The following is an 85,378-nucleotide window of genomic DNA, read 5'->3' as shown; positions in this document are numbered from 1 at the left end:
CAAGGTTCAATAAACTATGTTTACCACGCGTTAAAGAATACCACCACCGGCTCGACCTTCTTTCATAGTTTCACCCACTTTCACTTTCGTGTCATTTCGTGTTTTTCGTGGTAGAAAATTTCAGTTAGAGCGTTTCATCGGTTTCCGTTGTGGTTTGATACCGGTTCGAATATCGCCAGGCGGGCGGACACATGGGTGCCGCCCCTACCACTGAGCAGGTTGGTAATTTGAAAACTTATAGTACGTTTTCGCTGACAGTTTCCTGTTGTCTGCGCCAACCCCGGATTACATCCGGGGCTACCCGTGACCCTTCTCTGTGTTTAGTGGTTCGGCAGATTCATCTGAGGGAAGGGGATGCACATCAATTAAAATGCTTTGTGAATCGTGAGATGGGAGTGACTCGTCCTCACAGTCAGGCAAGCTGACTGTGGCACACGGACGGATTGCTGTTCCCGTTGAACTGGCTCCGGTTTTTTTTGCTACCACGAAAAATACGAAAACACACGAAATTTGATGGGACCTTATTATCGGGGGTACGAGTGAGAATGATGGACTGTTTCAAAAATAATTTACCTTTGATGATTATGAGAACGCTGATTTCAGGATCTGTCTGGTTTCATCGATTGAGGGAAATCTTAGGGAAGGGCGCGGGGGCGTCAAGAGGGATGAACAGAATCGGGTGGCGATACAGGTTGATCCCGGCGCGATGCAGGGCGGTGCGGGAGCGGTGCCGGGGGGATGGGCTGCGATGTGCGGCGACCCGCAGGCATTCATTACGAACTGGTGTTGATTCAGGCAGTGAAGATCTGGAAAAAACGGGCTGTTTTATAGTGACGATTTCGAACAACTGTCGCGTGTTCTGGTGCACTGTAAACTGGGCACGCGCGCGACCCGAAACAACGCTTATCGCCGTTGGCGCGGCGGAGTCAAGTTCAATCTGTTCCAGAGCGCTGGTTCTACTGCCTGGATTCACAGCAGGCTGGTTTGAGCAGTGGCATACGGGGAGGTGAGATGGTGGGAGATTCAAAGGGAGCGGTCGAAAGTTTTCGCTGTCGGTTTCCTGCTCGCTGTGCTCGCCCCGAATTACATTCGGGGTTACCCGGTTTGATCAGATGGCGGGAGTAAAAAATCAGAAATGAAGGCGGATGCAATGACTTTGATTATGTTGACTGAAGTGTCTGACAGCCCGGGGGTTGGGAGCACTATTCTCCTGGTAAATTTGAGATAGAACATGTTTGGATTCAGGATGAGATGTTCTTGTCCGGTTTTGTTTTTACATCGTGAAGGCGTGTCTGATAGTGATCAGTTTTGGTCTGAAAATGAATCGGTTCCCTTTTTTAATTTCGTATCATAAATAACTTAAACATCCTTTTCCGGGATTGATCGTGTGCTCATCTTTCAATCGTTCTGAGTGAAATTCCGCTCTTCAAGATATCGAACAGTCGTGATCAGAGATCGCTGATTCACTGTCCTTCATTTTCTGGTTCTTATCATTGTGTGGCTGAGTCTGCCATAGCGGGACGTTGGATTTCATTCGGGTGTAAAAAATGTTTCAGATTATTTTTGACGAAGGTGAAAAAATGAAACAGGCACAAAGGCAAAAACGTGGATTTACGCTGATCGAACTGCTGGTTGTGATCGCGATTATCGCGATTCTGATTGCTCTGCTGCTTCCGGCGGTGCAGCAGGCGCGCGAAGCGGCGCGGCGTTCTACCTGTAAAAATAACCTGAAGCAACTTGGACTGGCGCTTTACAATTATCATGATACGCATCGCGTGTTTCCTCCCGGTAATATTGGTCGCTGCAGTACTCCCGACTTGAACAGTTCGGGGCTGGTCATGCTGCTGCCGAATATTGATCAGGCACCGCTTTATAATCAGTTCAACTTCAACGGCACGATGTATACGTGGGAAATTTCAGGATGTAACAGTGGATTGATCGGGACGCACGCTGATGATCCTTCGACCAATGGGAACCTCGCTCCCGTGCAGGAAGTACTGCCGGCTTTTCTGTGTCCTTCCGATCCGAACCCGACACGCATTCCGCCCGGACAGACCTGTTATGCTCCGACTTCTTCCAATACGAATCATGGCGGAGCAGGGCGAACCAACTATGACTTTGTTTCCAATTTGCGGAACTGGAATTCCTGTGTCCCCTGGAATTCGATCAGCATGACGACGCGTGCCATGTTTGGTGATGACAGCAGATGCAGTGTGAGAGATATCATTGATGGCAGCAGTAATACCGTGGCAATGACAGAAACGACCCGTTCGGTTCGGAATGGGAATTCGACGGCCTGGGGATATCGCGGTCATACGATGGTCGGGGTGAGTTTTGAGCATACTGGTATCAATGTTTTTGCAACGGATGGTGCCGGGACCGGGAAGCTGGACAGCTGGGGATATGCCGGCAGTCTGCATCGGGGCGGCGTTCATATTCTGATGGGGGATGGTGCGGTTCGATTTCTCAGTGAGAATATCGACACGACCACGCGGATTAATCTGTCGCGCATTGCTGATGGCCAGGTGCTGGGAGAGTTCTAAGTATTTCCAGATTGACTGTCGCGTCTTTTGAATCAAGCAGGTTGAGTCAGGCAGTTCGAAAGACGCGATGAGAGATGTGATCCAATATTTCAACGGGCAGAGGAAAAACGATGAAGTTACGAGCTTTCTTGCTGTTGATGATCTCGGGCAGTCTTGTCGGTTGTGGTGGGGCTCCTGCAGCTTCACCTCTGCCGGAAACAGTCCCTGTCACTGGTGTTGTCACATTGGATGGGGCGCCGATTGCTGCAGCGACGGTTACATTTATTCCACAGGGGCAGACGAAAGGAGTGGAATGCCTGGGGACGACCGATGAGGGAGGGAAGTATCAGCTTCAGCAACAGCATGGTGCGGAAGGTGCCCCTCCCGGGAATTACAAGGTTGTGATCAGTCGTCTGTTACGGGGAGACGGAACACCACTGCCGGAAGAGGGAGCAGGGGCAGGAGGCATTGCAGTCGAGTCGCTGCCTGCCCGCTACAGTAATGTCAGTGGTTCCCGGTTGACAGCCGTCGTCCCAGAGGCGGGGGGCGAGTTCGATTTTGATCTGCAGAATAAGAAATGATTTCTGTAGTGATTGAACAGCTCTCATGGGAGTGAGACACAGTTTCTTGTGTGGAAGGAGGTAGAAAATCATCCTGATCTGGTGAACTCTTGATGAAATAGCAGAGCAGCCCTTGCGAACAGACGGTCTTCGCGTTCACAATAGGCGAATTCAATTCCGCCTGAATTCAGGCAGTTTGCAGCATTATTCAGAGTCAGTTGTTGCAGATCTTTCTTCAACATGATCTGACACAATTTCATTCCATGCTCTGGCAGTCATCAAGGTAGATGTTTCGATGTGGTCTTCGCGTCTGTTCTGGAAGCTCTTTCTGGTCTATGCCGGTCTCAATATTGCGTCTGCGATTGTGTTTGTGCTCATCGTGTCCGGACGACAACAGACCCAGGTGGAAGATCAGGTCGAGCAGCGACTGCATGACAGCGCGGTGATCATGCGTAACAGCCTGGAGGGGGTGTTTCAGGAGGGCATTTCCGAATCATTGCAGAAAAAAGTCAGGAAACTGGGCGAGGAAACCGGAACACGTTTAACGCTGATTGACATGGAGGGAGTCGTGCTGGCAGATTCGGACCAGGATACATTAGATCTGGTTCGCGAGATGGAAAATCATAAGAACCGGGTGGAAGTCATTCAGGCGCTTTCCACTGGTTTCGGGATTTCCAAACGCATCAGCCCCACACTAAGTGAACCAATGTTGTACTATGCTGTTTTGTACGAGAAAGATGGAGAGCCACGGGGAGTCGTGCGGGTTGCGATTACGATGGCGAAAATCCAGAAAGAGATTTCGTCTATCGAAAAGCTGATTTGGACGATCGCCTTACTGGTCAGTTTTACGGTGATGCTGCTGACCTACTGGGTTGTGGCGCGGATGATCCGCCCGTTGACGATTCTGACAAACGCAGCGGAATCGATTGCGAATGGGGATTATGACCAGAAACTCTATTTCCCGCAGCAGGATGAGCTGGGAATCCTCGCGCAGTCATTCAATCATATGAGCAGGGAGATGGCAGAGCGTGTACGTCAGTTGCAGGCGAGTGGAGACCGACTCAGTACCGTTCTGGAAGGGATGGTCGAAGGTGTGATTGCCATCAATGAACGCCAGCATGTCTTGTTCGCTAACGAATCTGCGGGCAGACTGCTGTTCTTCTCCCCAGAAGATGCGGAAGGCAAAGCATTATTTGAATCGGTACGAAATCACCAGCTTCAGAAATCCGTCACGGAAGTATTAAAAACGCTGGAACCGCAGCGGATGGAAGTGGAGCTGGAAAGTACCAGCGATCGAATTCTGGGAGTGACGACGACTCCCCTGCCGGGCACCCCCTGTCCGGGGCTGGTGATCGTGCTGTTTGATATGACGGAGCTGCGGCGGCTGGAATCACTCAGGCAGGAATTCGTCGCGAATGTCTCTCATGAATTGAAAACGCCTTTAAGTTCGATCAAAGCATACACGGAGACGCTGATTCGGGGAGCGATGGATGATCCCGAGATCAGTAAGACATTTCTGCTGCGCATCGAAGAACAGGCGGATCGGCTGCATCAGCTCATCCTGGATCTGATCAGCCTGGCCAGTATTGAATCTGGTAACCAGGTGTTTGATATCATTAATATTGAACTGAGACCCTTTGTTGAGTCCTGTCTGGTGGATCAGCAGAAAGTGGCGGAGTCGAAACAGATCGAGCTGATCGTTGAAGAAAAGGAACCTGGGATCAAGGTGAAGGCCGACGAGGAAGGGCTGCATCAGATCCTGAGTAACCTGATCAACAATGCCATTAAGTACACGCCCGATCAGGGGCGGATCACGATTCGCTGGCAACTCGAGGAGGGAAACATGGTGTTGCTACAGGTGCAGGACACCGGAATCGGGATCGCGGAAAAATACCAGGCACGCCTCTTTGAGCGATTTTTCCGTGTTGATAAGGCCCGTTCCCGGGAATTGGGGGGGACCGGTCTGGGGCTCTCCATCGTGAAACACCTGGTTCAGTCTTTTAATGGAACCATTGGTGTGAAGAGCAAAATCGGTGAAGGCAGTACATTTTCTGTAAGGCTGCCCCGAGGTTAATCTGCAGAGGTTGACTTGTCGTAAATCGCTTCAATCAAGCAAGTTAAGATGCATTGTTCCGGATGAATTGATGTTCTGGAAAGATTAAGTACTTCACAGTTTCTTAATATTATCTTAACAAATTGCGGGTATGGTAAGACGCGTCTGAGGGAGATCTACTCAGAGCCAGTTTGAGCTGACTGGCCGAGCGGTCTCGATTTCAAAGCGAACATCAATCTTATAACACCATATCGCATTGGGGAGAAACACACACGATGATCACGACAAACAAGGGGAAGGTATGGGGGCTGCTATGTCTGGCCATTGGAGTTTCCCTGATTGGCGTTGGATGCAATGGCGGAGGCAATGATGCAAACGAGACCGCTGCCAAGCAGAAAGGGTCTGAACCAGAAGCGGAAGCACCCGCAGAGGCTGGCGAGAAGCTGGAAGGCAGTGTGAAAATCGATGGTTCCAGTACTGTCTATCCTGTGAGTGAAGCAGTGGCGGAAGAGTTTCGTACTGTGCAGCCCAAAGTGCGAGTGACCGTCGGATTTTCCGGAACTGGTGGCGGGATGAAGAAGTTTATCGCAGGTGAAGTTGATATCTGTGACGCTTCACGGGCAATGAAAGAAAAAGAAGCAACCGCCTGTAAAGAAAAAGGGATCGAATTCATTGAACTGTCCGTCTCGTTTGATGGTCTGGCTGTAATTGTGAACCCCAAGAATACCTGGTGTGAATGTCTGACAGTCGGTCAGCTGAAAGAACTGTGGCGTCCGGAAAGTGGCGTGAAACAGTGGAAAGATCTGGATCCCAAGTGGCCTGCCAAAGACATCAAGCTGTATGGCCCGGGAACTGACTCAGGTACTTTCGATTACTTCACAGAAGCAATTGTCGGAGAGTCCAAGGCTAGCCGTGCTGACTATACTGCCAGTGAAAATGACAACGTACTGGTGACCGGTGTGTCAGAAGATGCTGACGCCCTGGGTTACTTCGGGTACGCTTACTATGAAGAAAATAAAGACAAGTTGAAGCTGCTGGCTGTTGATGGTGGCAAAGGCTGTACCAAGCCTTCTCTGGAAACTGTTCGAGACAACTCTTACCAGCCGCTCTCACGTCCACTGTTTATCTACGTGCGAAAGTCTTCTCTGGAACGTCCGGAAGTGGTTGCCTTCGTGAAGTTCTATTTGGAGAACGCAGCCGCTCTGTCAAAAGACGTGGGTTATGTACCCGTCTCAGAAGATGTTCAAAAGAAGAACCTGGAAACACTTAATGGAGCTTTGTCGAAGTGACAAACGAGCAATCTGGTTTAAATCAATCAGTTGAAATTCAAGGGGGTGAGGCAGTAGTCATTGGGCTGCCTCGCTCTACTTCTTTAGAAAGTGCCAGCGGTTTGTGGAACCGTCTGCGTCCTGTTTACGAAGGTCTGATTCATTTCTCGCTGTTTCTCTGTGCCAGCATCTCGGTGCTGGTTACAGTAGGCATCGTGATCGTACTGCTGTATGAATCGGTTAAATTCTTCTATGATGTACCCGTGATCGAATTTTTGACGGGTACCCAGTGGACACCGCTTCTCAAGCCACAGCATTTCGGGATTCTGCCTCTGCTTTGTGGCACATTGCTGGTAACCGGTGGATCGGCACTCGTGGCAGTTCCCATCGGTCTGGGAACGGCGATTTATTTGAGCGAATACGCGTCACCTCTCTTTCGAGATATTGTGAAGCCGCTGCTGGAAATTCTGGCCGGTATTCCTTCGGTTGTTTACGGTTATCTGGCGATCGTGTTTGTGTCTCCGATTATCCGGGAAATATTCCCCAGTGCCGGCGTCTTCAATGCTGCCAGTGCCTGCGTGGTGGTGGGCATCATGATCCTGCCGATGATTATTTCCCTGAGTGAAGATATTCTGCAGTCGGTGCCGATTTCGCTGAGAGCGGCGGCTTCTGCACTGGGTGCAAATAAGTATGAAGTCACAGTACGAGTGGTTTTGCCAGCAGCGATGTCGGGTATTATTGCCAGCTTTCTGCTGGCCATTTCCCGTGCGATTGGTGAGACGATGGCGGTGACTCTGGCAGCAGGAGCGACTCCGAAACTGACGTTGAATCCTCTGGAAAGCATCCAGACGATGACTGCTTACATCGTGCAGGTGAGCCAGGGAGATACGCCGGCAGGAACAGTTGAGTACCGGACAATCTTTGCAGTTGGTTTGACTCTCTTTCTCACCACGATGATCATGAACGTGATTGCTCAGTACATCCTCTCCCGGGTAGGAGAACGTTACGAATGAGCTCGAAACTCGATATTTATACAACGAAACGGCGTGGCAGGGTCAGTAATTTCCTGTTTACCAGTGCCTGCTTTGTGGCCACGATCACCTGTATTCTGGCGTTGCTGGTCTTGATCTGGAATATCATCCTTGAGGGGCAGAACTGGTTGAGCTGGGAATTTCTTCAGCATTATCCTTCAAGATATCCGCATAAAGCCGGGATCAAAGCTGCTTTGTGGGGGAGTATCTGGCTGATTGGTCTGACGGCATTGTTTTCTGTGCCACTGGGTGTGGGAGCCGCTGTCTACCTGGAAGAATATTCGGCCCGCACTCGCTGGCGGAAACTGATTCAGTTGAATATTGCGAATCTGGCTGGAGTCCCTTCAATTGTGTACGGGATTCTGGGGCTGGCTTTGTTCGTGCGGACGCTCTCCTTTGAACGCAGTGTGCTGTCTGGTGCGTTGACGCTGACACTGGTGGTACTGCCGATTGTGATTCTGGCGTCTCAGGAAGCTTTGCGAGCCGTACCGGATTCGATCCGACGTTCGGCTTACGCTCTGGGAGCAACGCGCTGGCAGACGGTCTGGTATCAGGTACTGCCCGCTTCACTGCCGGGCATCATGACGGGGGTGATTTTGTCCCTGTCGCGGGCGCTGGGAGAAGCGGCACCTTTGATTGTCGTGGGGGCGATGGCGTATGTCCCCTTTGTACCGGAAAAACTGTCGGATGAATTTACTGCACTGCCGATTTTGATTTTTGACTGGACTCAGCGTCCGCAGGAAGAATTCCTTCACGTAGCTGCTGCCGGGATTTTAGTGCTGTTGATTCTGCTGGTCAGCATGAACGCAGTGGCGGTATTCGTGCGACATACATACGGAAAAAAGATTCGCTGGTAGTAGAGGGAACTACGTGAATGGAGAAATGTGAAATTCTTCCACACAGATTTGATTTTATTTATCTATAATAGTTCTCAGCAGGGATTTTCAATCCATGGCTTCAACACCCTCGGTTAAAAATAATATGCAATCACCCGATAAGGCAACCTCCGCTCATTCTCAGGGTCCTGTCGTGCGGCCTTCAATTCCTGAAGGTAAGAGCATGCGGACTGCTGATGAACTGGCGCAGGCCACAGAAAAAATCAGCGTGCGTGATTTATCGTTTTACTATTCGGAAAACCGCGCATTGACAGATATATCTCTTTCGATTCCCGAATGTTGCGTGACGGCGTTTATCGGGCCTTCCGGTTGCGGGAAGTCTACTTTCCTGCGGTGTCTGAACCGGATGAACGATATGATTGAGGGGACACGAGTCGAAGGAAAGATTCTGCTGGAAGGGCAGGATATTTATTCACCACGCACAGATATCGTCACGCTGCGTAAAAGGATCGGGATGGTATTCCAGAAGTCCACACCCTTTCCCAAGTCCATTTTTGACAATGTTTCTTTTGGACCTAAAATCGCCGGCATCCGCAAGAAAAAAGACTTATTCGAAATCGTAGAACGCTCACTTCAGCGATCTGCGCTCTGGGATGAAGTCAAGGATCGGTTGAGCGATTCGGCCCTGAATCTTTCAGGCGGACAACAGCAGCGACTTTGTATCGCACGGGCGCTGGCGAATGATCCGGATATTCTGCTGATGGATGAACCGGCTTCAGCTTTGGACCCGGCATCAACTGCGCGGATTGAAGATTTGATTTTTGAGCTGAAAGAGCAGTATACGATCGTGATTGTGACGCATAATATGCAGCAGGCAGCGCGTGTGTCTGACCAGGCTGCATTTTTCTATCAGGGGCTGCTGGTGGAATCGGGGGCAACAGAAGAGTTGTTTACGAATCCCAAGAAGCAACAGACCGAAGACTATATTACGGGCAGATTTGGATAAGCCGATGACAAAGCACTTACAGCGCGACATGGAGTCACTTGAAAGGGAGATTATCACACAATCTTCGCTGGTGGAAGAAATGATTTCCAAGGCCAGTCGTGCGCTTTATGAAGTTCAGGTTGATCTGGCGAATGAAGTCATAGAGAAAGAACGCGCCATCAACGAGAGTGAAGTAAAAATTGAAGAAGAGTGTCTGAAAATCCTGGCATTGCATCAACCTGTTGCCGTGGATTTACGAGAGACGGCAACAGTTTTGAAAATCAACAATGACCTGGAGCGAATTGCCGATCTGGCAGTGAATATTGCTGAGCGGACCATCGGTCTGTCGCACTATCCCAACTTTCGCATTCCCGCTTCGCTGGAGCCGATGACAAAAGTGACCGTCTCCATGCTGCGTGATGCCATCGATGCTTTTATCGATTTTGATACAGAAAAAGCACGCAGTGTCTGTAAGCGTGACGACATTGTTGACGGTTACAATCGGGAGATTATCAATGAAATTTATCAGTTGATGCAGACGGATCCCAATTTGATTAAACCGGCACTACACTTCTTTTCTTCAGCTCGCCATATCGAACGTATTGCCGATCATACGACTAATATTGCTGAAGATGTGATTTATCTGACCGAGGGTGAAATTGTCCGCCATCGGCATAAAGAAACATTTTCTACCTGATTCTATCTCATTTAGGTGGTATAAAAAAAAGACATGTCAAAGAAACGTATCCTTGTGATTGAAGATGATCGTTCTCTCTCTGAAGTTCTCGCATATAACCTGCGACAGGAGAAATACGATGCAGTAGTTGCCCTCGATGGAATGGACGGCCTGCGTCAGGCGCAACTCAAAACACCGGACCTGATTATTCTGGACCTGATGCTTCCCCAGATGGATGGGTTGGAAGTTTGTCGCCGGCTCCGATCGGACCCGGTCACCAGCAATGTTCTGATCCTGATGTTGACTGCCAAGTCGGAAGAAACGGACCAGGTGGTTGGTTTCACGCTAGGTGCCGATGATTACGTCACTAAACCTTTCAGTGTCAAGATTCTGCTGGAGCGCATCAAAGCTCTGCTCCGGCGTCGTGAAAGTAACGGAGAAGCGTCTGATACGATTGTCAGTCAGGGAGTAATGATCGACCGCAGACGGCACCGGGTGATGATTGATGATGTCCCGATCTCGCTGACTCGGAGCGAATTTGAACTGCTGGAAGCACTGGTTCGTCAGCCAGGTCGAGTGTTCTCTCGTGCTGAGCTGATTGATGCCGCTCTGGGAGATGATGCCCTGGTTCTGGAGCGAACCATTGATGTGCATATCCGGGCGTTACGTCAGAAGCTGGAAAAACATTCGGAGCTGATCGAGACGGTCCGCGGTGTTGGATATCGCTTTCGGGACCCGGATACTGCTTTCAAAAAACAGACGACTTAAAGCAATCGAGTATATTTCGACGAAACAGGCCTGCGCCGTGAAGCGCAGGCCTGTTTTCGCATCTGGAATGAAAAAAGTCTGCTGTTTACAGATGTTTGCCGCTAAGGTGTGTTGTTATGAACACTTGCTGTGAAGTGACTCCCTGAATTCGCCAAAAATCTTTTTTGAGAGTAGTTGACACTCCGCAAAAGACCGATATACTTATTCTAGTTGAGACTGAGTCTCATACTCTACTTGCAGTGAGGCCAAACCTGAAAACGGGGTTTAAAGACCGTTCCTACCTGATCGAATCCCGTAATCACCACGCAATCAGCTTTCAATTAAAAAAGCATCAGTCACAAAGGATGCGACTGATGCCTGGGTATAACGCGAAATGTCTACCGTTACCGAGAGCCAGTTCGAACGATCAACGGCAATCCCCGTCCCTGAGATTGCTCCCCGTCGAAGATTTCTCTGCCACTGCCTGAAAGTGACGCCAGAAGAAGTCCAGCAGTGTATTACTGCCAGCAATGCTGAGTCAGTGCATGAAGTGACCCGCGGCTGTGGTGCCGGAAAGGGCTGCACAGCCTGCCATTGTCGGATTAAAGACCTGTTGGCCGGTGCCTGCGATGACTGTGGTCAGTCCAAACGGCGTTGCCTGTGTGCACAGCCAGCTTAGTCTGATTTAAAAGAAAAAGCCCCGATTGACGGGGCTTTTTTAGTAGATTCTCCTGTGGGGAAATCTGTTTGCCAGCCATCCCCGGGAAATCTGTGTTTATTATTCGCGGATCTGTTCAGCCAGATAGTTCTGGATACCAACCTGTTTGATCAGCTCCAGCTGAGATTCGCACCAGTCGATACTTTCTTCAGATTCAACAACCATCTGGTCCATCAGTTCGCGGCTGCCGGCGTCTTTTTCTTCATGGCACAGTTCGATTGCCGAGTTGTATGTGGCCACACCTTTCATCTCCAGTTCCAGGCTGTTCTGGATCTGTTCTTCGACGGTTTTACCGACGCGAATTACATCGTAGCGGGCAATTTCCGGAACACCATCCAGGTACAGAATGCGGTCAATGACCTGTTCTGCATGTTTCATTTCTTCAATGGATTCATCATAAAAGTGTTTGGCCAGCTTATCAAAGCCCCAGTCTTTGCACATTTTCGATGAGATAAAGTACAGGTTAATGGCTGTCAACTCGATTGTGAGCCCATCGTTTAACGCATCAATTATCTTCTGACTACCCTTCATTGGTCTTACTTTCTCTAACAGTTATCTGGTAATGCTGCCTTCAACCGGGAGACATGCTGTTTGTAGTATTCGTAAAATTCAGCACATCTTCCAGACTGAAACCGTTTAAAATCTGCTATTTTCAAGTATTGAAACGAGATCTCTCTCGGCACGGCCCGACCGCTGTATTTTTTGAAACAGATTCTCAACACGGGGCTGTTTTATGGTTCCAGGTTCAGCAGTTCGACCTTGCGAAATTCAATCGGATGGCTTTCCGACTGCAGCGAGATCGTCCCTTTTTCAAGCATGAGGGGGGCGCCGTCTGCAATCAGTTTTTTGGCATCCTCATCGGCGGGGTCCAGCTGGGGCTTCGTATAGGAGAGCACTGTTTGCCCATCAATAATATGTTTGATAATTTTGTTGCCGCGGACCTCAACTTCGACAGTAACCCATTGGTCTCCATGATAGGTTTTGGAGTGTGAGTTCACACAATGAGGTTTGAACAGTTTGTCATCCATGACAACGTGAGTGCCTGGGGTACACAGATTGGCTGTAGTACGGGTTCCCGTTCCTTTTCCGCCGAGTAGCTGCACTTCAATGGAAACCGGAAACTTCTGGTCTTTCGACATGCTTTCCGGCGTCTGGCCGTGGACCATGATTCCACTGTTGCGGAACGCCCAGCCTGGGCCACCTGTTGACTGCTCCCCGGTAAACCGATATTCAACACGGATAATGTAATGTGAGAACGGGGTTTTGTAGAACAGGTGGCCGAATTTTTCTGCAAACTCACCGTATTGCTCGTAGCCCACTTTCAGTAAGCCGTCTTCGACGCGGAACGTATTGCCGAAATTTTCATTTACATCGTAGCCGCGGATTTTTACCGTCCAGTCATTCAGGTCTTTGCCATTAAACAATGGAATCCATTTTTTATCCGTGCTGGTTTCGTCTGCAGAAAGCAGGGAGCCAATACAGAGGGAGAATAACAGGCTCAGGCAAAACATCAGGGATGAAGTTGATTTCACGAAAGTGTTCCTTAATCACGGCGCGTGCAATACAGGCAGGGCAACAGACGATCCGTTGACCATGAATCAGGTGAGTGGAAAATTATGTCCGGAGAGTGATTGAATTCACCCGCTTGACCATTCATCGATTATAAACAGCGAGCCGGCAAATAATACATTTTTGCGAGCGAACTTTTTAGATTTCAATGAGTCGCAGCAAAGGCGTGACGGGAAGTGAACTCCATGAACAAAAAACGCCCGTTATGAATAACGGGCGTTCAAAGTCAGTGTCGTACCAGATGACTGGCTTGGGCAGGATTAGCTGCCTGCTTCTTCTTTTTTAGGTTCAGCTGCGGGCTCTTCTCCGCCTTCTGGAACTTCAGCGCCGGCACCACCGGTTGTTGAACCAGCTTCAGCGGGAGCATCTGCTGCAGGAGCATCGCCAGCAGGAGCTGGAGCGTCAGCTGCAGGTTTGCCACATCCAACGGCCCAGGCTGAAATACTGATGGTTGCCAGCACGACGAACAGTCGGCTCAGTTTTGTGAAAGACATTTTATTGTCCCTTCCGAATAGTTGTTCTAGAAAATGAGTCACTTGATCCCTGTCTATGATAGACAATGTCTAGAAAGCATTAAAAAATGAGATACATCAGAATTCAAGCGACAATCATCTTTTAAACACATATTTCAGTTTGAAATCACAAAAAGGAGGTTGTTTTTTCAGTTTAGTTGACTGTTACTGGAAGATAAATAATCGGACCTGAAGGAGACATCCGGATTAATCGGGTTCCTTTGATTGCAGAAGATGTTGCGGACCGGGATGCCAAAAACAGGGAAAAAGGTCAAGATGAAATCGGGGTAAACCCTCATTTTCAGTCAGAATCTTAAGGAATTGGTTTTTTAGAATTCTCAAAATTTTTATAAGAAACTTTGATATAACAGTTTGCTAATTCGTTCAGGGTTTGTCACACTTATCTCAGGTTGAATGAGCTGAACTGGTTTTCAATCTTATTCACATAAGTGTCCAATTCACTGGCAACCTGATTTTGTCCTTATTTTTGCGTTATAATACGCTATGCGTATTTTTTTCAGTGTGTCACTATTTATGAGCGAATGTGCTACAAGTGGTGATCAGTTACAGAGTGACAATAAACTCCGTTTTATTGTCGAGAGACTTTTAAGTTAGAGGATGGGCTTCATGGCCACTGGAACAATCAAAAAAATTACTGAAAAAGGGTTTGGCTTCATTAACGATGGCCAGCAGGATATCTTTTTTCATCTCTCATCACTGGATGGTGTCACATTCGATCAGCTGGTTGAAGGTCAAACCGTAGAGTTTGAAACCGAAAAGAGCGATCGAGGCCTGCGTGCAGTTCGAGTCTCTACAACTGAGTAGAAATTAGACAAAAACATTTCAATCCCGCGCTTCCACGGTATTGCATAGCATCCCGAGTCCCTGTATCTCAATGCAGGCCTGGTCTCCAGGTTTCAGGTATACAGGGGGCTTGCGGGCCATGCCTACTCCGGGAGGCGTACCGGTAAAGATGATATCACCGGGTTCGAGTGTCAGTATCTGAGACACGAACGCGATTACCTGTTCTATGGTAAAGATGAATTTATCGGTATTGGAATTCTGCAAAACCTCTCCATTAAGTGTTAATTTGATGGGGAGGCTGTTTGCGTTTTTGATCTCATCTGCCGTTACCAGGTAAGGGCCAGTCGGAGCAAATGTGTCCGCTGTTTTTCCCAGCAGCCACTGTCCGCCCGGACGTCCAATCTGCCAGTCGCGCGCTGAAACATCGTGGCCGTTCATATAGCCGGCGATGTATGCGGGTGCGTCTGTCTCAGTGACGTTACGACATGTCTTTCCGATAACTGCCACGAGTTCGGCTTCATAGTCAACTTCGCGGGCAACGGAAGGAATCCGTATTGGCTGTCCTGAACCGGTAACCGAGCTGCTGAACTTGCTGAAACAGACTGGTTCATCAGGGAACGGCATCCCCGTTTCTTCTGCATGATCGCGGTAATTTAAGCCAATACAGAGGACTTTCCCCGGTGAGGGAATCGGTGCCAGCAGGGTGCCTGCGATCTGTTGGTTTGCCTGTTCGGCCTGTTCTGCGGCTATCTTAGCGCGCTCCAGTCCCCCTTCCAGCGCCAGTATTCCTTTAAGAGATCTGGGCAGGCTATCGTCGAAAGCTGACAGCTCGAAGAAAGTTAACTCGTTTTCCTGGTCAACTACTGAGGCTACTTGAATGCCTTTGTCAGTCTGAATCGTTGCTAACTTCATGCAGGGCATCTCCTTGGATTGTTTTCTGAGACTTCAGGAAGCAGGCGTTCGGTCGTGTGAGATTCGCAGGAATCTGATGTCGCTGCTTCAGGCGGGTGTAGTGGATGTTGGAATCATAGCTATCCCGCTCGTTTAGATACAGGCCTCTTACTGGATTTCCTGTCGTGGGTTTCAAATAACTCATACGGTAGATTTTCTTCTTGTCGCTGGAATGTTATGCTGTCACCTGTAGGTTTTCTCTGACGTTCAGCGGGAAATCGGATACAAAAATACCGTTTCAGCTCTTATTATTTCGGATGATATTATGACAAAAGCAACCTATAAAGATGCCGGTGTTGACCTGGATCTCTATCAGAAAGCAATGTCTTCCATTCATCCGTTATTGGGAAAAACCCATCTGGCACAAAAGTCACGTGTGATGGATCTCCCGGGAGGATTTGCCGGACTCTTTCGTCTGAATAATCCAGAACCTGGACCCGCAGGGCGAAAGTATGAAGATCCGGTGCTGGTTTCCGGGACGGATGGAGTCGGGACAAAAATCAAGGTAGCGATCGAAGCTGAGACCTATAATACGATCGGCATCGACCTGGTTGCCATGTGCGTCAATGACTGTCTCTGCCTGGGGGCCGAGCCATTGTTCTTTCTCGACTATATTGCTCTGGGGAAAGATGATCCAGAACGGCTCGTTGAACTGATGGAAGGGGTCAGTAAAGGTTGTGTCCTCTCGAAATCAGCTCTGCTGGGAGGGGAAACAGCAATTATGCCCGACCTGTATGGCGATGGCGACTTTGATATGGCCGGCTTCTCGGTGGGAGTTGTTGAGCGGAACCAGGTTCTGGATGGCCATGCGATTCAGGCCGGAGATGTCGTTTTGGGTCTCGAATCGAGTGGATTTCACTCCAACGGATACAGCCTGATTCGTAAAGTCGTTTTTGAAATGGCTGGTCTGGGAATTAATGACCCTGTCGAAGAATTGAATCAGCGAACCGTTGCCAGTGTTCTGCTGGAGCCAACCCGCATTTATGCTTCTGCCATCAATTCTGTCGTTCGCAGCTATCCCGATCAGATTGTGATCAGCGGGATGGCGCATATAACAGGGGGAGGGCTGGTCGAAAATGTCGAGCGCATTCTCCCGGCCAACCGCCGCATCGAAATGAAAAAATCGGCCTGGGAAGTACCACCTGCCTTCAAGTGGCTGCAGTCACTGGGGAATATTGAAGAAGAGGAAATGTTCCGCGTCTTCAACATGGGAATCGGCATGGTTGCCATTGTCAGGGCAGATCAGGTGAAAGCGGTTCGGGAAAAATTGCTGGCAAGTCAGTGTCCCACTCATATTCTGGGGAAGGTCTCCCAGGGAGAAAAAGAAGTCACACTGATCTGACTTTTTCTGTTCTCCGTCTCTTTTTGCTCCTGTTTTTCGGCATCCAGGCAATCCTGGTCATGCGTCTGCGCGGATTTTCGCTTCCCGTACATTTTCAGGGTCGATTTTGCCTGATGCAGGGAGTGGTCGAATGTTTAATGGGTAAAATAGGAACTCGACCTTGAGTCCAAATCATCATTTTTTTGCGAACTCAGAGAATAGTTTATCTTCTTTTGTAATTTCCTGTATAGCTCCGGTTCGAAGAGGAGTAGGGGATCAGAATGTCGGAAATAGTGCGCTGTCTTATCTGACAAGAGGTCCTGATGACTCCTGGATTTACTCTGAAGGCGTAAGTCTCTCACATTAAGTGAACGCGTGGATGCGTTCCTTCAGGGATGTGTTTTTCAGGGTTGTTATGTTTCTGTTGCGCTTTACAGAGAAAGGCACTGATGGAACGTCCGATGCCCACCGGTCGGGAAAGAACATTTGCCGATCATGAGATCATCGTCAGTAAGACAGATCTGAAGGGGAGAATTACCTATGCGAATCACACGTTTATCCAGATCTCCGGGTATTTTGAAGAGGAGCTACTGGGGCAGCCCCATAATCTGATTCGTCATCCGGATATGCCCCGTTCTGTGTTCAAGCTGTTGTGGAACACAATTCAGTCTGGTGAGGAGATCTTCGCCTACGTTGTCAACCTTTGTAAAAACGGTGACCACTACTGGGTGCTCGCGCATGTAACCCCCACTTTTAATCTCTCCGGCGAGATCATCGGTTATCACTCAAACCGTCGTGTTCCCGAACGACAGGCGCTTGAGAAGGTGATCCCACTCTATCGCTCGTTAAAACATATTGAAGAAGCCAGTTTAGACTGGCGGACGGGCATTCAGAATGCCACCGTCGAGCTCTTGTCGCAACAGAATGCGGCCGGAATGGAATATGACGAGTATATTTTTGCTTTATAACTGTTGAAGTTCGAGTCAGAGCTCATAAAGGTACCCCATGCTAAAACTGGAAGCAGCCGCACAGAGATCAACAGTAAATGAATCAACGTCGTCTCTCACGGATGTAGAACGTGTGGAACTGGAATGTTACCGCAGTTGGGTGAAGCAACTGGCCGATGTCTGTGAATCTGCCGCGGCGGGAAATCTGGAAGTCCGCCTGTTACACATTAATGTCGATGGCGATCTGGAACGCGCCCTGGTTTCCCTGAATGGGCTTTTGGATTATACAGACGCTTTTGTCCGCGAGTCGAAGGCTTCGCTGACCGCTGCCGCTCACGGAAAGTTCTTCCGCAAGGTGCTGTTGAAAGGGGTGCGTGGCAGTTTTCGTCAGGCTTCAGAAGTGATTAATTCTGCTGGCGAAAAGATGAAAATTCAGGCAGAAGAACTGCAGCAGGCAGAAGTTCGCCGCCTGGAGATGGCGGATGAATTCGAACAGGAAGTCCAGAGGATTTCGACTATTGTGTCCGCTGCGGCGACTCAGCTGCATGCCACAGTTCACTCACTCAAATCAGTGACAGAACGCGCCATCCAGGAAACAGGCATGGCCGTCAATTCAATTGATCAGACGACTCAGAATGTGGATGTTGTCGCAGAATCGACTGTGCTGTTGAATGAATCGATTCAGCAGATTGATGACCGGGTCAAACAGTCCACAAATGTGGTGCAGCAGGCGGTCAATGAAAGCGAGCATGCCAGGAAGTTCATGTCCAGTCTGGTGGCAACCACTAACGACATTGGCTCGTTTGCAAAGATCATTGCTGATATTGCCAAGCAGACCAACCTGCTGGCATTAAATGCGGCCATCGAAGCAGCCCGTGCTGGTGAATCGGGGGCAGGATTTGCAGTGGTCGCTTCCGAAGTGAAAAATCTGGCACAGGATACAGCCAAAGCAACCGATCGCATCAACGAGCAGATTCGTCAGATCCAGGATGTGGTTAATGACGCCGTTACCAACATTTCAACTGTGAGCAGTACGATTCGACAGGTAGATGAAATCAGTGAATCGATCTCAGCTTCAATTTCCGAACAGAGCCAGGCGATTGCCACGATTCATCAGAATGTGAAAGATGCGGCGGGTAAAACGGTGCAGACTTCAGAAATCGTACAGCGTGTTTCCACGACAGCCTCTGAAACATTTCATTCCACCACTGATCTGGTGAGTTCCGTCAATGATATCGCGCAACAGTCAGAAAGCCTGAGTACAGCGGTAGAGCATTTCCTGACGACAATTCGTTCGAAATGAGACGGCTCAGAGTTTGAGGTGGATTTTGTTCTTTTCCAGGTGTCGCACAATCAGCCATGTGATCCAGAAAAAGAGTACGAAACTTCCCCAGGCATACCAGGCAGGGGCATCTCTGGTGGCAAACGGTTTGACGGCTTCTCCTACCAGTTCGTGCAGGATGTAAGCGATCAGCGCATTCGTGCCGAGCGTACGGAACAATGGGATGTGCAGGTTACCCCGATCACAGGCCAGGTGAAACAGCAGGTACACAAACAGGGAAAGTCCTGCCGTGAAAGTCAGGTAGGAAAGTGTTCCTGCCCGCTGACTCATCATCCAGTAGTTCCACTGTCGTTGCTCCTGTCCCGGCGGTTTCACGAACGGAGGTTCGGCCAGATATGCCGACAGCGGTTCTTCCTGTTTGGCTTTCCATTGTGCTTCGTCTGGAATCACCGGATGGGCGGCAAGTTTATCTTTTGCGGGTTGTTCTGAAACCGGGACATCATATAGTCGCGTCCCACAGGAGAGGACCCAGCCCAGCAGCATCAAGACGCAGGACCAGAAGAGAATCGGTTTCACGCGCGGCAATCCTTCTGCTTCGACTACCCAGTCGCAGGCGAGCGTACCGATGATCGCAGGAATCGTCCAGGTCAGAAAACCGAGCGGGCCGCCATCAATGCCGTTCGGAGAAGTGTTGACCCAGGTGAAATTGAATTGATAAGAGAGGATCAAATGAGCCGCCGCAGAAAAGACCATAAAGCCAATCCGCACCGAAGCCCGTGCACGGATAACGGGCGTAATCCAGAGTGATGTCACCGCGATGTGCATCAGTGTCTGGAACCAGTTACGTTTGAGTGGGTCGGCGATGGCTCCCCAGATTCCCAGTGACCGCAGTTCCTCCCAGGTTTTTGCAATGGGATCGACTCGATACATAATCAGCGAAACCAGTACCAGGCCCAACAGTCTTCTGACGACTCGCATATAAGCAGAAACAGCGCCTTCAGTCTGAACCCGTCGTCCGAAAGTCAGTCGAAATGCAAAGCCAACCGCAAACAGAAAGTGCGGCATGATCGTATCCGCATAGCTGCAGTACGTGTTGTGATGCTTGAGTACGACCGGACAGATGGCAAAAAAGCCCATATAGTTGACCAGGAACATACCCGCTACCGTGTAACCCCGGAACTGGTCCAGGGACACAATGCGTTTGTTGAATTTCTCGACCGTCGCAGTAGTAGTAGTGTCTGTCATGCTGATCAAGCTGTTTCAATGCACTTAAGGAAAAGCCAGGGGTAGTTGGTAGTACTCCCTACTATACGGTCTGACAGACAAATTGAAACAGGGCACTATTAAAAATGACTGAGGTAGCAAGCAAAGTCCCTGGATGATGGCCAGGAAGCGAGGGGACGTGAGTCCCAAGGCGGTGGTCAGCGTGTCCGTTTCTGATTACGACGGAAGATTCCCGGAGTCGTGCCGGTCTGTTTTTTGAAGGCAACGTTCAGATATTCGGAGTGACGGAATCCGGTGCGCTCTGCGATTTCGATGAGTGAGAGTTCGGTCTCTTCCAACAGCTGTTTTACACGATCCAGGCGGATCCGCATGATCTCTTCATGAGGGGAACGGCCGATGATTTTCTGGAAGCGGCTTTCCAGGACCCGTCGCGACAGGGGAATCGATTTCAACACGTCCTGCACATTGATCCCATCGCAGGCCTGCTGCCGAATGAGGCGGACGGCATCGGAGATCAGCTTATCGTCGATGGCCTGGGTGTCCGTAGACTGACGCGTGGCAATACCCAGCGGTTTGATCAGCTGCGCTTCTAACGAAACTTTTTTACCAGCGATCATCCGGTCGAGCAGGGCGGCGGCTTCGTAACCTGTCAGCTTTGTATTAGGGATCACACTGGAGAGGGGAGGTTCGGAAAGATTGCAGAGGATTTCATCGTTGTCGACGCCGATGATGGCGACTTCTTCGGGGACAGAGACATTGATCGTGCGGCAGACATCGAGCAGTTGTTGGGCTTTAATATCATAACAGGCCATCACTCCCACAGGCTTGGGAAGTGCGCGAATCCAGTCCGCCAGGCGTTTCTGTTCGACTTCCCAGGGAGGGGCCTGTTTTCTACCCGTCGATTGTGGATACGTGTGACAATCGAAGCCTGCTTCCCGAATTCCTTCCTGAAAATGTGCTTCGCGCCAGCGAGACCAGTTGAATCGATGATCGCCACAAAATGCATAATGTTGAAAGCCACGATCGATCAGATGTTGTGCGGCCAGTGATGCAATCGCGCGGTCATCGGTTTCGACCCAGGGGAGTGAAGGTGCCAGTCGGGCGGCGCTCACATCGACGGCAGGCACGCCTGAATTCACTACCGCTTCCGCAATTTTAGAATTCTCAATCCGGGCAATAATACCGTCGCCGTGCCAGTTGTTCAGCCAGTTGACCGGAACGTTACCTCTACCATGTTCGGGCAGATAGATCGACCAGGAATGGTGCTCATGGATATAAGACATGATCCCGCGCAACAGCCCCCGTGCATAGGAGTTAGACGATTCAATCAGCAGGGCGACCGAGGGACGTGATTTCATAGATTCGGAAATTATTTCTGAAGGAGGCGGTATTTCTGTGGGATGTAATATTCTTAAGGAATATCGGTGCGTTCATCTCACCGTTGAATTACAGTGCCTGTAAATGCAGAATCAGGTTGATTTCTACGTGGTGAAATATCTCAATTTATTCTGCGCAAGTTTACATGGTAACTGGTCGGTCCTGATTTACAATAAAGAAAATGGGTACGGCTCCGTTGTGAACAGGATCCGTCCGGACAGAAGCGTTTCCTGCAGCGTTGAAGGATTGCCATGAGTGAGAAACAGATTAATGTCGCGATCGTCGGACTCGGTTTTGGATCCGAATTCATTCCCATCTATCAGGCACATCCCAATGCCAATATGTATGCGATCTGTCAGCGATCAGAAGAACATCTGAATCATATCGGTGATACCTTCGGGATTGAGAAACGGTACACATCCTATGACGAACTGCTGGCAGATCCGAACGTGGACGCCGTCCATATTAATACGCCGATTCCCGATCACGCACCTCAGTCTATTAAAGCGTTGAAAGCCGGGAAGCATGTTGCCTGCACGGTGCCGATGGCGACGACCGTGGCCGAGTGTGAAGAAATTGTCAATACGGTCAAAGAGACAGGCCTGAAATATATGATGATGGAAACGGTGGTCTACAGCCGCGAGTTTTTATTCATCAAAGAAATGTATGACAAAGGGGAGCTGGGAAAAATTCAATACATGCAGGCCAGTCACCCGCAGGACATGGAAGGCTGGCCGGAATACTGGGAGCGGATGATTCCCATGCATTACGCGACACATGTCGTCAGCCCGGTCCTGGGAATGGTGAATGGTCGCGCCGAGTACATCAGCTGCTTCGGCTCCGGTACGGTGAACGATGAGATCGCCGAGAAATCGGGGAACCGGTTCGCCGTCGAGACCTGCCACATCAAGATTAAAGATTCCGACATCGCCGCTCACATCTGGCGGTTTCTGTTTGATACCGCGCGTCAGTACCGTGAATCGGTGGACGTGTATGGCACGAAGAAATCGTTTGAATGGCCCTTGATTGAAGGGGAAAACCCGGTTCTGCACACGGCCAAAAAACCGGAACCAGATATCCCGCAGCGGGTCGAAGTTCCCGATTATGCACACCTGTTACCACACGAAATCCAGAAGTTTACCCGCGCGATTCATGACGCCGAGCATCTGTCGTTCCTGCAGGGAGCCGGGCACGGCGGTTCGCATCCGCATCTGGTGAATGCGTTTTTGAAATCGCTGGTGGAAGGTTCCGAACCCTGGCCGAACGCGCCACTCTCCGCGAACTGGACCTGTGTCGGAATTCTGGCTCACGAATCGGCGGTTGCAGGGGGCGAATTGAAATCACTGCCTGCGTTCACCCTGGAATAGACAACACTCTGAATTCCAGGTTTCACTGAAACGCTTCTCGAATCAATTTTATTTCATTTATATTACCGAGGGGAATCGTTATGGCTCGTTACTCCCTGTTTCTACTTGCTCTGCTCCTGTCGGCACCGCCGATCTCTGCAGCCGGAGACTTCATCGTCCATCAGTTCGAACGTCAGCAGCTGGGGGATAAGTTCTACGCTGAAGGCGCCACGTTTGCTGATATCAACCAGGATGGGAAAGCGGATGTGATCTCGGGACCGTTCTGGTATGAAGGGCCTGACTTTCAGAAACGGCACGAGTACTACCTGGTCAAGGAATGGAGTATCAACGGTTACTCCGATAACTTTTTCGCCTTCACTCACGATATCAATAAAGACAACTGGCCCGATATTGTGATCATTGGTTTTCCGGGAAAAGAAGCATTCTGGTATGCGAACCCACAGAACAAAGAAGGGCACTGGAAAAAACATCTGGCGCATCCCGTTGTCGATAATGAATCTCCCACATACACCGATATCACCGGTGATGGAGAACCAGAACTCGTCTTTCATACTGGAGGACAACTCGGTTACGCCGGCCCGGGAAAAGATCCGACGGCGCCGTGGGAGTTCCACGCGATTTCTCCCAATCTGAAATATGGTCGATTTACTCACGGCCTGGGTGTCGGTGATGTCAACGGAGACGGCCGTGCCGATATCCTTGAGAAAAATGGCTGGTGGGAACAGCCGGCGGATCTCAGTAAACCCGGTTTCTGGACGCAGCATCCCTTCAAGTTTACCGGTGCCGGCGGCGCGCAGATGTATGCTTACGATGTCGACGGTGACGGCGATCAGGATGTGATCACCAGCAAAGCCGCCCATGCTTACGGACTGGCCTGGTTCGAAAATGTGAAGGATGGCGACGACATTACTTTCGTCGAACATCGTATCATGGGCAGCAAGCCGGACGAGAACAAATACGGGGTGGTATTCTCCCAGTTACACGCTGTCGATCTGGTTGATATGGACGGCGACGGAATCAAAGACATTGTCACCGGCAAACGGTTCTGGGCGCACCAGGGGCATGATCCGGGAGCTAAGGAGCCTCCCGTCAATTACTGGTTCAAAACGGTACGAACCAAATCGGGGGTCGATTTCCTTCCCTATCAGATCAATGACAAATCGGGAGTCGGAACGCAGGTCGTCGCTGGAGATCTCAATGGCGACAAGCTGCCTGATCTGGTGGTCGGGAATAAATCCGGTGCCTATGTCCTGCTTCATAAAACAGAAAAAACTGACGAAGCGACCTGGAATAAAGCCCAGCCGAAAAAGTTTGTACCCGAAAAAGTCTCCGTGAAAAACGAACTGAAACCGGGTGAGTTTTATGCAACGAATCCGGAAGGCAAACGATTGAACGTCGACTTCGAACTGGGAAATCTGAATGACTGGATTTCTGAAGGGGAAGCGTTTCAGTCACAGCCTGCGAAAGGCGATATGGTTCACGTGCGTCGAACGGACATGCGCAGCAACCATCAGGGACAGTTCTGGGTTGGCACCTTCGAGTTTCTGGAAGACCGGCCGGTGGGAACGCTGACTTCCGCGACGATTAAAGTCGATCATCCCTATGCCACCTTCTACGTCGGCGGCGGGAAGCATGATTCCACACGGGTCGATATTGTGGACCATGCGACCGGAAAAGTGATTGCCAAAGCCAGCGGACGCAACAACGAAGCCATGCATCAGGAACTGGTCGATCTTTCAAAGTATCAGGGCAAGGAGATCTTCATCCGTCTGGTTGATCAACATCGAGGCGGCTGGGGGCACATTAACTTCGACCATTTTCGGTTCCACGATCAGAAACCCGCCTCTCTGGATGTCGCGAACAATGCTGCTCCCAAAAAAGAGCATACTCAGAAATACGATGGTCTGCCCGGACCTAAAGCGGCTGAAGTGATGACGGTGCCGGAAGGCTTCTCCGTTTCGCTCATCGCCGCCGAACCCGATGTGCAGCAGCCAATCGCCATGACGATTGATGATCGCGGCCGTCTCTGGGTAGCCGAATCGTACGCCTATCCCAGTAAACAACCGGAAGGACAGGGGAAGGATCGAATTCTGATCTTTGAGGACAAAGACGCCGACGGCAAGTTTGAGACCCGTAAAATATTTCAGGACAAACTGAATCTGGTTAGCGGACTCGAAGTCGGCTTTGGTGGCGTGTGGGTCGGACAGGCCCCGTATCTGCTCTTCATTCCGGATAAAAATGGCGATGACAAACCCGATTCCCAGCCCCAGATTCTGCTGGATGGCTGGCATTATGAAGACACACACGAGACGCTGAACTCATTCATCTGGGGCCCCGATGGCTGGCTCTATGGGTGTCACGGCGTCTTTACTCATTCTCGCGTTGGGAAGCCCGGCACTCCCGATGATCAGCGGCAGCCCATCAACGCCGGCATCTGGCGATATCATCCTACCCGCCACGAATTCGAAGTCTTCGCTCATGGAACCAGTAATCCCTGGGGCGTGGACTTCAACGATCAGGGGCAGTGCTTCCTGACCTGTTGTGTGATTCCGCATCTGTTTCATATCGTGCAGAATGCCCGCTACCGCCGACAGGCCGGGCAGCACTTCAATCCTTATACCTATGATGACATCAAGACCATTGCGAAACACAGACACTGGACCGGCGGTCAATGGAACCAGTCGGACCGCGTGGCTTCGGATCTGGTCGGAGGCGGTCACGCGCATGCCGGTGCAATGATTTATCTGGGCGGAAGCTGGCCGGAAAAATATCGCAATCAGCTGTTTATGAATAACATTCACGGCGCCCGACTGAATCAGGATCAGCTGGCACGGAAAGGCTCAGGCTACGAAGGGGATTTCGCTCCCGATTTCCTGTACGCCAATGATCGTTCTTCGCAGATTCTCTACCTGCGGTATGGGCCGGACGGACAGGTTTATTTCATTGACTGGTACGATACAAATCAGTGTCATCATCGCGAGTTTCAGAAACATGACCGTTCGAACGGGCGCATCTTTCGAGTCGCTTATAATAATGCGAAACCGGTTCAAGTGGATCTGCAGAAGCTGACCAGTGCCGAACTCGTTAAGTTGCAGCTGCATGATAACGACTGGTATGTTCGCCAGTCCCGACGCATTCTGCAGGAGCGGGGACCCGATCCGGAAGTCCATGCGCAGCTGGCTGAGATGGCTTTCAAACATGATGATGTCACTCGGCGTTTGCGGGCATTGTGGGCCTTGCATGTGACCGGCGGTCTGTCTGAAGCCAAAGTCATGCAGGCTTTGAAAGATCCCAGTGAGTTCATGCGGGGCTGGGCGATCCAGCTGGCTCTGGAAACCGGTTCTCCCTCTGATGCATTGCTGGCAAAGCTGGCAGAACTCGCGCAGCAGGATCCTTCTTCCGTCGTGCGGTTGTATCTGGGTTCCGCCGCCAGTCGTCTTCCGCTGGATCAGCGCTGGGATATCCTTGCCGGACTGGTCAGTCATCAGGCAGATCAGAGCGATCACAACCTGCCTCTGTTGTACTGGTATGCTTTGGAACCGTTGGCTCCCGCTGATATGCAGCGTGCGTTTCAACTGGCGGATGCCTCCGAAATTCCTTTGATCGAATCCTATACGCTGCGGCGGATTGCCGACATCGGAACTGCCGACGCGGTTGCTTTCCTCGTGGAACAGCTGGGGAAATCAGAAACCGCAGCGCGACAGAAAGTCTTCCTCAATTCGATCAACAGTGCGTTGCGCGGACGTCGTCAGTTCGCGATGCCTGAACCCTGGAAGTCTATGGGGAAAAAGCTGATCGCCAGCAAAGACCCGGTTGTGAAATCTGAATCTCTGGCGCTCGCGGTGACCTTCGGTGATCCAGCGGCGATGCAGCAGTTGCGGGAAATCGTGGCCAGTCAGAAGAACGATCTCTCGGGCCGCAAGTCGGCACTGGCTTCGTTACTGGGGGCGAAAGATCCGGAGCTGCAGCCGATTTTGATTCCTCTGCTCGACGAGCCGGGCATGCGAAGGGAAGCCTTACGCGGGCTGGCGGGATACTCTGCAGCCGAGACTGCGTCTGAGATTCTCAAACGCTATCCGCAGTTCGATCTGAATGAAAAACGGGATGCCCTCAATACGCTCGCCAGTCGGCGCGAGTATGCACATCAGCTGGTGGCGGCTGTCGAAGCGAAAGAGATCGCCACTAAAGATCTCTCCGCGGAAATCATTCGTCAGCTGGGGAATCTCAAGGATCAAAGCCTGAATGAAAAAATCGGCAAAGTCTGGGGCATCGTGCGCGAGTCGGCTGCTGATAAGAAAAAACAGATCGCCAGCTTCAAGAATATGATTGAACGTCCTTTTCCCACCCCCGATTTGAATCTGGGACGAGCCGTCTTTGCGAAGACCTGTCAGCAGTGCCACAAACTGTTTGGCACCGGGGAATCGATTGGACCAGAATTGACCGGTTCCAATCGGGCGAACCTCGATTATCTGCTTTCCAATGTGGTCGACCCGAGTGCGGTGATGGCTAAGGATTATCAACCTGCTGTCATCGTGACCGAGTCGGGTCGTATTGTAACAGGCATTATCAAGAAGGAAGACAAGAACGCGTTGACCGTCGCGACTGCCAACGAGACGGTCATCATTCCCCGCGATGAAATCGACGAGATGAGTCTGAGTGATAAATCGATGATGCCGGACAATCTCTGGAAGCAGTTGAGCCGCATCGAAGTCCGGTCGCTGGTCGCGTATCTGGCCAGTCCGCGGCAGGTTCCGATGAAGGCCACCCCCGATAATCTCAAGCTGTTCTTCAACGGACAGGACCTCGCCGGCTGGACCGGAAACAGTCAGCTCTGGTCGGTTGAAAATGGTGAGATCGTCGGTCGTTCGCCGGGAATCAAACAGAATGAATTCCTCGTCAGTGATCTGCAGGTGGGTGATTTTGAATTGAAACTCAAAGTCAAACTGACTCCCGATACCGGCAACAGCGGCATTCAGTTTCGCAGCAGCCTGGAGCCGGGCGGCCATGTCAAAGGCTACCAGGCTGATGCAGGCAAAGGCTGGTGGGGGAAACTCTATGAAGAGCATGGTCGCGGTCTGCTCTTTAAAGAGTCGGGTGAAGCGTATGTCCGTGAAGGGGAGTGGAACGAGTACCGTATCGTCGCCGTTGGTCCACAGATCCGGACCTTCATCAACGGGAATCTCTGTACCGAACTCAACGATCCTCAGGGGGCCAAGTCCGGTATCATCGCCTTCCAGATCCATTCTGGCGGACCGATGGAAGTGCGCTTCAAAGATCTGGAATTGAATCTGGGTCCCAAAGTGGACTGATCTCACCACTGTCAGACTGGTTTTCACCGTGAAAGCCAGTTTGACCGTCTGTCAGCGCCATTCGCATCGACTTCAGCCGCCTGTCGGAAAAAACTGAATAAACTCCCCTTGACCCCTGCGCGCCGAGGACGATAAACGCTGTTCTGAGTCGCGCGCGTGGTCCAGTATTTATTCAGTTGAAACTTGAGTATCAGTGATATGAACTGCACTATAAAACATCCTTGTTTAAGATCGAAATTTCCGAAAGCCTGCTCAAACGAGCTCTGTGGGTCGACGCAGTTCGCCACGACATCGTCGCTCTGCAGCCTTACTTCACGCTGGCTTCGGACCCGTGTCGTCCTGTATCGCCAATCGATTCTGTTCAGACCCTCTTGATCTCTGCGTGCCATTATCGATAATTTTGCAATCAGATAAATCATGAAAACGTCTCTCCAGTGAAGAGCAGTTCCAGGTATCAGTCCCTGAATCTGCCTGTAGAATCTGCGCAGAAAGCGCCTACACAGTGCCGGTAAGATTCTACCCGATCTCCCCACCCGCTCGCAGATGAACATTCCGCAGTGCATGTACTCGCAGCGGCTTGCTGGCATGTCTGCATGATTTTGAGTACAACAGGTAACGAGAATGCACCGGGTCGCGCCCCTGGTGACTTGCCGGGGAGGCAGCATGCAGGAACAGTCACGAGTCGCCATTCTGATCGATACCTCATCGGGGCACGGGCGGGGACTGCTCAATGGCATGATTCGTTTCCAGCGCGAAATCGGCACCTGGTCGGTTATCTTCCGCTCGCATAAGCCCGATCAGCCAGCGCCCGCCTGGCTGAAAAAAGCAGATATCGACGGCGTACTCGCCCGCGTTCCTCATCGGCAGATGGCCGACATCCTCCACAAACGCAGGCTGCCTGTCATCGACATGCCATATACCCGGGAAGGTTTCGGCTTCCCCAGCCTGTTCACCGATAATCAGAAAATTGTGGAACTGGCGGCTCAACATTTACTCGACCGGGGCATTCGCCATTTCGGCTTTTGTGGCTGGCCCCGCGGCTTGAATTCCCGCATGGATGAACGCTGTGATCTGTTCGTGGAAACGCTCGCACAGGCCGGCTGTGCCTGCAGTCTCTTTCCCGAACAGAATGACCGCCGGGATGCGACTCACTGGGAGAACGACCAGCAGGGGATCGCCGACTGGCTGTTGACCTTACCCAGACCGGCGGGTGTCATGGCCTGTTATGACGACCGGGGACAACATGTACTCGAAGCCTGTCAGCTCGCCGGTCTGAAAGTTCCCGATGAAGTCGCCGTCATCGGCTCCGATAACGATGATCTGATCTGCAAACTCTCCTCACCTCCACTCACCAGCATCGACGCCGGTTTTGAACGCATCGGCTACGAAGCGGCTTCCCTGCTGGAACAGATGATGAAACAGGGGGAGCAGCCTGAACCGGTCCAGCTGTTTCCACCCGCCCGACTGGTACAGCGACAGTCCACCAACATCGTCGCCGTGGAAGATCAGGACCTGGCAGCAGCCCTGCGTTTCATTCGCGATCGTGCCGACCTGCGCATTACGGTAGAAGACATCCTGAAGGAAGTCCCCGTCTCCCGCAGCAGTCTGGAACGTCGCATGAAAAAATATATCGGCCGCACACCCAAGGAAGAAATATTGCGCGTGCAGCTCGAACGGGTGCAGCAGTTACTGGCCGAGACCGAATTATCTCTGGCAGAAATCGCCTTCAAAACGGGCTTCGATCACCCGCACTACCTGGCCGCATTGTTCAAACGCAAATTTCAACAGACGCCCGGCAGTTATCGGCGGGCGGTTCGCAAGTGACGGAAAATGTGAAGACGTTTACGAAATATGTGATAGTTTCCCCTGACAGTCCTCGCTAGATTTGAACAATAAAGAAGGGGGAAGACAGGCGCCCTGTTTTTCACAGTTCTCCGACAAAGGGAGAGACGATGCGAGTAGAAGCGGTAGCGGACAGCCCTGCGTTTTTTCTGGTTAGATTGGCGGTGCTCACATTTCTGGTCTGTTTGACTCAGGAAGATGATTGCTCCGCACAAGGCTTTCCTCCTGAAGAAGCGGTCCGGCGAATGACGGTGGCCGAGGGATTCGAAGTGGAACTGGCCGCCGCCGAGCCACTGGTCCGGCAGCCGGTCGCGATTGACTTTGATGATCGGGGGCGGCTCTGGGTCCTGCAATACCTGCAGTATCCCAATCCCGCCGGTCTGAAACGGGTCAAGGTCGACCGCTTTTCGCGTACCACGTATGACCGGATTCCCGCACCTCCCCCGACAGGACCTAAAGGGGCCGACCGCCTGACGATTCTGGAAGATACCAACGGCGACGGCCGGTATGACAAAGCCAGAGACTTTATCAGCGATCTGAATATCGCGTCCGGCTTTGCCTGCGGGTACGGCGGCGTGTTTGTTCTGCAGACGCCTTACCTGCTCTTCTATCCGGACCGGAACCGGGACGATATTCCCGACGGCGATCCGGAAGTGCTGCTGAAAGGCTTTGGCATGGAGGACACCAGCTCGGTCGCCAACTCACTCATCTGGGGACCCGACGGCTGGTTGTATGGCACACAGGGGACCAACATCACCGCCAATATCCGGGGCATCGAATTTGAACAGGGGATCTGGCGCTACCATCCAGTGAGCAGAAAGTTTGAACTCTTCATGGAGGGGGGCGGCAATATGTGGGGGCTCGATTTCGACCAGTCTGGAAATCTGCTGGCGGGCACAAACTACGGCGGCTATCTGATGTTTCACGTCAGGCAGGGCGCGTATTACGAAAAATCATTCGCCAAACATGGGGAACTGCATAATCCGTTTGCGCTGGGTTACTTTCAGCATGTGCCTCACAAAAAGTTCCAGGGGGGACACGTCACGGTTGGCGGCTTCCTGTATCAGAGCGATCAGTTCCCCGCGCAATATCGCAATAAATACATGGCCGTCGATACCCTCGGGCACGCGGTCCGCTGGCACCACACACTGCCGGATCAGTCCACGTTCCGCAGTGAAAATGGGGGTGTGCTGTTGCAGGCCAATGATACCTGGTTTGCTCCCAGCGATGCGGTGCAGGGACCGGACGGTGCCGTCTACATCGCCGACTGGCACGATCAGCGGACAGCGCACCCCGATCCGGATGCCAACTGGGATCGCAGAAACGGGCGCGTCTATCGAATTCGCAGTCAGTCAGCTAAGCCGTATCAACATGTGGACCCGCAAGCTCTCACCAGCGCCCAGCTGGTCGATCTGTTAAGCAGCAGTAATGAATGGCAGGTCAGACGGGCCCGCCGTATTCTCTCCGAACGCCGCGATGCACAGGTGATCGAGACTCTCAGAACATTGTCACAGAATCCCGATGATCAGAAACTCGCGTTGCAGGCACTCTGGACCTTAAATGCAATGGGGGCGTTTGACCAGACACAGGAAGGCAGTCTGCTGGCGCATCAGGATCCCCACATCAGGGAATGGACCATTCGTCTGATCGGCGATCAGGGGCAGGTCACTGCGGAAAACGGACAGAAACTGTTGACGATCGCACACACCGAAACCAGTCCGACTGTCATCAGTCAACTGGCCAGCTCTGCCAAACGGCTCCCCGCAAAACAGTCACTGACTCTGGTGCGGGCGCTGCTGGATCGCAGTGAATTCCGCAACGATCCGCATATTCCCCTGTTACTCTGGTGGGCACTGGAACGCAATGCGGTTTCCCATACCGATGAAGTCCTGCAGGTCTTCACGCGTCCGGAAGACTGGCAGAATCCGTTTCTGCGGGAAGTGATCCTGGGACGTCTGATGCGGCGGTATGCCGGGGAAGGGAGCAATGAGAGTCTGGCTGCCTGCGCCCGACTGCTGGCGACGGCACCGGAGGCAGGCGAACGCAGCCGCATGCTGACCGAACTGGATGCCGGTTTGAAAATGCTGGGCCGCGAACGTCTGCCCGGTCTTCCCCTGGGACCAAAGTACGGCAATATCGCCGCCATCAGCCGCGTGGAACAGGCGGATCAGGCGACGCGACTGAAAACCATTCCCCCCGCTTTGGCCGAGCAGCTGGCCACGATCTGGGACGACCAGACCACCGACCCGCTTATCATCCGCGTCGCGCTGCGCCTGGGCAGCGATGCGGCCCGTGATCGGGTGCTGGCGCTTGTTACGGATCAGAAGCAGCCGGAAAAAACACGGCTGGAAATGCTGGCGATCCTGCAGGAACTGGGGGAGTCCGACGAATGTCTGGACACCATTCTGAAGCTGGTAGACAAGTCGGAATCAGAGGCGATTCAACGGGCGGCCCTCAATCTGCTGAGTCGTTTCTCGGAGGAACGGATCACCGCACGTCTGCTGGCGCAATACCCGCAGATGAATGCCGACCTGCGATCGCAGACCCGCGATGTCCTGCTGGGCCGCGCGGATTCGGCGTTCGTCTTTTTGAAAGCAATCGATGCAGGCACTTATCCCCTGACAGAAGTTTCCGCCGACCAGTTACGAAGGGTTGCCTTACACAACGATGACCGGCTGAATGAACTGGTGCGCAAGCACTGGGGGAATATTCGGGCAGGCACTCCGGAAGAAAAACTGGCCGAGATCCGGCGGATTTCCAATGACCTGCGTGCCGGTTCGGGCAATCTGGCGCAGGGGAAAGTGCTGTTCGCAAAACAGTGTGCCACCTGTCATAAGCTATATGAGGAAGGCAAGGAGATCGGCCCGGACCTCACCAAAGCGAATCGGCAGGATCAGAGTTTTCTGCTGGTCAGCATCGTCGATCCGAACACGCAGATCCGCAAAGAATACTTGAACTACATTTTGGTCACGACGAACGGCCGCATCCTGAACGGTCTGCTGGTGGAAGAAACTCCCGCCAGTGTCACACTGCTGAATGCCAAAAATGAACGCACCACGGTCAGCAGAGAGGACATTGAGGAACTCAAAGCCTCCCCCGTCTCACTGATGCCGGAAGATCTGCTGAAAAAACTGACGCCGCAACAGGTGCGGGATCTGTTCCGCTATTTACAAAACAGTCAGAGCTCAAAACCATAAATGAATTCATCAGATAAGAAACAGTCTCTGCAGGGAGAAAAGATCATGCTTCAGATGCGAAGTCAACACGTTTTCTATATGTGCCTGGCCGTGTTTCCGTTCATAACCTGTCAGGCAGTGACTGCGAACGAGCCCGCGCGGGTTTATCAGAATCGACTGCAGCTGATCAAAAATCCGCAACCGCTGCTGGCGGATCATCCGGAATTCGTGCAACCGATTGAAGAGGTCCGCCGCTATGAAGCTCCCATTCTGGTCAACGATGAAGGTGCCGACCTGAGCGTGCGTGCCTGGCGTTTTTCCTACAATGCGCGGGGCATCATCGAGATGCCGAATCGTCTGCGTGCGGATAAGACAGCGGTCATCATGGTGCATCCCTGGGGAATTGACGATGGTCAGGGCTGGCGCACTCCCGAACCGGCGGGCGTCTGCGATTTCTGTACGCCGACCAAAAACCATCTCGCTGCACAGCATACCCGCACGGTCATCGATCCGTTTCTCAAGCGGATGCGACCGCAGGTCTCGCTGACGATGTACAGCCTGATTGCGCCCGTGGATCCGATTCGGAAAAAACTGTATCGCACCTTTGATTATCAGCCGACTGATGAGGAACGGGCGGAAGCAAAAAAACAGCTGAAGGCCCGGCTCGACAGCCTCTCTTACCAGGGGCAGCCTCTGATTGAAACACTGACCCTGTCCAGCGATCGACCGGTGATTGATTATTTTCGCCAGTTTCCCGGCCTGATGGCCGGTGATCAGTATAACGGCGCGGGCTTCTGGAAAGTGCCGGTCCCGGTGACCGCTGATGTGACCGTGCATAAAGATGACGTGCTGATCTTCGACCAGGAAGGGTATGAACCTCTGAAGAAGTTCCTCAACAAGCACGGCATTCGACATATCCTGCTGACCGGATATGCCACCGATATGTGTTTCTGCAAAACGACCGCCGGTTATGAGAATCTCTCCGAAGATTTCAATGTGTTCCTGGTGGGAGATGCGACACTCGCTACCTTCCCGGCGAATTCAACGCCCCGTTACGCGACCAATGCCCACATTTCGTTTGCGTCGATCAATCACCTGATCACACAGGTTTCGTGGATCAAAGAACTGGAAAAGTAAGCAACCTACTGTTTTATAGAATCTACTGGCTCTCTTTCCTGTCGCTACTGAGTACCTCCGAGAGTTGTTGCATCAGTTCTTTTGCCGGCAGAGACTGGACGAGAGGTGCACCCTGACCGGCCCATTGCGCACCGTATTCATAGTTGTTGTGCGTTTTCGCGATCTGATGCAGTGTTTTTGCTGCGTCGTAAGCAATTGGATAGGCGGGGATTTCATCATTACGGAACTGTGATGTCGGGGAAGTCCAGTAATTAGGCAGGCTGCGGGCTGGTCGACCTGAAATTGCGTTTGTCATTACTGTATGCTGACTGTCATTACTCTGCAGTTTGCGCCGATATCCCTCGTCTGTCGCGGCTTCCGGACAGAGCAGAAAAGCAGTTCCTAACTGAGCCGCAACTGCACCTGACTGAAGGCAGGCTTGTATTCCTGCGCCGTCCATGATTCCCCCCGCAGCGATGATGGGCAATGGAGTCTCTTTGACCAGAAGTTGAGACAGGGGCATGGTTCCCAGTCGATCATCAAAGCAGTCCGGGTCAAACACGCCACGATGACCACCTGCTTCATATCCCTGGGCGACGATGGCATCGATTCCAGAGGCTGCAATCAACTTTGCTTCATTCAGCGTTGTTGCAGTCGCAATCAGATAAATATCTGCTGCTTTGAGAGCCGTGATGGCTGTCTTTTCAGGCAGTCCGAAATGAAAACTGACGACTTCCGGTCGTTCGTCCAGTAGCATTTCCAGCATTCCCCGGTTGTTCAGAAAACTAATGTAAATCTCACGAAGCTGATCTGGCGGAACCGCACCGAATTTCTGGAATTGTGGTGTCAGCTTTTCCAACCATTGTGATTCTTTTTCGGGGTTAGCACGGGCTGGTTGATGACAGAAGACATTAACATTGATAGGGCGGTCAGTTAATTTCCGGGTTGCCTGGATGATGATTCGTGCTGCATCAACGGATAGATTACCGATGCCCAGTGAACCCAGGCCTCCGGAATTCGAAACCGCAGCTGCCATTTCAGGAGTTGAGATCCCTGCCATCGGTGCCTGGATGATCGGCAATGTCATACCAGGTATATTCAATCTACGGTTCATGATCACCTTGAAATAAAGAGAGATGTGTCAAAAACTCACCATTTCCCTGCGTGTTCGCCACCATCAACATGCAGTATTTCACCCGTGACAAACGTTGCCGAATCGAGATACAGTACGGCTTCGGCAATCTCGGTGACTTCACCCATGCGATTCATGGGGTGCAGACTCGCAAGAAAATCATGTGTTTCGGGAGCATGCATGGCTGTTTTGATGACGCCAGGTGAAACTGCATTGACGCGAATTCCCCGATCGGCATATTCAATTGCCAGTGCGCGTGTGACTGCATTCAAGCCCCCTTTGGAAAGCGATGCCAGACCGGAATCGAGTCCTTTGATCGGCTGATCGGCAAGCGAAGTGGTGATCTGCACAATGTGTCCGCTCCCCTGTGAGAGCATCTGGTGAATCGCCTGTTGAGTAACATAAAAAAAACCGCTCAGGTTTACGGTGATGACCCTCTCGTAATCCTCGATCGAATACTCGGTAAACGGTTTGGCAATGAAGATTCCTGCATTGTTCACGAGCGTATCGATCCGGCCAAATTTTTCGATCGCCGCTGTGATTACCTGTTGCGCAATCTCTGGTCTGGAAATATCGCCGGGGATTTCCAGAACCTGATCTGAGGCAAACAGACCTGTTTTAATGTTGCGGGAGTTGGCAACAATCTGATAACCGTGTGATAAAAAACTTTTCACCAGCCCTGCACCAATTCCCTGAGAGGCACCGGTGACGACTGCGACACGAGGATTTGCAACCATGTTTAGTACTCACTGAAATCGCTAGAGAAAAAGAGAAACTGCAAGAATCATTAAGGGAGAGGCTATTCGGCAGATCTCGATTGAGCACACAAAAACAGTATGCAGAAATCATTTCTCTGGAGTCAAGATGGAAGTGAAAAGATTGCGGGTTTTCCGATTTCGGCGTTATAGTTGATATCCTGGATTTACCGGTCCGTTTTCCGGCTCCACTCCCATTTCCGATCCAAAATGAATCGCTGGCCCTTGTCAGAAAATGAAATTATCATTTCCTCGGTGGATTTTTTTCGCGATCGCTCTATTGATTCCAGAGACCGAGTGAGTCCGGCCATACTGAGAGAACTGGGGAGTTTGTAGGGTTGCCAGGAAGTGATCGATAAGCGGCCTTCCTTAATTTTCCAGGTACCGACGGAATCTCGGTCGGATCTTTCGAAGGACCGATCCGCGTGGAAAAAACGTGTTGGAAAGTCGGGTGCAATCTCCCATTCTCCCACCAGCAGTTGTTCTTCTGCTGTCAATGGGGGTTGACGGTTGGCGGAAAAATAAAGGATCAGTAGGAGCACCAGTGCCCCGGCAAGTCCAGCCAGCACTGTTCGCAATCGCGCCTGTTTGAACTTGAGGAAGAATGTCTTCATCCGTTTGTCTCAGTCTGATTCAATTGCAGTCTTGTTGAGTATTCACACTTTTCAGCGTACCAGATTTAGTCTGGTCTTCCCAAATTATTTCTGACATTTCCAGCTGCAAAAACAGATCGCGTTACTTTTCTGATTCCGTAGAATCGGTGTGCCTGGACTGCGTGGTCAGCCAGAGGGGGACGTGCAGGTCCCAGTAGATGGCGGAACCGCGTAGCAGGAGAATGAGTGAGGAGCAGGCGACTCCAATCAGGACGCCGTTGGCCGGGAACCAGGTCAGCAGCATGACATACAGTACGCAGCCACAGGTCACGGGAATCGCGTAGAGTTCGCGGCGTTTGAGCAGTGTCGGCTGACCCGCGAGCACATCCCGCATCAGTCCTCCTCCGATAGCCGTCAAAACACCGAGCAGGATCGGGGCGACCGGAATGCCGAAGTCGAGCCACATCACTTTCTGGGCTGCCTGGATAGCAAACATGGACACGCCGAGCGCGTCGAGGTACAGCATGGTTCTGTGAATTTCCCTGCGCGTGAGTAACCGTTCGGTCAGAAACGCGACCAGGCTGGCAGCGAGCGCGACCCAGATATAATTCAGGTCCGCCGCCCAGAAGACGGGCACTCCCAGGATCAGGTCGCGGATCGTGCCGCCCCCTATCGCGGTAATCAGGCCGAGCACGCAGGCACCAAAAAAGTCGATGCCCCGTGGCGTCACTGCCAGTACGCCGGTCACCGCAAAAGCGACGGTTCCCGCCATCCCCAGCAGATATTGTAAAGTGGGTACACTCATCGGTTATTTTTTAAAAAGGTTCATGCTTTCTTTACGAATTCAGATTTCAACTGCATGGCGCCGATGCCGGGGATTTTACAGTCGATGTTGTGGTCTCCTTCCACCAGACGGATGTTTTTGACTTTCGTACCGACTTTCACGACGGAGGAGGAGCCTTTCACTTTCAGGTCTTTGATCACCGTAATCGTATCACCATTGGTCAGTTCGTTCCCGTTGGCATCTCTGACGACCGGGCCCGCTGCCCCGCCCGCAGCAGCGTCGCCGGGACTCCATTCATGTCCGCAGGACGGACAAACCAGCAAATCCCGGTCTTCATAGGTAAATTCCGAATCACATTCCGGACAATTCGGTAAATCGCTCATCTCAGCTCCTGCAATACTATATTCTCTCTTCGCACGCCGATCTCACACCCGGCATTTCATGCTACCAAGATAACGATTCATCATTCTCAGGAACAGTCAGTCAGTCGGAGCAGGCCAGCCGGTGTGTCCCCACTTCAGATTGATCTTCAAACGCCTGAGAGCAGCACTGAGTGCACCCGTGTGATGCTGAATGCACCGTTTATTCGCGTTGTTCTTCACGCAGTGGTATGAGGTGCTCCGGAATACCAGTGCCGTCGGTCTTACGCCAGGTCACATCAAATGAGCCGTTGTAGCCAAACAGGCGTCCCCACGTCCGATTCGTGACTTCCACCTGGATGCGATATTTGTCGGTCGCGTCGTCGTACCACTCACAGACATCGGCGATTCCCGAAAAAAAGAGTGGAAAAGAAAACCCGATCGGCCCTTCATAGAATCGCTGTGCGCCCGACCGAATCTTCATCCCGCCCCGCTCATCCACCGACAGATCCAGGTCGACGGCCAGATGCTGATGCGACCCCAGGTAATCGACAATGCGATTTCGCTGTTCGCTATAAATCATGTACGCATCGAAGCGCCGCCGTTTGCGGCTTTCGAAGGTCCGCACCCAGGTCACCGTTTCCCTGCCGAACCGGTCCTGGTAGGCGTAGTTCTCGATGGTGAAAGGGATGTTGCGCCCCTGTTCCGGGAACATGATGCGCCGCCACGTGCCCACATACAGGAAGGGGATCGTATAGAACCGCCCGCGCCAGATTTCGTCCATGACTCCGGTGCCGACCGAAGCGATTCCGTCGGCGCTGCTGAAGCCGAACCGTTCCTGAATTTTCGGGTGTAATTTCTCAAAATCCGATCCGAGTACCCGCTGGTAGATCGATGACATCAGTCAGCCTCCGGTTTTTTTCTGAGACAGTTTCGGGCGGAAGGCAAATTGTTCAGGTTCAGCAGTCCCAGTAAAGCGACGACTGCCAGCAGCAGGTTCAGACTGACAGGATTGAAGGCCGCCCACAGGTATTGAGGCGAATTGACGGCAACGCCGATTGAGGCGAGCAGCATCAGCAGCATCGTCAACACCAGCGGCCAGCGCCGCCGAAAGCAGACCAGTACGGCCACTCCCAAAACGACTTCCGCAATTCCCGCGATCAGCAGCAGCGTTGGGGCAGCCGAGTCTGTAATTCCCGCGTCGGTCAGCATTGCCAGTTCGTTTGTGTGTCGCGCGATCAGTTTGGGGACGAGCCCCTGGTAGAGCCAGACGAAGGCCACCGTCAGTCGGGCCAGGCCGTGGGTCAGGGCTCGCTGCATCGAGACGGCCGGGTCAATGCCTTTCTCGATCCATAATCGGAGCCGGTCGAAACTCCATGCGGTCGCCCACCCCATCAGCGGGCGGAACACGCAGCGATCAAAAGTACGACCCAGCCAGCCGAACCGCGTCTGATAATCGTAGCCTGTCACAAACCGGATGCCGTCCTCAAGGGGAGTATACTGCCAGTAACCGGCGCCTTCGCGAATCAGGGACTTGGCATCATCTGACCAGAAACGCAGCGACGAAGTACGTCGGCCCGTGGGGTCATCGCGACTGCCGACGGTCTCCCCTTCACCCTCGATCGCAAGACCGAAGCCGAGTCGCGTGGCGTATTCAAAGCGCTGCGGCTCTGATTCTGCGGCGCGGGGGAGGTATGTGATCGAGGTGAAGCGGGCATCCCAGCGTTCGTGGAGATCCGGGTTCTGGGTTTTCTCCCACAACTCTTCCATTGAACCGTGAATTCGTATTTCTACATAGATGCCCATGCAGTGACCCTGGTGAGTAAAGTTCCACCTCTTTTATAACAGGTGACTCACTGAATAGCAGGTGTATCACAGGGAAGAATCCCATTTAGGGACCAGAACCTTCATTCAGAAAACGCATCTCAGCGGATCGACTTGTGCGAGCCGTCGCAGGCGGGGAGTTTTTGAGAGAGGCCGCAGGTGCAGTCGTGAATGCCTTTGCCGTCGAGAATCTGCGGGATATATTTCTCGACCCTGTTCATGCGGGTCTGGGATTGTTTTGCGGCGGAAAAATGCATCAGGTAAGCCCGCTGTCGTCCCGGCGTTAACGCCTCAAACGCGGTTTGCAACGCCGGGCTTTCATCCAGCTTCGCCTGAAATTCAGCCGGTATCGGTTCGGCTTCCTGTTTGGGTTCGACTTTCAACCCGGACTGTTCAACTTCAATGGCTTCGTCAATATAGGATTTGAGGACCGGTTCCAGTTCGATGATTTCCTGCAGACTGGTGAACCGGACCACGCGCGCCGCCTGTGTGTTTTCGCCCGGTTTGGAAAGAACGCCCAGCGGATCTTTGAGCAGAGCCCCTTTGAAAAAACTGAGCACGCAATCGTCTTTGAAGGCACCGATTAAAACGATGTTCTTTTTCTCATACGTGTAACAGGGGGCCCGCCACTTATATTCCTCGGTGAGCGGCGTATCGAGCACGATGGTCCGCAAGGTAATCAGTTCGTCCTGCCAGAGTCTGGCCTTGTTTAAATAGATCTCAACATCGGGATTCATATTTTTTCAGGTCCTCTCGTTAAGAGCAGGATTTGTCTGCGCGTTTCGTAAACCCGCTCCCAGGAAACTCAGTCAAAGAATCCGCATTCCTGCAGATAGACGACGCTTTGTTTGACCCGGTTGTGGTGTTCTTCCAGGCTGGGGTCGGGTTCGCCTTCGATGCCTTCGATTTCCAGACTGTACGGTCCTTCGAAGTTGTGGTCTTCCAGAATGTAGCGGACCTGCAGAAAGTCGATGCCGCCCGCTTCACCCAGCGTGGTGAAATGCCAGTCTTTATATTTGCAGAACGAGTCTTTCAAATGCACGTGCCTGACATATTCGACCACCTCATGCAGCGACTCCAGGACGTTCTCGTGTCGATTATAATAATTAATATTGCCTGTATCAAAATTGAGTTTGAGCTGCGGGTGATCGAGATCCTGCATTGTACGTAACATGCCTGCGGCGTTGACGCAGATGCCGGGATGAGTTTCAAAACAGTAGGTGATGCCTTTGTCAGCCGCATCATCGCCGATCTCGCGCAGATGTTGATAAAGGGTTTCGCGCTGTGATTCGTCTTCAATTTCCCCGGCACCGCCGACCACCAGGCGGACCCCCAGTTGTGCAGCCAGATCGAGTTTCTGCTTAGTGGTAGCGACAATGGCGGGATCGAGAGGGTTGCCGCTGGTAATGTTGCAGCTGGAGAGTTGTACCTCATGCTTCGCCAGGAGGTCTTTCACGCGCTGAATGTCATCGGATGTCGACTCATTTGTGAGTAGAGGCGTTTCCTTGAAGAACGAAGCGACGCCATGGTTTTTTATGTTCAGTTCGATATGCGAGAGGCCGGCATCGCGGATGTGCTCGATGGCGGCGATCGGGCCAAAGCGACCGTAGGAGTTTGTCAGGCAGGAGACGAGGGCGGTCATGCTTTCCACTTTCTATATTAAGGATCGGCGAACCGTTATTGCAGTACTGCTGTTAGAATGTTACTTTGAGCCAGCAGCAAATTCAAAGCTATCTGGCCAAAGTCGTTGTTCAGAGCTTCCCCCAGGTAGAAACAGGCACAGGTTCCCTCATGGATGAAATTCAGGCACAACTGAAAGCAGCACTCGCCCACCATCAGGCGGGCAATCTGGATCAGGCCGCGACTATCTACCAGCATGTACTGGATACGAATGATCGTCAATGGGAAGCCCGCTATTATCTGGGAACCCTGCAGCTGCAGCGCGGCGATCTGGACCAGAGTATCCGCACGTTTCTCCAGGTGGTACAACTGCAGCCGGAAATCCCGGACGTGCATAATAATCTGGGCGTCGCCTATCATGCCGCCGGAAAGTGGCAGGAAGCAGGCCAGTCCTTTGAGCAGGCCATCCGCCTGAACCCGCATTATGAGCGAGCCTATTTCAATCTGGGTTCGCTGTTCGAGAGTCGCGGCGTCTTCAGTGAAGCGGTCAAGTGTTATCAGAAAGCGCACGAATTGAATTCCGGTAATGCGGAAACGCATCAGAAGCTGGCAGACGCCCTCAAGTCAGCCGGTGAATGGGCGCGGGCGGAAGACATCTATCGCGAACTGCTGGTGGCAAACCCGGGGGACTTTGATCTGTCGATGAAACTGGCCTACGTGCTGGTGCTGCAGCGTCAGTACCCGGAAGCGATCATGCTGTATGAGTCGATGCTGAAAACCAGCCCCGATCATTATCAGATACTGGTCAGTCTGAGTTACGTCCAGGAAGCCGTCGGAAATATTGACGCCGCAATTGCAGCGGCAGAACGTTCGATCCAGGTCGCTCCCACACAGCCCGAGGGATATAACAACCTGGGGAATGCGTTCAAACTGAAACACGATCTGGAAGGTGCCAGCGAGAATTTTAAAAAAGCGATCAGCCTGCGCCCCGATTTCGCGATCGCGGAATTCAATCTGGCGACAACCCGTATGCTGCAGGGAAATCTGACCGCCGGCTGGCGGGGTTACGAACGTCGTACTGCCCTCGATACCAGTCCGCAGCAGCAGTATCCGGGGCAGCCGTGGCGGGGGGAACCGCTGGCGGGGAAATCCATCTGCCTGTGGTGCGAACAGGGTTTTGGCGACACGCTGCTGTTTCTGCGCTTTGCGATAGAATTGAAACAACAGGGTGCCGAACGGGTGCTGGTGTTGTGTCAGACGGAACTGGCCGACTTGCTGAGACAGGTTCCGCAAATCGATCAGATTCTGATTGCCGGCGATCCGCAGCCCGATTGCGATTATCAGTGTGCCCTGTTAAGCGTGCCCCTCTATCTGGAAACCAGCCTGGAAACGATACCGGCAGCGGTTCCGTTTTTCACACCTCCGGAAGAGAGACTGCAGCACTGGCGCAGCGTACTTTCCGAATTGTCGGGTTTGAAAGTCGGGCTGAACTGGAGCGGCAATCAGAGCTTTCCCAAAAATGAGCTGCGTTCGATTCCCTTAAAGGAATTATTGCCATTCGGAGCGCTGCAGGGCGTGCAGTTGATCAGTCTGCAGCAGGTCAATGGACTGGAACAGATTGACGCTCTGCAGAGCGAATGGAATCTCTGGCAGCCGGGACCGGAATATCGGGCGGCGACGGGTGATTTTTCCGAGTGTGCCGCGTTGATTCGAAATCTGGATCTGGTCATCACCACTGATACCGCAGTGGCGCATCTGGCGGGATCGCTGGGAGTTCCGGTCTGGATTCTGGTATCGCGACTGCCTGAATGGCGCTGGCTGCTGGAACGGAGCGACAGCCCCTGGTATCCGACGGCACGGTTATTTCGCCAGGCGGAACTGGGGGACTGGGAGCCTGTCATTCAGGAAGTACAGGCGGAACTGGAACTGCTGGTCGGCTCGAAGTGAGTCTGAAAATTGAGAGAATTCTAAAAGGAGGGCATTTCCTCGTTTGTCTTTTCTCAGCAGAGGAAATCAGGCTGTAAATCCAGTCACAGACAGCGGATATCTCGCTGTCTCACCCACCAACGATTGCAGGGATCATTCCGATTCGATCAAAAATTCCGGTCCCGTTCTCCTTGCGGTCTGTCATCAAAATTTGACCCGCTTTTTTTTGCAGGTTAAATTAGAGTATCTCTCTCCCTGTCTAAAACCTGTCGGCATTCTGCAAAGAGTGCTCATCTCCCATCGAAAAACTCATTTTGACCAGCGGCAGACAATCTACGTCTGACGTCCCTTTCTTTACGTCTATTGAAGAGCAGATCTATGAGACAAGCCGTGAGAGCCTACCCCAGTGATGTGTTTCCGACCGCAATTGACGAAGACGAAAATTCCGAATTCTATCAGCAAAAGCGGGCCTCTTTTTATCGCGAGACAACCAATACTCCCTGTCTGCGGCGGATTCCAGAATTGAGCAAACTGATCGATTCCGTCGTCGCCAGCTGGTATCTTGAGCCATCCTCGATCAGCAGTCGAGAATGGCACCGCATCCCCTTTCATCAACCGCTGGGACTGGCTGTGTTTAATCCAAAGACAAAACAGCTGGAGTCCGATCTGCAGATCGTCACAGGACGCAATATTTCCGTCCGGGGAATTTCTTTCACCCATTCGTCTCATATCTACACCCGGGAAGTCGCTGTGACCTTTGATCTGGATCAGCCGATCAAAGATTTTCTGGTCGTGCGTCTGGCCTGGAGTCGATTCTCAGAAAAACGGACGTTTCAGAGTGGCGGCCAGTTTCTGTATCAGATTCAAATCGACACCGAACAACAGATTCCTGCAGGCTGATCTCAGTTCCACTGCGCCAGTTCGGCGTGAACTTTCTGCAGCATCAGCTTGATATCCAGCTGTTCGGACTCGGGACAGCTTTTCAGGCAACCGGTCAGCAGGTCGGCTGCCAGCCCCAGTTTTTTCGTTTTGAAGCTGAGGGCCGCCAGATCTTTGCGGTGGCTGTTGGACAGCGGATTCAAAGCGCATAGCCTGCGTTGTACGTTCCAGGCCCGCTGAAAGTCTTCTCGCTCTTCGTGAATCCGTTTGAGATTCATCAGCATACGAATAATGATTTCCCGATGCGTGGCCGGCTTCAACAGTCGCAGCAGAACATCGCTGGAAAAGTCGCCCAGCTCCGCCAGGTGGATGATGCATTCTTTTTCGTTATAAATCTTGCCGCTGGAGTAAGGGTCGATAAACAACGGCCCCGACTGTGATTCGTAGCGCACCAGAAACTGCATGGGGGCGGCGACTCCCTGGATTTCGATTCCCAGTTCATTGCCGACGGCCATGTAAATCAGCGAGAGTGCAATCGGCAATCCCTGTTTACTTTCGATCACATGATTCAGATAGCTGCCTTCAGGTTGATGGTAGCAAACCGTATTTCCCGCCAGTCCGTGCTGTTTGGCCAGACAGTCGACAAAACATTTGATGAGTGTCGCATCGTCGTTGGCCAGCGCCACTTTCCCGGAGAGCTCGCAGGCCCGCTGGCGGATCCAGATCCTGACATGTTCAAACTGCAGGTCGGGCTGATCGTCGCGGGCCAGTTCCAGCGCTGCGGTCGTCAGATCAATCTGCTTGTCATGCAGCAGGAGTTTTGAAAATTCCTGGTCCTGTTTAAACTGGAATAGTTTTGTAATGTCCATCAAAGACAAACTTGGTACTGGAGTGATTGGATAGTAGTTGCAGGAGGGTATACGAATTTGAAGGCAGGCAGCATCAACTATTATTTGTACCGGAATTCCGGCCAGAGCATCAATGCCATTTTTTTGCGGAACGACGAAAAGCTGTCTTCTTTGTAAAAAACACAACAAGGCAGGGTCGTTTCCGGCCGGATCTTATCACAGTCGGTGATGTCCGGTCAAATCGGTTTGAAATAAACAACTTCCGATCTGCTGCCTGGACTGGGTCCCGTTTTACGGTAGCGTCTCCAGGGCCATCGGGATCAAGTCTATCAGATTGACAGACGCTATAGTTAAATGTGATGCGCTCTAGATTGACGCTGGCAGACCGAGTCGACAAAATGGGCACATCCCTGATATGTCAGAATAACATTGTTTGAGAGAGAGTCTGGTAAGTTTAATGCAATTTTTGCCTGTAGAAGAGCAGTTGGCTATCCTCCGACGTGGCGTCGAAAAGATCGTTCCCGAACAGGAACTGGCCGAAAAACTAAAGTGGAGCCGGGAAACGGGAACTCCGCTGCGTGTGAAATATGGTATCGATCCGACAGGGATTGACCTCCATCTGGGACATACGGTTCCCATGCGGAAGATGCGCCAGTTTCAGGAGTTGGGGCACCAGGCCGTCATCATCATCGGAAACTACACCGCGCTGGTCGGCGATCCCAGTGGTCGCGATGAAACCCGTGCCCGCTTAACGGCGGAACAGGTCGAAGCCAACGCCGTCGATTACCTGAACCAGGTCGGGAAAGTCATCGATCTGGAGAACGCCGAAGTCGTTCGTAACGGCGACTGGTTCAGTAAAATGAACTTTGCAGATATCCTCGAACTCTGCAGCAAAGTCACCGTCGCCCAGTTACTGACCCGCGACGATTTCTCGAAGCGATACCGCGAAGAAGCCGCCATCTACCTGCACGAGTGCCTGTATCCGATCATGCAGGCCTGGGATTCGGTCGAAATCAAAGCCGACATCGAACTGGGGGGAACCGAGCAGCTCTATTCCTTCATGCTGGCCCGCGATCTGCAGAAAGATCAGGGACTGCGACAGCAGGTGAGCGTGATGTCACCCATTCTGGTGGGAACCGATGGCGTGCGTCGCATGGGGAAAAGTCTGGGCAACTATATTGGCATCAGTGAATCGCCATACGACATGATGAAAAAATTCATGCAGCTCTCCGATGACAGTATGCAGATGTTTTTTGAACTGCTGACCGATTTCCCGCTGGATGAAGTCAAGACGATTCTGGCTGGCCACCCCAAAGAAGCCAAGGTCAAACTGGCAAAAACGATTATCACCGAATACAACGATGCTGCCGCTGCTGACGAAGCCGCCGATCGCTGGCAGCGGGAAATTGGATCGGGAGGACTGCCGGAAGAGATTCCCGTCGCAAAGATTTCCAAATCCGATTTAAACGACGATGGAACATTGCCGGCTGCGAATTTGCTCAAGCAACTGGGCCTGTGTGCATCCACCAGCGATGCCCGGCGTTCTATCCAGCAGGGGGGCGCCAAAATGGGGGAAGACAAGCAGAAGATCGAAACCCATGATCAGGCAATTACGGTGGAATCAGGAATGTTGCTGTGGGTCGGCAAGAAGCGGTTCTGCCAGGTCGAACTGCTCGATTGATCTCTGATCTGGTTGAAATCCGCCGCCTTTTACGGGCAATCAGGGGAAATGATTCCGCGCGGATTGCATTCGTAAGAAATACTTCGTAAAACGATATTTTAAAGGTGAATTCCGAATTCGCGTTCTCTCGTTCATGCCCGATATGTGAACGGAGACTCCTGGTTTTTGAACGAAATACAGAAAGCAACAGTAATGGCAACAGGTTTTGGAATTGTCGGCTGTGGCATGATTTCGAATTTTCATGCAAAGGCACTCGCAGAGATTCGCGGTGCTTCGCTGGTCGCCTGCTTTGATCGATTTGCAGCATCAGCAGATAAGTTTGCAGAAGCGAATGGTTGCACGGCCTATCATGATTTAGATGAAATGCTGGCAGATCCCGCAGTGGATGTCGTCACCATCTGCACCCCCAGCGGGGCACACATGGATCCGGCAGTCGCCGCTGCCAAAGCCGGCAAACACGTCGTGGTCGAAAAGCCACTGGAAATCACACTCAAACGGTGTGATGCGATTATCGACGCCTGCAAAAAGAATAAAGTCCAGCTGGCAACCATCATGCCTTCCCGCTTCGGTGCCGCCAATCAGGAACTGAAAAAAGCGATCGAGAAAGGTCGCTTCGGCAAACTGACATTAGGCGACACCTACGTCAAATGGTGGCGGACACAGGAATATTACGATTCCGGCGGATGGCGCGGTACCTGGGGCATGGATGGCGGCGGTGCCTACATGAATCAGGCAATTCATAACGTCGACCTCCTGTACTGGTTCATGGGTGAAGTCGCCGACGTCAACGGCATGACCGGCACACTGGCTCACGAACGGATCGAAGTCGAAGATACCGGCGTTGCCACCATTCGTTTCAAGAACGGTGCGCTCGGCGTGATCGAAGCGACCACCAGTGTCTTCCCCGGACTGCTTAAGAAAACCGAAATCTCGGGGACACAGGGAACCGTGATCATCGAGCAGGACGATGTACTGCACTGGGAGTTTGCCAAAGAGAACGCCCGCGATGAAAAGATTCGCAGCGAACTGGCGAAGAAGAGCGGCAACACAGGTGGTGCCAGCGATCCTTCGGCGATCTCTTACGCCGGTCACATGGAACAGTTGAAAGACTTCATCAAGTCGATCAAAACCGGCAAGAAACCGTTTGTCGATGGAAACGACGGTCGCAAGAGTGTCGAAATCATTCTGGCGATCTACCAGTCTTCCTGGACCGGAAAACAGGTATCGCTGCCTCTGAAACGCGATCCCAAAATTCCGAAAGCAAAATAAATCGGAACGGATGCCAATTGAAGCAGGACGGGTTAAGGAGAGCCCGTCCTGCTTTTTTTATTCCATCCTGGTTTCACCCGCGGTGGTTCAGGTTATTTTTACTACCACGAAAAACACGAAACCACACGAAATTAAAAAAAATGGGTGGTACCGAATGCAATTCGGTACGAGCGCAGCGAGCAGGAAACTGATAGTGAAAGCGAAAATTTCACGTAGGGGCAAACCCATGTGTTTGCCCGCAGTATCGACGGGCTTTGCATTGTCGTGCTGCGAACTTTTTTAATGGGCCCGTTCCAGGATCGAAACCAGTTCGATCATCGTCAGGTGGGCGGACACATGGGTCCGCACCCTACAGAAAACTGTATCGGAAACTCTCCAGCCGTTCGAATACTTTTCCTGACAGTTTCCTGTTGTCTGCGACAACCCCGAATTGCATTCGGGGGCACCCGATTTTCTTCTTACTCAACGAAAGTTGTTACTTCTCACCAATAAGGTACTTTCGTGTCGTTTCGTGCTTTTCGTGGTAGAAAACCGGGCCGAGCATCTCCTCAGTTCTTAAGTCTACCCTGACGGTTTCCTGTATTCTCCGACAACCAGGATTGATCCATTCCGAATGAAATCTGTGAAATCTCACATTCCGCTAAACAAACATGCGATTCGCTTCTGTCTTCAGAATGGATGAACTTAACAACAGGTCTGTTTGCGGAGAAGAAAATGCGACTCTGGCGGTATTTGATGGTGCTGATGTCACCGGTCTTTGTTTCACTCGTGGTTGCTGCAGAGGAGCAGAATAAAGCGACGGAGAAGGTCAAGCCGTTTCTCACAGTGAAACTCGTAGATGAAGCAGGCAAGCCAGTGGTCGGGGCGCAGACTGGCATGGTGGTCATAGTCAATGGCTATGATCCTAATCAGGGGGCGAACTGGACTTTCGGTCATTTTGAGCTCAAATCAGACGCGAAAGGGCTCATTCGGTTTCGCGATCCAGGTAAATATCGCGGCATGGTCTATGCGCGTCACGCGGGGCGCGGCCTGGTCGCTGTGAAACGGACGGATTTGATAGAAGACAAGCAGTCGCCGCTGGTGTTGACGATGTATCCCGAATGCCATGTCACCTGGCAGATCAAAAGCAGCCAACTCACTCGAATCGGGAAAGAACCAGTTGAGGTGCGAGGTTTTTGCGGTTCGGATGATCTGATCTGCGTCTGGTGTAGCGAGACAGGATCGACGCTGCATTTCTATCTACCGCCGGGTAAATACAGACTGGTTGCAGCGGGGGAAACGATCTGTCCAATCGAAAAAAACATCGAGATCAGAGCGGGCGAAACAAAACATGATGCAGGAACAGCAGATGCCTCCGCTAAAAAATGGATTCTGCTGGAGGGTAAGCCTGCCCCCGAAATTGTCGATATTCAGGAATGGAAAAACGGACCTGTTAAACTGTCACAACTCCGGGGGAAAGTCGTCATTCTCGAATTCTGGGGCTGGTGGTGTGGCCCTTGTGTTCTCTCGGGAATTCCGGAACTGTTTAAACTGCGGGAACAATATTCGCAGGAGGAACTTGCGATCGTCGGCATTCACACACCTTACGGGGAAGATGATGAAGTGAATTCCGTGAAAGAACTGGATGCAAGGCTGGCGAAAGTTCAAAAAGAGATCTGGAAAGGGAAGCAGCTTGACTTTCCGGTAGCCCTCACCCGTTTTCAAAAATTGCCTTACACTCCTGAAGGCGAGCCGATTGCGAATGCAAAAATGAACGTCGAATACGGGATCAACAGTTTCCCGAGTACCATTGTGATTGACCGTCAGGGGAACATCTTCGGCAATCTGAAACTGTGGAAGCAGTCTGATCGAGACAAATTGAAACAGTTGATCAAAGCGAAGTAAAAGGATGCGATTGAATTGATACCCCCTTATTCAATTTAATTATTTCTACCACGAAAAACACGAAATGAAAAAACAATGGGTGGTACCGAATGCAATTCGGTACGAGCGCAGCGAGCAGGAAACTGATAGTGTAAGCGAACATTTCACGTAGGGGCAAACCCATGTGTTTGCCCGCAGTATCGATGAGCTTTGCATTGTCGCGCTGCGAACGTTTTTAAATGGTCCCGTTCCAGGGTCGAAACCAGTTCGATCATCACCAGGCGGGCGGACACATGGGGCCGCACCCTACAGAAAACTGAATCGGAAACTCTCCAGCCGTTCGAATACTTTTCCTGACGATTTCCTGTTGCCTGCGACAACCCCGAATTGCATTCGGGGGCACCCGATTTTCTTCTTACTCAACGAAAGTTGTTACTTCTCACCGACCAGATACTTTCGTGTCGTTTCGTGTTTTTCATAGCAGAAAAAACAAAGACGGATTATTCAGCTTCGTATGCCTGCTCTTGCAGTTTCTGCTGGCGGTATAAATGCATGATATACAGGAAGCACATGAAGTCGTACACGGTATGCGTGGTGACAGGGATCAGCAGGTTCTGTGGGGTGAACAGAATCAGCAGCAGGCTCATGTAAACACCCATCAGCGTGGCCACGATGACGTAGAGCCGTGTGATCGAATGTAAAACGCCGAACAGAATGTTGGTGAAGACAATCGCAACGATCACGCCGTACTGGGTTGCCCAGGATTGCAGCACGCCGCGAAACAGCATCTCTTCACCGAGCCCGATAAAGATACAGAGGATGAACAGTTCCCAGATCTTTCCATGTTCGACACGGGGGCCCAGTTCTTCGATCAGGAACTGCTGGATCTGTTGAAAACCTTTGATTGGCAGTTTGGCGGTCCAGAAGAAAAACAGGTACAACGGGAGCGCCGCCAGCGCACCAATTAAGAGGTCGGTCCAGTTCCAGTTCAGGTTGGCAAGCGGGCTGACATCCAGTCCCCAGCCGACACCGAAGGCAATCACGATGATGCCGATCGAAATCAGAGAGCCACCTAAGATGAAAGATTGCTGTTCTGGCGCAGTCGTCTCTTCAAAATCTTCTTCTTCATCCCAGTCGGCCATAGATTATTCGTTCACTCTCTGTTTCAGGTTTTCATTGGGATTATAGCACGAAAAGTCCCCAATCCAAATTCTCATCAGCCAGCCAAAGCAGCCAGGTTTACCTGTTTTTACAGTGTTCTGGCTGTTTCGAAACTGCATCTTGCAGAAACTCACCATCTCGAATACATTTTCCCAATCTTAACAGGAAGTTTTGTGAATAGCAGGCGACTCAAGAATGGTTTGTTGAGTTTCGTTCCTGATTCTGTTCAGCCCACTTAATTCTTTTTCATAAGAAGCGGTAGTGCAAGGATGCTGCACCGTTTACGTCAATGGCTCTGTCCTGATCTGGCGATCGATCTGGGAACGGCGAACACCATCGTCGCGATCCAGGGCGAGGGCATTGCGCTGGACGAACCATCGGTCGTCGCGTTGCACAAAGGCAGCCGCAAAATTCTGGGCAAAGGGACGGCGGTCGGGAAGCTGGCCAAACAGATGCTGGGCCGCACGCCTGACAGTATCATCGCGGTCCGCCCCCTCAAGGAAGGGGTGATTACCGACTTCGAACTCTGTGAGGCGATGCTCCGTTATTTCATCCACAAAGCCCGCCATCATTCGCGTGGTTTGCGACCCCGGGTGGTCATTGCGGTTCCCGGCAGTATCACGCCGGTCGAGAAACGGGCCGTGTTCAACAGTGCCGAGCGGGCCGGTGCCGGACGTGTCTACCTGATTGAAGAATCGAAAGCAGCTGGCATCGGAGCCGGTCTGCCGATCTCCGAACCGATGGCGAGCATGGTCTGTGACATCGGGGGGGGCACGACGGAAGTCGCCATCATGAGTATGGGCGATACCGTCGTCAGTAATTCAGTTCGCATTGGTGGCGACCGCTGCGATGAAGCGATTGTCGAATACATGAAGCAGCATTATTCGCTGCGGATCGGCGTGCAAACCGCAGAGGACCTCAAGCTGGAACTGGGGAGCGCCTATCCACTGGAACAGGAACTGACGGGGGAAGTCAAAGGCCTGGATATCATCAGCAGCATTCCCCGCAAAGCGATTGTAACCAGTGAAGAACTGCGTGATGCGTTGCATGGACCGCTGGAATCCATCCTCAACTGCTGCAAGCAGACGATCGAACAGTGTAAACCGGAACTGGTCGCCGATCTGGCTGACAACGGTCTGGTACTGACGGGGGGCGGCGCGCTGCTTCGCGGCCTGGCGTATTACATGAGCGAACAACTGGGAATTCCCGTCCGCGTGGATGAGGATCCTTTGCGGACCGTCGCGCGGGGAACTGCGATCTGTCTCGAACATCTCAGCCAGTGGCGACATGCCTTTGATAATGGCGATGGCGATTTTTAAAGGACGGGTCTCAAGTTTATGAAACGCGAAACGCGGTTTTCAGAAATCAAACTGGTCCTGATGGCACTGCTGGTCTCAGGCAGCCTGTATGCAATGCCGACTGCTTATTCGAGCCGCGTCTATCATCTGATTCGCGATGCAGCCAGACCCGGTCTGGCACTGGTCCAGCAGCTTAAAAGCTGGGAATCGACAGTGGTAAAATCGGAAGCTCCCGATCCACGATTGAAACAGCTCGAACAACAGTTGAACGAAAGTAAACAGGCAAACCGCAGACTGGAACTGCAGTCGCTGCAGGTGACCGAAGAGTTACAGCGTCTGAAACAGACAGGGATTCCCAACTATCAGACCCAATCCAGTGACCGCCTGCTGGTTCCCGATCTGCTCGAAGCGCAGATTCTGGGCGAATCTGCGATCTCTCTGTTGCGGGAAGGACAGTTCCTCAACCAGGGACGCGAGCAGGGCGTGTTCGAATCGTCGTTCGTGCTGGAATCCGATTATCCTCTGATCGATCAGGGGACTGCACAGGGAATCAAAGCCGGTTATGCCTTGTATGCAGGGCAGGCCGTGATTGGAAAAATTGACGAGGTCGGCAGCTGGACCAGCAGCCTGATCCCCATCACGTCGGTCAAGTATCGCGGCTCAGCACGCATTGCCCGCCATACAGAGCAGGGGCTGCAGCTGGGGACCGATGGAATTCTGGTCGGTCTGGGGGAAGGCAAATGCGAACTGCTGCAGATTCCGCCTACCGAATCAATTCAGGTCGGGCAGGATGTTTATACGGGAGAAGTCGATCGCGAACTCCCTCTCAGTATGCAGTCCACACTCGGGCAACCCATGTATTACGGTCGCGTGATTGAAGCGGAACTTCCCCGCGGTGCGCCTTACTGGAAAATCATTGTGGAACCGGCGGTCAAACTTGCGGAAGTCAAACAGGTCAGTGTACTGCGACAGATTATCAATCCACGCCGGATGCTGGCGAACTGAAGGGGGCCGTGCATGATGAAATTATTCAGCCTGCTGTTACTGGGATATGTCAGTCTGATTGCTCAGATCAGTGTCGTGCCTGAGTGGAGTCCCGCAGGCTATCGTCCGAATCTGCTCGTGCTGGTCACCGGTCTGGCATTGTTCTGGCTCCGTGATGCACGTGTCATCTTTGCTGCGTTACTGTCAGGACTGGTGTGTGAAGCATTCGATTCCGCGATTCCCGGGTCGGGAGTCTTTCTGTTGACGATTCTGGTCTGGCTTGCCTGGCGGGTACAGATTCACTTTCAGCTGCGTTCACTCTTCAGTCGATTTGTGATGCTGGCCTGCCTGTCATTTCTGTTCGACAGCCTGTTCCAGGTTTTGAACCGTCTGGGAGCGGGAGCAGAAATGATTTCTGAACTCCCAGGCATCGTGCAGCAGTCAGCAGGCAACAGTCTGGCGACCGCAGTGGTGGGACTGTGCTTTCTGATGCTGATTAAACTGATTCCCTTTGACCTTTCGACTATCAGGAGCGGTTCAGCCTCCTATTCCCCTCAATACTATCAGTAGATTAATCTCGATGCGTAATCGTCCCGGCAGTAACCATCTGAATTCAGACAGCGATGGGAACGGCAATCCGTTTCAGGTGGATCGTCTGCCCGGACTGCGCGTCTGTCTGCTGGGTCTATTTCTGCTGCTGCCGCTGCTGGCGGTCGGGGGGCGGCTGGCGTTCATTCAGATGATGAACGCCGAGCATTTTTACTCCCAGTTCGGCAAGACAACCGAATCTTTCGAGACGATTCCCAGTCGAGACGGACGCATCGTTTCCATTGACGGTCGCGTACTGGCAATGGATGTCGAACGCTTCGATCTGCAGGTGCATTACCGCTGGCTGGAAGAACCGCCCAACGAACGCTGGTTAAAACAGCAGGCACTTACTCTGTTGAAACCGGTTGAGCGTCGTCAGAAAGAAAAAGTCGAGGCGGCACAGGAAAAAGTACTTGCACGTCGCCAGCAGTTGTGGGAAGAACTGGCACTGGTGATGCGGGTTCCGCAGCAGGATCTGTTGACATCCGGTAATGAGATTCAGAAACGCGTTGAAAAGATCATTCAAAGCGTGAATGAGAGAGCCGAGCAAAAGCGAGCGGAGACGCCGTCCACAGAACCGGTCGAAGAGACGGCCGAAACCGATCCGGCGAACTATCCGACCGCGTTCTGGAAACTGCTGAAAGAAACATTAACGCGGCCTCCGCGTCGTCCGCGTCGGGAACGCATTGTCGTCCGCGAGGAACTGGACTATCACACGATCAGATCCGGGATTCCGCGCGAGATCGCGCTGGCGATTTCTGCAAATCCGGAACACTTTCCCGGCGTGAATATTCAGGTTGCCACCCTCCGCGAATATCCACAGAAAACGATTGCGCCGCACGAACTGGGCATTCGTCATCGCATTGATGAGAAAACACTGGCTGCCAGACAGCAGCAGTTTCCGCAGGGAGATCCGCTGGATTATCAGGAAGGGGACCGTATCGGCAAAATGGGAATTGAACGTTCCTATGACCGGTTCCTGCGTGGCTTGCGTGGCTTAAAACGCGTTGTGAAAAACCGGCAGGGGGAAATCATTCGCAGCGAAGTCGTTCGCGAACCCAAGTCAGGCGATGATGTCGTGCTGACTTTGAATACACGACTGCAGAGTGAAGTTCAGAACCTGCTGGATCAGTCGCTGGACGAACTAGCGCAGGAGAAGGATGAACAGGGTTCCCCCGTCATCGAGCCTTCCACGGGAGGCTGTGTGGTCGTGCTTGATGTTCGCAGCGGTGCAATTGTTGCTACCGCGTCTGCGCCGCGCTATGACCTCAATCTGTTGTTGAACCCTTCACCCGAGGAATGGCAGGCGGTACTGGATGATCCCCGTCGTCCTTTGTTCCCCCGGGCGACGCAGATGATGCTGCCCCCCGGTTCGACCTTTAAAGCGCTGACATCAATCGCGCTGCTGGAAAGCGGCAAGATCGATCCAGATGAAATGTATCCCTGTCGCGGTTATCTGGACCGTCCCGATCGACATCGCGACTTCATTTACCGCCACTATGGAGTCGGTCACAACGACATCAATCTGACGCAGGCGTTATGCCAGTCCTGCAACGTCTACTTTTTTCAGGCGGCCCGCACGATGGGACCCGAGACGATCTGCTACTGGGCGGATCAACTGGGGTTCGGCAAGCCGACCGGCATCGATATTCCCGGCGAGCGCGGCGGTCATCTGCCCGATCCTTCACCCGACCGCAAACAGGGGAAGTCCCCCTGGTATCCGGGTGACACACTGGGCATTGCCATTGGTCAGTCCCGGTTGACAGTGACGCCGTTACAGATCGCGCGGCTGATGGCGGTCGTTGCCAATAATGGTGAACTGGTTGTTCCGCATCTGGCTTACAGTATTGTTCCGTCTGCGGAATCGACGAACACTACACGACAGATTCTCTCGCATCCTCAACGCTACGTGAGCGGCATTCATCCGGATACACTGGAGCGGGTGCGCGAAGGGCTGGTTGACGTGGTGGCGAATCCTCACGGTACCGGGTACAAAACGGTACGGATGAAAGAAATCAGCATCGCCGGCAAAACGGGGACTGCAGAGACGGGCGGCGGCAAAAACGATCACGCCTGGTTCGCCGGTTTCGTACCAGCGAACCAGCCTAAATATGCATTTGCCGTTGTGATCGAGCACGGCGGTTCCGGCAGCCGTGTCGCCGGGCCAGTCGCGCAGAAACTGGTTCGCGCAATGCTGGAGACCGGATTGCTGCAGCCAGCGACTGCCCGACTGCAGGCAAACTGAAACCGTCCGTTTTTATTTCGCCTCTTTCTTTGGCGGGATCAACGCTTCCGGCTGATCGATGTGCAGGTAGTGTCCATGATCGGCGGTGAGAATCACCAGTGTTTCATCCCAGTTGCTGTTCTTTTCCACCCAGTCCGTAATTACTTTGAACGCGGCGTCGCCGCTTTTGACTGCGCCGATGGAGTTGTCCAGATTATTGTCGTGGTTGGCCCAGTCGACATCACCTGATTCCACCAGCAGCCAGAACCCCTGTTTGTTCTGACCGAGAACCGCGAGGGCTGATTCGGTCATGTCGGCGAGTGTCGGGTTTTCTGAGATATCCGATTCCGAGTAAACTTCGGCGCTGTTCTTCAATCCGGGTGCCGGCTGGTAATCGCCGTTGGCTGTCTGGAACGGCAGATGCGCCGCATGCTGTGCGACGCCATACACACCCAGCAGTCGCGTTTTATTTTTGATGGCGGCGTCGGTTGCCTGTTTGAGTCCGTCCTTCCCTTTGACCTGGGGAGTTCTTAAAGCGACCGTATATTTTCCGCCCTGCTTGACGTCTGCTTTGGTGATGGTTTCTTCCGAGATGTATTTCCAGCCGGGTACGAAGTTCTTGCCATGCGATTTACCGCCGCTCGGTTTTTCCAGCGTGCCAAAGCCTCCCCCCAGCACGACATCCAGACCGGGCATTGCTTCCTCCGGATGTGAGATGGAAGTCTGTCCCAGCAGATCGCGAGCCAGGTCCTGATAGTCGTTGCGGCTGACATTGTGGGCATAAGCGGCGGCAGGTGTCGCGTGCGTGATTGGAACGCTGGTGACCACGCCGACGGAATAACCTTTTTCCTGTGCTTCGTGAGCGATGGTAGCAACAGGTGCTCCATTGGGGTCGACATTGATGGCGTTGTTGTACGACTTGATGCCTGTTGTCATGGAAGACGCCGTATTCGCCGAGTCGGGGTAAGCGTGCTCGCCATATTTATTGCCGGGGCTGCCGATCAGGTATTTTTTATCGTTGCCTGCTTTCCAGGGAGTGGGACCTCCTTTGGTCGCATTGTAGCCTCCACGCATTTTCCCGCCCGGGTTCAAAACTTTCTGCGTGTTGACGTCCACATTGGAGCCGTCATTGTGAGGTGCGGTAACCATGTAGCCAAACTGGGAAGTTCCGTCAGCCGTATAATCCTGAAAATGGAATCCGGTCCCGCGACCGCTGTTATACTTGTCGGCTCCATTGTAATACAGGGCCGCAGCGCGGGTAGTCTGCCAGTCCATGCCGTCAAACACGAACAGGATGATATTCTTTTTGCCTGCTTTGAGAGCCGCTGCCTGGATGTCGTAGAGATTCGTCTGGTCCAGGTATTTGGCTTTGGGGTTCAGCGTATTCTCAGGCAGAAACCCGTAAATGGCTTCGAGTTTTTTCTGGTCGCGATAAGCGCTGTTCTTGCCGGTGTAAGAATTCAAATTGTAGCCGGGCACGCCATTTTTGGTTCCGAAAGTGTAAACCGGTATCAGTCGCAGGGAATGACTGGACCACTGGGTATAGTTGTCCGGATCATAGCCCCAGTGGGCAATCGGGCTCTTTTTATTCTTGATGGCTGCGGTCTGGATCTTGCGAATGTAATCTTCAGTCGGTTTTTCCGCCAGAACAGGAGCCAGGTTGAGAAGCAGGACCAGCGTCAGCAGGCTGGAAGAAACAGCAAAATTCATGGTAGCCTCGGGATTGAAGAAAGCAGAATCATTCGTGATGAAAACCGGCGGGTATCGAGTCATTATAGCCGCAGTCCGACACTGTTTGTAAAGCGCGGGGCGTGAAGCCTCAGTTAAGTTTTGGAGATTACTGATACCGCCATTCACTTCGATCCTGCTGCCGTTCGAAAATCTGTGGGAGGGGTGCATATGTATCAATGCAGAGGTACATCTCTCAGTCACGAGTGAACCCGGCTTTTGGGGACGATTCAACGATCAGTCGCATGAGAAAAACCTGTACTAACGATACAGGCTGCCTGATAATTGTGCAAATTTCAGGAATGGTATATGTTTTGCATTATTAAGATATTCGGTAATACCATAGAATCTTCAAGGAATGACTAACTCAGATCAGGAAAATAAGATGACTCCTCGGGAAGTGCTCGCCCTCTGTCGTGAACGGGAAATTCAAGCCGTTGATTTACGGTTTATGGATTTCCCCGGAACCCAAAAACATTTCACTATTCCTGCTAAGATATTGGTAGAGAAGAGCTTCGAAGACGGTTTTGGTTTTGACGGCTCCTCAATGCGTGGCTGGAAAGCGATTAATGAAAGCGACATGCTGGTTGTTCCACAGCCGGATACTGCCTTTGTTGATCCCTTTATGTCCAATACGCTGGTGATGACCTGTAATATTCAGGACCCGATTACCCGCGAAGACTATGCTAAAGATCCGCGCAATGTTGCCCGAAAAGCAGAAAGCTACATGCGGTCGACAAAAATTGCCGATGTCGCCAATTTTGGACCCGAAGCCGAGTTCTTCATCTTCGACGACGTGCGATTCGATCAGAACGAGCACGAATGTTATTACCATGTGGACAGTATCGAAGGGCAGTGGAATCGGGGTAAAGCAGGCAGCTCTCCGAACGCCGGCTATAAAATCCGCCACAAAGAAGGATACTTCCCCGTTCCTCCCGCGGATACTCTGCAGGAAGCCCGTACCGAGATGATGCTGGCACTGATGGAGTGCGGCGTCGATGTCGAGGCCCAGCACCACGAAGTCGCGACCGGCGGTCAGTGCGAAATTGATATGAAATACGCGCCGCTGTTAAAAACGGCTGACAATCTGCTGCGATACAAATACATTGTCAAAAACGTCGCCGCCAAACATGGCAAAACCGCCACCTTCATGCCGAAACCTTTGTGGAACGACAACGGTTCCGGACTGCATCTGCATATGTCGCTCTGGAAAGACGGCAAACCGTTATTTGCAGGTTCGCGTTATGGCGGACTCAGCGAAATGGGCATGTACGCCATGGGCGGGATTCTCAAACATGCACCGGCGCTGTTTGCCTTCTGCTGTCCGACCACCAACAGTTACAAACGCCTGATTGCCGGTTTTGAAGCACCCATCAATCTGACTTACAGTTACCGTAATCGATCGGCGGCGATCCGCATTCCCGTGCACAGTCCACATCCAGAAAACAAACGCTTCGAATTCCGCTGCCCCGATTCCTCTTCCAACCCTTACCTGGCGATGTCGGCGGTATTGATGGCGATGCTGGACGGGATCCAGAACAAGATTGACCCCGGTCATCCCCTGGAAAAAGATATCTACGATCTGAAACCGGATGAACTGGCGGAACTCCCCAGCGTACCCGACTCACTCGAACACGCGCTGCAGGCACTGCGCGAAGACCACAAGTTTCTGCTGAACGGCGATGTCTTCACGGAAGATGTGATTGATACCTGGATCTGGTACAAGACCAATCAGGAAGTCGCCGCTTTGCGCGAACGACCCCACCCCTACGAATTCGCCATGTACTACGACATTTAAATCGGCGACTTTGAAAATTTCCCGGCTCGCAATCTCACACCGCTGCGCATCAGGCGAAAACTCTGTTTTTTGCTGTGTTCTGCAGAGGCTTGTGTTAACATATTTGAAGAGGGGGCGTTACCTCGGCTTGCTGTTCCCCGCTTCAGAAACGATTTTCAGTTCCCGGAGAAGTCTTCATGAAACGTGCATCTGGCCTTTCGATGTTCTTTGTACTGCTGCTGGTCTGTCAGACAGGATGGGCAGGTGAACCGGGATTGCACGATGGCTGGCAGCCGATGACGCCTCGCGAAGAACTGAGGCCCGAGATTTCCTGGAAAGCGGATGCCGGGCCCGATCAGCGGGGCGCCTTTCTGATCCAGGCAGACGGTCGCGAAGGCTTGATGGGCCACATTCAGAAAATGTTCCCTGTTGAAGGGGGAAAGACGTATCAATTCACGGCGCAGCGAAAAACCGAAGGCATTGATCTGGTCCGTCGCGCTGGTATTGCCCGGCTGATCTGGCTGGATCAAAATGGAAAATGGGTCACGCGGGATGAACCCTCGTTCGCGTCTTATCGACCGGGAGAACACCCGCGGGCTGAACCCGAATTTCCCGGAGACCAGGAGACTGTCTCGGGCTGGACGAAGGTCGGCGGGGTCTACCGCGCTCCTGAAAAAGCGGCGCAGGTTCAAGTCGAATTACATTTTCGCTGGGGGGCACCTCATTCCAAAATTCTCTGGAGCAATATCAGCTTAACGCAGACCGAAGATTTAAAACCCCGCATCGTACGCCTGGCGACCATCCATCATCGGCCTCAAGCAGGGAAAAAACCGAGCGACAAACCGGCCCAGTTCGCAAAGCTGATTGAGCAGGCTGCGGAACAGAAAGCCGATCTGGTGGTTTTACCGGAATCGATTACCGTGTATGGCACCGGACTCTCTTATGCGGAAACCGCAGAGCCGATCCCCGGGCCTTCGACAAAGTACTTTGGTGAACTGGCTAAGAAGCATGACCTGTATATCGTCGTCGGCCTTTACGAGCGGGCGGCGCACCTGGTTTATAACGTCGCGGTGCTGATTGGCCCCGATGGAAAAATGGTCGGCAAGTATCGCAAAGTCACGCTTCCCCGTGGAGAGATCGAAGGGGGCGTGACACCGGGAAGCGAGTATCCCGTGTTTGAAACCCGTTTTGGAAAAGTGGGCATGATGGTTTGCTACGATGGGTTCTTTCCGGAAGTCGCCCGCGAATTGAGTAAGAACGGAGCCGAGGTCATCGCCTGGCCGGTCTGGGGCTGCAATCCCATGCTCGGTGCCGCACGCGCCTGTGAAAATCATGTGTATGTCATCAGCAGTACTTACACGGATACTTCATCCAACTGGATGATCTCTGCGATTTACGGACATGACGGCAAACCGCTGGCACAGGCGAAAGACTGGGGGACGGTCGCGGTGACCGAAGTAGACCTGAATCACCCGCTGTACTGGCAGAGTCTGGGTGATTTCAAATCCCAGATCGAACGACATCGCCCTGTTGTCGATACGAAACCCTGATGATCTGACTTACGGCGCATTCACAACGTTACCCGTGGCATTGACGGTAACGCCGTTATTATTGGTCGAGAGATCAGCGAGGTCCTGAATTCTGATGATGCCTCCGGAATTCGTAGAGAATTCGAATGGTTGATAAGCCGTGTTGTTAAAGATCTGCATGGTCAGGTCAGAGCCGGCGTTTTCCGAATAGATCAGCAGGTCGCCACTCGTGCCGCCATTGTTTGCAAATATATTCTGAGAGACCTGCATATTCGCTGCGGCACCATTGGTGACATCGACACGTATGTTAAACAGATTGGGGCCGATCTTATTATCCGTGATGAAAAAGTCATGGTTCGTACCCTGGCTCACCTCGGCAATCAGCCCGTAATAAAAGACATTGTTATCGGTGGAATCTGAAATGGTATTATTATTGACGGTGGTCGTCGTGGTGCCACTGGTCTGATAATTCAGCCAGATTCCTCTCCCTCCGGTTGCATGATCATTCGTGGCGATCACGTTATTTGAGAGGTTCGTATTTGCCGATCCGTTCTGATAGTTAATAGAGATTCCATTAAAGACGGCCGATCCCGGGACGATGTCGTCATCGTTCAGAATAATGTTGTCAGTAATTGTTGTCTCCGCGAATCCGCTTGATTTGCCCGTATATCTGATCCCGCCAGCCAGCGAGAAGTCGACGCCGGTAATGGTATTCTCGCGGATGCGGGTGGTGATATTGCCGGCGTTCGTAGTGATATTGATGCCGTAGTCGGAGCCCTGGACTTCGCTGGTGATCGTGTTGCGATCGATGTCGATCTGGGCGTCGTTATTGACAGAGACCGAGATGGCATCTCCGAAGACAGCCGGGCCTGCGTCGCTGACCAGGCTTCTGAGGGTATTATCCGCGATGACGATCTGGCCTGAACTGTCGACGATTTCAATCATGTCGTCATCAATGGCCTGCAGCGTGTTGTTGCGGATGAAGATATCGCGTGCGTTTTCCAGGAAAATGCCGTTGTTGGCATCGTTAGAAATTGTATTGTGAGTGATCGTGATCTGCTGTGCACCGTCGGCCTTGATGGAAGGACTTTCGTCGATTGTGACAATCCGGAAGCCGGAAAGCAGGGTGCGATCATTCATCGTGAAGCTGCCGTTGATCTGCGGGAAGAGTCCGGTGTTGGATCCGGGGAGAAGCTGCTGACCAAACTGGGTGTTGATGAACTGGGCGGGACCTGAAGACATCACCTGTGTGCCAGGGGCCAGGGTGAAGTCGCCGGTTTCGGTATTGCCGCGATGATCGAATACGATCAGATCGCCAGCCTGGGTACGTGGGTCGTTAAAGGCTTTGGTGAGTGTTTCGTAGGGATCGTTGTAAGAACCATCGCTGTTGCCCCCCGCGGCGACGTGCATGAAGTAGTAAGGATTGCCGGTAGCGGGATTACGAATGAGCGAATTGCTGGCACTGGCGTGTTCCTGATTGTCGACGACAATGGCCCGGAGTCGTTCGGGGCTTTCACCGAGACGATCACGGGCGGTCAGGTCCATGCGGGGGCCGTTTTTGAGTCCGGTGATGCTGGGCCACTGGAAGGAGACGGAGAAGTTGACGGTGGTATTGAAGACGCGGTCGTTCTGAACGCTGAGGTTGAGGGCGACCTGGTTGTTGATGCGGCTTTCGATGCGGGATTTCCAGCCCCAGGCCTGTTGACTGCCTTGCGCCTGGAAGTGATACCAGCCGGCGAAGGCACGGACGTCGGTATTGAAACCGGTGAGAATTCTGCGGCCCGCTTCCATGTCAACGCCGGTCATCGCGGCCTGGTAATAGCGGGTGAGCGTTCCCCCGTAGAGGTAGTGGCCTGAGAAATAATAGTTGTCTGTGCCAGACATGCTGGAACCCCACTGCTTCCGCCGGGTACCTGTGGGAACATACCAGTTGAGGCGGCCTTCCCAGAAATCACCGAGGAGTTCCGCACCGCCTGAAACCTGGCTGAAGTTCGCGTAGCCGGCGTTGCGCGTGTCGTAATAGAGGTATGTACCGACGGTTTTTTCCCATTCGGGAAGATAGCGGCGGGCACCAAAGCCGACGTTGGAGCCGAGGCTTGTGCTGTCGGAGTCAATGAGAAGTCGGGCGTCGAGGAAGAACAGGGAATTGCTGTCTTCACCTTCAAAGAGGGGCAGGAAACCGTCGAAGGAAGAGAGTCCGCCGATGCGTCCAATGGTATCACCCGCCTGGTAGCGATAGCCGAAATGGGGATGATAGCGTCCAAACCAGCCGGCATCTCCAAAGAGTTCGGCGACATCCGCCTGCACATTTTCTGACTGCGGCGCGGGTGCTGAGTCTGGGGTATTGGCTGATAAAATCAGAGGTGTGCAGAGGAAATAAAATAGTCCCAACCAGGCCCGCTTCATGGAATCCATTCCCGTAGATGCTCACGTCTAAATCAAAACCGTTGAAGTTTTCTTCGACGAGAGACTACAGAGGCTTCAATCAGGATACGTCAAACTTATACGGTTCCTGACAGTTCTTCCGGTTGGTTAAGCTGGGGGTAATGGGTGGTGGCTGTGCGTTGTAACGTATCAGTGCTGGTGCAATCGTGAATGGCTTTCAGCAGGGAATCAGTCTTGGATGCAGCCGAAGTTTCAGCAGAAATTGCCGGTCGTTATGGGGCATTCTGCACATTTCCGATGGTCGTGATTGAGGCGCCGTTATTGTTGATCTGCAGGTTCGGCAGATCCTCAACAAGTATCTCTCCCCCCAGTACGGCTTCGAAGTACAGAGATGTATCGGTGTTGTTCCCCATTACATCCAGCAGAAGCGAATTCGATCCAAACGAGGTGAAGACATCAAGTCCTCGTCCGCCAATCCCGGCGCTGCCGTTGAGAATGTTGTCGTGGATCTGGACATTGGCAGAAGCGCCAGATAATGTGTCCGCCACGATCTCAATGCCGTCATCAAAGACTCCCCCGTATTGAGCAATCTTGTTTTTATTGATGAAGAGAGTGTTGTTTGCACCCCGATCAATGTCCACGGCAATCCCGTCTGTAAACAGGGCCGCATTATTGTCATCAGAGATAATGTTCTCTGTGATATAAGAAGTCGTGGTCCCTGTTGTATTCAGGTTGAGATAGATGCTGGTTCCAAACAGATTTCCGACGTCGTCTGAGTCGATTGTGTTCTGCGAAATCGTTGTCGTGGCGGAACCGTTATCGTAAATGACGTTGATCCCATTTCCAAAGAGTCCCGCAGTACTGTTAATCGTATTGTTGGAAATGTTCGTCGTCATCACACCATTGGCGGTACCGTGGTAGGTAATAGCATCCCCGAAGCCGGCCAGGGTATTGGTGATCATGTTCCCTGTAATCGTGGTGTTCATGTTACCGGTTGAGTTGTTGGTCACATAGATCGCATCGCCGAATGCGTCGGCAATACTGGTGATCTGGTTGTCGCGGATGTTGACCGTTGCGTTACCCGAGTTGGTGGTGACATCGATACCGTTATTGCCGATGGCGATCAGACTGTCGATGGTGTTGTTGTCGATATTGAGTGTGATGTTTCCATTGGTGGTGACTTCAATCGCATTGTCGAAGGCGGTGACGATACTGTGGATCTTGTTATTGCTGATAGTGCCTGTCCCAGAGGCATTGGTAACTTCTATGGCATCTTGACCGGCATTATTGATTGTATTGTTTGAGAAATTGAAGTTTGTGACGTCATTCGCATTGATGCCGTAATTGGTCGGGGCATTCATCGTCACATTCTGAACGGTCACATTCTGGGCATCATTAACGTAGACCCCCGTGCTGCTGCCGTTAAACGTACCGCCATTCAGGGTGACACTGCCGGTGTGATGCTCAATATAAAGAGGTCCATTGACCGAATTCGTACTGTTTAATTCTTCAATTGTGACATTTGCTGAACTGCTGGAGATGAAAACATCATAGTTGGAATCCGTGATATTCAGCTGGCCGAGCTGAACTGAACCAGCATTTTGCTGGATGTCGACAGAGACTGAACCGTTGTTTGTTGTAATGGTGCTGTTTGTGAAAGTAATATCCGCGTCACCACCGAGAACTCGCAGGCCCCGTCCGTTGGTTTTCAAGATCGGAGTATTCTCTACAGTAATGGTGCCCGTCACTTGTTCCAGATTAATGCCAGCACCTGTCGATGTATTTGTGATCGTACTGTTGGCAATCCGAATATTTCCGACGTTGTTGGCAATAATCGAATTACCGGATGTGGTTGTAATATCAAAACCAGAGAGAACACTGTTATTGCTCATCGTGAAGCTACCGGTGATAGCCGGGTTGATACCCGTACCAGAACCGGGCAGCTGGATTGATCCGATGTTGGTGTTGATGAACTGTGCCGGTCCTTCAGACAGAACCTGTGTATTGTCAGCCAGGACGAAGTTACCGGTTTCTGATCCATTTCGGTGATCGTAGACAATCAGATCACCCTGCTGTGTCCGCGGGTCAGCGAAGGCAGCAGCGAGAGTGGCATAAGGATCTTCATAAGAACCGTCACTGTTCCCGCCAGTGGCAACATGCATGAAGTAATATGGGTTACCGGTCGCAGGATTGATGATCAGACCGCCGTTGGGATCCTGGATTTCCTGATTATCGACCACGATCGTGCGGAGCCGTTCAGGGCTTTCACCCAGGCGATCCCACGCCTTCAGATCGGAGCGGGGACCGTTTCGCAGACCGGTGATGCTGGGCCACTGAATGCCGACAGCAAAGTTGACTGTGGTATCGAAGACACGATCATTCTGTACGCTGAGGTTCAACGAAACCACATCCGAGATGCGGCTTTCCACGCGGGACTTCCAGCCCCAGGCCTGCGGGCTTCCCGATGCCTGGAAGTGGTACCAGCCTGCATAAGCGCGGAGATCCATATAGTCGTTTGTGTAGAACTTCGCACCCGCTTCCATGTCAACGCCTGTCATCGCGGCCTGATAGTAGCGAGTGAAAGTGCCGCCGTACAAATAGTGTCCGATGAACTGGTAGCTGCCACCATTGTTGACGTGTGTCGTGTTATATTGTTTCCGTCTTGTGCCAGTAGGAACATACCAGTTGAGGCGGGCGTCCCAGATATCACCGAGGGTTTCAATCCCGCCGGAAACCTGATCGAAGTTCGCGTAGCCTGCATCGCGGGTATCGTAGTAGACGTAGGCTCCGATGGTCCGCTGATATTCGGGGATGTACTGACGGGCACCCAGACCCACGTTGGAGCCGAGGTTGTGATTATCGTCACCCAGGAGCAGACGGGCGTCGATAAACATCAGCCAGTCGCTGTCATTGCCTTCAATGACCGGGAAGAAAGCGTCGAAGGAAGAGAGCCCTCCAATTCGTCCGACGGTGTCTCCCGCTTCATAACGGTAGCCGAAATGGGGGCGATAGCGACCAAACCACGCAGAATCGCCAAAGAGTTCTGAAACGTCGCCACTGATGTTTTCCTGTGGGACACCAGCGGGTTCCATGATGGGGTCAAGTGTTTCTGCAGCCAGAAAACAGGGGGTACCCAGGGCAATCAGTAGTGCGAAGCAAATTCGTTTCATGGAGTCCATTCCAGTGAGAAAATATTGTTATCAATTTTCTCGACAGTCTGAAATTGATTCCTGAAATGCAATCTTTGTCAGTGCTTCACATTTGATACACGCCGCCTGTTCAGTTCAGGTCAGTTAAGATAGGATGCCGTTAAGCTTTGCAGGTATTGTGATCAGGGGAGCAGCCAGTCAGTGGTATTTTGAACGGTGCCGAGACCCAGTAACAGGTAAAGCGTACCGTTATTATTGGTAGAGAGATTCGGCAGATCCTCAATATTGAGCGTGCTTCCCAGACCGGTATTGAAGTTCATGATTGAAAGCAGCCCGGTGTCATTGCCCTGAATCTGCATACTGAGAGTGTCTGAAGTCAGAACAGAGACATTCAGGCCGATTCCGAGCGTGCTGAAGAGCTCGTTATCATTGACCTGCACGTGCCCGGTAGCGTTGCCGGTACTGCTCATCCGCACTTCGATGCTGTCGTTCAACAGCAGATCAATGGCTTTACCAATTTCGTTTTCATTGATGTGCACGATGTTGTCGGTTCCCGCTTCAATGAACACGGAGATGCCATCATTAAACAGCCCGGCAACGGCATCTGCAGAAATAATGTTTTCTTCAATGAACGTTTCGGTGGACCCGGTTGTATTCAGATCGAGATAGATGCCCGCTTCCAGGACGTTGACCAGGTCATTCGAATCGATGGTGTTTGCTGAGATCGTCGTGTTGGCTGAACCGGCGTTGTAACGTACGTCAATCGCATTATTGAAGAGCCCTGCATCATTCTGAATGGTGTTCCCCGTAATCGTGGTATTCATCGTACCGGAAGAATTACCCGTGTAGTGAATCGCATCTCCAAAACCATTGGCAATGCTGGTGATCCTGTTCCCGCGAATCCGGATGGTGGCGTCTCCCGAGAGAGTCGTCACATCGATGCCGTTATTTCCAATCGTCAGCAGGCTGGAAATGATATTGTCATCCATGTCCAGGTTGATATTACCATTCGTAGTCACACTGATGGCATTATCAAAAGCGCTGAGGATACTGCGAATTCTGTTGTCGCTGATCGTAGCGGTACCTGATGCGTTTTCAACATGAATTCCGTCCTGGGCGGCATCATCGATAAAGTTTCCGGAGAAGTTAAAGTTGTTGATGTTCTGTGCGAAAATTCCATGAGTGCCCGGCGTGTCGATGGTGACATTCTGAATGGAAACGTTCGAAGAGTTCGTGATCTGAGCCCCGGCGGCACCACTGTTGGTGAATGTTCCACCATTGAGTGCAAAGCTGCCAGTCAGATTATTGACCAGCACGGCATTGTTGGCCGCATCTGTACTGATCAGATTCGCGATGGTAATGTCAGCAGCAGAATTGCTCACACTCACTGAGTTCGTACCGTTGGTGGTTGAGATCTGTCCGAAGTTCATCGTGCCGGCTGCGGTCTGCACATCCAGCCCGTTGCCGTCGGTATTGGTGATGGCACTGTTTGTAAATGTGACGTCTCCCGTCCCCCCTGTGATGGAGACGCCCAGACCACCCGTTTTATTGACGGCATTAGAACTGAATGAGACAGGCCCGGTTAAATTCGACAGACTGACGGCGGTGCCGGTCCCTTCGTGGGTGATGGCCCCGTTCGAAACGGTCAGATTGCCAATGCCGTCTGCAAGGATCGAAGAACCGCTGCCGACAGCGAGTGCTGTGTTGATGGTCGTACTTTCCAGTGTGATGTTGGTTGAGTCGTTGATGTTGACTCCCGCTGCGACACTGTCGGTAATCGTACCACTGTTCAGAGTGAAACTGCCGGTCAGGTCATTGATATTAATGGCGGAGTTACCGGCATCTGTGCTGTTGAGACCGGCGATGGTAATGTCGGCAGCTGTATTGTCGATGTAAATGGAGTTCGTACCGTTGGTCGTCGTGATCTGACCAAAGAGCATCGTGCCGGTGACATTCTGGATGTCGAGTCCGTCGCCATTGGTGTTGGTGATCGCACTGTCGGTAAACGTGACGTCTCCGGTTCCCCCATTGATGGAGACGCCCAGGCCATCTGATTTACTGATGGAAGTCTGGTCGAAAGTGACAGGACCTGTGAGATTGGACAGGCTGATTGCGGTGCCGGCCCCGGAGTGAGTCATCGCGTTATTGGAGACCAGTAGATGACTCACTCCATTGGCAAGGATGGATGCACCGGTCGCATTTGACACCGGTGTATCGATCGTGATGTCTCGTAAGGTAATATTCTGTGAGTTGATAATCTGCACGCCTGCGACGCCGCTGTTGGAAAAGGTTCCGCCGTTCAATGTCAGGCTGCCGGTCTGGTTATTAAGTACCAGGCCGCTGGTTGCGGCATCGGTACTGCTTAAGGAATCAATAGTCACATCAGCAGCGTTGTTGACGATATTCGCGGAGATGTCACCATTGGTCGTTGTGATCTGACCAAAGCGGATTGTGCCCCCCGTATTCTGGAGATCGATTCCGTTTCCGTTCACAGCAGTGACAGGGCTGTTCGTGAAAGTGATATCTGCGTTACTGTTTAACACTGTGACGCCTGTTCCATTCGTCTTATTGATTGGAGTCTGGCTGAATGTCACAGGCCCCGTCAAGCCTGTCAGCGAAACAGCAGAGCCGTTGAAACTGTTGGTGATAGTATTTCGGCTGACCAGAATATTTCCTGTCCCGGACGCAGTGATGGAAGGACCGCTGCTGTTAAACAGATCAAAGCCGTTGAGCTCGGTGTTGTTCTCCATGACGAAGTTACCCGTGATTTGTGGCGTGAGGCCTGAATTGGAATCCGGGAGTTGCATGACTCCGAACTGGGTATTGATGTATTGTGCCGGCCCGGTAGACAGTACGCGGGTGTCGGGGCCCAGAATAAAAGTTCCCGATTCGGAGGTATTCCGATGATCGTACACAATCAGATCACCCTGTTGTGTCCGCGGGTCGGCGAACGCTTTGGCAAGCGTGGCGTAGGGATCTTCGTACGAGCCGTCACTGTTTCCGCCAGGGGAAACATGCATGAAGTAATACGGATTACCCGTCGCCGGATTAATCAGGTACAGCCCGTCGGGGTCTTCAACCGTCTGATTGTCAACCACGATGCTGCGCAGTCGTTCCGGGCTTTCTCCCAGGCGATCATACGCGGTCAGGTTCGAACGCGGTCCGTCTTTGAGACCGGACAGGCTCGGCCACTGAATGGAGGCGGCAAAGTTCACCGTTGTCTGAAAGACGGTGTCGTGCTGCACACTCACATTCAGAGAGACCATATCTGAGATCCGGCTTTCCACGCGGGTCTTCCAGCCACTGGCATGTTTGCTCTCTTCGGCCTGGAAAAAATAGGCGCCCCCGTATACGCGGAAATCAGTATTCATTCCGGAATAGAATTTGTAACCGGTTTCCGCATCGATTCCCGTCATGGCTGCCTGGTAATAACGGGTCACCGCACCGGTTCTCAGGTAATGACCGACAAAGCGATAGGTGCCATCACCGCTGATGCTTTGCCCCCACTGTGTGCGTGTTTCTCCGGTTGGAGCATACCAGTTCAGCCGCATATCCCAGTTATTGCCCAGCAGATCAATACCGCCTGAGATCTGTTGAAAACTGGCAACTCCGGTATCGCGCGAATCGTAATACACATAGCCGCCCAGGGTGCGTTCAATTCCCGGAAGATAACGACGTACGCCCAGTCCCAGATTGGAACCGAGATTATTGTTCTGGTCGTCCAGCAGAACTCTTGCATCGACGAAGTACAGCCATTCGCTGTCGTGATCTTCCAGCAGAGGAACGAACAGATCAAAGGAGGAGAGACCTCCCTGACGCCCGATGGTATCGCCCAGTTGATGCCGGTAACCAAAGTGAGGATGATAACGGCCAAACAGACTCGGGGCGCCAAACAGCTCCGAAACATCCGCTTCATAGTTTTGTTCTTCAGGATAAATCGTGACCGAAGCCGGGCTTTCCCGGAAGCTGTCTTCAACGCTGTCATCAAAGCCCAGCGAGATCGGATTGTACGTACCGGCGGCCAGGGGATCGCTGGATTCCCAGAGAAATAGAGCCATCGTTATCGCGAGACAAATCCGTGTCATGATCTCGAATCCTGAAGAGAAAGTGAGTCATGCCAATAGTCGTCGCAGAGCAGAATCGGGCTAAAACGGAAACATGTACAATCTGAGACAATGTGTGTACGGTTTTGTTTCCGTTCCAGTCAGATAAAATGGGCAGCAAGAGCACCGGTTTGGGGGTGCAATTAAAGAATAATGCTGCAAAATAAGGAGGAAAAGCCCCCTGTTTTTCAGGGGGGAAAAATCAGACGAGGAGGGGCTTCACCGTAAAAAACAAGCAGAGTTTCAATTCAGTATACAGTGAACGCTCTCGGGAAAAACCTCTCTTTGAAGTCATGCGGAATTCACTCACGCGTTTCTCTTTTTGAAACTCCACCAGTGTTTCATAGGAATCAACGCGACGCCCATCACGACAAGTTGTGAGAGCATAAACAGCGCTAATGCTTTGAGAACTCCTTCGGTGAATCCATAAGAATGCAGACCGACGCCAAGTTCGTTCACACCGAACCAGGACCAGCTGGTGACGATGTTACCACCGATCGCGAGTATGGCCAGCCCACGGTCCTTGACCATACCGCCCCAGCGTGCATGTAACACGAGTGCATTCCAGAGCACGATGATCAGTGCGCCGTTTTCTTTAGGATCCCAGCCCCAGAAGCGGCCCCAGGAATCGTCGGCCCACAGACCGCCGAGTACGGTTCCAAAGAAACTCAGAATGATGGCGAAGCAGAGCACACCATACAGCATGCGAATCACTTCTTTCCCGGCGGTGGCCGTCATCCTGGGGGTCAATACGCCCCACAGGACATAAAACAGACCCAGCAGACCAGCGACAAAGGTCGCCGCATAACCCAGTGTAATACAGACAACATGAGTGGCCAGCCAGAACTGTGTATCCAGAACGGCCTGCAGCACTGCGAATGTATCACCATCGCCGGCAAGCATGTGTGCAATCAGCAGAGTCGAAAATCCAGCGACCGAAGCCAGCAGACTGCCGATGCCCAGCCGATTGATTTTCTCAATGACGATGCCCGCCAGTACGGCACCCCAGCCGATAAAGACAGCTGAAGAATACAGGTTGGTGACAGGCGGTCGTCCCGAGATATAAATCCGACCGATCAGCGCGAGTGTGTGCACGAAGAAGGTCAGACAGATCAGCCAGAATGCTGCATTACCCAGAGGTCTCGTCCAGAACAGGAACGAGAAACAGACCATCACAAATGCGAACACATACAGCACCGAGCAGTAATAAAACGGTTCGAAGTGATTGAAGAACGCTTCGAAATCGACTTTGGACAGGCTGGTATGTGGCAGATCTGCTTTGTGCTTATTCAACCAGATCTGGTAATTACGGACTTCTTTATTGAACTCTTCGACATTACCACTGGCATAGGCAACAAGGATTTTAGTCCAGGCGGTGGTGGCTTCGTTTTCTTTGTCCTTGGAGAAACTTGCTTTCACCAGATCGCGGGTCCAGGCATAAGAATAGGTCTGCCACTCATCCTCCTTCTCTCCTTCGCCTCCTGGAGGAATCGCGCGGGGAGGATTGCGGCGTTCCAGCATTCCATTGCGGCGGATTGCTTCAATCAGGTCATCACGGGCCGATTCAGCGCGGATTTCTGGCGGTTTGAATGATTGAATGAGCAGGTCAACAGTGCCAATCTTCTTTTCGAGATCCAGCACGCGTGACTGATACAGGGTTGCTTTTCCTTTACCTGCCTGTCGTGCCAGATCGGACTGTTTGGAGAGTTCGGGAATCTTTTCGATAAAGTCGTCAAAGGAATATCGGAAGCCGGGACGTTTTTTCAGGTCCAGCGTATCTAATAATTCAGGATTCTCGATGCGGACTACTTCGTATTCGAAGGCCTCGCTCGGCTTGGCAATCGTGTCCAGGAACCATTTGATGGCGGGATATTTTTTCGTCGTCGTTTTTGGTTTCTCTTTTTTAGCGGCTGTAGTCTCGGAATCGTCTTGATTATCTTCCGAATTTTTTACTGCTTCCGCTTCCGCTTCTGCTGCTTTTTCTTTTGCTGAAGTGGTGAGGATTTTGCCATCTTCATCATATTCAACCGTAAAATCCTGTCGGCCGGTAATGATTCGCAGACTGTTACGGGCCAGGGTGTCCACAGGCTTGATTCGTCCTTCGTATAAAATCGGCAGCTGACCGAATTCATAGAGGTTCATTTCATTTGATTCCGGTTTCGGTACCCGGGCTTTGCTCATGAGGTAGCCGCCAAAGATCACGACAATCAGAATCGGGATCAGATAATCCGTGATTTTGGCCTGCACGCGTGCCCGGTTCTGCCAGGCAAGATCGTTTTCTTTACCGGCAGGCAGAAACTCATTGACGTCGGATGGTTCGTTTCGTTGCTTTTCGCGGCGGTTCAAGTATCGCATGAGAGTGATCATGAAGTGATACAGCATGCCAACCACCACAATCATGCAGGATACGTAAGGGATCATCCAGCCAACGTTCGTGACGACGGACAGGGTTGTCATTTCCTTACCGGTCGTCGGATCGGCATGATAGCCGCTCTGATAAAAGGTTTCTCCACTGTATCGCAGCGGGTTGTTCATCCAGACTTTGATTTCCCGGTCAACATTATTTTCCGGGTCAACCAGTTTGATGTCGGAAGAATAACTCATCACCGTATTTGTACCCGCGTAATCATCCTTACGGACATCGTTGAGCGTGACGGAATACGGCTTGTAATATCTTTTGAATCGCAGGTAGAGCTGATAGGGTGTTCCATCCACAACCACAGGCTGTCCGATTTCCTGCAAGGCCATTTCCAGGTCCAGCAGATAGACGCCGAGGGACTCAGACGTTTTTTTATCGATCACTTTGACATAGGCAGCCGGCGTATCGACTCCGCCCCCCATGTCGGTACCGGTGGCACTGCGCATCGGTAACGCGATCCAGTCCATGCCAATTCCGGCTGTCGCGGGATTTTCATTCTCTTTTTTCTCTTCCGGTGACAGTGAACTTACTTTGCGCAGGGAAGCGTTCGGATAATATTTGACCAGCTCATAGTCGAAAGGGAGTTTCGGGTCAGAGACAACTCCTTCTTTTCTGGCCAGTAGGATCGACTTGGGGATGATGGTGACTTTGTCTTCTTTCGGGTCGGTTTCATCAATGATCGCGAGTTCGATCTCGCGAATATCATGTGCGAAATTAGTCGTCTCTCCTTCGGAAATCGTCATCTGGGTTTCGACGGCCATCGTGCCGACGATCAGTTCACTGAGCATCATCAGGCCGACACCCGCATGCAGTAATACAATGCCCGCCCGTTTCTTGAACAGGAAAATACAACCGGACAAGAGGACGCAGCCGGCAAAAGTGGCTTTGATCAACTGCCAGAGAATCCGCATGGAAGAATCGCTGAACCGCGCCGCCTGTCCCTGGGAAATCGCCCAGGCCAGCAGACAACCCAGCAGGATCGTCGAACCCAGGATCAACCCGCGTTCTGCTTTCCGCTGTTTGTCCATGTAAAAGAACAGGACGCCGCCTGCGACAGTCGCCAGCCCGACTCCCGCTTGCAGCAGCCACCACAGGGCCTGCCAGCTCAGTAAGGAATATCCCTGGAATCCATCTTTGTTGGCTCCGCTTGCAATGACCAGCCACGTGATCAGGGATCCCACAGCGATAATGGTCCAGCCGATGGTTCGCTGGCTTCCTTTTGCCTGAACTTTAAAACGAATCAGGTGGGCGGCAAACAGGTTGATGCCCATCAGGAAGCCGATCAGCCAGCCACCCGGGAAAAAGAAAAACCCGGGAATGTTCTGCTGGTCGAGGTTCGGAAAGAAGGAAGGGGGGAAGAAGATTTTGAATTCAATTTTGGCAATGCCGGTGCGGAAGTATTCGTCGATCACAACCCAGATATCTTTATTCACCTGGGCCAGGGTGCCCGCCAGGATAATAAAGATGGCCATCGCGAACAGCACCACTGTCAGTCGCAGTGAAGCCAGAGGCGTCAGGAACTTCAGAAACGTTTCATTGAGGTTGGCTCCCCCGGAATCGGATCCGAATGCCGCCGTTTCGTCTGTCTGTTCGGGAAGGGTATTGGTTGCCATGGTTTTATCCTGAATTGAAAACTCAAGTAAAAAATTTCGTTGAGTAGAGTCTCGTCCGCTGTTATTCAAACCGGATGGATTGTACGAACTGTTTGAAGCGGTCCTGTTCCTGTTCGGCCAGTTTGACCGGGCCTGTGAATTTCACAAACCAGGCCAGGTTATCCCGGTACATGATGGTACCTAAAATAGCGAGACGAGGTTTCGCATCTTCCGGGCCGATGAGTTTGACGTATGTGGCTTCAAGATCGCCGACCTTGAGCTGTTCTGACTGTTGGGCAAGTTCAGCTTCAGTGATGTCTTTCAAACCGACCTGATCCCGCCAGCGATTAATATTCAACAGTAACGGATTACTCTCTCCATTCAGGTCGATTACGGTGACTTCACCGGTTTCGTCTCCACTGGTGATGTTGAACGCGGCTTTCCGCATACCGCCGCTACGGCCTGGTGCCCAGCCTGCGGGAGTTTCGTATTTGATGGAGGCGGCAGCAACGGGAGGATTCGCCGGTCCCGCTGCAGGACCTCCCGGTCCCCCCATCATGCCCGAGGCAAACGGGGCGCGGCTCATCGGGTTGCCGGCCATCATTCCGTTCAGACTGACGACGGAAATCGTCTCATCCCCTGACTTGAGCGTGAACAGTTCGGTATCGAGAGCCGGCGATTTGTCAGCAGCGGCTTTGATGTCATCCGCTGTAATCGAACCCAGACCGACCTGATCGCGCCAGCGATTGATGTTAGAGAGTAAGTCTTCTGACAGATCACCGCCCGCAGGCAGGGGAATCACGGACAGCTCCACCGCAGGATCTGTCTCTTTGACTTTAAGCGTCGCAAATCGTATGGAACTGCCTGGTTCCTGAGTCCAGTTTTCGGGCAGCTTCCACTCCGGCTTGTCATTCTTAATGGTGACGGATTTCATAAACTGAATGAAAGTATCAAATTCCGCTTTGACCTGATCCGGCTCTCCGGTCATTTTGAAAAACCAGTTCTGCGGACTGCCCGGCACGATGGCTGCCAGCATCCGCGTTGGTTTCGCGGGAGTGGCCGTCATATCAGGCAGAGCAGAATGCTGAGAAGCGGAACCCTTGGGAACCGTGTAGGAACTGATTTCATCCTGCTTGCGGCAGCCTGCTGACAGGGAGAGGAACGCGATCAGGGTTACGAGGCATATCTGTTTCATGTGGCTCAATCGAATGGATGGTTTTTATCTGTGATTTATTCAGGAGCGGCTGAGCCGGGAATCGATTTCTCAGCCGGGAATCAATTCAGCAAAGCCTGACTTTGGGTATTACGGATACTTTAAAGAGTCACAGAAAGAGATTCTGTAAAAATGTTCAAGGTGGGTGAATTTAGAAAGAAGGTCTTTCTGCAGGGGCTAAGTTATTTAATAGTTGTAGTTTAGGAAACTTAATGCCCGTCTGTTTTGATTTTCTGCATCAGCGACGGGCAACTACTCTATTATAGTTGTCCCGGAACAGAAAAGTACACAACCAGTTCGGACTCACTGCTGAAAACATCTGTATTCGCTTGCAGCCAGCACTACGATCGGCCTGCAGACAGGGCTTCGAAAAAAACGCGAAAATTCCGGTAAATATTACAATGCCTTGCAAAAAAGGCACAAATAAGATTTCTCTGAGAGCCAATTGTAAAAGCTTCCAGAGAAAATTCTATTTACAAGGATTTCTCTTTAATGTATTTACGCATTCCCGCGAATTTTTCGCGAAATAATTTAACTTTCTGGTACACCAGATGCGTGAACTTTTAACTAACCCGTCACAAATGGGACTCTGCTCCCGTTTCTAATTGATACAAGTACACAGGTACGGAACCGACAATTCAAGTGATTCAGAGCAGTTGGTCAGGAAGACCGGGCTCGATTCCCCATTAAACGACTAAACGACCCAACAACCAGCAGTCTGCTGGTTAAAACCGTTAGGCATGGAAGCCGCATCGTGAAGCTATTTTCACAGACATCGCCTGTTGAAACCTTCAATCAGGCTGTGATTATTCAAACTGTCGAATCTCTTCAGATTTCAAGAGGGTTCCCGCAGTTTTCCGCTCACTCTGCTTCTCTGCTGTCGGCGACCATTCCGGTTGCCTGCTCTCAGCCTGTATCACACTCTGATGCCTGGCGTGAGCAAAGAGAGAATACCCCTTTATCTGAATTTAAAACGCCCTGCGCGTTGAAACCAACCTTTTTGAGGAGTTGGTAGATGAGGTTTTTTACGACAGCCTTTCTCACAGTTGTAGCACTTTCCGGATCAGCACAGGCCGCGGCACCCAAAGGTGTGCTGTTGGATTTTACCGCCACCTGGTGTGGTCCCTGTCAGAAGATGAGTCCGTTAATCTCACGTTTGAAGCGTGAAGGTTACCCCATTAGAAAAGTAGACGTCGATCAGGAACCCGATCTGGCGAAACGTTTTAATGTGGAGAGTATTCCGGCATTTGTTCTGGTGGTGGAAGGTAGAGAGGTCGCGCGTTCGGTGGGATCAACGACCGAGAGCAACCTGCGAAGGATGCTGGCCCGCATCCCCACTGCAGAACCCGAACAGCCTGCTCGCGAGAACCCCGTGGTCTTCGCTGCGAATGAGAGCCGCGTCAGTCAGCCTGCAGAGACTCCCATTCAACTGACACAGAACGAAACAAAACCGGAAAAGAAATCGCGAGGTTTCAATATTCCTTTCTTCGGTAAATCCAAAGAAGAATCAGTTCCCGTCGAAGAACCAGTGATCCGCGCCCAGTTTGGCGATTCCGCCAGTGATCCTCTCGCGAATGCAGCACCACAGAAGGAAATTATCAACTGGCGTGCCAGCACGGTTCGTATTCGTGTGAAAGACAAAAAAGGGATGGACCTGGGATCAGGAACTGTCATCCACAGTGCCATCGGTCGCACTTTGATTATGACCTGCAGCCACATCTTCAGTGAACTGAAAAGTGATTCGGTCATCGAAGTGGATGTCTTCCAGGGAGAAAAATTTGATACCTATGTGGGAACTCTGGTTCGCTACAATATGCAGGCCGACGTGGGGCTGATTTCCATTCCCACCTCAGGCGTGGTTCCCGCTGCGAAAGTAGCCGGGATCGAAGCAGAAGTCAAAGCCGGCGATGTCGTTGCCAGCATCGGATGTAACGGCGGTGCCCTTCCTACTCTGGAAAAAATTCAGGTCACCGAACTGAACCGTTTCCTCGGTCCCGACAACATTGAATGCACGGGCATGCCGGTACAGGGACGTTCTGGTGGCGGACTGTTTGATCGGTCCGGTCGTCTGGTTGGCGTCTGTTTCGCTGTCGAAAAAGATGAAAAGCGTGGTCTGTATGTCGGCCTGCCTATGATTCATAAACTGCTCGATGAAGCTCAGCTGACAGCCATCTACAAAGAACCGGCTGTTACGGAAACGATTCCGGAAGTCAAACTGGCGATGAGCGAAGCACCACAGGAAATGGCACCAGCTTCGAATCAGGCAATCCTCGATGAATTTCTGGAACGAGCCATGCCCAGCGGTCAACCGGTTGCCTCTGGTACCACCGGCAACCCCGACCTGCATCAGCTGCAGGATGCTCTGGATCAGGCCGGTGAAGCGGAAGTCGTCTGTATTATCCGTCCTCTGAATAAACCACAGTCGGCCAGCCGGGTGGTCATCATCAACAAAGCCAGCTCGAAGTTTGTCTCTTACCTGTCAGGTGAAGTGGACAATCAGCCTATGCCGACTTCGGCACGTTTTCAACCAGCAGAAAAACTGACCCGGACAGAGCAACCAGCGCGAAATCAACTGGACGATCGAATGAGCCGCAGCCTGCCTCGCAATTCGCGCGTCAATCGGGTACAGAGCTCTCCTCAACCCGAAGTGACCGGTTTTCGTACACCTTCTTCCTTCACTCAGACCGCCAATAAAACAACGGTCTCCCGCGAAGAGCGTCAGGGTAAAATCCAGGAAGTCGAACAGCAGCTGCGACGCTATCGTCGTTCCGCTGATTCACGTCGATAATCAAACGACGCCTTCACAATTGATTACCAACAAAAACCAGCTGGAATAGAGGACCTCTTTTCCAGCTGGTTTTTTTGTTTTTTGCTCTCAGACTTTTGTTCTGACGTCAGGCTCCTTTAGAATGAATGAACTGTAACCAACCGCAGCGAATTCATTCCACGGGTCTACCCCGTTGCCTGTCATCAGGAGACATCACGTGAAGACGTTCTATAAACTGGCTGCCTGCCTGAGCCTGATACTGTTTTCTACCGCTTCACTGTCCGCGAAAGATCTGAACCTGCAACTCCGCTATCAGCAGGAAACGGGGAAAGAGACCGGTCGCTTTCATCAGCGGCAGCGTTCTGAGAGCTGGAAACCGTCTGAAACTGCCATCATCGTCTGTGATGTGTGGGACTATCATCACTGTCTGAATGCCGTCAAACGGCTCGAACAGTTTGCCCCCCGTCTCGATCAGCTGTTGAAGACGGCCCGGGCAGACGGTGTCACTATCATCCATGCCCCCAGTGACTGCATGCCCGCGTACCAGGGGCACCCCGCACGAGCGAGAGCCCAGCAGGTGACCTTTAACGGACCCGTACCTGCCGGCATCGAAAACTGGTGCTCGAAGATTCCTGCAGAAGAACGCGCCGTTTATCCCCTCGATCAATCCGATGGCGGAGAAGACGACGATCCAAAGGAACACGCAGCCTGGGCAAAAAAACTCAAAGACCTGGGACGCAATCCATCCTTACCCTGGCAGAGTCAGTCTCCGATGATCACCATCGACGGCAAACAGGATTTCATCAGCGATAAAGGGGATGAAGTCTGGCGGATTCTGGAGAGTCGCGGCATCAAAAATGTGATGCTGGTCGGCGTGCATACCAATATGTGTGTCCTCGGACGCCCCTTTGGTTTACGACAGCTGAAACAGAACGGCAAGAATGTCGTGCTCGTCCGCGATCTGACGGATACGATGTATAACCCACAGCGCTGGCCTTACGTCAGTCATTTCACCGGCAATGATCTGATCGTTTCTCATATCGAAAAATATGTCTGCCCGACGATTACCAGCGATCAGCTGCTCGGCGATCAGGCATTCGTATTCAAAGAAGATAAACGTCCGCATCTGTTGATCGTGATGGCGGAAGCCGAGTATGAAACCAATGTCAGTCTGCCGAAATTCGCTGCAGAAAACCTGGGCAAAGACTTTCGAGTCAGTCTGGTCTTTGCCGATGAGAAAGACCGGAATATGATTCCGGGAATCGAAAAGATCAACGATGCCGACGTGGTCCTGTTCAGCGTGCGACGTCGCGTGCTGCCTGAAAAAGAAATGCAGGCGATTAAAAAGTACGTGAAAGCGGGCAAACCCGTCGTAGGAATTCGTACTGCCAGTCATGCCTTCTCGCTCCGTGGCAAAGAACCTCCCGCAGGCTACGCGGACTGGACCGAGTTCGATGCGTACGTTTTTGGCGGCAACTATAAAGGGCATCATAAGAACGATCTCAAATCGATGGTGACCATCAATCCGGCACAGAGAAAAAATCCGATTCTGGATGGCATTCCCGACAAACCATTCCCGCAGGCTTATTCGCTGTATGAAGTCTTACCGCTGGCAAAAGGGACGACCGTCCTGATGACGGCAGAAATTCCCGGCAAACCAGTCGAGCCAGTCGCCTGGACCTTCCAGCGCAAAGATGGCGGTAAATCGTTTTACACCTCGTTAGGACACCCGGGTGATTTCAAACAGCCCGAGTTTGTCAGGCTGCTGACGAATGGGATTTACTGGGCTGCCGGCCTGAACCCGGCGAACGTCAAAATCTCGGAAAAGGTTTCGTTGAATGAGGCGACTCACTGGTCCGTCGTCAATGTTCCCGCAACCGGAGCTGCTGCAAAAACCGACCAGAGTCGCTGGTATCGGTGTGTGGTGCGAATCCCCGCCACCTGGCGCGCCGGTAAACCCCTGCTGCTGAAAACGGGGAACGCTGCCCCTGCCAAAGTCAATGCCTGGATCAATGGTGCCCCTCTGATGCCGACGGAAGCCGGTTTTCTGATTGATCGTCAACCCGTCTATGAGAATGATGCCAACCTTGTGGTATTGCAGATCACAGGACAGTCCAGCGAGAGCGACTTTGCCTCTGCACCGCAGTTGGTTTCCAGTAAAAGTGCACTCCCTCTGGCGGGTCGCTGGCAGTACCGGGTCGGTGACGATTCCGAATTTGCCAACATGCCTCTACCGGCAAAGTTTGGCACGGTCACCGACATCGTATTTCAACCCTGAACGAAATCCGCAGCAAGCTTTATTCTGCCTTGCCTTTGAATTTGGAACCGTTCTCAGTAAAGAACTCAAGCCAGCCCGCCATCAGCGCAGCAGCGATGGATTTCTCTGATTTGTATTCAGGCAGAGTCTGACCCCAATAGAAACCGATCCAGCCGTCCGCATGTTTTCGGGACTTGATCAGAAATTCCTCGAATTCCTGCGGCGAGCTTTTGAGCGGGAACGTCTCTTCAATCACCAGCGGCTTGCCGATATCGAAACCCTTGAGCGTCTCCATGGCTTCGTCGACTTTGCCCGATTCCGGATAGAGGTGCACGCAGATAAAATCCAGATGCTGGCTGACTTTATCTGGCACGAAGCCGGACCGCAGGCCGGGGTGATCCAGGCTCCAGGGAACCATGCCGACAGTGATCAGATGCCGCGAATCTTCCTGTCGAATCGCTTCGACGAGTGTTTTGATCCACGCCGCTGCGATTTCCGGACGGGAGCGTTCATCGGGGCTCAGCGTGATCCGCTGCACAAAATGTTTTCCGCCAAAGCCGGGGCCGAGCCAGTCGGTTCCTTTTTTCTTGCCGGCGTGCACGACTGGTTCATTCATCAGGTCATAGCAGAAAATGGCCGGGCTCTGTGCACACTGTTTCGCGACTGCTTTCCAGAAAACCACCTGCGCCTGCCAGCGTTCCTGGTCGGTCAGTTGATCATACCACGCGGGGACATCCTGTTTGTGATAACAGCCCAGCCCGGTCAGATCGAGATACAGGCCCGTGCGTTCCGCAAGCTGCAGCAGCTCACTCAATTTCTGCAGTGCTTCCTCGCGGGGTTTGTCGACCGCGGACATGAACTTGCCGAACTGAATATGAATGCGAACCACATTCGCGCCCAGCTGTTTCATCTCGGCGAAATCCTGTTCCACCTGTTTCCAGTCCGTCGACCAGTAATCTTCCAGCAGTTGTCCCTCTCGATTGTGGTCGTAATTAAATCCCCAGGGGACAAACGGCTTCTGCGCCTCTGCAGTTACAAACGATTTCCCGTCTGCACTGACGCGGATGAAATCGAGTTCCGCCGCCGACAGGATGGACGAGCAGCAGAAAGTCAGGACAGCGATCAGAGAGCACATTCGCATCGGACTGTTCCTTTAATGGGGAATCGAAAGAGGTGAGGCGGAAATCCACCCGTCGATTTCATTTTGCGAAACGAAACTCAAGAATGCAAGATCGCTTCTTTTTCTGCCGCAGATTCAAAATGGAAGGGAAGTCTTGAGAGTTCCCCGCAATCTGCGTATGGTAAATGGATCTTTATATTACCAAATTCAGAGAGGCTCCCATGAAATCGATCTTTCCCGTTTGTCTGACGCTTGCATTACTGGTTTCCGGATCGTCGCGACTTTCTGCTGAGGATTCCACGAAACCACTCGATTACGAAGTCGATTTACGGGTGGTTACGGAAGGCTTTGACGGGAAAACCTGCTGGGTGCAGGCCCGTACCGGAGCGATTCCCCAGGCAGGTCCGTTTCCGGCGACTGTCGTACTGACGATGCAGAAGCTGCTGTTGACCGGTTCGGATGTGTTCTACGCGTTAAATGAGATGCGGACCACCGACGGCGAAAACTGGGTGGGGCCGATCAAACACGATACCTTAGCGCGGCGGCGTTTATCAGACAAACATGAGATCGCGGTCTGCGACTTCACCCCTGGCTGGCATGCCAGGACAAAGAAGCTGCTGGGAACCGGACACACCGTTCGCTATGAAAATAATAAGGTCATGCACGTTCGCAAACGGAGTGTGGCTTATTCGGTCTACAAAGAAAAGGATCATACCTGGTCCGACTGGACCACGATGAGTATGCCGGACGAACCCCGGTTTGAAGACTGCGGTGCCGGTTCCGCCCAGCGCTATGATCTGGAAGATGGCACGATTCTACTCCCTGTCTACTTCAAGAAAAAAGGGGCGAAGCAGTACGGCACGACGGTCGTGTTATGCGACTTTGACGGCGAGAAACTGACTTACAAAAAGCACGGCAGCGAACATACGATTCCCGTCAAGCGGGGTTTGTACGAACCTTCCATCACAAAGTACCAGGGGAAGTTTTATCTGACGATGCGGAATGATGAGAAGGGATACGTCTCGGTCAGCGATGACGGTCTGAACTATTCGGAACCGATTGTCTGGAAGTTCGATGACGGCCAGGAACTGGGCAATTACAACACGCAGCAGCACTGGGTGTCACACAGCGATGGCCTGTATCTGGTCTATACGCGACGCGGCGCGAACAACGACCACGTGTTTCGACATCGGGCGCCGCTGTTCATGGCTCAAGTCGATCCCAAAACACTACAGGTCATTCGCAAGACGGAACGAATCATCGTGCCGGAAAAAGGGGCGCGGATGGGGAATTTTGCTGTTGTGAATCTCAGCCCCAGCGAAACCTGGGTCACCGTTGCCGAATGGATGCAGCCGATCGGTATTGAAAAGTACGGCAGTAACAACCGCATTTACACCGCCCGCATCAAATGGTCCCGACCTTCACGCCAGGATGATTAAGTCCCGATCTTAATCTTGCTTGCTGACTAATTCTTTCAGTGTCTGCATCAGTGTCTCTTCCACTTCAGGAGCAGTGCGGGAGACGCGGCTGGTTTCGTAACCCCCCTGGGAGTACGCGATCGTGGTACCGATGTAACCGGGCCCCTGATCTCCGTAAGCGGCCATGCAGACGAATTCATCCGGTGCCATCTTTTGAGCGGCCAGCTGATATTCCACGAACAGTTCGCCCGGCATATGAATGATCTGAGCGGTACCCAGTTTCAACCGCGTGATATCAATCGTGGTGCCTGCCTTGGTACGCTGCAGATAGTTCAGATCGCGGGCGGCCCGGATGCGTTCGGTCTGTTTTGCCTTGGGGTTTTCTAAAATGCCGGTCAAAGTGGCTTCGTCCAGCGTGTCTCTCAACGGGAGGAGCACCGGTCTGGCTTTCCAGTCCACATCAGCCGCGGAGAGAGGCGATTTTTCAGTTGATTCCCAGGCTCGCTTCATTCCGTCTGCCAGGCGTTGTGCCAGCAGGGGGCGGTTTTCGGGATCGCCGTTATTATATTTTCCCGCACCGATATTGCCGCCGGCGCCGTTGAAGTGAATGTGTAATACGCCCGGAGTCTGTTTTTCATGCAGGGCCCGTGCCAGGCCGACGGTGTCACAGCTGACGCCCCCTTTGCCATAATAACTTTGTGGATGCGTCGCGTAATAACTGAGCATGACCAGAGGTTTGTCTTTGTCCCACAGGCTGAGTACGCGGACATCAGCGTCGATGGTTCCTTCCGGTGCCGCGATGGCAGCGGGATTGCGGGAGGAACTGAAACGGACGATTTTCACTTTTCCATCCGTACCCAGAATGCGCCGATTCGATGCAAACTGTGCCACTTTGGCTTTGCCGGTTCCCACATGCGTGACGGTTTGAGGATGCGTTACACTCTGCTTCGCGGCGGCGACGGTCCGCTGCATGACATCTTCCACGTAAGCGGCATCGTACATGACACCTTTCAGACCATTCTGTTCGAGCAGGGCATTTGCGGAAATGTCGACCCCCGGCGTGTCGTGTTGATGCAGACAATGGACGGCACAGCGGTCTACGGTCGTGCCCAGTGCCTCTGCCAGACGCTGTTTCCAGACATCCTGGGCACCATTGTTGGCACCTACCCAGTCGAGTGCCAGCAGCACAATTGGTTTGCCCGAATTCAGAAAAATGATGCCTCGCGCACTGAGGGGATCGACGATTTTCTTTGCAGGCGTGATATGTCCATAGCAGAGCGGGCTGCCAATCGGGGGTGTGATGTCACATTCGAAGGTTGCAATCTGTAATGGTTGCTTCGGTGTGGTTCCCGCTGCGTGAATGGAATCACTCACGATCAGTGTGCAAAGCAGAAAGACAGAGCGCTTGAGCAGCGAAAGAGAGCAATTTCTGAACGGGGACATCAGGTCGGCTTTCTGGAGAAAAAACGTGTGAGGATAGTTCTGGCTGGAAGGAATCAGTATAACAGAAAATCAGGTTCAGGCTCTAATAAATAATGGCTGAATCAAAGCGGAAACCTGTATTTTCGAACTGCTCTTTTCGCCAGATGGTATATGATGTTACGTGTGTTTCTGGGTAATTTTGATTTTGAACATCAGCTGGCAAGCGAAGTGTATGCAGCGGCAGGAGGGGGTACGCCCGCTTTGAATCTGCAACTGGCCTGCTGCTGGCTGGGCATCGCGGCAGCCGGCGATCAGATCTACCTGCCCGCTGCGCTGTCTCCTGAATTCATTGCACAATTAGCTGTAGACGGCCTGCCGACAGTGGAGTGGATTTCAAAATGGCCCGGTCGAGAACAGGCGGCTCAAAGAGAATTCGTGCCCTGGGGCTGGTCAGAAGCAGCAGTAAAACTGGCAGATGCGCAGGGCTTCAGAACGACAGCCCCCGATCTGGCCGCCGT

The 85,378-nt window shown here is 52.2% G+C and carries 59 protein-coding genes (1 of these 59 running past the window's edge); 34 read left to right on the top strand and 25 right to left on the bottom strand.

Annotation, left to right across the window (positions count from 1 at the left end):
- Positions 1 to 1,547: 1,547 nt before the first annotated feature.
- From ACN0YN_RS19510 to ACN0YN_RS19465, 10 genes are all read left to right on the top strand, one after another.
- The gene (locus ACN0YN_RS19510; protein ID WP_417386681.1) at positions 1,548 to 2,543 is read left to right on the top strand and encodes a DUF1559 domain-containing protein; all 996 of its coding nucleotides are present in this window, start codon (positions 1,548 to 1,550) and stop codon (positions 2,541 to 2,543) included.
- A gap of 110 nt (positions 2,544 to 2,653) precedes the next feature.
- Entirely contained in the window at positions 2,654 to 3,103 is a 450-nt protein-coding gene (locus ACN0YN_RS19505; protein ID WP_417386680.1) for a carboxypeptidase-like regulatory domain-containing protein, read from the top strand.
- 274 nt (positions 3,104 to 3,377) lie between these two features.
- Complete coding sequence (gene pnpS, locus ACN0YN_RS19500) at positions 3,378 to 5,156, top strand: two-component system histidine kinase PnpS (protein ID WP_417386679.1); 1,779 nt, start codon at positions 3,378 to 3,380, stop codon at positions 5,154 to 5,156.
- 254 nt (positions 5,157 to 5,410) lie between these two features.
- A complete protein-coding gene (locus tag ACN0YN_RS19495; protein WP_417386678.1) occupies positions 5,411 to 6,424 on the top strand; it encodes a PstS family phosphate ABC transporter substrate-binding protein in 1,014 nt (337 codons plus the stop codon).
- A gap of 101 nt (positions 6,425 to 6,525) precedes the next feature.
- Positions 6,526 to 7,416 carry a phosphate ABC transporter permease subunit PstC gene (pstC, locus tag ACN0YN_RS19490; protein WP_417386685.1) on the top strand — a complete coding sequence of 297 codons (891 nt, stop codon included), beginning with the start codon at positions 6,526 to 6,528 and terminating at the stop codon, positions 7,414 to 7,416.
- On the top strand, positions 7,413 to 8,291 hold the full coding sequence (pstA, locus tag ACN0YN_RS19485; RefSeq protein ID WP_417386677.1) for a phosphate ABC transporter permease PstA: 879 nt from the start codon (positions 7,413 to 7,415) through the stop codon (positions 8,289 to 8,291). Before pstC ends, pstA begins: the two co-directional genes overlap by 4 nt.
- 94 nt (positions 8,292 to 8,385) lie before the next feature.
- Positions 8,386 to 9,276, top strand: a complete 891-nt coding sequence (gene pstB, locus ACN0YN_RS19480; RefSeq protein WP_417386676.1) for a phosphate ABC transporter ATP-binding protein PstB — start codon at positions 8,386 to 8,388, stop codon at positions 9,274 to 9,276.
- Between the two features lie 4 nt (positions 9,277 to 9,280).
- Positions 9,281 to 9,952, top strand: a complete 672-nt coding sequence (gene phoU, locus ACN0YN_RS19475) for a phosphate signaling complex protein PhoU (RefSeq protein WP_417386675.1) — start codon at positions 9,281 to 9,283, stop codon at positions 9,950 to 9,952.
- Between the two features lie 33 nt (positions 9,953 to 9,985).
- A complete protein-coding gene (locus ACN0YN_RS19470; protein WP_044240245.1) occupies positions 9,986 to 10,699 on the top strand; it encodes a response regulator in 714 nt (237 codons plus the stop codon).
- Between the two features lie 373 nt (positions 10,700 to 11,072).
- A complete protein-coding gene (locus ACN0YN_RS19465) occupies positions 11,073 to 11,357 on the top strand; it encodes a (2Fe-2S)-binding protein (protein WP_417386674.1) in 285 nt (94 codons plus the stop codon).
- 99 nt (positions 11,358 to 11,456) lie between these two features.
- On the opposite strand, the gene bfr is transcribed toward ACN0YN_RS19465, so the two are convergent.
- From bfr to ACN0YN_RS19450, 3 genes are all read right to left on the bottom strand, one after another.
- Positions 11,457 to 11,927 carry a bacterioferritin gene (gene bfr, locus ACN0YN_RS19460; protein WP_417386673.1) on the bottom strand — a complete coding sequence of 157 codons (471 nt, stop codon included), beginning with the start codon at positions 11,925 to 11,927 and terminating at the stop codon, positions 11,457 to 11,459.
- 200 nt (positions 11,928 to 12,127) lie between these two features.
- Positions 12,128 to 12,928 carry a 3-keto-disaccharide hydrolase gene (locus tag ACN0YN_RS19455; protein ID WP_417386672.1) on the bottom strand — a complete coding sequence of 267 codons (801 nt, stop codon included), beginning with the start codon at positions 12,926 to 12,928 and terminating at the stop codon, positions 12,128 to 12,130.
- A 297-nt stretch (positions 12,929 to 13,225) separates the two neighbouring features.
- A complete protein-coding gene (locus ACN0YN_RS19450; protein WP_417386671.1) occupies positions 13,226 to 13,459 on the bottom strand; it encodes a hypothetical protein in 234 nt (77 codons plus the stop codon).
- Positions 13,460 to 14,104: 645 nt separating this feature from the next.
- Between ACN0YN_RS19450 and ACN0YN_RS19445 the strand changes: the two genes are divergently transcribed.
- A complete protein-coding gene (locus ACN0YN_RS19445) occupies positions 14,105 to 14,302 on the top strand; it encodes a cold-shock protein (protein WP_417386670.1) in 198 nt (65 codons plus the stop codon).
- Between the two features lie 18 nt (positions 14,303 to 14,320).
- Here ACN0YN_RS19445 and ACN0YN_RS19440 read toward each other — a convergent pair whose 3' ends face one another.
- The gene (locus ACN0YN_RS19440; RefSeq protein ID WP_417386669.1) at positions 14,321 to 15,193 is read right to left on the bottom strand and encodes a fumarylacetoacetate hydrolase family protein; all 873 of its coding nucleotides are present in this window, start codon (positions 15,191 to 15,193) and stop codon (positions 14,321 to 14,323) included.
- Positions 15,194 to 15,497: 304 nt separating this feature from the next.
- Here ACN0YN_RS19440 and purM point away from each other — a divergent pair, with 304 nt between their 5' ends.
- The 3 genes from purM to ACN0YN_RS19425 all read left to right on the top strand — a co-directional run bounded on the left by purM (position 15,498) and on the right by ACN0YN_RS19425 (position 18,803).
- Positions 15,498 to 16,574 (top strand): phosphoribosylformylglycinamidine cyclo-ligase, encoded by a 1,077-nt coding sequence (gene purM / locus ACN0YN_RS19435; protein WP_417386668.1) that lies wholly within the window; start codon positions 15,498 to 15,500, stop codon positions 16,572 to 16,574.
- A 428-nt stretch (positions 16,575 to 17,002) separates the two neighbouring features.
- A complete protein-coding gene (locus tag ACN0YN_RS19430; protein WP_417386667.1) occupies positions 17,003 to 17,521 on the top strand; it encodes a PAS domain-containing protein in 519 nt (172 codons plus the stop codon).
- A 37-nt stretch (positions 17,522 to 17,558) separates the two neighbouring features.
- Entirely contained in the window at positions 17,559 to 18,803 is a 1,245-nt protein-coding gene (locus ACN0YN_RS19425; RefSeq protein WP_417386666.1) for a methyl-accepting chemotaxis protein, read from the top strand.
- A gap of 6 nt (positions 18,804 to 18,809) precedes the next feature.
- Here ACN0YN_RS19425 and ACN0YN_RS19420 read toward each other — a convergent pair whose 3' ends face one another.
- Complete coding sequence (locus ACN0YN_RS19420; protein WP_417386665.1) at positions 18,810 to 20,027, bottom strand: hypothetical protein; 1,218 nt, start codon at positions 20,025 to 20,027, stop codon at positions 18,810 to 18,812.
- A gap of 176 nt (positions 20,028 to 20,203) precedes the next feature.
- Entirely contained in the window at positions 20,204 to 21,364 is a 1,161-nt protein-coding gene (locus tag ACN0YN_RS19415; protein WP_417386664.1) for a XylR family transcriptional regulator, read from the bottom strand.
- Positions 21,365 to 21,634: 270 nt separating this feature from the next.
- On the opposite strand from ACN0YN_RS19415, the gene ACN0YN_RS19410 reads away from it, so the two are divergent.
- From ACN0YN_RS19410 to ACN0YN_RS19390, 5 genes are all read left to right on the top strand, one after another.
- Complete coding sequence (locus tag ACN0YN_RS19410; RefSeq protein WP_417386663.1) at positions 21,635 to 22,750, top strand: Gfo/Idh/MocA family protein; 1,116 nt, start codon at positions 21,635 to 21,637, stop codon at positions 22,748 to 22,750.
- A gap of 80 nt (positions 22,751 to 22,830) precedes the next feature.
- Positions 22,831 to 28,059 (top strand): PVC-type heme-binding CxxCH protein, encoded by a 5,229-nt coding sequence (locus tag ACN0YN_RS19405; protein WP_417386662.1) that lies wholly within the window; start codon positions 22,831 to 22,833, stop codon positions 28,057 to 28,059.
- 621 nt (positions 28,060 to 28,680) lie between these two features.
- Complete coding sequence (locus ACN0YN_RS19400) at positions 28,681 to 29,883, top strand: XylR family transcriptional regulator (protein WP_417386661.1); 1,203 nt, start codon at positions 28,681 to 28,683, stop codon at positions 29,881 to 29,883.
- 128 nt (positions 29,884 to 30,011) lie between these two features.
- The gene (locus ACN0YN_RS19395) at positions 30,012 to 33,098 is read left to right on the top strand and encodes a PVC-type heme-binding CxxCH protein (RefSeq protein WP_417386660.1); all 3,087 of its coding nucleotides are present in this window, start codon (positions 30,012 to 30,014) and stop codon (positions 33,096 to 33,098) included.
- 45 nt (positions 33,099 to 33,143) lie between these two features.
- Positions 33,144 to 34,214 carry an isochorismatase family protein gene (locus ACN0YN_RS19390; protein ID WP_417386659.1) on the top strand — a complete coding sequence of 357 codons (1,071 nt, stop codon included), beginning with the start codon at positions 33,144 to 33,146 and terminating at the stop codon, positions 34,212 to 34,214.
- Positions 34,215 to 34,236: 22 nt separating this feature from the next.
- Here the strand turns inward: ACN0YN_RS19390 and ACN0YN_RS19385 are convergent, their stop codons facing one another.
- The 9 genes from ACN0YN_RS19385 to ACN0YN_RS19345 form a co-directional block, all read right to left on the bottom strand.
- Positions 34,237 to 35,307, bottom strand: coding sequence for an NAD(P)H-dependent flavin oxidoreductase (locus ACN0YN_RS19385; RefSeq protein ID WP_417386658.1), 1,071 nt, complete (start codon positions 35,305 to 35,307; stop codon positions 34,237 to 34,239).
- A gap of 35 nt (positions 35,308 to 35,342) precedes the next feature.
- Positions 35,343 to 36,062 (bottom strand): SDR family NAD(P)-dependent oxidoreductase, encoded by a 720-nt coding sequence (locus ACN0YN_RS19380; protein ID WP_417386657.1) that lies wholly within the window; start codon positions 36,060 to 36,062, stop codon positions 35,343 to 35,345.
- Between the two features lie 185 nt (positions 36,063 to 36,247).
- Positions 36,248 to 36,694 carry a hypothetical protein gene (locus ACN0YN_RS19375; protein WP_417386656.1) on the bottom strand — a complete coding sequence of 149 codons (447 nt, stop codon included), beginning with the start codon at positions 36,692 to 36,694 and terminating at the stop codon, positions 36,248 to 36,250.
- 121 nt (positions 36,695 to 36,815) lie between these two features.
- Positions 36,816 to 37,478 (bottom strand): trimeric intracellular cation channel family protein, encoded by a 663-nt coding sequence (locus ACN0YN_RS19370; RefSeq protein ID WP_417386655.1) that lies wholly within the window; start codon positions 37,476 to 37,478, stop codon positions 36,816 to 36,818.
- A gap of 20 nt (positions 37,479 to 37,498) precedes the next feature.
- The gene (locus ACN0YN_RS19365) at positions 37,499 to 37,840 is read right to left on the bottom strand and encodes a zinc ribbon domain-containing protein YjdM (RefSeq protein WP_417386654.1); all 342 of its coding nucleotides are present in this window, start codon (positions 37,838 to 37,840) and stop codon (positions 37,499 to 37,501) included.
- Positions 37,841 to 38,039: 199 nt separating this feature from the next.
- Positions 38,040 to 38,717, bottom strand: coding sequence for a DUF4166 domain-containing protein (locus ACN0YN_RS19360; RefSeq protein WP_417386653.1), 678 nt, complete (start codon positions 38,715 to 38,717; stop codon positions 38,040 to 38,042).
- The gene (locus tag ACN0YN_RS19355) at positions 38,717 to 39,622 is read right to left on the bottom strand and encodes a DoxX-like family protein (protein ID WP_417386652.1); all 906 of its coding nucleotides are present in this window, start codon (positions 39,620 to 39,622) and stop codon (positions 38,717 to 38,719) included. Before ACN0YN_RS19355 ends, ACN0YN_RS19360 begins: the two co-directional genes overlap by 1 nt.
- Positions 39,623 to 39,741: 119 nt before the next feature.
- Positions 39,742 to 40,377 carry a DUF1801 domain-containing protein gene (locus ACN0YN_RS19350; protein ID WP_417386651.1) on the bottom strand — a complete coding sequence of 212 codons (636 nt, stop codon included), beginning with the start codon at positions 40,375 to 40,377 and terminating at the stop codon, positions 39,742 to 39,744.
- A 68-nt stretch (positions 40,378 to 40,445) separates the two neighbouring features.
- Positions 40,446 to 41,282: a sugar phosphate isomerase/epimerase family protein gene (locus ACN0YN_RS19345; RefSeq protein ID WP_417386650.1), complete on the bottom strand. Its 837-nt coding sequence runs from the start codon at positions 41,280 to 41,282 to the stop codon at positions 40,446 to 40,448.
- A gap of 65 nt (positions 41,283 to 41,347) precedes the next feature.
- Here ACN0YN_RS19345 and ACN0YN_RS19340 point away from each other — a divergent pair, with 65 nt between their 5' ends.
- Together ACN0YN_RS19340 and ACN0YN_RS19335 are read left to right on the top strand one after the other, a co-directional pair.
- The gene (locus ACN0YN_RS19340) at positions 41,348 to 43,207 is read left to right on the top strand and encodes a tetratricopeptide repeat protein (protein WP_417386649.1); all 1,860 of its coding nucleotides are present in this window, start codon (positions 41,348 to 41,350) and stop codon (positions 43,205 to 43,207) included.
- A gap of 357 nt (positions 43,208 to 43,564) precedes the next feature.
- The gene (locus ACN0YN_RS19335; RefSeq protein WP_417386648.1) at positions 43,565 to 44,086 is read left to right on the top strand and encodes a hypothetical protein; all 522 of its coding nucleotides are present in this window, start codon (positions 43,565 to 43,567) and stop codon (positions 44,084 to 44,086) included.
- Between the two features lie 2 nt (positions 44,087 to 44,088).
- On the opposite strand, the gene ACN0YN_RS19330 is transcribed toward ACN0YN_RS19335, so the two are convergent.
- Complete coding sequence (locus tag ACN0YN_RS19330) at positions 44,089 to 44,934, bottom strand: SirB1 family protein (protein WP_417386647.1); 846 nt, start codon at positions 44,932 to 44,934, stop codon at positions 44,089 to 44,091.
- A gap of 436 nt (positions 44,935 to 45,370) precedes the next feature.
- On the opposite strand from ACN0YN_RS19330, the gene tyrS reads away from it, so the two are divergent.
- The 3 genes from tyrS to ACN0YN_RS19315 all read left to right on the top strand — a co-directional run bounded on the left by tyrS (position 45,371) and on the right by ACN0YN_RS19315 (position 49,747).
- Entirely contained in the window at positions 45,371 to 46,594 is a 1,224-nt protein-coding gene (gene tyrS, locus ACN0YN_RS19325; protein WP_417386646.1) for a tyrosine--tRNA ligase, read from the top strand.
- Positions 46,595 to 46,786: 192 nt separating this feature from the next.
- Positions 46,787 to 47,863 (top strand): Gfo/Idh/MocA family protein, encoded by a 1,077-nt coding sequence (locus tag ACN0YN_RS19320; protein WP_417386645.1) that lies wholly within the window; start codon positions 46,787 to 46,789, stop codon positions 47,861 to 47,863.
- A 678-nt stretch (positions 47,864 to 48,541) separates the two neighbouring features.
- On the top strand, positions 48,542 to 49,747 hold the full coding sequence (locus ACN0YN_RS19315) for a redoxin family protein (protein WP_417386644.1): 1,206 nt from the start codon (positions 48,542 to 48,544) through the stop codon (positions 49,745 to 49,747).
- Positions 49,748 to 50,226: 479 nt separating this feature from the next.
- Here the strand turns inward: ACN0YN_RS19315 and ACN0YN_RS19310 are convergent, their stop codons facing one another.
- Entirely contained in the window at positions 50,227 to 50,868 is a 642-nt protein-coding gene (locus ACN0YN_RS19310) for a CPBP family intramembrane glutamic endopeptidase (RefSeq protein WP_417386643.1), read from the bottom strand.
- Between the two features lie 288 nt (positions 50,869 to 51,156).
- On the opposite strand from ACN0YN_RS19310, the gene ACN0YN_RS19305 reads away from it, so the two are divergent.
- From ACN0YN_RS19305 to ACN0YN_RS19290, 4 genes are read left to right on the top strand one after another with little or no spacing between them, the layout of a single operon-like run.
- Positions 51,157 to 52,206 carry a rod shape-determining protein gene (locus ACN0YN_RS19305; protein ID WP_417386642.1) on the top strand — a complete coding sequence of 350 codons (1,050 nt, stop codon included), beginning with the start codon at positions 51,157 to 51,159 and terminating at the stop codon, positions 52,204 to 52,206.
- Positions 52,207 to 52,224: 18 nt separating this feature from the next.
- Positions 52,225 to 53,190 carry a rod shape-determining protein MreC gene (locus ACN0YN_RS19300; protein ID WP_417386641.1) on the top strand — a complete coding sequence of 322 codons (966 nt, stop codon included), beginning with the start codon at positions 52,225 to 52,227 and terminating at the stop codon, positions 53,188 to 53,190.
- A 12-nt stretch (positions 53,191 to 53,202) separates the two neighbouring features.
- Positions 53,203 to 53,739 carry a hypothetical protein gene (locus ACN0YN_RS19295; protein WP_417386640.1) on the top strand — a complete coding sequence of 179 codons (537 nt, stop codon included), beginning with the start codon at positions 53,203 to 53,205 and terminating at the stop codon, positions 53,737 to 53,739.
- Positions 53,740 to 53,749: 10 nt separating this feature from the next.
- A complete protein-coding gene (locus tag ACN0YN_RS19290; RefSeq protein WP_417386639.1) occupies positions 53,750 to 56,002 on the top strand; it encodes a penicillin-binding transpeptidase domain-containing protein in 2,253 nt (750 codons plus the stop codon).
- Positions 56,003 to 56,014: 12 nt separating this feature from the next.
- On the opposite strand, the gene ACN0YN_RS19285 is transcribed toward ACN0YN_RS19290, so the two are convergent.
- Complete coding sequence (locus ACN0YN_RS19285; RefSeq protein WP_417386638.1) at positions 56,015 to 57,691, bottom strand: alkaline phosphatase; 1,677 nt, start codon at positions 57,689 to 57,691, stop codon at positions 56,015 to 56,017.
- Between the two features lie 403 nt (positions 57,692 to 58,094).
- On the opposite strand from ACN0YN_RS19285, the gene glnA reads away from it, so the two are divergent.
- On the top strand, positions 58,095 to 59,507 hold the full coding sequence (gene glnA, locus ACN0YN_RS19280; RefSeq protein WP_417386637.1) for a type I glutamate--ammonia ligase: 1,413 nt from the start codon (positions 58,095 to 58,097) through the stop codon (positions 59,505 to 59,507).
- A gap of 176 nt (positions 59,508 to 59,683) precedes the next feature.
- Complete coding sequence (locus ACN0YN_RS19275; protein WP_417386636.1) at positions 59,684 to 61,036, top strand: carbon-nitrogen hydrolase family protein; 1,353 nt, start codon at positions 59,684 to 59,686, stop codon at positions 61,034 to 61,036.
- A gap of 9 nt (positions 61,037 to 61,045) precedes the next feature.
- Here ACN0YN_RS19275 and ACN0YN_RS19270 read toward each other — a convergent pair whose 3' ends face one another.
- The 5 genes from ACN0YN_RS19270 to ACN0YN_RS19250 all read right to left on the bottom strand — a co-directional run bounded on the left by ACN0YN_RS19270 (position 61,046) and on the right by ACN0YN_RS19250 (position 75,858).
- Complete coding sequence (locus tag ACN0YN_RS19270; RefSeq protein WP_417386635.1) at positions 61,046 to 63,421, bottom strand: right-handed parallel beta-helix repeat-containing protein; 2,376 nt, start codon at positions 63,419 to 63,421, stop codon at positions 61,046 to 61,048.
- 251 nt (positions 63,422 to 63,672) lie between these two features.
- A complete protein-coding gene (locus ACN0YN_RS19265) occupies positions 63,673 to 66,570 on the bottom strand; it encodes a right-handed parallel beta-helix repeat-containing protein (RefSeq protein WP_417386634.1) in 2,898 nt (965 codons plus the stop codon).
- Positions 66,571 to 66,731: 161 nt separating this feature from the next.
- On the bottom strand, positions 66,732 to 70,634 hold the full coding sequence (locus ACN0YN_RS19260; RefSeq protein ID WP_417386633.1) for a right-handed parallel beta-helix repeat-containing protein: 3,903 nt from the start codon (positions 70,632 to 70,634) through the stop codon (positions 66,732 to 66,734).
- 324 nt (positions 70,635 to 70,958) lie between these two features.
- Positions 70,959 to 74,684: a cytochrome c biogenesis protein CcsA gene (ccsA, locus tag ACN0YN_RS19255; RefSeq protein WP_417386632.1), complete on the bottom strand. Its 3,726-nt coding sequence runs from the start codon at positions 74,682 to 74,684 to the stop codon at positions 70,959 to 70,961.
- A 61-nt stretch (positions 74,685 to 74,745) separates the two neighbouring features.
- A complete protein-coding gene (locus tag ACN0YN_RS19250) occupies positions 74,746 to 75,858 on the bottom strand; it encodes a hypothetical protein (protein WP_417386631.1) in 1,113 nt (370 codons plus the stop codon).
- Between the two features lie 1,033 nt (positions 75,859 to 76,891).
- On the opposite strand from ACN0YN_RS19250, the gene ACN0YN_RS19245 reads away from it, so the two are divergent.
- Positions 76,892 to 78,664: a thioredoxin domain-containing protein gene (locus ACN0YN_RS19245; protein WP_417386630.1), complete on the top strand. Its 1,773-nt coding sequence runs from the start codon at positions 76,892 to 76,894 to the stop codon at positions 78,662 to 78,664.
- A gap of 196 nt (positions 78,665 to 78,860) precedes the next feature.
- A complete protein-coding gene (locus tag ACN0YN_RS19240; RefSeq protein WP_417386629.1) occupies positions 78,861 to 80,921 on the top strand; it encodes an isochorismatase family protein in 2,061 nt (686 codons plus the stop codon).
- A gap of 19 nt (positions 80,922 to 80,940) precedes the next feature.
- Here ACN0YN_RS19240 and ACN0YN_RS19235 read toward each other — a convergent pair whose 3' ends face one another.
- Positions 80,941 to 82,041 carry a cellulase family glycosylhydrolase gene (locus ACN0YN_RS19235; protein WP_417386628.1) on the bottom strand — a complete coding sequence of 367 codons (1,101 nt, stop codon included), beginning with the start codon at positions 82,039 to 82,041 and terminating at the stop codon, positions 80,941 to 80,943.
- Between the two features lie 200 nt (positions 82,042 to 82,241).
- Here ACN0YN_RS19235 and ACN0YN_RS19230 point away from each other — a divergent pair, with 200 nt between their 5' ends.
- Entirely contained in the window at positions 82,242 to 83,459 is a 1,218-nt protein-coding gene (locus tag ACN0YN_RS19230) for a sialidase family protein (protein ID WP_417386627.1), read from the top strand.
- A gap of 9 nt (positions 83,460 to 83,468) precedes the next feature.
- On the opposite strand, the gene ACN0YN_RS19225 is transcribed toward ACN0YN_RS19230, so the two are convergent.
- Positions 83,469 to 84,881: a hypothetical protein gene (locus tag ACN0YN_RS19225; protein WP_417386626.1), complete on the bottom strand. Its 1,413-nt coding sequence runs from the start codon at positions 84,879 to 84,881 to the stop codon at positions 83,469 to 83,471.
- A gap of 150 nt (positions 84,882 to 85,031) precedes the next feature.
- Here ACN0YN_RS19225 and ACN0YN_RS19220 point away from each other — a divergent pair, with 150 nt between their 5' ends.
- Positions 85,032 to 85,378 carry the start of a hypothetical protein gene (locus ACN0YN_RS19220; RefSeq protein ID WP_417386625.1) on the top strand. 877 nt of this gene lie beyond the right edge of the window, so the window shows 347 of its 1,224 coding nt (coding positions 1-347); it begins with the start codon at positions 85,032 to 85,034; the stop codon falls past the right edge of the window.

Source organism: Gimesia sp., from assembly GCF_048260065.1.
Lineage (GTDB): Bacteria > Planctomycetota > Planctomycetia > Planctomycetales > Planctomycetaceae > Gimesia.
The sequence above is the reverse complement of the archived record's forward strand: the minus strand, read 5'-3'. Positions and strand labels throughout refer to the sequence as shown.

Coding starts and splice junctions, on each gene's coding strand:
- ACN0YN_RS19450 (WP_417386671.1), bottom strand. CDS start 13,459: ATGTCTTTCACAAAACTGAGCCGACTGTTCGTCGTGCTGGCAACCATC.
- ACN0YN_RS19310 (WP_417386643.1), bottom strand. CDS start 50,868: ATGGCCGACTGGGATGAAGAAGAAGATTTTGAAGAGACGACTGCGCCA.
- ACN0YN_RS19350 (WP_417386651.1), bottom strand. CDS start 40,377: ATGAATCCCGATGTTGAGATCTATTTAAACAAGGCCAGACTCTGGCAG.
- ACN0YN_RS19305 (WP_417386642.1), top strand. CDS start 51,157: ATGCTGCACCGTTTACGTCAATGGCTCTGTCCTGATCTGGCGATCGAT.
- ACN0YN_RS19330 (WP_417386647.1), bottom strand. CDS start 44,934: ATGGACATTACAAAACTATTCCAGTTTAAACAGGACCAGGAATTTTCA.
- ACN0YN_RS19275 (WP_417386636.1), top strand. CDS start 59,684: ATGAAACGTGCATCTGGCCTTTCGATGTTCTTTGTACTGCTGCTGGTC.
- ACN0YN_RS19235 (WP_417386628.1), bottom strand. CDS start 82,041: ATGCGAATGTGCTCTCTGATCGCTGTCCTGACTTTCTGCTGCTCGTCC.
- ACN0YN_RS19295 (WP_417386640.1), top strand. CDS start 53,203: ATGATGAAATTATTCAGCCTGCTGTTACTGGGATATGTCAGTCTGATT.
- ACN0YN_RS19410 (WP_417386663.1), top strand. CDS start 21,635: ATGAGTGAGAAACAGATTAATGTCGCGATCGTCGGACTCGGTTTTGGA.
- ACN0YN_RS19420 (WP_417386665.1), bottom strand. CDS start 20,027: ATGACAGACACTACTACTACTGCGACGGTCGAGAAATTCAACAAACGC.
- pstA (WP_417386677.1), top strand. CDS start 7,413: ATGAGCTCGAAACTCGATATTTATACAACGAAACGGCGTGGCAGGGTC.
- ccsA (WP_417386632.1), bottom strand. CDS start 74,684: ATGGCAACCAATACCCTTCCCGAACAGACAGACGAAACGGCGGCATTC.
- pstB (WP_417386676.1), top strand. CDS start 8,386: ATGGCTTCAACACCCTCGGTTAAAAATAATATGCAATCACCCGATAAG.
- ACN0YN_RS19375 (WP_417386656.1), bottom strand. CDS start 36,694: ATGAAGACATTCTTCCTCAAGTTCAAACAGGCGCGATTGCGAACAGTG.
- ACN0YN_RS19265 (WP_417386634.1), bottom strand. CDS start 66,570: ATGAAACGAATTTGCTTCGCACTACTGATTGCCCTGGGTACCCCCTGT.
- ACN0YN_RS19355 (WP_417386652.1), bottom strand. CDS start 39,622: ATGGGCATCTATGTAGAAATACGAATTCACGGTTCAATGGAAGAGTTG.
- ACN0YN_RS19370 (WP_417386655.1), bottom strand. CDS start 37,478: ATGAGTGTACCCACTTTACAATATCTGCTGGGGATGGCGGGAACCGTC.
- ACN0YN_RS19400 (WP_417386661.1), top strand. CDS start 28,681: ATGCACCGGGTCGCGCCCCTGGTGACTTGCCGGGGAGGCAGCATGCAG.
- ACN0YN_RS19425 (WP_417386666.1), top strand. CDS start 17,559: ATGCTAAAACTGGAAGCAGCCGCACAGAGATCAACAGTAAATGAATCA.
- ACN0YN_RS19405 (WP_417386662.1), top strand. CDS start 22,831: ATGGCTCGTTACTCCCTGTTTCTACTTGCTCTGCTCCTGTCGGCACCG.
- ACN0YN_RS19390 (WP_417386659.1), top strand. CDS start 33,144: ATGCTTCAGATGCGAAGTCAACACGTTTTCTATATGTGCCTGGCCGTG.
- bfr (WP_417386673.1), bottom strand. CDS start 11,927: ATGAAGGGTAGTCAGAAGATAATTGATGCGTTAAACGATGGGCTCACA.
- ACN0YN_RS19345 (WP_417386650.1), bottom strand. CDS start 41,282: ATGACCGCCCTCGTCTCCTGCCTGACAAACTCCTACGGTCGCTTTGGC.
- ACN0YN_RS19245 (WP_417386630.1), top strand. CDS start 76,892: ATGAGGTTTTTTACGACAGCCTTTCTCACAGTTGTAGCACTTTCCGGA.
- ACN0YN_RS19470 (WP_044240245.1), top strand. CDS start 9,986: ATGTCAAAGAAACGTATCCTTGTGATTGAAGATGATCGTTCTCTCTCT.
- ACN0YN_RS19225 (WP_417386626.1), bottom strand. CDS start 84,881: ATGTCCCCGTTCAGAAATTGCTCTCTTTCGCTGCTCAAGCGCTCTGTC.
- ACN0YN_RS19315 (WP_417386644.1), top strand. CDS start 48,542: ATGAACTTAACAACAGGTCTGTTTGCGGAGAAGAAAATGCGACTCTGG.
- ACN0YN_RS19380 (WP_417386657.1), bottom strand. CDS start 36,062: ATGGTTGCAAATCCTCGTGTCGCAGTCGTCACCGGTGCCTCTCAGGGA.
- ACN0YN_RS19395 (WP_417386660.1), top strand. CDS start 30,012: ATGCGAGTAGAAGCGGTAGCGGACAGCCCTGCGTTTTTTCTGGTTAGA.
- tyrS (WP_417386646.1), top strand. CDS start 45,371: ATGCAATTTTTGCCTGTAGAAGAGCAGTTGGCTATCCTCCGACGTGGC.
- ACN0YN_RS19505 (WP_417386680.1), top strand. CDS start 2,654: ATGAAGTTACGAGCTTTCTTGCTGTTGATGATCTCGGGCAGTCTTGTC.
- ACN0YN_RS19300 (WP_417386641.1), top strand. CDS start 52,225: ATGAAACGCGAAACGCGGTTTTCAGAAATCAAACTGGTCCTGATGGCA.
- pnpS (WP_417386679.1), top strand. CDS start 3,378: ATGTGGTCTTCGCGTCTGTTCTGGAAGCTCTTTCTGGTCTATGCCGGT.
- ACN0YN_RS19445 (WP_417386670.1), top strand. CDS start 14,105: ATGGCCACTGGAACAATCAAAAAAATTACTGAAAAAGGGTTTGGCTTC.
- phoU (WP_417386675.1), top strand. CDS start 9,281: ATGACAAAGCACTTACAGCGCGACATGGAGTCACTTGAAAGGGAGATT.
- ACN0YN_RS19465 (WP_417386674.1), top strand. CDS start 11,073: ATGTCTACCGTTACCGAGAGCCAGTTCGAACGATCAACGGCAATCCCC.
- ACN0YN_RS19365 (WP_417386654.1), bottom strand. CDS start 37,840: ATGAGCGATTTACCGAATTGTCCGGAATGTGATTCGGAATTTACCTAT.
- ACN0YN_RS19260 (WP_417386633.1), bottom strand. CDS start 70,634: ATGACACGGATTTGTCTCGCGATAACGATGGCTCTATTTCTCTGGGAA.
- ACN0YN_RS19440 (WP_417386669.1), bottom strand. CDS start 15,193: ATGAAGTTAGCAACGATTCAGACTGACAAAGGCATTCAAGTAGCCTCA.
- ACN0YN_RS19335 (WP_417386648.1), top strand. CDS start 43,565: ATGAGACAAGCCGTGAGAGCCTACCCCAGTGATGTGTTTCCGACCGCA.
- ACN0YN_RS19270 (WP_417386635.1), bottom strand. CDS start 63,421: ATGAAGCGGGCCTGGTTGGGACTATTTTATTTCCTCTGCACACCTCTG.
- ACN0YN_RS19495 (WP_417386678.1), top strand. CDS start 5,411: ATGATCACGACAAACAAGGGGAAGGTATGGGGGCTGCTATGTCTGGCC.
- purM (WP_417386668.1), top strand. CDS start 15,498: ATGACAAAAGCAACCTATAAAGATGCCGGTGTTGACCTGGATCTCTAT.
- ACN0YN_RS19430 (WP_417386667.1), top strand. CDS start 17,003: ATGGAACGTCCGATGCCCACCGGTCGGGAAAGAACATTTGCCGATCAT.
- ACN0YN_RS19415 (WP_417386664.1), bottom strand. CDS start 21,364: ATGAAATCACGTCCCTCGGTCGCCCTGCTGATTGAATCGTCTAACTCC.
- ACN0YN_RS19385 (WP_417386658.1), bottom strand. CDS start 35,307: ATGAACCGTAGATTGAATATACCTGGTATGACATTGCCGATCATCCAG.
- ACN0YN_RS19230 (WP_417386627.1), top strand. CDS start 82,242: ATGAAATCGATCTTTCCCGTTTGTCTGACGCTTGCATTACTGGTTTCC.
- ACN0YN_RS19360 (WP_417386653.1), bottom strand. CDS start 38,717: ATGTCATCGATCTACCAGCGGGTACTCGGATCGGATTTTGAGAAATTA.
- ACN0YN_RS19320 (WP_417386645.1), top strand. CDS start 46,787: ATGGCAACAGGTTTTGGAATTGTCGGCTGTGGCATGATTTCGAATTTT.
- ACN0YN_RS19285 (WP_417386638.1), bottom strand. CDS start 57,691: ATGAATTTTGCTGTTTCTTCCAGCCTGCTGACGCTGGTCCTGCTTCTC.
- glnA (WP_417386637.1), top strand. CDS start 58,095: ATGACTCCTCGGGAAGTGCTCGCCCTCTGTCGTGAACGGGAAATTCAA.
- ACN0YN_RS19250 (WP_417386631.1), bottom strand. CDS start 75,858: ATGAAACAGATATGCCTCGTAACCCTGATCGCGTTCCTCTCCCTGTCA.
- ACN0YN_RS19510 (WP_417386681.1), top strand. CDS start 1,548: ATGTTTCAGATTATTTTTGACGAAGGTGAAAAAATGAAACAGGCACAA.
- ACN0YN_RS19290 (WP_417386639.1), top strand. CDS start 53,750: ATGCGTAATCGTCCCGGCAGTAACCATCTGAATTCAGACAGCGATGGG.